This window comes from Desulfomarina sp., from assembly GCF_054039375.1.
The window spans coordinates 1-90,100 of sequence record NZ_JBPLBA010000114.1 but is presented as its reverse complement, the minus strand read 5'-3'; the positions used below and the strand labels follow the sequence as shown (position 1 = coordinate 90,100).

83 protein-coding genes are annotated in these 90,100 nt (G+C 44.4%); 41 read left to right on the top strand and 42 right to left on the bottom strand.

Translation table 11 applies throughout. From position 1 onward, the window contains the following. On the top strand, positions 1-558 hold a 558-nt coding region (locus ACXLDX_RS06695; RefSeq protein ID WP_457576416.1), incomplete at its 5' end, for a LysE family translocator. Between the two features lie 161 nt (positions 559-719). Here the strand turns inward: ACXLDX_RS06695 and ACXLDX_RS06690 are convergent. From ACXLDX_RS06690 to ACXLDX_RS06675, 4 genes are all read right to left on the bottom strand, one after another. After that, complete coding sequence (locus ACXLDX_RS06690; protein WP_457576415.1) at positions 720-1,142, bottom strand: DUF2231 domain-containing protein; 423 nt, start codon at positions 1,140-1,142, stop codon at positions 720-722. 186 nt (positions 1,143-1,328) lie between these two features. Then, on the bottom strand, positions 1,329-1,637 hold the full coding sequence (locus tag ACXLDX_RS06685; protein WP_457576414.1) for a hypothetical protein: 309 nt from the start codon (positions 1,635-1,637) through the stop codon (positions 1,329-1,331). A 25-nt stretch (positions 1,638-1,662) separates the two neighbouring features. After that, positions 1,663-2,898, bottom strand: coding sequence for a D-alanyl-D-alanine carboxypeptidase/D-alanyl-D-alanine-endopeptidase (locus tag ACXLDX_RS06680; RefSeq protein ID WP_457576413.1), 1,236 nt, complete (start codon positions 2,896-2,898; stop codon positions 1,663-1,665). 22 nt (positions 2,899-2,920) lie between these two features. After that, on the bottom strand, positions 2,921-5,452 hold the full coding sequence (locus ACXLDX_RS06675; RefSeq protein WP_457576412.1) for a TIGR03960 family B12-binding radical SAM protein: 2,532 nt from the start codon (positions 5,450-5,452) through the stop codon (positions 2,921-2,923). Between the two features lie 585 nt (positions 5,453-6,037). Between ACXLDX_RS06675 and ACXLDX_RS06670 the strand changes: the two genes are divergently transcribed. Next, positions 6,038-7,090: an AMIN domain-containing protein gene (locus ACXLDX_RS06670; protein WP_457576411.1), complete on the top strand. Its 1,053-nt coding sequence runs from the start codon at positions 6,038-6,040 to the stop codon at positions 7,088-7,090. On the opposite strand, the gene ACXLDX_RS06665 is transcribed toward ACXLDX_RS06670, so the two are convergent. The 13 genes from ACXLDX_RS06665 to ffh form a co-directional block, all read right to left on the bottom strand. Beyond that, a complete protein-coding gene (locus ACXLDX_RS06665) occupies positions 7,080-7,904 on the bottom strand; it encodes a hypothetical protein (protein WP_457576410.1) in 825 nt (274 codons plus the stop codon). The two genes, ACXLDX_RS06670 and ACXLDX_RS06665, sit on opposite strands and share 11 nt — an antisense overlap. Continuing rightward, complete coding sequence (locus ACXLDX_RS06660) at positions 7,897-9,597, bottom strand: tetratricopeptide repeat protein (protein ID WP_457576409.1); 1,701 nt, start codon at positions 9,595-9,597, stop codon at positions 7,897-7,899. Before ACXLDX_RS06660 ends, ACXLDX_RS06665 begins: the two co-directional genes overlap by 8 nt. Then, positions 9,594-10,244, bottom strand: coding sequence for a dTMP kinase (gene tmk, locus ACXLDX_RS06655; protein ID WP_457576408.1), 651 nt, complete (start codon positions 10,242-10,244; stop codon positions 9,594-9,596). Before tmk ends, ACXLDX_RS06660 begins: the two co-directional genes overlap by 4 nt. Then, complete coding sequence (pdxA, locus tag ACXLDX_RS06650; protein ID WP_457576407.1) at positions 10,220-11,248, bottom strand: 4-hydroxythreonine-4-phosphate dehydrogenase PdxA; 1,029 nt, start codon at positions 11,246-11,248, stop codon at positions 10,220-10,222. Before pdxA ends, tmk begins: the two co-directional genes overlap by 25 nt. Before the next feature lie 317 nt (positions 11,249-11,565). After that, on the bottom strand, positions 11,566-11,934 hold the full coding sequence (locus ACXLDX_RS06645; protein ID WP_457576406.1) for a YraN family protein: 369 nt from the start codon (positions 11,932-11,934) through the stop codon (positions 11,566-11,568). After that, positions 11,927-12,652, bottom strand: coding sequence for a ribonuclease HII (gene rnhB, locus ACXLDX_RS06640; RefSeq protein WP_457576405.1), 726 nt, complete (start codon positions 12,650-12,652; stop codon positions 11,927-11,929). Before rnhB ends, ACXLDX_RS06645 begins: the two co-directional genes overlap by 8 nt. Then, positions 12,636-12,989 (bottom strand): 50S ribosomal protein L19, encoded by a 354-nt coding sequence (rplS, locus tag ACXLDX_RS06635; RefSeq protein WP_457576404.1) that lies wholly within the window; start codon positions 12,987-12,989, stop codon positions 12,636-12,638. Before rplS ends, rnhB begins: the two co-directional genes overlap by 17 nt. 144 nt (positions 12,990-13,133) lie before the next feature. Next, on the bottom strand, positions 13,134-13,703 hold the full coding sequence (locus tag ACXLDX_RS06630; RefSeq protein ID WP_457576403.1) for an RNA methyltransferase: 570 nt from the start codon (positions 13,701-13,703) through the stop codon (positions 13,134-13,136). Then, the gene (gene trmD / locus ACXLDX_RS06625; protein ID WP_457576402.1) at positions 13,690-14,463 is read right to left on the bottom strand and encodes a tRNA (guanosine(37)-N1)-methyltransferase TrmD; all 774 of its coding nucleotides are present in this window, start codon (positions 14,461-14,463) and stop codon (positions 13,690-13,692) included. Before trmD ends, ACXLDX_RS06630 begins: the two co-directional genes overlap by 14 nt. A 93-nt stretch (positions 14,464-14,556) precedes the next feature. Beyond that, positions 14,557-15,102: a ribosome maturation factor RimM gene (gene rimM / locus ACXLDX_RS06620; protein WP_457576401.1), complete on the bottom strand. Its 546-nt coding sequence runs from the start codon at positions 15,100-15,102 to the stop codon at positions 14,557-14,559. 12 nt (positions 15,103-15,114) lie between these two features. Continuing rightward, on the bottom strand, positions 15,115-15,345 hold the full coding sequence (locus ACXLDX_RS06615; RefSeq protein ID WP_457576400.1) for a KH domain-containing protein: 231 nt from the start codon (positions 15,343-15,345) through the stop codon (positions 15,115-15,117). A gap of 1 nt (position 15,346) precedes the next feature. Beyond that, complete coding sequence (gene rpsP / locus ACXLDX_RS06610) at positions 15,347-15,595, bottom strand: 30S ribosomal protein S16 (protein WP_457576399.1); 249 nt, start codon at positions 15,593-15,595, stop codon at positions 15,347-15,349. Positions 15,596-15,778: 183 nt separating this feature from the next. After that, on the bottom strand, positions 15,779-17,134 hold the full coding sequence (ffh, locus tag ACXLDX_RS06605) for a signal recognition particle protein (RefSeq protein ID WP_457576398.1): 1,356 nt from the start codon (positions 17,132-17,134) through the stop codon (positions 15,779-15,781). A gap of 1,421 nt (positions 17,135-18,555) precedes the next feature. On the opposite strand from ffh, the gene ACXLDX_RS06600 reads away from it, so the two are divergent. The 3 genes from ACXLDX_RS06600 (at position 18,556) to ACXLDX_RS06590 (ending at position 23,162) form a co-directional block, all read left to right on the top strand. After that, positions 18,556-19,869, top strand: coding sequence for an L-lactate MFS transporter (locus ACXLDX_RS06600; protein WP_457576397.1), 1,314 nt, complete (start codon positions 18,556-18,558; stop codon positions 19,867-19,869). An 85-nt stretch (positions 19,870-19,954) separates the two neighbouring features. Beyond that, a complete protein-coding gene (gene acs / locus ACXLDX_RS06595) occupies positions 19,955-21,988 on the top strand; it encodes an acetate--CoA ligase (protein WP_457576396.1) in 2,034 nt (677 codons plus the stop codon). A 514-nt stretch (positions 21,989-22,502) separates the two neighbouring features. Further along, positions 22,503-23,162 carry a site-2 protease family protein gene (locus ACXLDX_RS06590; protein WP_457576395.1) on the top strand — a complete coding sequence of 220 codons (660 nt, stop codon included), beginning with the start codon at positions 22,503-22,505 and terminating at the stop codon, positions 23,160-23,162. A gap of 52 nt (positions 23,163-23,214) precedes the next feature. On the opposite strand, the gene ACXLDX_RS06585 is transcribed toward ACXLDX_RS06590, so the two are convergent. Further along, positions 23,215-25,098 (bottom strand): GNAT family N-acetyltransferase, encoded by a 1,884-nt coding sequence (locus ACXLDX_RS06585; RefSeq protein WP_457576394.1) that lies wholly within the window; start codon positions 25,096-25,098, stop codon positions 23,215-23,217. An 866-nt stretch (positions 25,099-25,964) separates the two neighbouring features. On the opposite strand from ACXLDX_RS06585, the gene ACXLDX_RS06580 reads away from it, so the two are divergent. The 8 genes from ACXLDX_RS06580 to ACXLDX_RS06545 all read left to right on the top strand — a co-directional run bounded on the left by ACXLDX_RS06580 (position 25,965) and on the right by ACXLDX_RS06545 (position 35,878). After that, positions 25,965-27,860, top strand: coding sequence for a propionyl-CoA synthetase (locus tag ACXLDX_RS06580; protein WP_457576393.1), 1,896 nt, complete (start codon positions 25,965-25,967; stop codon positions 27,858-27,860). A gap of 98 nt (positions 27,861-27,958) precedes the next feature. After that, entirely contained in the window at positions 27,959-29,116 is a 1,158-nt protein-coding gene (gene sucC, locus ACXLDX_RS06575) for an ADP-forming succinate--CoA ligase subunit beta (protein WP_457576392.1), read from the top strand. 304 nt (positions 29,117-29,420) lie between these two features. Next, positions 29,421-30,293 (top strand): succinate--CoA ligase subunit alpha, encoded by an 873-nt coding sequence (gene sucD, locus ACXLDX_RS06570; protein ID WP_457576391.1) that lies wholly within the window; start codon positions 29,421-29,423, stop codon positions 30,291-30,293. Between the two features lie 154 nt (positions 30,294-30,447). Then, positions 30,448-31,992 (top strand): acyl-CoA carboxylase subunit beta, encoded by a 1,545-nt coding sequence (locus tag ACXLDX_RS06565; RefSeq protein ID WP_457576418.1) that lies wholly within the window; start codon positions 30,448-30,450, stop codon positions 31,990-31,992. Between the two features lie 39 nt (positions 31,993-32,031). Beyond that, positions 32,032-32,316, top strand: a complete 285-nt coding sequence (locus ACXLDX_RS06560; RefSeq protein ID WP_457576390.1) for an antibiotic biosynthesis monooxygenase family protein — start codon at positions 32,032-32,034, stop codon at positions 32,314-32,316. Positions 32,317-32,457: 141 nt separating this feature from the next. Then, positions 32,458-32,661, top strand: a complete 204-nt coding sequence (locus tag ACXLDX_RS06555) for a hypothetical protein (RefSeq protein WP_457576389.1) — start codon at positions 32,458-32,460, stop codon at positions 32,659-32,661. Between the two features lie 39 nt (positions 32,662-32,700). Further along, positions 32,701-34,671, top strand: coding sequence for a pyruvate carboxylase subunit B (locus ACXLDX_RS06550; protein WP_457576388.1), 1,971 nt, complete (start codon positions 32,701-32,703; stop codon positions 34,669-34,671). A 688-nt stretch (positions 34,672-35,359) separates the two neighbouring features. Continuing rightward, a complete protein-coding gene (locus ACXLDX_RS06545) occupies positions 35,360-35,878 on the top strand; it encodes a gamma carbonic anhydrase family protein (protein ID WP_457576387.1) in 519 nt (172 codons plus the stop codon). A 46-nt stretch (positions 35,879-35,924) separates the two neighbouring features. On the opposite strand, the gene meaB is transcribed toward ACXLDX_RS06545, so the two are convergent. The 9 genes from meaB to ACXLDX_RS06500 form a co-directional block, all read right to left on the bottom strand. Next, positions 35,925-36,926, bottom strand: coding sequence for a methylmalonyl Co-A mutase-associated GTPase MeaB (gene meaB, locus ACXLDX_RS06540; RefSeq protein WP_457576386.1), 1,002 nt, complete (start codon positions 36,924-36,926; stop codon positions 35,925-35,927). Between the two features lie 315 nt (positions 36,927-37,241). Then, a complete protein-coding gene (gene scpA / locus ACXLDX_RS06535; RefSeq protein ID WP_457576385.1) occupies positions 37,242-39,377 on the bottom strand; it encodes a methylmalonyl-CoA mutase in 2,136 nt (711 codons plus the stop codon). Positions 39,378-39,665: 288 nt separating this feature from the next. Continuing rightward, a complete protein-coding gene (gene mce / locus ACXLDX_RS06530; RefSeq protein ID WP_457576384.1) occupies positions 39,666-40,070 on the bottom strand; it encodes a methylmalonyl-CoA epimerase in 405 nt (134 codons plus the stop codon). A 577-nt stretch (positions 40,071-40,647) separates the two neighbouring features. Then, positions 40,648-41,241, bottom strand: a complete 594-nt coding sequence (locus ACXLDX_RS06525; protein WP_457576383.1) for a TetR/AcrR family transcriptional regulator — start codon at positions 41,239-41,241, stop codon at positions 40,648-40,650. Between the two features lie 406 nt (positions 41,242-41,647). Beyond that, positions 41,648-42,811 (bottom strand): sodium ion-translocating decarboxylase subunit beta, encoded by a 1,164-nt coding sequence (locus tag ACXLDX_RS06520; protein ID WP_457576382.1) that lies wholly within the window; start codon positions 42,809-42,811, stop codon positions 41,648-41,650. A 15-nt stretch (positions 42,812-42,826) separates the two neighbouring features. Next, positions 42,827-43,231: a biotin/lipoyl-containing protein gene (locus ACXLDX_RS06515; RefSeq protein ID WP_457576381.1), complete on the bottom strand. Its 405-nt coding sequence runs from the start codon at positions 43,229-43,231 to the stop codon at positions 42,827-42,829. 17 nt (positions 43,232-43,248) lie between these two features. Beyond that, positions 43,249-43,656 carry an OadG family protein gene (locus tag ACXLDX_RS06510; protein WP_457576380.1) on the bottom strand — a complete coding sequence of 136 codons (408 nt, stop codon included), beginning with the start codon at positions 43,654-43,656 and terminating at the stop codon, positions 43,249-43,251. 466 nt (positions 43,657-44,122) lie between these two features. Continuing rightward, positions 44,123-45,670: an acyl-CoA carboxylase subunit beta gene (locus tag ACXLDX_RS06505; RefSeq protein ID WP_457576379.1), complete on the bottom strand. Its 1,548-nt coding sequence runs from the start codon at positions 45,668-45,670 to the stop codon at positions 44,123-44,125. Further along, positions 45,657-46,337, bottom strand: coding sequence for a TetR/AcrR family transcriptional regulator (locus ACXLDX_RS06500; protein WP_457576378.1), 681 nt, complete (start codon positions 46,335-46,337; stop codon positions 45,657-45,659). Before ACXLDX_RS06500 ends, ACXLDX_RS06505 begins: the two co-directional genes overlap by 14 nt. 909 nt (positions 46,338-47,246) lie before the next feature. Here ACXLDX_RS06500 and ACXLDX_RS06495 point away from each other — a divergent pair. After that, on the top strand, positions 47,247-48,203 hold the full coding sequence (locus ACXLDX_RS06495) for a histone deacetylase family protein (RefSeq protein WP_457576377.1): 957 nt from the start codon (positions 47,247-47,249) through the stop codon (positions 48,201-48,203). A 45-nt stretch (positions 48,204-48,248) separates the two neighbouring features. Then, a complete protein-coding gene (locus tag ACXLDX_RS06490) occupies positions 48,249-48,926 on the top strand; it encodes a CBS and ACT domain-containing protein (protein ID WP_457576376.1) in 678 nt (225 codons plus the stop codon). A 407-nt stretch (positions 48,927-49,333) separates the two neighbouring features. Here the strand turns inward: ACXLDX_RS06490 and ACXLDX_RS06485 are convergent, their stop codons facing one another. Both ACXLDX_RS06485 and ACXLDX_RS06480 read right to left on the bottom strand, forming a co-directional pair. Continuing rightward, on the bottom strand, positions 49,334-49,807 hold the full coding sequence (locus ACXLDX_RS06485; RefSeq protein WP_457576375.1) for a MamS/MamX family magnetosome protein: 474 nt from the start codon (positions 49,805-49,807) through the stop codon (positions 49,334-49,336). Between the two features lie 20 nt (positions 49,808-49,827). Further along, on the bottom strand, positions 49,828-50,958 hold the full coding sequence (locus tag ACXLDX_RS06480) for a ribonuclease D (RefSeq protein WP_457576374.1): 1,131 nt from the start codon (positions 50,956-50,958) through the stop codon (positions 49,828-49,830). Between the two features lie 513 nt (positions 50,959-51,471). On the opposite strand from ACXLDX_RS06480, the gene ACXLDX_RS06475 reads away from it, so the two are divergent. From ACXLDX_RS06475 to ribD, 20 genes are all read left to right on the top strand, one after another. Further along, positions 51,472-52,527, top strand: coding sequence for an ABC transporter permease subunit (locus ACXLDX_RS06475; protein ID WP_457576373.1), 1,056 nt, complete (start codon positions 51,472-51,474; stop codon positions 52,525-52,527). 1 nt (position 52,528) lies between these two features. Then, complete coding sequence (locus ACXLDX_RS06470) at positions 52,529-53,590, top strand: ABC transporter permease (protein WP_457576372.1); 1,062 nt, start codon at positions 52,529-52,531, stop codon at positions 53,588-53,590. A gap of 202 nt (positions 53,591-53,792) precedes the next feature. Further along, complete coding sequence (locus ACXLDX_RS06465) at positions 53,793-54,593, top strand: MlaE family ABC transporter permease (RefSeq protein WP_457576371.1); 801 nt, start codon at positions 53,793-53,795, stop codon at positions 54,591-54,593. Continuing rightward, entirely contained in the window at positions 54,593-55,375 is a 783-nt protein-coding gene (locus ACXLDX_RS06460) for an ABC transporter ATP-binding protein (protein ID WP_457576370.1), read from the top strand. Before ACXLDX_RS06465 ends, ACXLDX_RS06460 begins: the two co-directional genes overlap by 1 nt. After that, positions 55,372-55,821: an outer membrane lipid asymmetry maintenance protein MlaD gene (gene mlaD / locus ACXLDX_RS06455; RefSeq protein WP_457576369.1), complete on the top strand. Its 450-nt coding sequence runs from the start codon at positions 55,372-55,374 to the stop codon at positions 55,819-55,821. Before ACXLDX_RS06460 ends, mlaD begins: the two co-directional genes overlap by 4 nt. A 47-nt stretch (positions 55,822-55,868) precedes the next feature. Further along, a complete protein-coding gene (locus ACXLDX_RS06450; protein ID WP_457576368.1) occupies positions 55,869-56,474 on the top strand; it encodes an MlaC/ttg2D family ABC transporter substrate-binding protein in 606 nt (201 codons plus the stop codon). A 173-nt stretch (positions 56,475-56,647) separates the two neighbouring features. Beyond that, complete coding sequence (locus ACXLDX_RS06445) at positions 56,648-57,097, top strand: Crp/Fnr family transcriptional regulator (protein WP_457576367.1); 450 nt, start codon at positions 56,648-56,650, stop codon at positions 57,095-57,097. Positions 57,098-57,341: 244 nt separating this feature from the next. Beyond that, the gene (locus ACXLDX_RS06440; protein ID WP_457576366.1) at positions 57,342-57,854 is read left to right on the top strand and encodes a DUF177 domain-containing protein; all 513 of its coding nucleotides are present in this window, start codon (positions 57,342-57,344) and stop codon (positions 57,852-57,854) included. 46 nt (positions 57,855-57,900) lie between these two features. Continuing rightward, positions 57,901-58,089 carry a 50S ribosomal protein L32 gene (gene rpmF, locus ACXLDX_RS06435; protein WP_228856539.1) on the top strand — a complete coding sequence of 63 codons (189 nt, stop codon included), beginning with the start codon at positions 57,901-57,903 and terminating at the stop codon, positions 58,087-58,089. 9 nt (positions 58,090-58,098) lie between these two features. Further along, a complete protein-coding gene (plsX, locus tag ACXLDX_RS06430) occupies positions 58,099-59,106 on the top strand; it encodes a phosphate acyltransferase PlsX (protein ID WP_457576365.1) in 1,008 nt (335 codons plus the stop codon). A 12-nt stretch (positions 59,107-59,118) separates the two neighbouring features. Then, positions 59,119-60,093 carry a beta-ketoacyl-ACP synthase III gene (locus tag ACXLDX_RS06425; RefSeq protein ID WP_457576364.1) on the top strand — a complete coding sequence of 325 codons (975 nt, stop codon included), beginning with the start codon at positions 59,119-59,121 and terminating at the stop codon, positions 60,091-60,093. Between the two features lie 15 nt (positions 60,094-60,108). Continuing rightward, entirely contained in the window at positions 60,109-61,260 is a 1,152-nt protein-coding gene (locus tag ACXLDX_RS06420) for an acyl-CoA dehydrogenase family protein (protein WP_457576363.1), read from the top strand. Positions 61,261-61,318: 58 nt separating this feature from the next. Further along, positions 61,319-62,116 (top strand): electron transfer flavoprotein subunit beta/FixA family protein, encoded by a 798-nt coding sequence (locus ACXLDX_RS06415; protein WP_457576362.1) that lies wholly within the window; start codon positions 61,319-61,321, stop codon positions 62,114-62,116. Then, the gene (locus ACXLDX_RS06410; RefSeq protein WP_457576417.1) at positions 62,116-63,303 is read left to right on the top strand and encodes an FAD-binding protein; all 1,188 of its coding nucleotides are present in this window, start codon (positions 62,116-62,118) and stop codon (positions 63,301-63,303) included. The genes ACXLDX_RS06415 and ACXLDX_RS06410 overlap by 1 nt, the downstream gene beginning before the upstream one ends. Position 63,304: 1 nt before the next feature. Continuing rightward, positions 63,305-64,048: a 3-oxoacyl-[acyl-carrier-protein] reductase gene (gene fabG / locus ACXLDX_RS06405; RefSeq protein WP_457576361.1), complete on the top strand. Its 744-nt coding sequence runs from the start codon at positions 63,305-63,307 to the stop codon at positions 64,046-64,048. A gap of 54 nt (positions 64,049-64,102) precedes the next feature. Then, positions 64,103-64,336 (top strand): acyl carrier protein, encoded by a 234-nt coding sequence (gene acpP, locus ACXLDX_RS06400; protein ID WP_457576360.1) that lies wholly within the window; start codon positions 64,103-64,105, stop codon positions 64,334-64,336. Between the two features lie 384 nt (positions 64,337-64,720). After that, entirely contained in the window at positions 64,721-65,965 is a 1,245-nt protein-coding gene (fabF, locus tag ACXLDX_RS06395) for a beta-ketoacyl-ACP synthase II (RefSeq protein ID WP_457576359.1), read from the top strand. A 202-nt stretch (positions 65,966-66,167) separates the two neighbouring features. Then, entirely contained in the window at positions 66,168-66,605 is a 438-nt protein-coding gene (gene rpiB / locus ACXLDX_RS06390; RefSeq protein ID WP_457576358.1) for a ribose 5-phosphate isomerase B, read from the top strand. A 645-nt stretch (positions 66,606-67,250) separates the two neighbouring features. Beyond that, the gene (gene nrdR / locus ACXLDX_RS06385) at positions 67,251-67,724 is read left to right on the top strand and encodes a transcriptional regulator NrdR (protein ID WP_228856547.1); all 474 of its coding nucleotides are present in this window, start codon (positions 67,251-67,253) and stop codon (positions 67,722-67,724) included. Next, positions 67,711-68,826, top strand: a complete 1,116-nt coding sequence (ribD, locus tag ACXLDX_RS06380) for a bifunctional diaminohydroxyphosphoribosylaminopyrimidine deaminase/5-amino-6-(5-phosphoribosylamino)uracil reductase RibD (RefSeq protein WP_457576357.1) — start codon at positions 67,711-67,713, stop codon at positions 68,824-68,826. The genes nrdR and ribD overlap by 14 nt, the downstream gene beginning before the upstream one ends. A 25-nt stretch (positions 68,827-68,851) precedes the next feature. On the opposite strand, the gene ACXLDX_RS06375 is transcribed toward ribD, so the two are convergent. From ACXLDX_RS06375 to ACXLDX_RS06365, 3 genes are all read right to left on the bottom strand, one after another. Next, the gene (locus ACXLDX_RS06375) at positions 68,852-69,829 is read right to left on the bottom strand and encodes a ParB/RepB/Spo0J family partition protein (RefSeq protein WP_457576356.1); all 978 of its coding nucleotides are present in this window, start codon (positions 69,827-69,829) and stop codon (positions 68,852-68,854) included. 256 nt (positions 69,830-70,085) lie between these two features. Continuing rightward, positions 70,086-70,373, bottom strand: a complete 288-nt coding sequence (locus ACXLDX_RS06370; protein WP_228856550.1) for an integration host factor subunit alpha — start codon at positions 70,371-70,373, stop codon at positions 70,086-70,088. 542 nt (positions 70,374-70,915) lie between these two features. Then, complete coding sequence (locus tag ACXLDX_RS06365) at positions 70,916-72,121, bottom strand: type II secretion system F family protein (RefSeq protein WP_457576355.1); 1,206 nt, start codon at positions 72,119-72,121, stop codon at positions 70,916-70,918. Between the two features lie 371 nt (positions 72,122-72,492). Here ACXLDX_RS06365 and ACXLDX_RS06360 point away from each other — a divergent pair, with 371 nt between their 5' ends. Further along, complete coding sequence (locus tag ACXLDX_RS06360; RefSeq protein WP_457576354.1) at positions 72,493-72,738, top strand: PxxKW family cysteine-rich protein; 246 nt, start codon at positions 72,493-72,495, stop codon at positions 72,736-72,738. A gap of 271 nt (positions 72,739-73,009) precedes the next feature. On the opposite strand, the gene ACXLDX_RS06355 is transcribed toward ACXLDX_RS06360, so the two are convergent. Further along, entirely contained in the window at positions 73,010-73,699 is a 690-nt protein-coding gene (locus tag ACXLDX_RS06355) for a YggS family pyridoxal phosphate-dependent enzyme (protein ID WP_457576353.1), read from the bottom strand. A gap of 14 nt (positions 73,700-73,713) precedes the next feature. After that, entirely contained in the window at positions 73,714-74,529 is an 816-nt protein-coding gene (locus ACXLDX_RS06350) for a TatD family hydrolase (protein WP_457576352.1), read from the bottom strand. A 699-nt stretch (positions 74,530-75,228) separates the two neighbouring features. Between ACXLDX_RS06350 and ACXLDX_RS06345 the strand changes: the two genes are divergently transcribed. The 3 genes from ACXLDX_RS06345 to ACXLDX_RS06335 all read left to right on the top strand — a co-directional run bounded on the left by ACXLDX_RS06345 (position 75,229) and on the right by ACXLDX_RS06335 (position 79,081). After that, entirely contained in the window at positions 75,229-75,627 is a 399-nt protein-coding gene (locus tag ACXLDX_RS06345; protein WP_228856554.1) for a roadblock/LC7 domain-containing protein, read from the top strand. Positions 75,628-75,710: 83 nt separating this feature from the next. Then, complete coding sequence (locus ACXLDX_RS06340; protein ID WP_228856555.1) at positions 75,711-76,316, top strand: GTP-binding protein; 606 nt, start codon at positions 75,711-75,713, stop codon at positions 76,314-76,316. A 14-nt stretch (positions 76,317-76,330) separates the two neighbouring features. Next, positions 76,331-79,081, top strand: coding sequence for a hypothetical protein (locus ACXLDX_RS06335; RefSeq protein ID WP_457576351.1), 2,751 nt, complete (start codon positions 76,331-76,333; stop codon positions 79,079-79,081). A gap of 124 nt (positions 79,082-79,205) precedes the next feature. Here ACXLDX_RS06335 and ACXLDX_RS06330 read toward each other — a convergent pair whose 3' ends face one another. From ACXLDX_RS06330 to ilvB, 7 genes are all read right to left on the bottom strand, one after another. After that, positions 79,206-80,051: a cytochrome b N-terminal domain-containing protein gene (locus ACXLDX_RS06330; protein ID WP_457576350.1), complete on the bottom strand. Its 846-nt coding sequence runs from the start codon at positions 80,049-80,051 to the stop codon at positions 79,206-79,208. A 182-nt stretch (positions 80,052-80,233) separates the two neighbouring features. Continuing rightward, positions 80,234-80,632, bottom strand: coding sequence for a QcrA and Rieske domain-containing protein (locus ACXLDX_RS06325; RefSeq protein WP_457576349.1), 399 nt, complete (start codon positions 80,630-80,632; stop codon positions 80,234-80,236). Positions 80,633-80,684: 52 nt separating this feature from the next. Beyond that, positions 80,685-81,194: a pantetheine-phosphate adenylyltransferase gene (coaD, locus tag ACXLDX_RS06320; RefSeq protein WP_457576348.1), complete on the bottom strand. Its 510-nt coding sequence runs from the start codon at positions 81,192-81,194 to the stop codon at positions 80,685-80,687. Positions 81,195-81,283: 89 nt separating this feature from the next. Continuing rightward, positions 81,284-81,892, bottom strand: a complete 609-nt coding sequence (rsmD, locus tag ACXLDX_RS06315) for a 16S rRNA (guanine(966)-N(2))-methyltransferase RsmD (protein ID WP_457576347.1) — start codon at positions 81,890-81,892, stop codon at positions 81,284-81,286. A 13-nt stretch (positions 81,893-81,905) separates the two neighbouring features. After that, positions 81,906-82,553 (bottom strand): phosphatidylserine decarboxylase family protein, encoded by a 648-nt coding sequence (locus ACXLDX_RS06310; RefSeq protein WP_457576346.1) that lies wholly within the window; start codon positions 82,551-82,553, stop codon positions 81,906-81,908. Positions 82,554-82,684: 131 nt separating this feature from the next. Beyond that, positions 82,685-83,170, bottom strand: coding sequence for an acetolactate synthase small subunit (gene ilvN / locus ACXLDX_RS06305; RefSeq protein WP_457576345.1), 486 nt, complete (start codon positions 83,168-83,170; stop codon positions 82,685-82,687). 45 nt (positions 83,171-83,215) lie between these two features. Next, positions 83,216-84,916 (bottom strand): biosynthetic-type acetolactate synthase large subunit, encoded by a 1,701-nt coding sequence (gene ilvB, locus ACXLDX_RS06300; RefSeq protein ID WP_457576344.1) that lies wholly within the window; start codon positions 84,914-84,916, stop codon positions 83,216-83,218. A 796-nt stretch (positions 84,917-85,712) separates the two neighbouring features. Between ilvB and leuA the strand changes: the two genes are divergently transcribed. Continuing rightward, positions 85,713-87,395 carry a 2-isopropylmalate synthase gene (gene leuA, locus ACXLDX_RS06295; protein ID WP_457576343.1) on the top strand — a complete coding sequence of 561 codons (1,683 nt, stop codon included), beginning with the start codon at positions 85,713-85,715 and terminating at the stop codon, positions 87,393-87,395. 217 nt (positions 87,396-87,612) lie between these two features. On the opposite strand, the gene ACXLDX_RS06290 is transcribed toward leuA, so the two are convergent. Beyond that, on the bottom strand, positions 87,613-88,554 hold the full coding sequence (locus ACXLDX_RS06290; RefSeq protein WP_457576342.1) for a glycosyltransferase family 2 protein: 942 nt from the start codon (positions 88,552-88,554) through the stop codon (positions 87,613-87,615). A 570-nt stretch (positions 88,555-89,124) separates the two neighbouring features. Between ACXLDX_RS06290 and ACXLDX_RS06285 the strand changes: the two genes are divergently transcribed. After that, complete coding sequence (locus tag ACXLDX_RS06285) at positions 89,125-89,871, top strand: fibro-slime domain-containing protein (protein WP_457576341.1); 747 nt, start codon at positions 89,125-89,127, stop codon at positions 89,869-89,871. Positions 89,872-90,100 lie beyond the last annotated feature (229 nt).

Here is a 90,100-nt window from a genome sequence, read left to right as displayed (position 1 = left end):
CCGGGAACGTTTGCCCTGACAGGCAGGGCCCTGGCGTTCGGTTGGCGGTCCTGCAGAGGTATGGCGTTCGGCATGGCCTTGGGTGATGTGATATACCTGGTTTTTGCATGTTTAGGCCTGGCGATAGTCGCTGAACGATATGAAGCAGTTTTTATGGTTATCAAATATACAGGGGCTGTTTACCTTGTATTTCTCGGTCTGAAATTATGGTTTTCTCCCCTGGACGACAGGCAACATGCGCCTCTTGAAAAAAGGGGAAAAAAGGTATGGACCGGTGTTCTGCAAGGGTTTCTTATCTCTTCATCCAACCCCAAGGTTATCCTTTTCTATATCGCGTTTCTTCCAACGTTTTTTGATCTGACAAGTCTCGATGGACAGGATGTTTTTTTTGCCTCTCTCTTGACCATGGCCGCGTTGATGAGTGGTCTCATCCTGGTGGCTTTCTGTGCCGGATCGGCTGGAAAACTGCTCAGGTCTCCTTCGTCAGTCAGGAGGATGAACCGTGGTGCCGGAACAATTATTGCTGGAGCAGGTATTTATCTGGCTCTCCATGACTGAGTTCTGTTCACCATGAATAAGTCTTTTCACCCAATACCCCTACATAACAGACAAATGAAAAATCCTCACAGGTGGCTAATATGCTGCTCTTTTTCCTTTCCCTGTTCTAGAAGGAAAATAAAATTTTTCAAGATGACCATAAGCTGAGGGCGATTCGGGAATTACCCGTAAACCAGTTCACCACCGGAATATCCAAGTCCGCCTGCACATGCAAGGCAGAGAATATAAATCAGAAAAATTGTTTTTGGTGATTTGCCTTTTCTTTTAAAAATAATGGAGGTTCCCAGGAGGACAATCAACGTTGCTCCCAGGATCATTTTGATTATGATAAATGTATTCCATTCTCCTTCCATAAACTGAAGCCAGTCCAGTAAGCCTGCTCCAATTACCGGAAAGACGCCAAGAAAAGCAAGAACGGAGCAATAAAAGGCTGTCAGGTTGAATTGGCTGTTTTTCCAGATCAGGCCGAGAAACGCGAAGGTGACCATTCCTATAATCATTCCCATGGGAACGTGGGTCAGCATGGGATGGAGTGGGTGCGTAAAACCAACTTTTGCGAGAAATCCATAAATGTTTTCAACCATAAGCTTCTCCAGTTCGTTGATATATTGGTTCTTTTTTGGCAGTTATATAGTGCAGATGAAACAAATGGCCATTTACTGGTAATAGTAATCATTATTTATGTAAATGCATTACTGCAATTGAAAATCTCACGATACGTGCAATCCTAGATCCTGAATCCCTCGGCGGATGAACCGTAGGGAGGCGAGTCAAATATAAGTCAGAAAACCAATATCAATACGGTAGGATTGGTTTTTATAGGTAAAAGAGCTGAGAAGGAGATCGACATCATTTTTCGACAGGACCTCAGTGGGAATAAATTTACCCACCAGTTTATATGGGTCAATCCGGGATGTTTCACAGTAGAGGACTTTTACTGCAGGCGTCAGTTTGAAGGTCTGTTCCGGGCTGCTGAGATCACTGTCAAGGAGGATTAACCTGTTTCCCTGTAATATTGCACGTTTTTTCAAAATAAGTGCTTCAATTTTGTCCTGAAAAAGAAAGAATCGTTTTTTCATTAACTATCTGTACCTGGTCACAGGATTAATAACTGTATTTTTCCGTGGACGAAAAGGAGTTTTCCAAATGTTGAAGGACCTGTTTTCTCGTGTTTGCAGTTTGATTGAGCATAAGAACGAACGGATTACTTTTCCAGCCATTTTTAAAATATCCCGCATAGCAAAAAACATCAGTGAGAGTACCACTTTTTAAGTAAATATGCTCATTTTCATTGAGAAGTTTACGATAGGGATAAAAGCGTTTGAGTACCTGCAACATTGCAGCAGGAGTGATTCTGTTTTTTCTGGAAAGGCCGGATCCTTCAACTATATTGAAACTGCCCGGTGGCAGGTTCAGACTGTTTCGGGCATAGTGTTGAACAAGCCGGCTGGCTTTCAGCCAGTTGGCCGGATAGCCATAGACCGAGGCACCACTTGTAAGAAAAAGTTGGTTTGCTGTGAAATTATTGGAAAATTTCAGGCAGGATCGTACAATATCAGTTAACTTTCTTGAGGAGAAGTGAGTATATAATATCTTATCACTGCTTATGTCTGGAAATTTTCCGGCATGGATCGTATTGTTGATCTGAACCCCCGATTTTCTGAGCTGGGCGATGAAAAGTTCGCCGGCGTATTGGAGTGAGGGTGAAATTTTACATTTGTCTGCAAAGGCATCAATATTGATACGATGAAATCCGGCAGGGAGATTACCTTGCAGATTTCGCATAATCGGCAGATCGGGCGTCTGCTGTTCTCCACTGGTGACAGAACCGGCTGCGGAGATAAAAACCGGTAGACTGTTAAAGTTAACGGCCAGGGCAGAATTCGGAGCATCATAAGGGTTGTCGGAACCTTCGCTGCCGTCAGCAGGTCTTGCCAGGTTGAAAGCGCTGTCATCGAGGATTAACGCGGAGACTTTTTTAAGGCCAAGGTCGACAAGTCTTGTGCAGATTATTTTAATTTCTTCCGATATGAGAAATGGGTCTCCTCCTCCCTTGATAAAAAGGACTCTGTTTTTGTCCAGAAAGAAGTATGTTTTGAAACGGTAATTATCCCCAAGGGTTTCCAGGGCGACGAGCGAAGTGAGGATTTTCAGGGTCGAGGCAGGGATAAAGAGGTCGTTTTCCCTGAACCCGGAAATATTTTTGCCATTGACGAAACCATATCCTCCATTCCGGATGAGATTTTTAACCCATGGAGGGTGACCATAGGCCAGTGAACAGCTTCCAGGAAGAAAAACCAGGAGAAACAGCAACCTTCCTGTTCCAAACCGGGAAAACACCTGAGATATCCAGAGATTAGTTTTAATGGTTCATTGGCCTCCAACCGGTTTTGAGAATTACCGTTTCCATTGCCCGTTCCCTGTCAATCCCAATAATATGAGTTAGAATTTCAATGGGTTTAATTCCAGGTCTGGAGGCAATTGTAACCATTTCCAGTTCGATGGTGTCAGGGGTTGTGCACTGGAGCTTGCTTATCATTGGGCGGACATCTAGGGAGGTTGTTTTTCCCTTTCTGCTCCTTTGTATGGAAAAGGAGTGACTCTCTGAAAAACCGGTTATTCTTGTTTTTTCTTCGTCACTCAGGGGATTTTGTAAGATCATCGTGTAGGATGTCAGAATTTTCTGCGCTATTTTTCCGGGATGTTTTTCCATGGCTGTCACTTCGATGCCCGGAGGAAGTTTGTCATTGAGTTTTTTAATAACGGTTTTTCTGTCTGCCAGGGGCGCGACAAGATCCATAATGAAGAATTCAGCAAGACTTTCAGTACCCACAGCCAGTGCAGGGCCAAAGGAAATTTTGGGTGAGGGATTGAACCCTTTGCTGTAATGGGTTTTGATATCAGCCCGTCGAAGGGCTCTGAAAATGACTTGAAGTATTTCCAGGTGGCCGAGAAAACAGATTTCCCCTCTTTTGGAGTAGTGGACAATATACCGGTAGTGGTTGGCATTCTCCATGTTGTCCTGACCGGCAGATATTGGCAGGGCGGATTCCCGCGTTTTTTTTGACCTGTTGTGGACAATCGGCAGAAGAGTTTTGAAATCACAAAGGCCACATTTCTGGCAGCTGTGATATCTGCAGTCAGGTGTATATGATTCAGAAAGCGCTTTTTTATGTTCGTTTTTAAGAAAATCAAGGTCGACTCCGGAATGCAGGTGCTGCCAGGGAAGAACTTCGTCCATTGATCGGTGACGCAGGTAATCTTCCAGCTCTATCTGACATTTTTGTGCCGCTTTCCGCCAGATTTTAAGTTGGAAATGTTCTGTCCAGCCGTCGAGTCTGGCTCCGTTATTCCAGGCAGTTACGATAAGGCGGGCCAATCGTCTGTCACCTCGGGAAAAAACACCTTCGAGAAAACTGAGGTCGGGGTTGTGATATTTGAGATTGACCCCCTTGAGCCTGAGGTTGTTTTTCAATCTTTTCAATATGGAGTAGCTTTCCTCCACAGCCAGCTGTCTTTCCCACTGGAACGGGGTGTGGGGTTTTGGAACAAAGGTACCGACACTCACATTAATCTGTTTTTTCCCTTTGGCTGTACCACGGTCCCGCTCCAGCTTGGCCTTTTTCACGAGTTCCACAATCTCTTCATGATCTTTTTCCGTTTCCGTCGGCAGGCCAATCATGAAATAGAGTTTGATGAGTTTCCAGCCCAGTCCAAAGGCTTCCCGGCAGGTAGAAAGAAGATCTTCCTCGCTTATACCTTTATTGATAACCCGGCGCAATCGCTCACTCCCAGCTTCAGGGGCCAGTGTAAAACCTGTTTTCCTGACCCGTTTGATCTGGTCCATGATAGTCGGGGTGAGAGTGCCCACACGCAAGGAGGGCATTGAGACAGAGGTAAAACTGTCAGTGAACCTGTTCATCAGTTCCGGCAATGCCTGTTCCAGACAGGAGTAATCTCCTGTTGAAAGGGACAGGAGTGCAAGTTCCTCAAAGCCTGAGTCTTCAATACCCGCAATGGCAAGTTCCTTGATCTGCTGTGGTGTACGTTCCCGAACCGGTCTGTAGATGATTCCAGCCTGACAGAAGCGGCAACCCCGGGTACATCCGCGAGCAACTTCGATGCCCAGTCTGTCATGGACGATCCTGGCGTTGGGAACTATCGGGTGCTTGAGATGGTCAATATGATCAAGATTAGGAATAATCCGGCGGGAAATATATGGTTGTGAACCGTGCAGATGTTTGATTTCCACGGTATGCCCGGCTTTGTTGTATACCGGTTTGAAATGAGAGGGAATATAGACTCCTTCAATTTCCCCCAGTCGTTCCAGCAGTTTTTTTCGGTTTCTTTTATTGCGTGGAGTATTGCCGATGATTTCAGCAATTTCGAGAACAGCTTCCTCTCCGTCACCCAGCAGGATAGCATCAAAGAAGTCGGCCACTGGCTCAGGGTTCAGGGCTCCCGCTCCACCTGCGAGAATAACAGGGTGGTCGTCGTCTCTTTCGACGGAGAAAAATGGTAATCCTGCGAGATCCAGGACAGTCAGGATATTGGTGTAGCAGAGTTCATAGGGCAGGGTAAAACCGATGATGTCAAATTCGATCAGCGGACGACCGGATTCAAGGGTGGTGACAGTCTCATTTTTTTCCCTGATAAGCTTTTCCACATCGGTGTCCGGGCAGTAACATCGCTCAGCCAGAAACTTGTCATTACCGTTGAGTATGTGGTAAAGTATCTGTAATCCCTGGTGAGACATTCCAATTTCATATAAATCCGGAAAAATTAGAGCACAGCGGGTCATAACCGCATTCCACGGCTTTATGCTGGAATTATATTCATGTCCCAGGTAACGACCGGGTCTGGAAATATGGGGAAGTATTTTCTTATTAATCATTGATAAAATCCGTTAAATCGTGCGGTAAAATTTCCCGTGCGCCTTTATCTCGAACAAAAATTCTCATTTCTGGACAGACACTAATTTAAGGACAAGATGGTTAAGAAAATCCCATTCTGACCTTGGCCAAGGGTGTCTGCAGCGAGAACGACCGCAGTCAAGCCCCCAGGGACGGGTTTATGGCGTCCCTCGGACGAGTTCGGAACGGGACTCATCGCTTAAGTAAACGACAATTGGTTCAGAGGTAATAAAATTACTGAGTTGTTACCTCTTTGATCAATTACATCGTGCGTAATCAGGTTTCTTTCCGGCCAGCTCCTTCATTTACTGGAATTTGGTTGACTTTTCAAGCCGGGATGATGTAATCAAAAAGATTAAAAGTAACTATTACAGGGTTAATAACTCTATGTTTTTATTACCTCTGAACTGAAATTGTCTCCACGTACCGCAGATTATTACAGGGTTTTTTATTCGCTACAGCCTGCCTGTGCGGACAAAAGAGGCCGTGATGGGGTACCTGTGAGAAATTACTTCTATTGAAAAGAATGCGTATAAAGACGTTATAATATAAAAAAGGATTCTCTTATGAAGTATTTTCCCATTCTTCTGCCTCTTTTTGTCTGTATGTATTTTTTTTCAACTCTATCCTGCAATGCGGGAGAAAGTGATACTGTCACCCTTGAATCCATAACCTACAATCCTGTATCCAATAACAAAGAAACTGTTGTCTTTAAACTGGATGACACCATAAAAGTAAAAATTTTTCAGTTATATGGTGACAACCCGAGAATTGTAATAGATTTCCCAAATGGCATCTACAGGGGGAAAAATGTTATTCCAGTGGAAAGCGGTATTTTTGCCAGTGCAATACGTATTGGGGCCCATACCGAACCGATCCGAAAGACCCGGGTTGTTATTGATCTCACTAAAAAGAATAAGATCCGGTACGAAAAATTCTTTTCCGAAGAGGACAAGACATTGACAGTTACCCTGCTCGGGGAAGAAAGGCAAACAGTAGGTCCCCTGCCTGCTGTTGTCAAAAAAAAGGTTAAAAAATCGGAAAGGCCGGTGCCTCCGGTATTTGCTGATAAACCGGTATTGCCGGACCGGAAGGTCAGGCCGTCTATGCCCTCGGATGATAAAACCAATAAAAATCTGAATGCGACAGAAAAACCTTCAGTGGCTGCGATTTCAGGTAGTAATTCCGGCACTGCCCCGGAAATTGGAAAAGATATTGGGGAAAGTAAAGCCAGGTTGCTGGAAATATCTTTTGATGATTCTTCTAACAAGGGCGAGATGGTGATTTTTCGTCTCAATGATTTTTATCCTCCATCTGTATCAGCGGTAGAAAAGGAAACACCAAGAGTGATTTGTGATTTCATGGATATGGAGTTGGGGCCGGATGTGAACAGGACTATTTCGGCCAAGGGGAAATATGTTGAGAAAATAACCACAAGTGATCCGGCGGCGGGGACAGACAGGATTCAGGTTGTTTTAGATCTGGCCCCGGACAGGGACTATGACTTGCAGCAGGTGTTCTTTAAAAATGACAATCTTTTTGTTCTCATAGTCAATGAACTGCCTGCGGAAGTGGTCGTTGACGGGGGTACAAATAAAGAAAAAGCTGCTATGGAATGATCTGGCGGACATAGTCCGCCGGTGCCTTGAGATGAAAGTCTTCTTCGGTCAAACCGTCGGCAATGGCAATATTGCTCAGTTTCAAGTCAATTGCTGTTGAATAGTCCAATCCGGTTATACCGATTGTCTGCGGTTGGTGGCAGTCTCCGATTGTTTTCCAGTCCCCATAGGTAATTTCGCCGACTATTTTACCGCGATTGTTTTCCAGAATACGTGAAAGAAGAAGAGTCTTTTCAGGATCAACCAGGAGATGGGTCAGTCCTCCTGCCACTGTATGATCTGCCTTTTTTCTTCGGATCGTAATCCACAGACCTCTTTTTTCAGTGTCATTTCTCAGGTCGATAATATCTCCCCCGGTAAGGTGTACTGTCCCCCGTAACCATTCATCCCACGTACCCTGAGTCAGTATTGGCGGAATATTGTGCAGCATGCCGTAGGAGTAGGTGTTGCCTTTGATATATCTTCTTTCAAAAGTATTGATCAGCTGAAATCTTCTCTCAATAACTGCAAAGGCCAGCAGTGTCTGGCCAAAGGGATTGGTGACGATAAATTTGAGGGAAGATGGATAATAAAGCTGGAAATAGCCCGATATCAATTTTTTATCAAAGAGATTTTTATAAAGTATGGAAATATCCCCATCAATGGCCTGTTCACAGGATCTGCTTTTTTGATCGAGTGATTTAAGGAGCTGGGTGGCTTTCAGATTTTGCTCATCTTCGATGGGGGTTGTCCACGGGTGATGGGCGCATCCCGAAAGCAGAAGGAGGAAAAGACAGAATAAAGCAGATGTTTTTGTTTTTCTATGACTACTCACGGTTTTCAAGTACCCTGATTTTCTGTTTAACCTGGTCTCGTTTTTTTTCATCCTTGAACATCTCATAAGCTTTCTTCCAGGTTTTCACAGCCATTTCAGTCTGTTTCAGGGAGTTGTAAATGTCTCCCAGGTGGTCGAAAATGTGCGGGTCTGCCGGTTCCAGTTCCAGTGCTTTCAGTATTTCTTTCTTTGCTTTTTCTAAATTGCCCAGACGGTAATGAACCCAGCCCAGGCTATCGAGAATATACCCGTTGCCAGGTTTTAACTGTGCCGCTTTTTCGATATATTTCAAGGCTTCTTTCAGGTGCATATTGCTGTCTGCCCAGGTGTAGCCGATGAAATTCAAGGCTTCCGCATGATCCGGTTTCAACTCAATAACTTTCTGCATGGTGGTCATTGCCTGCTGGTGTTTACCGTTTTTTTCAAGCAGCAGACCATATTCAAAAAAGAGCTGAGGATTTTCCGGATAAATATGAACGGCTTGAGCGAGCAGGGAGAGTGCTTTATTATTTTTTTTCTGTCCCTGGTAAAAAACAGAAAGCAGAGCATAAAAAAGCGGGCTGCGGCTTTTGGACGAAGAGATATGTTTTTCAAGCAGATTTATCGCATCGCCAGGTTTTTTCAGTTTTCTCAGGATGCGGGTCTGCAGGTAAACTGCTTCTTCAAAAATGACACTTGAGGGTACTATCGATTGCAGGTGATGCAGGGCCAGACTGAAATTATTATTCTGGAAATAAATCATTGCCAGCAGGTAATGCGGCTCCTGTTTTTCCGTTTTGTTGACGAGGTCCAGAAGAAGGGATTCTGCAGCCTGGAAATCTTTTTTTCGCAGAAGAATCTTGGCAGCGATGATATCAATCCGTGTTTTGTCCCTGCTTCGCTTACGTATCTCCTTTAATTCCTTAAGAGCCTTGTCGTTGCTTCCCATATCGAGAAGAACCTGAATGCGACTGAGCGATGCTCTTTCATCGTCAGGGTCATTTCTGCTGGCGGAAGAGTATATTCTCAGGGCGTTGTCATACTGGTTCTGTTCTGCGTAAAACTGACCAATTTCAAAGGCCAGTTCCCTGGACCAGTTGAGAGCCAGTGCTTTTTCATATTCTTTACCGGCTTCCTCGATTTTACCTTCCCTTTTCAGGGTACGGGCCAGGTAAAAATGGGCAAAATAGTGTTCATCATTTTTTTTCAGCAGAAGTCGCAGTTTTTCCTCTGCAATACTGTATTCCTTTTTATAACTGTAAAGAAAGGCGAGACGGAACTGGACATCCTCATTGTCAGGTTCCATTTCCAGAACCGCGTTGTAGAGCTGAATGGCCCGGTCAGCCTTGTTTTGTCTGGCATAGAGATTGGCCAGAAAGAGTTTGAGTTGTATGGCGAGGGGGTTTTGTCTGATTTCTCTTTCAAGCCAGTCAATGGCCTTGTCGGTTTCACCCATCTTCAGGAGAAGAACGGGGAGTTTGCGTTGGACATAGTCGGCTTTCTGGTCGCAGATGAGGGCCTTCTGATACGCTTCCAGAGCTTCCCTGTAATGCTCATTGCTTTCCGCGTGGGATCCCCACAGGAAGTAGAAGTAGGAGCAGGAAAGATCGGTGTTATCCTCTTCAGGCTGCTGCAAGGTAGTTGAGCGCGGGAAGGTACAGCCACCAAGGAGGATGCAGAGTAGAAGAATAAGTGTTGAGTAGATACAGCTCATAATTTATCCTGGAAGCCAGGTGATCTGGAAAGCAGGGTGTATACATGGTTGATAACCCGACTGTGCACCTCTTCTATTGAACCGTCAGCGTCAATAATTTGTATATACGGTCTGTTGAGGCTTGCAAATATTCCGGCGGTTTTCTGCAGATTTTCCAACTGTTCAAAATCGTTTGGAGCTTCTTTTCTTCCAGAGATAATTCTCTCGATTCCCTTTTCAACAGGGAGCTGAAAAAGCAGTGCCAGGTCGGGGTCAGGGGCGAAACTGTTCCGTTCAAGTACTTCTTCAGGGTCAAAACCAAGAACCCCCTGGTAGGCTGCGGTGGAAAGAAAATACCTGTCACAGAGAATTATTTTGCCACTTTCGAGTGCCGGCAGAATGAGCTCGTGCACATGTTCGCGCCGATCGGCAAGAAAGAGTTCCAGCTCCTCTTCCCTGGAGGATTCCGTGCGGTTTCGATAGAGTTTTCTGATCAGCTCGCCGTACTGTCCGTTCGTTGGTTCCCTTGTGGCAATAACAGAGAGATTCTTCTTTCGCAGAGCAGTGTGGAGCAGTTGCAGTTGGGTCGATTTGCCTGTGCCGTCTGTTCCTTCAAAGACGATGAGCAATCCTTTTTCTGTTTTCAGCTTATTTGAAAATCCTGCCATGAGTGTGTGGACCATTTTTTTCGGTTGGAACTGATTTCAGAGGCTAATTGTACAGCTTCCATGAGGCTGTCGCAACGGGCAATACCTTTTCCTGCAATATCATAGGCAGTTCCATGGTCAACCGAGGTACGGACAATACTGAGGCCGAGGGTTACGTTTACGCCGTCATGGAAATGAAGAAGTTTGAACGGTATGAGTCCCTGATCATGATACATGCAGATGATTGTATCATAATTGCCATGTTCGGCCGCGGTAAAAAAAATCGTATCAGGAGGAAAAGGCCCGTTAACGTCAATACCTTCTTCCTTTGCCTGCAGGATAGCAGGATGAATCAACAGATCTTCTTCATCTCCGAAAAGTCTGTTTTCTCCACTATGGGGGTTGAGTCCGGCAACAGCAATACGGGGGGAAGTAATGCCGAAATCCTTCTTTAATGACTGGCTGGTCAGGCGAATAAGCTTTAGAACAGCATGAATTGAAAGGAGAACCGGCACTTCTTTAAGGGCACAATGAATGGTAACCAGGGTGACCCGCAGTTTTTTCCCCGCCATCATCATAGCATATTGGGGTGATCCGGTAAGATCTGCAAGCATTTCAGTATGACCGGGCCAGGTGTATCCGGCGTTTTGCAGAGCGTCTTTGGAGATGGGGCAGGTGCAGATTGCGTCAAGTTGAGAATTTTGAACAAGTTCAACACCTTTTTTGATATAGGAAACCATAGCCTTCGCAGTGCTTTGTGTAGGCCTGCCCCATTCAAGAGTGTCAGATGGAAGCTTTGAAAGTGCCAGTACGGGGATGGCATGTTCGGGGATATCAAGACTTGGCTGCCATAAGACCGGTCGCAGTTTGCTGTCAAGTTCGTTACAGCATTTCTGCAGAATTCCAGGATCACCGAGGACAACCGGCCTGAACCGGGAATCGGGTCTGCGTTGTTCAAAGTATCGTACAATAATTTCCGGTCCGATTCCCGCGGGACAGCCCATTGTTATACCAATGATGTTCATGACATTTATAACGTGTATCCATTCAAGGGATTAATAATACCGTGTTTTTACACCTGTTTCAAAGTGAAACCTGTCCCGTTTTTTGTGTATTTAGTCACCGGTGTTCAGGTTTTTCACGGTCTCTTTTGTTCGCTATAGCCTACTTATACGGACAAAAGAGATCGTGAAAAGCTGGGGTGCCGGTGAGCAATGACATGGACCTGTTAATCAGGCATATTTCCAATCCGGCTGAGTTTCATGAGTAATCAGAATTCATTATAATCAATACACCTGAAAAAATCAGGCTGTATCGCAGTCGAGTACACACAAATCCCAGATCAACAGAGGTCGAAAGCGTTGACAATCAGCTCTATTTCAGGAGTGGAGTTCTTTGTCATATTAACCGCAATGACATCAAACCTGGCTGCTGTATCATGAAGTCGTTTTTCCGAGAGATAACATTGGGCGACCCGGCTGATCTGCCGCTGTTTTCTGTCTGTAACCGCTTCCAGCGGGTCGCCATGGGAGTGACCAGTTCTTGTTTTCACTTCAATGAAAACAAGGTAATCATCCTTACGGGCGATTATATCTATTTCGCCAAATTTTCTGCGGTAGTTTTTTTCAAGAACAGTATATCCATTCTTTTCAAGAAATCGGGAAGCCTCTTTTTCCCCGGCCCGGCCGGTTATGATTCTTCTATCAGTCATGGCGGTGAACACCTTTGAAGGAAAAACGGTGGGCAGGACAGGGTCCATGAGCCAGAAGTGCCTTTCTGTGTTCCCTGGTGGGATACCCTTTGTTTTTTTTGAAATTGTAGAGAGGATAGCTATTGTGCAGTTTTTCCATCAGATTGTCCCGATGAATTTTGGCGACAATTGAGGCAGCGGCAATGGAGGCGCTTTTGGATTCACCCTTGACATAACAGTCCTGGGGAATATTGATCGGAACGGGAAATTTTCCGTCAATCAGGAGATAATCTGGTGTTGAGCCGGATGTATCGAGGGCAAGCACTGCCCGTTTCATGGCCAGGAGTGAAGCTTGGAGAATATTAATCCTGTCAATGGTTTTTTCGCTGACAAGACCAAGTCCGACACGGGCGTCAATTTCAGAAAGAAGTTGATTCAACTCCTTTCGTCTTGCATGATTGATTTTTTTTGAGTCTTGAAAAAGAGAATGATCGCAATCAGGTGGGAGTATGACACAAGCTGCGACTACGGGGCCGGCCAGGGGACCCCGACCTACTTCATCGCATCCACCAACAGCAACCAGTCCCCGTGAATAGAGTAGTCTTTCGATGCGGAAGTTGTCGTCACCGAAAGGAGAGGGAGGAAGGAAACCGTCTGTCATACTGGTGAGAAAAAGTCTGTCTCCACAGCAGAACGACTGTGGAGACAGACAGGGAGTTGATTCAGCGGGTATAACCACGCTCCCGGATTCTGGCCGCCTTTCCTTTGAGTCCACGGAGGTAGTACAGTCTGGATCGGCGAACACGACCTCTGGATACGACCTCAATTTTTTCAATACGTGGGTTGTGAACAGCAAAGGTTTTTTCGACACCTACTCCATGGGAGATTTTCCTGACGGTATAGGACGCATCCATGGAACCGCGTTTGCGTTTGATTACAACTCCCTGGAAAATCTGGACCCTTTCCTTGTTGCCCTCAATAATGCGGATATGTACTTTTACTGTGTCTCCAGGGCGAAACTCGGGGATATCCTGCCGCATCTGTTCCTGATTTATTTTTTCGATTATTGTGCTCATAATGTCTTTTTTCGGTTGAAGTGTAAGGGTTTGCTTTTGACCTGTATCCTGCACTCCAGAAAATGAAGAGTCTGTGCCATTGAGACTCCAAAGCCTGGGAAACTTGCCAATTGCAGGATTCAGGTTTAACTATTTATTTTGCTCTCATTCTGCTCCAAGTAATCTGTCGATTACAATTGATGCGGCTGACCTCACCGAAAGATGATTGTAATCGGCAGCACCGGCAATTGGTGGTAAAACATGATCAGCCAGTTGTAAAAGTTCCGGTGCCAGGCCATGGGCGGTCCCAAACAGTAAAATGACCGGGTATTTTTTGTTGATTTCCTGTCTCACCTCACTGTACGAAACAGGACAATTCTGTTCTCTGGCACTGGTACAGACCAGAAGCGGTTTCCGGTTAAACCGTTTCCGGATACTTTCCTGCACTGTTTCCAGGTTATCAGCCACCCTGACAATATGCAAAGCTTCTTTTCTTGCAGGGTTATATCGACCACCATGTCCTGTAAGCCAGTGGTCAAGCATTTCCCTGATCAGGTTCTGCTGGTCAGGAAAGGGGGTTACAATATAATATCGGCTGACTCCATATGTCCTTGCCACCCGTGCTATATCATGAAGATCAAGATTAGTCACGGCTGAACCGATAATATCACCTTTTTTATTCAGTACAGGATGGTGAATAAGAGCAATATGCAGACTTGTTTCACCCCTGTACACTGGTTTTTCCCTGTTGCAGTGTCCTGACCTTTTCGTAAAGATCGTATTTCTTTAGAATTTTCAATTCATTCCTGCTGAATTTTTTCCCCCTGATCAATTCAGCGCGTCGTTCCACAGTTCTTTTGACTGATTCGGCAAACCGAAATTCGCTGATTTGACTATGATCACCTGAGAGTAAAACTTCAGGGACTTCCATTTCCATGAAAACACGAGGCCTGGTGTATTGCGGATGTTTCAACAGTCCATTGCTGAAGGTATCATTTTCAGCAGAATCAGAACAACCAAGTACACCAGGCAGGAGCCGGGTTATAGAGTCAACCAGAACCATGGCAGCCAGCTCACCTCCAGTGAGAATATAATCCCCCAGGGATATTTCCCTGTCCACAAATCGTTCCCTGAATCTTTCGTCTACTCCTTCGTAGCGCCCACAGATGAGAACAAGTGATGTCTCAAGGGATAATTCCCCTGCGATCACCTGGTCATATGTTTCCCCCTGAGGACTTAACAGAATAACTTTCGCCAAGGGGTCTTTTTTTTTCACCTGCTCGACAGCCAAAGCAAGAGGCTCAGCTTTCATCACCATCCCTTCTCCACCACCGTAGGGTCGATCGTCAGTTGTATGATGTCGATCGAAGGTGAAATCCCTGAGATTCCTGAATGTTACCTTAATAAGTTCTTTTTCCAACGCCCTTCTGACTATTCCTTCCCTCAAGGGGGAAGAAAGAAGATCCGGAAAAATTGTAAGTATCTCGAATCTCATTAAAAAGGCCGGCCACTGATTCTGTTAAACTTGTTCGATTGAAAGTTTATGACTGTATCTCAACGTGTTATCAAAAAAACAAGCAGGAAATCGTTACGGATTCAGGTAAAGATCAAGAAGGCCGGGAGGAGGATCAATGGTGAGCTCCTCTCTGCTTTCAGTAATAATATTATCTCTGGTTATCGGTACTAAAATCTCATTTTCACCGTTCTGGATCACCAGAATGTCCTGTTTTCCATTGGAAAAGATACTTGTGACGGTACCTACGAAAAAACCTTGCCGGTCATTCACTTTTTTTCCAATGATTTCATGCCAGTAAAATTCATCTTCCTTAAGTGGGGGAAGTTCATTTCTGGCCAGAAGCACACCCATACCTTCCAGATACTCGGCCCTGGTACGATCAGTAATGGATTCCAGATGAACAATCGCCATTTTGCCCTTGTTGCGAGTGGAAATGACTGAAAGGGCAGGGGACATTTTTCCTTTTTTGTCAACAAGAATCAGCTTTCTGTATGCCCGGAGGTTCTCGGGTTGACCCGAAAAGGGGATCATTTTGAATTCTCCCCGCATACCATGAGCTTTTACAACTTTTCCAAGGAGTATGAACTCCTGTGAGGGAAAAGGAAATTCCTGTGTCATCTGAAAATCCGTTTACTCGATAATCTCCAGCCTTGACCGTTTATCAAATCTGGCAGCTGTGGCAGAAAGGAGGGAGCGCATTGCTCTGGCTGTCCTGCCCTGTTTCCCGATGACCTTGCCAAGATCTTCGGGAGCAACTGTCAGTTCAATAGTTACCGAGTCATCTTCTTCGATAAGGTTCACTTTGACCTCTTCTGGCCTATCGACAAGCGACCTGGCAATACACCCGATTAATTCCTGCATATTACTGCTCGGCAGCTACTGCTTTTTTAATAAGGCTCTTAACCGTTGTTGTGGGCAATGCTCCACGGCCAAGCCATTCCTGCAGTTTTTCTTCATTGATTTTAATTTCTGCTGGTTCCTGAAGTGGATCGTATGTTCCTAAGATGTCAAGAAACTTTCCGTCCCGTTTGGCTTCGCTGTCTGCAACGATAATACGATAAAAGGGTTTTTTCTTTTTGCCAAGTCGTGTGAGTCGAATACGAACTGCCATTGAGGTTACTCCTCGGTTGTTATACACTTACTTAAATATGAAAATCATTGTTTCAACGTGGTGTCCAAACTGTATTTCAGATTTTCATGCTTCGTTTACGCCCTGTTCTACCTCAATGTCGTTAATTTAAGAAATGAGTCACATTTTGTCCTTATGTTAACGACATCGTGTTTTACCTGGGAATTATCTTCTTTTCATGCCTTTAGGCAATTTTCTTCGTTTGCGACCGGAAAAAGCTCCCGGTTTGCCCCGAATTTTTTTCATCATTTTGAGCATCTGAGAATAGCTTTTCAGTACTCTGTTTACATCAGCAACTGCCGTTCCGGACCCTGCAGCGATACGTTTTCTTCTGCTGGTGTTGATGATTTTATGGTTCTTTCTCTCCTGAAGTGTCATGGAACGAATGATTGCTTCAGTTTTGATGAGCTCTCTTTCGTCAGGTTTTGGTGCATCTTTTAACTGTTTCAGTTTATTAATACCCGGCACCATGTCGAGAATCTGTTCGAGTGACCCCATTTTCTTGATCTGCTGAATCTGGTCAAGAAAATCTTCAAGAGTAAACTGGTTCTTTTTCAGTTTTTTGGCCAGACGGTCTGCTTCTTTTTTGTCTACAACCGCCTCCGCCTTCTCAATGAGGGTGAGAACGTCGCCCATACCAAGAATACGGGAAGCAATTCTGTCCGGATGAAAAATCTCCAGAGCATCCAACCCTTCACCGACCCCGACAAACTTGATCGGTTTTCCGGTAACATGCTTAATGGAAAGTGCGGCACCACCCCGGGCATCACCCTCCATCTTTGTGAGCACCACACCGGTAATCTCAAGATCCTGATTGAATTTGTCCGCAACAGTAACCGCATCCTGGCCGGTCATGGCATCGGCCACAAAAAGAATCTCGGTGAGAGGAACAGCTGTCTGGATTTCTTTCAATTCCCCCATCAGCTCCTCATCCACATGGAGCCTGCCCGCAGTATCTATGATAAGAGTGTCATAGCCATGTGCCGCAGCTTCAGTTACTGCATGCCTGCAGATATCAACCGGTTTAACGTCCTGAGTTGAAGGATATACAGGTATATCCAGCCGATCTCCCAGGACCTGCAACTGCTCAATGGCGGCAGGGCGATAGATGTCTGCAGGAACAAGAAAAGGTTTTCTTCCCTTGCCTTTCAGCATGGATGCGAGTTTTCCGGAAGTAGTAGTTTTACCTGAGCCCTGCAGGCCGGCCATCATAATAATGACAGGTTGTCTGCCGTCAAGACGGATCTGTTCGGCCGAGCCTCCGAGAAGAGTAACCAGTTCTTCATGAACAATTTTAATTATCTGCTGTCCCGGACTGAGGCTTTTGGAAACTTCCCGGCCTATCGCCTTTTCCGTTACAGTTGTGACGAAATCTCTGGCGACCTTGAAGTTAACATCAGCTTCCAGGAGGGCAACGCGCACCTCACGCATTGCGTCCTTGATGTTTTCTTCCGTGAGTTTGCCATGCCCTCTGAGTTTTTTGAAAACTCTCTCGAGCCTGTCTGTTAGATTTTCAAACATAATTTATACAGCAAATTGTTTTTGTGAGATCATTGTAACTGCTCAGGTGCTTCAGCTTTTCGTCTGTTGTCCGGAGAAACGAAATTTTTTATCTAATGGTCATCCAGAAATGGTCTTTTTACCCGATCTCTGTGTTGACGGAAAAATTTATCTTTGGAATATCAGTTATATGTCTGTGGTATTTTTTTTTATGCTCCTTGATCCCGACAAAAAATATCCGTTCTGGACGGACAATATCTCTTCATATATTTCTATCTGCCGACGGAGCCACAGTGAATCCTTTAAATTTTGAACCCAAAAAAGAAGAAAAATACTTTGTATTGACAGCTATGTCAAGCAGGGAACTTCAAGATAGTCGTTAAATTTTATAAAAGTCGGCAGTTCGGTGCGGTGTTGTTTTGTAACGTAATGTAATTGTAACCTAATTTTCGTATTTTTGCGTTTACTCGGAAATAGTTTCCTCTCAATCCTGAAACTGTGACAGTTGAATTCTGTTGAATCGTGATATTATTCAGTTTTTCAGATCCTCTCCCGAATCATTGGCAAATGTGGTTGTATCACAAAGAGCGTATAACTCGTTAGTGGAGCTTTTGACTGGAATTCTGCTGGTGTTTTATGCCTATCACTGTAAAGCAGCTTTTGTGATTTTGGATTATTGGATAATAATTACATGTAAAATTAAATTCATTGTAATTCCGCTAAAAATTCCGGATTCATGGAATACCCTGGGTCCTGTCATGTTGATTGAGCGTTCGCTCAGCGTTCCTTAACGTAAAGGTCCATCCTACTGTGTGTGCATTTACGGCCATAATTGCATGTAATAAAGGTAGTCTAAAAAATAGCTTTTGAATCAACGTGCGAAAAAAAGCCGAGAATACAGTTAGTTAAACTAAACAATTCGTAGGTGAAAAATTAAACCTGAGAATGATAATTAAAGGCTCGAAAATGAATGACGAATGTCCGTTCACTCTGTTTTTTGACTTGAGTGTTGTTTAAATATTTGATAAATAAAACTGATATGTCGACTTCAGTTCCAAAATGGTATTCAGTATTTCAAATTTTACTGTTCAGTACGGATAGTTTTTTCTTGCACGGCCCATTTAACCAAAGCGAAAAGGAGGGAATTGCATAAGACAGCAGCGAAGAATGAATTGGCAATTTATTGTGCGCTCAAATAATCACCTGTTTTGTTACGAAGGACTTGAGGAACTAAGGGCGTCTTGAAAATTAGAATTTTCGTTCGAGGTCAAGCTTGGGAAATTTAAAAGCGCAGTATATTAAATATATATGAGCACTTTTTCATTTTACTGAAACGCAGAAATCGCGCGAAAAAGCAATTTTCAAGGTGGTCTTAAGATTGGGCTGATGCGGGAGCAGGTGTTTGATCATGTCATTATTTTTTATCCTAAAAGGAGATACAGATGTCACAACAGAATCAATCAGTTCCGGCGCAAGCATGGGTAACTGTTTTTGCCGGTATGTCAATAAACCTCTGTTTGGGTATTCTTTACGCCTGGAGTATATGGAAATCAGCTCTCGTGAATGTGGATAAGGCAGGTGAGATCATGACCGGTATGAATGCCGGTTGGGCCTATCTGAATAATGCTCAGGCGGCTACACCGTTTTCAATCTGTGTTATTATCTTTGCTCTTCTGATGATTCCCGGTGGACGTATTCAGGATAAACTGGGCCCGAAATTCGGTGCGACACTTGGTGGCCTGACTCTGGCCGTTGGATGCATAGTTGCCGGTCTCATGAAAAGCTATACCGGAATTATTCTTGGTTTTGGTGTTCTGGGTGGAATCGGAATGGGAATTGGTTACGCTGCCCCCACTCCTGCGGCACTGAAATGGTTTGGCCCCCACAAGCGTGGTCTGATTGCCGGTATCGTTGTTGGTGGGTATGGTGGTGCCGCGCTCTATATTGGCGGGCTTGGACAGTATCTCATAAATAAATACGGTATTACCGGAAGTTTTATCGGTCTTGGTGTTTTCTTTGCGGTTGTGGTGGTTATAGCGGGGCAGTTGCTGAAGACCCCACCGGAGGGTTATAAGCCTCCGTCACTGGAGGGGAGTAATGTAGCTACGGCGGGATCGACAATAACAAACTGGGATCCTTCTGAAGTTGTCAAAACATGGCAGTTTTATGCACTCGTGGTTATGTTCATTCTGAGCACCCAGTCCGGTCTGCTGATCATAGGAAACGCTAAAGGATTGATGGTTGCAGCGGCTAAAAACATGCCATTTTTTGCTGCGAATGCCTGGATTCTTGTATCCTTCGGCGGCCTGGTTAACGCCTCCGGTCGTGTCGGAACAGGGTTTTACTCGGACAAGATCGGTCGGGTCAATGCGTACTGCCTGAACTGCGGAGTTTCCGCCCTCTGTCTCTTCTCTCTGCCTTATATTATCCAGTCCCAGAGCGTTGCACTGCTGTTCCTGGCGGTTGGTATCGCTTACTGGCAATATGGTGGTGGACTGGCGCTCATGCCTTCTTTTACTGCTGATTTCTTTGGTCCCAAAAATCTTGGTATGAACTACGGCCTCGTCTTTATCGGATGGGGACTTGGAGTTTTTGTTACCAGGTTGGCAGGTACCATTGAGGACGTAACCGGCAGTCTCAATTATGCATTCTATCTCTCCGGTGCGCTGCTTGTTGCTGGTGTTGTTCTGGCCCAGATGACCAGGCGACCGATGCATAGCACGGAAGAGGCTCCAGGGGAGGAGGTTACAGCTTGAATCCGGAGAAGGTATCCGGTTTTTTGAGAATGGGTTTGCTGTAATGGACTCTAATTTATAAAGCCATGTATAAGGAGTTATATTCATGAGTGAAAAGAATGTTGTTGAAACTTCAGAAGCTGAAATTGCGGTACACTGGCAGGAGGAAGATTATTATCTGCCATCTCCGACCTTTATTGGGCAGGCTAACCTGACTGATGAATCCATTTATGATAGATTCAGTCTCGATAATTTTCCGGACTATTATACCGAGTTTGCAGAGCTTCTCACCTGGTATAAGTATTGGGACGAGGTTCTTGATACAAGTGATGCTCCGTGTTGGAAGTGGTTTAAGGGTGGAAAGCTGAATGCAAGCTATAACTGCATAGACAGACATCTGAAGGACAACAAGAATAAAACAGCCATCCATTTTGTTCCCGAGCTTGAAGAAGAAAGGGTTCAGCATGTAACTTATCAGGAGCTTTATGTCCGGGTCAATGAATTTGCTGCACTTCTTCGTGACACGGCCGGCCTGAAAAGAGGTGACAGGGTGACGATTCATATGCCCATGTCTGCGGAACTGCCCATAACGATGCTTGCCTGTGCGAGACTTGGGGTTATTCATTCGGTTGTTTTTGGTGGTTTTTCCGCCAGTGCCTGTGCGGATCGTATCGTCGACTCAAATAGTCGTGTGCTGATCACAATGGATGCCTATTATCGTGCCGGTAATCTGCTGAACCATAAAGCTGTTGATGATGAGGCCTGTGAATTGGCCGCGGCCGATGGGCAGAAGGTCGATCAGTTGTTGATCTGGCAGCGCTATCCTGGAAAGATGTCAACGGAATCTCCTCTTGTGGAGGGACGTGATATCGTAGTGAATGATGAATTGAAAAAGTATTATGGTGCCCGGGTGGAACCGGAGCAGATGTTGTCTGAAGATCCGCTTTTCCTGATGTATACCAGCGGTACAACCGGAAAACCCAAGGGATGTCAGCACAGTACAGGCGGGTATCTCTCTTATGTAACCGCTATGTCAAAATATATTCAGGATATACATCCTGAAGATGTGTACTGGTGTATGGCTGATATCGGCTGGATTACCGGACATTCATTTATTGTTTATGGACCGCTTGCACTCTGTGCTTCTTCCGTAATTTATGAAGGTGTTCCCACTTATCCGGATGCCGGTAGATCCTGGCGTATAGCCCAGGATCTTGATGTGAATATCTTCCATACCGCGCCGACAGCTATTAGGGCGCTGAGAAAGATCGGTCCCGATGAGCCGGCCAAGTATGATTATAATTTCAAGCATATGACCACTGTTGGCGAGCCCATAGAGCCAGAGGTCTGGAAGTGGTACGAGCGTGAAGTCGGAAAAGGAAAAGCAGTTATCGTTGATACCTACTGGCAGACAGAGACCGGCGGATTCCTCTGCAGCACGGTGCCAGGAATACAGGGCATGAAGCCGGGAAGTGCAGGTCCCGGTGTTCCCGGTATCCATCCGATCATTTTCGATGAAAACGGAGAAGTTCTGCCAAGCGGTTCCGGAAAGGCCGGTAATATCTGTATTCAGAACCCGTGGCCGGGTTGTTTTATGACTATCTGGGGTGACCGGGATCGTTTTGTTGATACTTATTTCAGTATGTATAACAAGGATCCGAACAGCAAGGACTGGCGTGACTGGCCATATCTGACTGGTGATGCGGCTGTTGAAGCACCGGATGGCTATTTCAGAATTCTCGGGCGTATTGATGATGTTATCAACGTTTCCGGTCATCGTCTGGGAACAAAAGAGATTGAATCAGCAGCACTTACTGTGGAGGAAGTGGCTGAAGCCGCGGTAGTTCCTGTCAATCATGAGATCAAAGGCAAGGAGCCTGAGCTGTATGTATCCCTCAAACCGGGTTATGAAGCATCTCCTGAGCTGCAGCAGAAAATTGCTGACGCAATAACATTCCAGATTGGAAAAATTGCAAAATGTAAACATGTCTGGATTGTTCCAGATATGCCGAAGACCCGATCCGGTAAGATCATGAGAAGGGTTCTTGGTGCTATCTCCAACAAAGGTGACGTTGGTAATGTTATGACTCTTGCCAATCCTGAAATTGTAGAAGAAATTCAGAATATGGTTGGTGAATAAACCTGTTCCCCGGATTTCCCGAATGGTCTGATGCCGGTGGGAGATTCGGATTGGAAGTTGTATCTTTAGTAGTCCACTCTCCAAAGAAGGGGGTCCTGTTGTGGGATCCCCTTCTTTTTGTTTTTCAGATGCTATGGGCGTAACAGTAGATATTTCAGGAAAAAAAGAGTAAAAGGAAAAACATTGCGAACTGATAATCAGCAGCAGATCGTTTTGTCGTTGCTGGTGTCTGTCCAGAAATGAGGATTTTTGTTCGAGATCAAGATGCACTGGAAAATTTACCGCAGGCATATATCAAAAATCACATTTTGCTGGTTAAAAAAATGAACTGACATTTTTCAAGCAAATTTCCTGTTAATTGAAGATTTCCAGTGATTTTTGATCGAACGTCAGCCTGATAAAGCAGGTACATCTCAAATCCGGCTGAGTTTCATGGCTGATCAGTTTTAATTTTGTTGTACTCAAGGGTATAAGTGGCCGGGTCTTCGGGTTTCGCCAAGATTTTGGGACAATTATGGAAAATGATTTTTATCTGCCGTATCTTCTTGATTATTCAAATCTGACAGCAGAACATGCAGTGATTTTTGTAATTGCTGTTATGGCGGCGATTATTGTCAATGCAGAAGGGCAGGCTTTTGTAGCTGCCTTTCTCGGAGATTCCCGTCCTGATGTGAAAGACAGGTTTCATTTTAATGTTTTTCTTCACATGTCCATTTTCGGTACCCTTTGTTTCCTTGTCGCAGGATTCGGATGGGTTAAGGAGATAGGGATAAACCCTGGAAAATTCAAGAATCATCCACGATTGTCGCTTGTGGTCAGCAGGCTGGCTGGTCCTTTTGCCAATATCCTTCTGGCAAATATAGCGGCCAGTCTTTCGTGGATACTCGGAAACTTCGGATTTGTGGATAAGGTGTTTTCCTCAATGGTTGCAGTGAATATAACAATGGCGGTTTATGGTTTGCTGCCGATACCTCCCCTTCCGGGTGCGTCGTTTCTTTTTGCTTTTTTTCCTGATAATCCTGTTTTTGGCAGATTGAAATACTGGCTTTGTAAAACAGGGCCTTTCCTGCTCATCGGTGGGTTTGGCCTGATCAGGTTCAGCGGGTGGGACGGGATCAGTTCTCTTATCAATCCCGTCGTTGTTTCCCTTATAAAATTCACCCTTGATTTTTAAATCAGTACGCGTTGTAATCTGGGAGCTACCTGGTCGTTTGTCTGCTGACTTTCTATGCCAGCTCGTTAAATTTACAACTCAGAATCAAATCTCCGTCCTCGTACTTCGTTTTAACCTTGTATGGCAGGGTTTTGAATAGCGAAATCATAGCCTTGTTACTTGGGAAAGTGTATGCCATCAGTCCGGATACTCCGTTTGCCCTGGCGGCGGCGGCAAGTTTTTTCAGGAATATTTTACCCAGACCCATACCCTGAAACTCTTTGGATACTGAAAAGGCCACCTCGGTCATGTTGATATCTTTGAGTTTCATACTTTCGGCTACGGCAACAACCTTGCTGAAGCCAAATTCTCCCACAACCGCCACAAGGGTCAGGTCGTTGATATAATCTACATTGGAGCGTGATTCCATTTCCGGCCGGCCAAAAATTGTTTTCTGGCAGAAGAAACGCGAAAGAACATCCTCTTTGGGCAGGCTGTAATAATGTTCCTGGATTCTTCTTTCATCAACAGGTTTGGCCGGGCGGATGGTGATTTTTTCTCCATTGATGGTGATTGTGCTTTCAAGTTGAACAGGATACACGGCTCTGGCTGCTTCGCCGAGATTTCTCTCCGGTCCGATATAGCCGAGTTCTTTAGCCTTTTCAAATAATTCCTCACGGAACTGGGGGTGGGCAATGGTGATCATTGCCACCACTCTTTCCTGGATTGATTTGCCGAACAGGTTGACTGCACCGTATTCAGTTACCACATAGTGAACATCCCCCCTGGGAACAACCACAATAGTATCAACTATATGTGGAACGATATTGGATTCCAGGCCGTTTTCTGTTTCAGATGCGGAAAAAAGCATCAGAATTGATCTGCCACCATTTGATCTTCTGGCGCCACGGACGAAGTCGGGAATTCCCGACACGCCCGCAAATCTCGTAGACGCAGCAGCTTCCGCAACAACCTGACCGGTGAGATCCATGGTTCTGGCCACATTCATCGATACCATTCTATAGTGACGGGATATGATGAAGGGATCATTGACGTAATCCGAAGGGTGAAAGTCAATTGCCGGGTTGTCGTTTAGAAACTCATAGAGATCGGCGCTGCCGATCGCCATGGAAGCCACCATTTTTCCTTCGTTAAATCCTTTTTTGCGATTATTTATGTTTCCTCGTGCGTAAAGGGACATAATGTCATCAGTGAGGAACTGGGAGTGCACGCCAAGGTCGTTTTTATCAGAAAGCCCCTGCAAAGTGGCCTGTGAGGCGGCGTCAAGCCCTATCTGCAGGGTTGAGCCGTCCTCAATCAGTTTTGCGATATGGTGGCCAATGCGCTGGGCGGGTTCGGACGGTTCCTTGGAGGGTGGAACGGACAGGAGTTCCTCTTCATATTCCACGATAAGATTCACATCGTTGACATGGATAAAACTCTGTCCCATTACCCTGGGCATTTTGGGGTTTACCTGGGCTATTACGAATTCCGCTGACCTGGCGGCTGCCAGGGTTACATCAACTGAAATGCCGAGACTCATCCAACCGAAGTCATCCGGTGGAGAAACCTGGATCAGGGCAACATTCAGGGGGAGTTTCCGGGTTGTAAAAAGGGCGGGGACGTCTGACATGTTCATTGGTGTAACAAAGCGCTGCTGTCTGGCTATTGATTCTGACTTGGTGGACCCTAGGTATATTGAGCGAATATTCAAGCTGGTATCCCTGGTTTTGTCTGCAATGGCAGTAAGCGATACTGTTTCCCGGCCCAGAAGTCTGACTATTTCCAGTCCGCTGAAGTGATTGGCTCTTTCTGTCAGGGTCTGCACAAGAATCTGTGGTTCTCCGCAGCCTGATCCTATAAAAACCCGCTGGCCTGAGCGAATTTTTTCGATAGCTTTCAAGGGCGTGGTCTTTTTTTCAATGTACGTATCAGCCCAGTAATCGGAGTTCGGCATTGTGGTTCCTTTAAAGTGATATGGAAAAATAATATATCCCGGGATATCCCAGGGTTGTGAATTTTGCGCTGTTTTTTTGTGATTACTCCCAGGGGCAACAGCTCAATGATTTTACCAGCTCTGAACTGTTTGCTCGCCTGTCACAGATTTTTACAGGTACTTTTGTTTACTGGAGCATGTTTATGCGGGCAAAAGAGACCGTGAAAATCCGGAGTGTCTGTGAACAATTACATGAATTGTTGAATTCATGTCATAGTATAATCAGGACTGGTGCATTCTCAATCAGTTTTTATTGTAACAACCGAAGAACCAGAAATGATCATGTTGTTGAAAATTACACTGCCACCTGAATTTTGTATTTGACAATTTCGGAGCCTGCGCTTCCTGTTGGAGACGCGAAGGGCAATGGCACAGAAGAGAGCCCAGCTTTTCCCGGCATAACCCCTGTGGGGAAGCACTTACAAAAAATATCAGTGTTGTGAGGTGAGTAATTTTGCCTTTGAATATTGGTATGCTTTCGAGCTGGATAATGCTGTGTGTAACAATGTTCTTTTTAGCATGTGCACAAATAAAATTAAAAATTTAAAAATAACATTAAAACAGTTAATTAAGCATATTATTTGTTGAAAACGATAGCTTTTTTACTGTGTTTATTAACGGTTCGGAAGGACATGGTTATATTTAATTAACAATTGTAACATAACGTAATAACAATAAATAAAAATATATGGAATTGTAGTTGTTGAGAACTCTTTTTTTGGTCAGAGTAACAATGTTAATATAATTCTTGAACTCTGCCCATCTTTGCGTTATAGAAAGCAGTGGAGACCTGAGTGGACTAAAATTCAGACTGAAAAGGAGTGATTATGACTAGTTTTGATGCTGTGTTTCAAAGTAGTATTAATAATCCTGAGGAGTTTTGGGCGGAGGCTGCAAAAAGTATCACCTGGTATAAAGAGTATGATAAAGTTCTGGATTCATCCAACCCCCCATTTTACAAATGGTATCCCGGTGGGAAGATGAATACATGTTACAACGCCATTGATCGACACGTCGAAAATGGACGGGCAGATCAGACGGCAATCATATATGACAGCCCTGTGACGAATACCATAAGGAAAATCAGTTATAAAGAACTCCTTGATGAGGTGTCCACTTTTGCCGGAGTACTGAAAAGTATGGGTGTGGGCAAGGGGGATACGGTTGTAATTTATATGCCGATGATTCCTGAAGCCGCAGTTGCCATGCTGGCCTGTGCAAGACTGGGAGCCATTCATTCCGTGGTTTTTGGAGGCTTCGCCCCCCATGAGCTGGCCATCAGGGTTGACCATGCTCAGCCGAAAGTTATTGTGACTGCGTCCGGAGCTATTGAGGGTGTGAAGAATCTGGCTTACAAACCGCTTGTCGACAGTGCCATAGAGCAGTCAACCCATCAGGTGGATAAAGTTATCCTGTTTCAGAGGGATTTTGTCAAAGCCGATATGATTGATGGACGTGATTTTGACTGGAATGAGATGATGGAGAAGAGTGAGCCTGCCGACTGTGTTGAAGTTGATGCAACGGACCCTCTATATATCCTGTATACTTCTGGAACAACAGGAATGCCTAAAGGTGTCCTCAGGGATAACGGCGGTCATGCTGTAGCCCTTTACTGGACCATGAAAAATCTCTATGACGTTAACCCGGGAGAGGTGTGGTGGTCTGCTTCTGATGTCGGCTGGGTTGTCGGGCACTCTTATATAGTATACGGTCCGCTTCTCCAGGGGTCCACTACTGTTTTTTATGAAGGAAAACCTATTGGTACACCGGACGCCGGTGCGTTCTGGCGGGTCATCTCAGAGCATAAGGTGAAGGCTCTCTTTACTGCACCTACTGCTTTCAGGGCCATCAAGAAAGAGGATCCGGATGGATTGCTCTTTAAAAAATATGATACATCTTGTTTTGAATGTCTCTACCTTGCAGGGGAAAGAACGGATCCGGATACACTGCACTGGGCGGAAGATCTTTTAGGGGTCCCGGTTATAGACCACTGGTGGCAGACTGAGACCGGATGGGCCATTGTCGGGAACTGTCGCGGTATTGAGGAATTACCTGTGAAGGAAGGTTCACCAACCAAGCCGATGCCGGGTTATGATGTGAGAATTCTGGATGATGCCGGAAAAGAACTGCCGGCCGGCCAGGAAGGCAATATTGTTGTCAAACTGCCGTTGCCTCCGGGTACTTTGACTACCCTGTGGCGGAACGATGAACGGTTTGTGAAATCGTATATGACTACTTTCCCTGGATACTATGAAACCAGTGATGGTGGATATATAGATGAAGACGGATATGTTTATGTCATGGGACGTATGGATGATGTTATTAATATTGCGGGGCATCGTCTGTCAACCGGGGCTATGGAAGAGATTATTGCGAATCATCCTGACATTGCAGAATGTGCTGTTTTTGGTGTAGATGATAAATTGAAAGGGCAGTTGCCTGTCGGGTTTTTCGTTGTGAAAGCAGGTGTTACGAGAGATCCAGCCGAAATCAAGGATGAACTGGTTAAAATGGTTCGTGAATCCATTGGACCGATAGCCTGTTTTAAAGAGGCAACCCAGGTTGCGAGACTGCCGAAAACCCGTTCCGGAAAAATTCTCCGTGGTACCATGCGGTCAATTGCCAATAATAAAGACTATAATATGCCGTCAACTATTGACGATCCAGCAATTCTCGATGAAATCACTGATACATTGAGAGAGATGGGATACGTGAAAAAGTAGACGGGCAGGATAGCGCAATTATCGTCGTGATAATTGCGTTTTTTTCTTAATTCAACAAAGGGGCCGGATGCAGTTCCGGTCCCCTATGGGTACAGTTTATGAAGATTCACGAATACCAGGCAAAAGAACTATTCAGAAAATATCACGTACCGACTCCTGAAGGGGGAGTAAGTGACAGTGTTGATGGGGTTAAGGAAATTGTAAAAGAGCTTGGTCTTCCGGTTGCGGTAAAGGCTCAGATTCATGCCGGTGGGCGGGGAAAAGGTGGTGGCGTCAAGATAGCCCGAACTGATGATGAACTCGCTGCAGCTGCTGATGCCATTCTCGGTATGACCCTGGTCACAAAGCAGACGGGGCCCGAGGGCAGGCTTGTCAAGAAAGTCCTGGTTGAAAAAGGTGTAGGTATTGAAAAAGAACTCTATCTTTCAATAATTCCGGATCGTGAAACAGCATGTATAACGATCATAGCCAGCCAGGATGGTGGGATGGATATCGAGGAGGTTGCCGAAAAAACCCCGGAGAGAATAGTCAAGGTTCCTGTGAATCCGGTAACAGGTATCCAGGGACACCATCTTCGACAGGTGATGTTTGGTCTTGAATTGGATAAGACGCTTATGAAAGAGTTCTCCGGGATTCTGAAAAACCTGTATAATCTTTTTGTTGATTATGACTGTTCCCTGGTGGAGATTAATCCCCTTATTATTACAGATCAAAATTCTATTCTTGCATTGGATGCAAAAATGGATATTGATTCCAATGCATTATACAGGCATCCGGATGTGCTTGAAATGCATGATCCTAATGAGGACGATCCCACGGAAGCTGAAGCAGCGAAATATAATCTTAATTACATAAATCTTGACGGTAATGTGGGCAACATGGTGAATGGTGCAGGACTCGCCATGGCCACGATGGATATTATTAAACAGGCGGGTGCTGATCCTGCAAACTTCCTCGATGTTGGAGGCGGGGCGAATGCCGAAATGGTTGAAAACGGATTCCGTCTCATTCTGAGTGATTCGAAGGTAAAGGGAATACTGGTCAATATTTTCGGCGGTATTCTCAGGTGTGATGTCCTGGCTCAGGGTGTGGTTCAAGCCGCTGAAAAAGTGAAATTATCGGTACCGGTTGTTGTACGGATGGAAGGGACAAATGTTGAAGAGGGAAGAAAAATTCTGGCAGAGTCCGGCCTGAAACTGATCAATGCGACGGACCTGGCCGATGCAGCCTCAAAGGTTGCAGAAATAGTGTCGTAATCTCAACCCGGAATAAGCAGACTATATTGATAAGATGTAAAGCTGGACAGGAAGGTTCAGCAACAACAGGCAATGGAAATCCAAACTGCAACGAAACAACTTATGCGTTGTGGATTTTCTGGAAAAAGTAATGTTTGCATGTCGGGTTTTAATTCGAGACCGGTCTTCTTCTGTTAAAAATGATGTAGACAGGTGCCATTGAGGCATTTTGTACTAGCTGATGTCTGTGGACTGAGGGTGTCGGCCGGCTTGAATACAATATATTAAGAATATTGATGTACTCTTACTACTTAGAGGAAGAAAAATGAGCATTTTTGTTAATTCTGGGACCCGTGTTCTTGTGCAGGGTATAACTGGTAAGGAAGGGCAGTTTCATACACAGCAATGTATCGCATATGGTACAAATGTTGTGGCCGGAATGACTCCCGGCAAGGGTGGTCAGAAAATGGATGGTGTGCCGGTTTTTAATACCGTCAAAGATGCCAAGGCAAACACGGGCGCCAATGCGTCCATGATTCTTGTGCCGCCACCATTTGCCGCTGATGCGATTCTTGAGGCAATTGATGCCGATATTGAACTGATTGTCTGTATAACCGAAGGCATTCCTGTGATGGATATGCTGAAAGTGAAAAATTATCTGGAATTGAAAAAAACTACCAGGCTTATTGGCCCCAACTGTCCCGGGATTATTACTCCGGGTGAGTGCAAAATAGGGATTATGCCCGGACCGATACATACACCGGGGGGGCCGGTAGGTGTGGTCTCCCGCTCGGGTACTCTTACCTATGAAGTGGTTCATCAGCTGACTGAGGTCGGGCTTGGGCAGACCACCTGTATAGGAATCGGGGGTGATCCTGTGAATGGAACAAATTTCCTTGATTGTCTGGAAGCGTTCAATGAAGATCCTGCAACGGAGGCGGTTGTAATGGTAGGTGAGATTGGTGGAAACGCCGAAGAACAGGCCGCTGCCTGGATTAAGGACAACATGGATAAACCTGTGGTTGGTTTTATAGCCGGAATTACAGCTCCTCCAGGACGTCGTATGGGACATGCCGGGGCAATTGTCAGTGGTGGTCAGGGAACTGCCGAGGCAAAAATTGCTGCCATGAGGGACAGTGGCATTCATGTCTGTGAGGATCTGGGCAGTCTCGGGAAGCTGTGCAGGGACGTTTTTTGAACCAAAACCGCACAGGATAGACCCGGAGGTTTGTTACCCTTCGGGTGCAGCAGGTGATGAAAATCCCGACGGCGGCAGGAGCACCTGTGGCATTACGGATAAAGACGTGAAAACCTTTTGAGGAATATTCTCGTTTCAAGGAGATGGTATGAAAATGAATGACCAGCTGGAGCACCTCCATAAGTTGAGGGAAAAGGCAAAGTTGGGGGGTGGCCAGGAAAGAATCGACAAGCAGCATGCAAAAGGCAGCATGACTGCCAGAGAACGGATTGATCTGCTGCTGGATAAGGGATCCTTTGAAGAATTTGATATGTTCAAAATCCACAGGTGCAGGGATTTCGGCATGGAGAACAAGGTGTTCCCCGGTGATGGAGTCGTTACCGGTCATGGTACTGTAAATGGCCGGACAGTTTATGTATTTGCTCAGGACTTCACAGTACTTGGTGGATCCCTCTCAGAGACCTTTTCGGAAAAAATATGCAAGATTATGGATCTGGCTATGAAAAACGGAGCCCCGGTGATTGGCCTGAATGATTCAGGAGGAGCCAGAATCCAGGAAGGAATTGAGAGTCTGGCAGGGTATTCCGAAATTTTCCAGAGAAACGTTATGGCTTCTGGTGTGGTTCCTCAGATTTCGGCAATTTTTGGTCCATGTGCCGGCGGGGCAGTGTATTCACCAGCGTTGACGGATTTCATTATCATGGTGGAGAACAAGTCATATATGTTCCTGACGGGTCCCAAGGTCGTCAAAGCCATTACCCACGAAGAAGTGACGGTTGAGGAGCTTGGCGGGGCCGGCATGCATTCCAGCCGGAGTGGCGTTGCGGATTATCCTGCTCCTTCGGGTGAAGATGCAATAGCCTATATCCGTAAATTGCTCACCTATCTGCCCCAGAACAACATGGATAATCCGCCGGTTGTGGAGTGCAGCGATCCGGTCGAACGTGTTGCCCCGGATCTTAATGGTATTATTCCTGAAAATCCCAATGCAGCTTACGATATGAAGGAAGTGATTCTTCAGACTGTGGATAACCGTGAATTTTTTGAGATAAAGGAAAATTTTGCCCCAAATCTTATAGTTGGTTTTGCCCACTATAATGGTATGAGTGTCGGCATTGTCGCCAATCAGCCGAAACATCTCTCCGGGGTTCTTGACATTGATTCTTCGGTAAAGGGGGCGAGATTTGTCAGATTCTGTGACTGTTTTAATATTCCGGTTGTTACTTTTGTTGATGTGCCGGGGTTCCTGCCGGGGACAGTACAGGAATACGGTGGAGTGATAAGGAATGGCGCAAAAATACTTTATGCCTATGCAGAGGCTACTATTCCAAAGGTTACCGTAATTACAAGAAAGGCGTATGGTGGGGCATACTGTGTCATGTCATCCAAGCATTTACGTGGTGATATCAACTATTCCTGGCCCAGCGGTGAAATAGCTGTTATGGGAGCCAAAGGTGCTGTTGGTGTATTGTATGGTCGTGAAGCTGCAAAAGCTGAGGATCGGGCCGCATTTCTGGCAGAAAAAGAAAAAGAATACCAGGAGACTGTTGCCAACCCCTATATTGCCGCTCAGCGGGGATACATTGATGATATTATAGAGCCGGCAGGAACGAGGAGACGGATTATCAAGGCGCTGGGGTTATTACAGAATAAACGTGATGTCAATCCAATGAAAAAACACGGTAATATTCCGTTGTAATATTTAAAAATTGGGTTCCCTCTATTCAGGAGATTTAAAATGACAGTAAAAATAATAATTCAGCGCACTGTAAATGATGACAATATTCTCGAACTGACAATGTTGTTGAAAAAGCTTCGCTCCCTGACCCTGGAACAGCCAGGATATATTTCAGGCGAAACCCTGAACAGGATAGACAATAAGAATGAGTGTATGGTGATCAGTACCTGGCGGTCCGTCGAAGATTGGAATGAATGGGTTAATAATCCGAAGAGAAGGGAAATTCAGGATCAGATTGATACTCTTCTTGGCAGGGAAACCGAGTATGCAATGTACAGTACCTGATAGAAAGAAATTGTATTTCCCCTGTTTGTCATGACAAATAAGGAGTTATCCTTTTTGATGGCAAAAATATGAAAAACAGGAGATGACCCGTGAAATGAATGGTAGCTTCCTGTTTTTTCGCAAAAAACAATGGGTGAAGGAATGGCTGGAAAGGAAAAAAAGATGGCTGCGGCAATGGCCGCAGTGAGTCTTTACCTGGAACAGGAAACGGCAGCAGCTGCCGAACAAAAAAAAGTTCCTGATAGAGCCGGTGGTTTTGGACAGAGTCCCTGGGGCCTGAGTGGACGTCAGGAGATAATGACCATGCGCAGGCTGACGCAGTTAAGAGTGTTTACTCGCATTTAAAAAAATAATAAAAAATGATCAGGCGATAGGAGAAACAGGATGAGTGATCAAGTGAAGATGACGCCTTTGGAGTATTCAGCGGACAGACCCAAGGCAAAAAATCCGGTCAAGATAATGGATCTGTCCCTGCGTGACGGACATCAATCCCTGTTTGCAACCAGGGGGCGTACCGAAGACATGATCCCTGTTGCTGAAATGATGGACGAGGTGGGATTCTGGGCTATTGAAACCTGGGGAGGAGCTACTTTTGATACCATGCACAGGTTTTTGAATGAGGATCCCTGGGAGAGGTTGCGCACACTGAAGCGGTACATTAAAAAAACGCCGTTTTCCATGCTTCTGAGGGCTCAGAATCTTGTGGGTTACAGGAATTACGCCGATGATCTGGCTCGTGCCTTTGTGGAAAGGGCGGCGGAAAATGGTATGGACGTGTTCAGAACCTTTGATGCTCTGAATGATTATCGTAATTTTGAAACTGTGGTTTCCGAGATTAAAAAATGCGGTAAACATTTCCAGGGATGCATCTGTTATACTTTAACGGAACCCCGTCTGGGTGGAGAGGTTTATAATCTCGATTATTATGTAGACCGGGCAAAGAGTCTGGAGTCCATGGGGGCCGATTCGGTGTGTATTAAAGACATGGCTGGTCTTCTGGCCCCGTATGATGCCTATCCGCTGATCAAGGCTTTGAAAAAGGCCGTGAAGATACCTATTCATCTCCATAGTCATTTTACCTCCGGCATGTCGCCAATGACCCATCTCAAGGCTATTGAGGCAGGAGTTGATATCATTGACACCTGTATGACACCCTATGCCTACAGAACTTCCCATGCCGCCCTTGAACCTCTGGTTATGGCCCTTCTCGGCACCAACAGGGACACCGGTTTTGATATTAAAAAACTTGCGGCAATTAATGAGATCTTTGAAAAAGAAATTCTGCCAAAATACAAGCATCTTCTTGATGATTCCAAAGTTTCTATTATTGATATCAATGTTCTACTCCATCAGACTCCAGGTGGCATGCTGTCCAATCTGGTCAATCAGCTGAGAGAAATGGATGCCCTGGATAAGATAGATGAGGTTTACAGGGAATTGCCGAAAGTAAGAAAAGATCTCGGTCAAATCCCGCTGGTGACACCCACAAGTCAGATCGTCGGTGTGCAGACAGTCAACAATGTTCTCCATGATACTCCGGATGAACGATATAAAATGATTACCGGACAGGTGAAGGACCTCTGCTATGGCCTTTATGGAAAAACTGCAGTGCCTATCGACCCGGAGCTGCAGAAAAAGGCTCTGAAAGGATATCCACGAGGTGAGGAACCTATTACCTGCCGTCCGGCAGAAGTCCTTGAACCCGAACTTGAAAAGGCCAAAGAAGAGATTGGTGATCTTGCGGTGGATCTGGATGATTTGATTCTTTATGCTCAGTTTCCGGTGACGGGCAGAAAATTCCTGGAGTGGAAATATGGTAAGTCTGAAGCTCCTGACAGTGTCAAGCCCATTACTCTTGAGGATGTAAAGAAAAGAGACGAGTTGATTAAGAAAGCTCTTGCCGGTGAGTTGATAGAAAGAAAGGGTGATACTCCTGAAAAATCAGAAGCTCTTCGTACATTTAATGTCTTTGTTGACAATGAATATTTCAATGTGGAAGTGGACCCGACCGGTGATTTTCAGGTTGTGGCGGCTTCAGCCGCTTCTGCACCGGCAGCAGCACCTGCAGCTCCCGCTCCTGTGGCCGCGGCACCTTCTGGCCCTGCAGCAGAAGAGACTGCACCTGCCGCCACAGAAGCTGACGGAGCTCTTCTTCTTGCCCCAATGCCGGGCATGATAGTAAAATATGTTGTGGCTGAAGGCGATAGTGTCAAGAAAGGAGATACGGTTGTAATACTTGAAGCCATGAAAATGGAGAATGCCCTTACCTCACCTGCTGATGGAGTGGTTAAAGGGGTGAAATTCGGCAGTGGTGACAGTGTCGCTAAAGGTGCTGTCCTTTGTGTTATTGGCTGAAACCTATGCAGGTCTGATGAATAGAGAGAAGCGTGGAGAATTGAAAAATTTTTCACGCTTTTTTTTATTAACTGAATCCTGCAATTGGCAAGTTCGGAGTCTGGGCTTATTTTTTTAGCAGTCCTTGATTTTAAACGAAATCGCTCATCTCTGGACAGGCACTAGTATCCCGTCAACACTGCTCTGACGTATCTTGCTTGTCCTTTTTCGCGTCATCCCCCCTGTTGTGGCGGCTTATGTTACATAACTCAACTATACGCTCAAAGCCGCAGACAGAACGGCACAAAAAAATTACAGCGCAATATTACGTCATTTCATCGTTGACATGACACTGGTCAAAAATCACCGGGAATCTTAATTGCTGAGGAATCCAAAGGAAAAAATGTCAGGTCAAACTTTTTCAAACTAACCGGTCAAAGGGGTTTTAGTGATTTGTTGTTATGAACTTTTGACCATTCATTCATCCATCCGGAGACCGAATTCTCTTTTCAATAGCTTTTCATGCAGATAATAAACTCGAAAATATAACATGCCTGTTGTATGAATCAGTGCATGATCAGTTGCAGTGATTATTATGAACAGAGGTCCGGCTTCCGGATGGATGTTTCAGTTTTTACCAAAGTTTAACTTCAAAAGCCAGTCCATATCCAAATCAACAATCTTGGAACGAGTCAAAAGAGGAAATATCATGATATTAAAAGAGTTGAACGGTCATCAGCCGATAGTTGGAACAGACTGTTATTTCGCAGAAAATTCAGTGGTTGTGGGTGAAGTAGAAATAGGTGACCAGTGTTCAATATGGTACAATGCTGTGATTCGCGGGGATGTACATTATATAAAAATCGGTAACAAGGTTAATATACAGGATGGGGCTGTTATACATGCAACATATAAAAAATCACCCACTAATATTGGTAATAATGTATCCATTGGTCATAACGCAATTGTTCATGGTTGCACTGTACACGATAATGTTCTGATAGGGATGGGGGCTATTGTGATGGATGACTGTGTAGTGGAATCAAATACAATAATTGCCGCAGGAGCAGTGGTTACCCAGGGAACCCGTGTGGAGGGTGGTACCATTTACGCCGGAGTTCCAGCAAAAAAAGTGAAAGATATCAGTCAGGAACTTATTTCAGGTGAGATTGAGAGGATCGCTAACAATTATATCAAATATTCAGGATGGTATAAGGAGAAGGAGTAAAAAATAATATAAAAACAAAACATATGGTTGGATTCAATGTGGTCAGTTACGGTGTAGACCGGGACTCAGACTTGTGCTTCAGATGGGCCAGGAGGGTATCCGCTGCTGCAGTCGGAGAGGTTTTACCCATTGCCACCTGGTTACGCAGTTGTGGCAGAATTTCGATGATATCTGGGGAGGAGTAGAACCATTGACGCAACCCTTCGTCGAGGAGAAATGACATCCACTCAAGGGCTTGTTTTTTTCTTTTTTCAGCCATTTCACCAGATTCAGTCAGTTTATTGCGGTGTTTGAGGATTGTTTCCCATATTCGGTCTATGCCGCGATGTTCGAGGGAGCTGCAGGTGAGAACGGGGACTGTCCAGTTGGGGCTTGTGGGCATCAACATGTGGAGAGCAGCTTCATATTCTTTTTTTGCCATTTCAGCGCGGTTTATATTGTCTCCGTCAGCTTTGTTGATAACAATGGCGTCCGCTACTTCAAGAACACCTTTTTTAATTCCCTGGAGTTCATCTCCTGCGCCTGCAATAAGCAGGACAAGAAAAAAATCGACCATTGAAGCAACGGTGGTTTCCGATTGACCGACTCCGACGGTCTCAATAATCACAATATCATACCCTGCCGCCTCGCAGACGAGCATGGTTTCTCTGGTTTTTCTACCCACACCGCCAAGGGTGCCTGAAGACGGAGAGGGACGGATAAACGCATTTTCGTTGATGGCGAGCTTTTCCATCCTGGTTTTATCTCCGAGAATAGATCCACCGCTTCTTGTGGAACTTGGATCAATAGCCAGAACGGCCACCCTGTGGCCCAGTTCGGTCAGCATATTACCAAAACTTTCGATATAGGTGGATTTTCCTGCACCGGGCACACCAGTAATGCCGATACGAATACCCTGGCCCGTATGGGGCAGAAGCCTGTCAACAATTTCTCTTGCAAGTTCCTGGTGGGCAGGCAGGGTGCTTTCGATAAGAGTAATGGTTCGCGCCAGCTGTAATCTGTTGTGACTCAGTACACCTTCCACATAGTCCTGGGCATCTTTGAGCATGATTTCTGTTATGTGTTGGAGAATTCCTGAACATGTCCTGACTTCAGGAAAAAATAAAAAGACAATACAGGCCCGGCAGCATGCGAGGAGTGTTGCCACTGGACCCGTATTATCTTCAATTAAACCTGAATTCGGGATGGTTTCGGAATGCTTTTCTTATAAGACCGTAGAATATGAACATAAAAGTAATAATCAGATCTGTTTGAAAAAACATGGACCGACATTTTTGCAGTCAAATTCCTTATCAATTGAGGTTTATAGTTATTTTGACCGCAGGCGCAGCGCCTCCCGAATTTGGCTGAGTTTCATCGGTAATCAGGAATATTTTTCTTCAAGTAATGACATAGTCCTTTCGGCTGAATCAGTAATTGGAGTACCAGGGCCAAATACAGCTTTGACGCCTGCATCAAAGAGAAAATCGTAATCACCGGGAGGAATAACACCCCCGGCCACCACGAGAATATCTTCACCTCCAACTTTTTTCAATTCTTCAATCAGTGATGGAATCAAGGCCTTATGTCCTGCAGCAAGACTGGAAGCACCGACAACATGAACATCATTTTCAATGGCCATTTTAGCTGCTTCTTCAGGGGTCTGGAACATGGGGCTGATATCCACATCAAATCCCAGATCAGCATAGGCGCTGGCCACAACCTTGAATCCGCGATCATGCCCGTCCTGTCCCATCTTGGTTACGAGCAGGCGTGGTCTTCTGCCATGCTTTTCAAGAAAATCGGCAGTTCTTTTTTTCAGTGATTCTATAGTGTCATTATTGTCAGTGTATTCGGAAGAATAGGCACCGGAAATGCACCGTGTTGTTGCCACAAAACGGCCAAACACCTCTTCCATGGCATCGGATATTTCACCAACGGTAGCACGGGCACGGACCGCAGGAAGAGCAGCCTCCAGCAGGTTCCCACCGTTTCTGGCCGCATTGGTCAGATCTGAAAGGGCTTTTTTCACTGCCTCTGCGTCCCTCGTTGCCTTGATCTCCTTTATCCTGGCCACCTGTTCATCTCTGACGGTTGAGGGGACTTCCCGAACTTCAAAGTCAATTTTCTCGTCGGGCAGTTTGTACTTGTTGACCCCGACAATGACATCAAGTCCCTGGTCAATTCGTGCCTGCTTCCTTGCGGCGGATTCCTCAATCCTCATCTTTGGCATACCGCTTTCAATGGCTTTGGCCATTCCACCGAGTTCTTCTATTTCGTCTATGATTTTCTGAGCTTCGTCGATAATATTATTAGTCAGAGTCTCGATATAATACGAGCCGCCAAGGGGATCAATAACATGGCATACCTGGGATTCCTCCTGGATGATAATCTGGGTGTTTCTGGCGATTCTGGCGGAAAAATCGGTCGGAAGGCCAATAGCCTCGTCAAATGAGTTTGTATGCAGGGACTGGGTGCCGCCCAGAACCGCTGTCATGGCCTCAAGAGTTGTTCTTATGATATTGTTATAAGGATCCTGTTCTGTAAGGCTCCATCCTGAAGTCTGACAATGTGTTCGCAGCATGGAGGATTTAGGATTCTGCGGGTCAAACTGGCTCATTAACCGATGCCAGAGGAATCTGGCTGCCCGGAGCATTGCAATATCCATGAAGAAGTTCATGCCAATGCCGAAAAAGAAAGAAAGTCGTGGTGCGAAAGTGTCTACATCCATGCCGCTCTTCAGGGCAGCCTTAACGTATTCAACACCGTCGGCCAGGGTAAAAGCCGTCTGAAGTACGCTGTTGGCCCCAGCTTCCATCATATGATAACCGCTGATACTGATGGTATTGTAGCGGGGCATATTTTTTGAGCAGAAAGACATGATATCGGAAATTATCCGCATTGACGGTTCTGGTGGATAAATATATGTATTTCTCGTCAGATATTCCTTGAGGATATCGTTCTGAATTGTGCCGGAGAGTTGATCATGGCTTACACCCTGTTCTTCCGCTGCAACTATATAGCCGGCGAGAATAGGAATGACAGCACCGTTCATGGTCATTGATACGGACATCTTGTCCAGGGGAATTCCGTCGAAGAGGATTTTCATATCCTCCACTGAATCTATGGCTACCCCAGCTTTTCCAATATCTCCGGATACCCTCGGATGGTCGGAATCATAGCCCCGATGGGTTGCCAGGTCAAAAGCAACGGAGAGCCCTTTCTGGCCGGCGGCCAGTGCCTTATGGTAAAATTCATTTGATTCCTTGGCTGTTGAGAAACCGGCATATTGTCTGATAGTCCAGGGCCTGCCCGCATACATTGTCGCCATGGGACCCCGCATGTAGGGCTCCATTCCGGGAAGGGTATTTGCAGGCAGGTTCTCCAGATCTTCAGCAGTATAGAGTGCCTTGACTTTAATGCCTTCAGGGGTGTTCCAGTCGAGAGATTCGACAGGTTTGCCCTTCATCTGTTTTGTGGCAAGTTCTTTCCATTCTTGTAATTTCGGATGTTCTGACATGTGCTTTCCTCATGAAATATGAAACATTCCCGGCAGGGGGTTAGGTAGTGCCTGTCGATAGTTGGTCTTTTTGCCCGATATCAGCATTGCCCGAAAAATTTTATCCTCGGAGGTAAGCGTAGACTCCGATATCAGTTATATACCTGCGGTAAAATTTCAAGTGTACCTTGATCTCGAACAAAAAACCTCATTTCTGGACAGACACCAGGTAGTACCAATCCGTAAATGGCCTTTTTCTAATGCACCTGGATTTTAAAATCCGATTTTCGGACAGATACTGTGAAATTTTTATGAACGTTCACACAACTCCACAAGTACTCCACCTGTTGCCTTAGGATGGAGAAAGGCGATTTTAGCGCCTCCAGCGCCTATTCTTGGTTCTTTATCTATCAGTTGAACTCCTTTTTCCTTAAGTTCAGCCAGAGCTTCATCAATGTTTTCCACCCTGAAGGCAACATGCTGGAATCCCTGACCTCTTTTCTCGATAAACTTTGCCACAGGGCCGTCAGGGGAGGTGGATTCAAGAAGTTCTACTTCGCTTTCACCAACAGGAAAAAAGGCAGTTGTGACTTTCTGTGCCTCAACTGTTTCAGCACCTTCAAACTCCAGGCCGAGGATATCTGTCCAGAATTTTTTTCCACCGTCGATGTTGTTGACGGCTATACCAAGATGATCAATTTTTAAAATTTTCATTAAGGTTTACCTCCAGTTGTTTATTTGCTTAATGGTCGTTAGAATCGGCAGGGTTTTACAGAATCATGTTTTCAGGAAACCTGCATTTTTCTCCAGGGGAAAAGGAATTATTCCAGATGTCAGCAATGCAGTTAGTGCCTGTCCATAGTTGGTCTTTTTGCCCGATATCTGCGTTGCCCTAAAAATTTTATCCTCGGAGGTAAGCGTAGACTCCGATATCAATTATATGCCTGCGGTAAAAATTCCCGTGCGCCTTGATCTCGAACAAAAATCCTCATTTCTGGACAGACACCAGTTAACCGTGACCGGGTGAAAACACGGTGTCCCGGATCACTTAACAGAGAATTAATTTTCTTGATTACCCATGAAACTCGGCCAAATTGTGGATGTACCAGTTTTATCAGGCTAGCCTACGGTCAAAAATCACCGGAAATCTCAATTGATAAGGAATTCAAATGAAAAAGTGTCAGTCCGGATTATTTTCAAACCAGTACAATGTGATTTTTGAAATACGCCTGATAAAACAGGAACATCCACAGGTTTACAAGTATCAGGCTGAGTTTTATACGTAATCAGATTAATTTTTGTCTGGATTGGCCATGCCCTGCCATACCATTTCAAACATGACATTGGCTTGATCTGCAAGGCTCTCTGTTTTTCCGCGTAGAATCCACATGAAAAAACTTCGTTGAACAAAACCCATTAAAAAATCAAGCAGGACTCCTGCTCTCACATGGGGATTAAGGATACCCTCATTCTGGCCCTGACGCAGAACATCAATCATTAAGGACATCATTCTGGGCTGAGCAAAGGTTTCATCAGCCATCCATGTCTTCATGGGCAGGGTCATGAAAACGATTTTTCCTAGCCCTTCGTGCCTTTCATAATAATCAAGCTGCAGCCAGAAAACCTTGCGCAGTTTTTCTTTCAGGTTTTCAATGCCGTGGAGATGGTCAACAATTCTGTCAGTAAGAATCCCCATCCAGATGTCGACAAAGGCAAAAACCAGCCGTTCTTTACTGCCATAATGTTTGTAGATCGTCGTAAAACTGACTCCAGCTCTGTTGGCAATGTCTCTGATGGAAGCCTTGTGAAAATCAGAATTTGAAAAAATTTCCAGAACAGCCTGTTCCAGTCTTTTATGAATGTCGTCGTTTAATTTGTCCAACATCGTTACTCTTTCCTGAATTGAAGGTGTGTTTGAATAACTGCGATTGTGTATTTCCGGAGAAAATATGCAACTAAACCTCCGGGAGTATCCTTTAGTGTATCTTTGTTATTCGACGTTGTGCTGTGTAACCTTTTGTAAATATAGTTAAAATGTTATGAGTCTGAGGATTTATCTTTTAATCTAAGAACATTGTTACACACCTATCTTTAATGCAAAAAAGAACAGTTTTCAAGTAAAAAGCTGCCTTTCCGCTCTAAATCATGTAATTGGCAGGTTCTGAGTCTTCGCATACCCACCTCAAATATCAGATTCAATGGCGCTGGCGTATTTGTATACTTCAAGCAATTACGGTTTAGAGGTTATAACTCTCGTGGAGTTGCTGTCCCTGTGGGGAGTAACGCAGGGCTCAGCCTCCAAAAAGGGACAGGAGAACACCGGCGGATACAGCTGATCCAATAACACCGGCAACATTCGGGCCCATTGCATGCATGAGAAGAAAGTTCCCAGGATCCTCTTTCTGGCCGACCACCTGGGAAACGCGGGCGGCCATGGGGACGGCTGAAACACCTGCAGATCCGATAAGAGGATTTATGTTTACATTCATTACTCTGTTCATCAATTTGGCGAGCAGAACACCGGAGGCCGTACCGATACCGAAGGCAGTGACACCAAGGCAGAGGATGGCGAGGGTTTCTATTTTAAGAAACTGTTCCGCTGTTGCAGTGGCACCGACTGTAACACCGAGAAAAATGGTAATGATGTTGATAAGAGCATTTTTCGCGGTGTCCTCAAGCCTGCCTACAACGCCACATTCACGGAAAAGGTTCCCCAGCATTAGCATGCCTATAAGAGTTGCAGCTGGAGGAACAATCAGCGAAACTATTATAGTGACAATGATGGGAAAGAGGATTTTTTCACGTTGGCTGACCTCCCGGAGTTGAGTCATTCTGATTACTCTTTCCTTTTCAGTTGTCAGTAGTTTCATTATCGGGGGCTGGATAATTGGTACAAGAGCCATATAGGAATAGGCGGCAATGGCTATTGGCCCAAGGAGATGGGGGGCGAGTTTGGATGAAAGAAAAATGGCCGTTGGACCGTCTGCCCCGCCAATAATTCCGATTGAAGCCGCTTCCTGGGCTGTGAAGAGCCCGGAGGCGATGGCTCCGATAAAGGTTATGAAAATTCCGAACTGGGCTGCTGCACCAAGGAGCAGTGATTTGGGGTTCGCAATAAGGGGGCCGAAATCAGTCATGGCACCGACTCCCATGAAGATCAAAGGTGGAAAAATGCCTAAGTGATCTCCCTGGAAGAGGTAATAGAGCAGTCCTCCGGGTTCAAGTGTATGGATGGACTGTTTTTGAACTTCCAGAACAGGTTCAGCCATCATTCCTGCAAACGGGAGGTTTGTGAGAAGAACCCCGAAGGCGATGGGGACAAGAAGCAAAGGCTCAAATTTTTTTACAATAGCGAGATAGAGCAGAAGGCATGCAATACACATCATTGCAATCGATCCTGGTGTCAAGCCGGAAAATCCTGTACTTTTAAGAAAATTGAGTAATGAATCGAGCATAGCGAGGCTCTCCCTCTAAGGTGTAAGAACGATAAGAATGTCTCCGGCGTTGACTGAAGCGCCTTCACTGACTTTGATCTCCTGCACTGTCCCGTCAGATGGTGCTTTGATATCATTTTCCATTTTCATAGCTTCAAGAACCAGAAGGGTTTCTCCCTTAGTTACAGAACTGCCCTGGCTGACAGGAATACTGATTACGGTGCCGGGCATTGGTGCAGAAATATTTCCGCCCGGGTCGCTTTCTGCAGCAGCGGGTTGAGGAGAAGGTGAAGCGGCAGGGGTTACGGGTTGCTGCCTGGGAGGTGTGGGGGCAGTTGCAGAAGAAGGTGCAGGTTTTTCTGTGGGGGTAGATTCGTCCCGCAGTTCCTCTATTGCAACCCTGTATTCAATATCGTTTACAACAACTCTGAATAATTTCATAATGTTCTCCGTGATTGTTAAAGTCTGCTGTTCATCTGTTCCAGGATTCCGGCCCTGTTCCAGGCAGGTGAGGGAGGATCGATTCGGGTAATATTTTTAATAATAATATTGCCGGGGGAAGTGTTTAACTGTGTTGCCAGAACAGTTGAAATGACGGCAACAAGTTCCGTGTTGTCGGGGGGCGAGGTTGGGGCTTGAACGGAAGCAGAGGCTGCAGGGTCCACTGAATCGCAGGTCTGTTTTTCCATATTTCCCATCAGTTTTTCCATGAAAACAATAACAAACTGGAGCAGGACGAGGGCCGCAAAAGTGATTCCCATCCCGAGGATAGTGGCAAACAGTCCGGCAAAAAGTTTGTCGGCCAGAGAGAGTGTGTGGATGGTATCCGGGTTTGCAAATTCGGCCAGAAGTTCAATGGTGGTCATGGTTATCTCCAGAAAATGGGTCGAAAAAGTGAAAAATAATTTTGATTGCCCATGAAACTCAGCCGAATTCTGGATGTGCCTGCTTTATCAGGCTGAGTTTTGTACGTAATCAAAAAAATAATTGTTTGCAGTGCCTGTGATCAATGACGATTGATCCTCTGTAAAATCTAAATCGTGCAATCGGCGAGTTCGGATTCTGTGTTTAACTGCCGCAGATGCGAGGTTCAAGCACTGACGTATTTGTTTGTATGCTTCAGGTCATAACGAAGCAGGTAAACGATCCTGTGAGACTTCGGATTCGGTGAAATTGTCAATCCTGCAGTCCAAAGGAAATTAAAAATGCACATTCACTCAAAAGGCGAATGTTCAAATTCACCAAATATAGTTCATTTTCTCAAGTGCAGTAATTTATCAATTACTCACAACGTTATAATTATATGCTTTATCGTTTAACTCCTGCCATGCTCTAAAGGGGAATATTTCCATGTTTTTTGGCTGGACGTCTTTCCCGTTTTCCCTGCAGCATGTTGAATGCATCAATAATCCTCTGCCTGGTTGTGTCCGGCTCGATGACATCATCAACAAAACCCCGTTCTGCTGCCTTGTACGGAGTCGCAAATTCTGCAGCATACTCTTCCAGTATTTTTGTTTTAGTGGCTGCCTTATCATCTGATTTTGAGATCTCTTTTTTGAAAATGATATTGACAGCTCCTTCAGATCCCATGACTGCGACTTCTGCGGTAGGCCAGGCGAATACCATATCGGCACCAAGGGACTTTGAGCACATGGCCACATAAGCACCGCCGTATGCTTTTCGCGTGATGAGGGTAACTTTTGGTACGGTTGATTCGCTGTATGCGTAAAGGATTTTTGCACCATGTCTGATTATTCCACCGTATTCCTGAGTCGTTCCCGGCAGAAAACCGGGGACATCGACAATGGTGAGCAGGGGAGTGTTGAAAGCATCGCATGTTCTTATGAATCTGGCGGCCTTGTCACCCGCGTTCATATCGAGGCAACCGGCCATGATGTTTGGCTGGTTGGCAATAATGCCGACAGAATTGCCGTTGATCCTGGCAAAACCTGTAATGATATTTGTTGCAAAATAGGGTTGGCTCTGGAGAAAATCACCATCATCCACTATTGGCAGTATGACATCAAGGATATCGTATGGTTTATTTGGATTGTCGGGAATGAGCGTGTTCAGGGAATCAATTTTTCGGTTAATGTCATCATTGACAGGATAAGCAGGAGCTTTTTCCATACTGTTTGATGGCAGAAAACTGAGTAATTTTCTGATGGACTGCAGGCATTCAAGTTCGGAAGGGGCGATAAAATGAACATTTCCGCTGACACTGTTGTGTGTCATGGCGCCACCGAGTTCTTCGGCGGATACTTTTTCTCCCGTGACGGCTTTAATAACCTGAGGACCGGTAATAAACATCTGGGATGTTTTATCAACCATTATGATAAAATCCGTCAGAGCCGGAGAATAGACAGCTCCACCGGCGCAAGGACCCATTATAGCAGATATCTGTGGGATTACACCGGAGTAGATGGAATTCCTGAAAAAAATATCCCCATATCCGGAAAGGGCATCCACTGCTTCCTGTATTCTTGCACCACCGGAATCATTCAGGCCGACCATGGGGGCTCCAATCTTGGCGGCACTGTCCATTGCTTTGACTATTTTTCTGGCATGCATTTCTCCAAGTGCTCCCCCTGTGATGGTGAAATCCTGGGAATAAGCGTAGACAATTCTGCCGTCAATCTGCCCATAACCGGTAACGACGGACTCTCCTTCCGCATCAAGTTTGTCCATGCCGAAATTCGTACACCGGCATTTTATAAAGGCATCTGTTTCTATGAACGTGCCGGGATCAAAGAAATGATCAAGGCGTTCCCGTGCTGTCAATTTACCTTTGGCATGCTGTTTTTCTATTCTTTTTTTACCACCACCCTGGGCGATTTTTTCTTTTTTTTGCAGCAGCAGTTCTCTCTTATCCAAAGGCATTGTTGAAGCCTCCCTGGTTAAAGTTATCAGTGGTATGACGTACAGCAGCCTCCTGGTTGTCAGGATCTGTATAGGTTATGATTGCCGGGTTCACCATACCCTGCCAGACCATTTCAAAAAGAATATTGGCCTCATCGGTAAGGCGTCCCTTTTTTCCCCGTACTATCCACATAAAAAAACTTCGTTGTATAAAACCGAGCATAAAGTCAAGAAGCGTCCCTGCTCTCACCTGGGGATTGATTATTCCCGTCGCCTGTCCGGCTTTGAATACATCAATGATCAGTCTGACTCTTTTCTTCTGGTCGAAGGTTTCATCGGCCATCCATGTTTTCATGGGAAGACGAATGAACAGAATACAACCAAGTTCCTCGTGTCGTTCGTAATATTCCAGATGCAGCCAGAATACTTTGCGCAGTTTTTCCTTCAGGTCCTGAATACCGTTTAAATGATCAGCAATGCGATCAGTCAGTTTTTCCATCCAGATGTTGACAAAAGTGAAGAGCAGGCGTTCCTTGCTGCCGTAATGTTTGTAAATGGTTGTAAAGCTGACTCCCGCTCTTTCTGCAATATCACGGATACTGGCCTTATGAAAATCGCAGGTGGAAAAGACTTCCATGACAGCCTTTTCAAGTCGGTTTTTTACTTTCGGATTTATGTCGTCTAACATTGTTACTGTCAATAATTATCCATTAAAATTGATAAATACCATAAAGCAGAAAATATTTTATATTCAAGTTGTTATGGAAGTAAAAAAAAATAAAAAAATATTATCATTTAAATGTAAGATTGGTTGTTGTGGATTGTAACATATTAGTAATTCAAGAAAAATAAATAATTTATCTTTTAAATTATCTTTGATAAAGTAACAATGTTACTCTCTTTTAATGTATGGTCATTTTATTTGTCAAGGAAAAAATAATCTGACCTGGCTGAAATCTCTTATTGTAATGACTGAATCCTGTGTTTCAGAAAATGAAAAATGCTCATATCTGATAGTGTCTGTTCAGAAATGAGGGTTTTTGTTCTGGATCAAGGTGCACGGGAAATTTTACTGCAGGCATATAATTGATATCGGAGTCTACGCTTACCTCCGAGGATAAAATTTTTCGGCCAACACAGATATCGGGCAAAAAGACCAACTATGGACAGGCACTGACTAATAGCCCGTGCTTTAAAATTCTTGATTACCCATGAAACTCAGCCGAATTGTGGGTGTGCCTGCTCTATCAGGCTGAGTTTTATACGTAACCAGATTTAAATTTCTCTGTTTTCATGTTTGAACGAAAATTTAATTTTCAAGTAACCCTTAAAAGATTCTTTATGTGTACGGATTTATGTTATGGACTATGGAACAGCTAAGAAAAATTATTGAAATATGTGGCTGAAAGGTGCTAGGCTGTTATTCCTTTAACGGCTCTTTGAAAAATTGCTTTTTCGCCTGATAAAGCAGGCACATCTCTAATCTGGCTGAGTTTCAGAGGTAGTCCGGAAAAAGAAAAAACAGGCCGATTTCACCGATTTGCGCAACAAGTGTTGAAGCGGAAGATGTTTTCAGCGGAAAAACAGGGGATTATTTATGAAAAGAACGGGTTTTGTTTATGACGAAAGGTACTTACTGCATATTACCGGGGGATATCATCCAGAATGTCCGGAACGGTTGAAAGCCATCTGTGATGGCTTGTCAAAATCAGGTATCCTGGAAAAATTGATTCAGATTCCCGCAGAGAAAGCAAATCAACGATGGATTGAAGCTGTGCATAATATACATTATATCATGCGATTTCAAGAAACCTGTCTGATGGGGTTACCTGAATTTGATCATCCTGATAATGGTATTTGTCGGGAGAGTTACGAAATTGCTTTTCTCGCTGCAGGCGGTGTATTGAAGGCCATAGACGAAGTCATGGCGGGAAATATCGATAATGCCTTCTGTGCTGTCCGCCCCCCCGGACATCATGCGGAAGTAGATAAACCCATGGGGTTCTGTTATTTCAACAATGTTGCCATCGGAGCCCGTTATCTGCAGAAAAATTATGGTATTGAGCGGGTTGGGATCATTGATTTTGACGTGCATCATGGCAATGGGACTCAACATATTTTTGACCAGGATCCCTCGGTCTTTTATTACTCTATACATGAACATCCTTCTTTCGCCTACCCTGGAACCGGAAGAGAATTCGAAACGGGTGTCGGTATCGGTAGTGGATATACACTCAATTCACCTGTGTTGCCCGGGCGGGGAGATGAGGAATACAGAAAAAAGATAACACAGGATTTGATTCCGGCATTTAAGAAATTCAGGCCCGAATTTATTCTGGTTTCAGCAGGGTTTGACGCCCATGTAACAGATCTGATGTCAGGAACCAATCTGACCACCGATGGCTATGATTTTGTATCTGAAGTTGTCGTCAATCTGGTGAATACCCTGACTGACGGTAAAGTGGTTTCGGTGTTGGAAGGAGGATACAATCTTGATATATTGCCTCTTCTCGTGGAAAACCATATAAAACTGCTGGCTGATTTACGTAAATAAAAATTGTAGCGGATTTTTTTATAAATTTTGTATTTTGGAGGAATTATGTTTGTAAGTGAAAGGATGTCCACAGACTTGATAACTGCAAGTCCAGATCTTTCCATCGCTGAAGCCAGGAAATTAATGACTGATAATGGTATCAGGCACCTTCCTGTCGTAGATGAAAAAGGGTTGCTGGTAGGGATAGTGACTGATCGTGACATGCGGGACGCGATGCCCTCGACGCTTCTAAAAAAAGAGGATTATGAAATTACCCTGGGGAAAATCATGAACTTTCCCGTCAGGGAAATCATGACAAAAGAACCACTCACCATTTATGCCTATTTTACCCTGCAGGACACCCTGCTTGTCATGCAGAAAAAGAAGGTTGGAGCGTTGCCCGTAATTGATGAACAGGGGTATTTGAAAGGAATTCTCTCTACCAGGGATCTGCTTTCCGCTTTTGTTAATATCATGGGAATTGATGAACCCGGCAGTCTTCTCTGTATTCTTACCAAAGAGAAACCCGGACAGATGAAAAAAATCATTGATGTCATTACCGAGGAGAATATTTCTCTCGGCAGTGTACTGGTTGCGAGATTCTGGGACGGGGAAAAACGAGCCGTTTTTCCGTATCTGCACACAAACAATGTTATAAATGTGAAGAAAAAGTTGCAGGAAATCGGATTTGAGCTTATTGATCCGATGAAATGGTACCTTGATCAATTGCCCGGAAAAGAGTAAAAGTTATTTTGATTATGTACAAAACTCAGCCTGATACTTGTGAAACTGGGGATGTGGCTGTTTTATCAGCCACATCTCCAAACTGACTGAATTTCATGGGTAGTCAGAAAAATTATTGTACAGGGTACCCGGCAGCATTAGATTTGATGCAGACAAATATTGCATTAAAAAGAAAAAAGCCTTTCCAGAATCTGGAAAGGCTTTTTTAATACTGCCTGTGCTGGAAACTCAACCTGACACTTTATTTCTGAATCCGTGAGCGTTCAATGGTGACGCCCCGCGGGGAGGTGAGTGAGTTTTTTTCAAACACGTCAGATTCATGAATTTATAGTAACTTCTCAAGTTGTTACCTGGGAAATATTCACGAAGTCGTCACGAAATCAGGGAATCGCTGTTATTCACAGGGGTTATTTTGAGTTTCTTTCCTTTTTCAGTTCATCAGGACTCATAGTCCAGAAGGGAGTTCCGTCCTTCGTCAGTCTCACTTTGAACTCGAAATGTTCTCCCTGTTTAACCTTGGAGGCAATAAAGACATCTTTACCGTTAATAAACGCCCAGCATCCCTTAACCTTGGTCTTAACTCCCTTGCGCAAGCCGGTTCCCTTTGCATCGGCAAAAGAACGGGGGCAGAGATGGACTAGGATATCATCATCTCCCTCACGAAGGATAAAGGCTGTTCCCGGGCTCATTCCTGAAAGTGGCGTCACTGTTTTGAACTTGACAAGGATTCCCTTGAGAGAGTCCCGTTCTTTAGCGTTATAATAAGAGTTGTAGTCTGAGCCGTTTTCCCATCCGTCCTTTTCGGCTGCAGGGGAGTATAAAGGGGAGAGAATAATAAGAAAACATACTGTTATTGTTGCGTATATGTTTGAATTTTTCATCGCTTAAGTTAACTGTTTCCTCATATGTTTTGTTTTAAAAAATCTTCAAGAAGGATTTTTCGCCATCCGCCAGTCTGTCTTAGCTGAGTGTTGTTCTCCCTGTTGTTGCTGCTGAGCATCCGAACCACCTGTTTCAATTCTGCGCTGGTGCCGACAAGAGGAGGTGCGATACCCAGAAGCTCACATTTTAATGTAATGAGGTTGTTCAGTTTTTCATAGGTTTTTTTCTGTTTTGCAGTCAGACGTACAGAATGTTTGACAGGTGGAAAAGATGACGGATCCTGCCGACAGGTCTCATCAGTGACTGCCGCAATAGTTCTGCCATATTTTTTATAGGCGTTTGATGAAAGAATCCCTGTCTCTCTGAGTGCGTCAACAGTTCGAGGTCGTTGTCTGGCCAGTTCCAGAAGAACATCGTCCTTCACAATGTGTCCCCTCGGTCGGTTCAGCTTTTTCGCAGTGGTTTCCCGCCAGATTGTCAGGTTTTTCAATACCGCCAGGCCAGCCCTGTCCAGACTGCCTGCTCCTCTTATTTTCCTGAATTTTTTATCCAGTGACGGGCCCGAATATGTAGCCGGATTGTTCAGGAGATTGAGTTCTTCCTGGAGCCATGCCTTGATTTTGGGGCCAATGATCCGGCTAAGGAGAATAACCCTTATTGCCCTGAGATAGCGTACATCGTTGAGGGCATAGGCAATCTGTTCCGAACTGAGAGGCCGCTGCAACCAGTTTGTCCGGGTTTCGGTTTTGGAAATAGTTATATCAAGCAGTTCCCTGGCTAGGTTGTAGAGGGAGAGTGTAGAGGGAAGATTGGAGAAACCGGCAGCCAGCCTGGTGTCAAAAATATTCTGTGGAACCGCACCTGTCGCCCTGTTGAGAATTATGAGGTCCTGGGGCGCATCATGAAAAATTTTCACTATGCTTCTGTCGGCCAGCAGTTGTCCAAGAGGTGATAAATCCTTTATGGCGCAGGGATCAATAAGAAAGCAGTCCTCATCCGAAAGGGCAATCTGGATGAGGCCCAGCTGCGGGAAATATGTACGTTCCCAGACAAATTCCGTATCAAGGGCGATGGCATCAGTCTGTTTCGCAAGCTGCACCAGTTTCTGCAGATCATTGTTATTCCGGATCAGGGTGTCGAGTTGTTCCATTCTGTTTTTTCCGTATCAATTACAGTTCAGGGGCAATAAAATTACAGAGCCGTTGCTCCTGTGAGTCGTTGCATTTCAAAACGTCTTGAAAATTTTTCTCTGAAAATCCGCGGCTGGAGGGTGTTTTGCAGCAGTCGGGATCTTCATTAGATTTTTGTGGCTGGGCCATGGAGGCTGGCCATGGATGGTTTATTCACTCTTTTTCCTCTTCTTAAAACAAGACATAAAGAAAAAGAAAAAACAAGAAATATTCTTCTTTTATGGTGTTTAAAATGTTATTTTCCGGTAATTGCTCACGGGCATCCCAGCTTTTTACGGTCTCTTTTGTCCACATAGGCAGGTAAAAACGAAGAAAAAATCCTGGAAAATTCTGTGGCAGGTGAGCAATTACAGTTCAGATGTCATTAAATCATAGTGTTGCTGTCCCTGTGACGCAGACATCGGGCGAAAAGGGTGTTCCCGGATGAACACTGGTTATTTTTCATTAAACTCAGCCCAAAATTTTCACGGACAATGTTTTTTTATATTGTAAAACGCATTTTTCTGATGATACCAACCCTGTTTGGGGTGATGTTTGTCACATTTGTGATCACCCAGTTTGTTCCCGGTGGGCCGGTGGAAAAATTGATTGCGGATATTGAAGGTTATGGGAAAGGCGGGGGGGAAGTGAGCGGGGGAACCGTCGGGTTCTATCGTGGCGCATCAGGGTTGGGCAAAGAAAAGGTGGAGGAACTGAAAAAACTGTACGGTTTCGATAAGTCACCCGGCCAGCGGTTTCTCATCATGATGAAAAACTATCTTGTTTTTGATTTTGGCGATTCATATTATTACAACAGGAGTGTGGTTGATCTGGTTCTGTCCAGGATGCCTGTGTCCATGTCCCTGGGGTTATGGAATTTTCTTATTGTATACGGTATCTGTATTCCCCTCGGCATAAAGAAGGCGGTTCACGACGGTTCACGTTTTGATACTTTGAGTTCAACTGTTATTCTGATTGGTTATGGTATCCCCGGCTTTGTTCTCGGCGTATTGCTTCTGGTGCTCTTTGGTGGGGGAAGTTTCTGGTCGATCTTTCCCCTGCGCGGTCTGGTTTCCGATAACTGGGCCGAGTTGAGTTATCTCGGAAAACTCCTGGATTACCTTTGGCATATGGTTCTGCCTGTTACTGCAGGCGGTGTTGGAAGTCTTGCTGTAATGACCATGCTCACTAAAAATGCTTTCCTGGAGGAAATTCGCAGACAATATGTATTGACCGCCAGGGCCAAGGGGTTGTCGGAAAACCAGGTTCTATACAAACATATTTTCAGAAATGGGATTATTCCAATCATTACCGGTTTTCCCGGTTTTTTTCTTGCATCGTTTTTCACTGGCAGCCTGTTGATTGAGACTATTTTTTCCCTGGACGGTATGGGGCTGCTTGCCTATGAATCTGTGTTGAACCGTGACTATCCTGTAGTTCTGGGCACACTCTATTTTTTCACATTGATCGGACTTGTTTCCCGATTGTTATCTGATCTGAGTTACGTGCTGGTTGATCCCCGTATCAGCTTCAAGGCGGTGGAGAGCTGATATGGCGTGTGAATCACGGCACCTGTCTGGTGCAGCTTATCGCAGAAAACGGTACTGGCAGAGGTTCAAGAGAAACAGAAGAGGTTACTTCAGTCTGGTGATATTTCTGTTGCTCTTTGTCAGCAGTGGCTTTGCTGAACTGATCAGCAATGATGCTCCTCTGCTTGTGCACTACCAGGGCAGATTTTATTTCCCTGTGTTTATATCATATCCCGAGACCGTTTTCGGAGGAGATTTTGAAACGGAAACCGATTACAAGGATCCCTGTTTTCGGAAACTTGTTGAAGGGCCTGGGAATTATGTGATATTTCCACCAGTTCAACACGACTATAATTCCATCAATTTTTATATTGATGCCCCCCTGCCTTCCCCGCCGACAAAGGAAAATCTGCTGGGAACCGATGACCGGGGCAGGGATGTTCTGGCCAGGCTTATTTATGGATTTCGTCTGAGTGTTCTTTTCGGTCTTGTTTTGACTCTGGCCGGCAGTTTTTTTGGTATTCTCGTGGGGAGCGTGCAGGGCTTTTTCGGGGGGCGTGTTGATCTTATTGTTCAGCGAATCATTGAAATATGGGGCGCAATGCCCGAGCTTTACCTCCTTATTATTTTTGCGTCGCTTTTTCAGCCTTCAATTTTTCTCCTTTTTCTCCTGTTGTCTCTTTTCAGTTGGATGGGTTTGTCTGATTATGTAAGAGCCGAATTCCTGCGGGGCAGAAACATGGAGTATGTCAAGGCTGCCCGGGCCCTCGGAGTTTCCAACATTGCCATAATGTGGCGACATCTCCTGCCGAACAGCATGACTCCGGTCATAACGTTTCTGCCTTTCAGGGTTTCTGCGTCGATTCTTGCCTTGACCAGTCTTGATTTTCTTGGACTTGGTGTCCCTCCATCCACTCCAAGTCTTGGCGAGCTTCTTGCAGAGGGAAAAAACAATATTGATGCCTGGTGGCTTTCCATGTCATCTTTTTTTGTGCTTGTTTTGACCCTTGTTCTTTTGATCTTCATAGGAGAAGCCTTGCGGGATACTTTTGATCCAAGGAAGGGAGAGTCGATCAGTGAATAAATACAACCCCTGTTCGTGTGTAAAATTTACCTGCCGGGTAATTTTTGCTTTCTTTAGAAGAATTTCATTTGAAGGATGAAGTTTAAGTATATTGACATATAGGAATATTGATCTATATATGGTGCTTGTGAGCAATTATGAAAGATGAGCACAAAGCCGCTACGGATTCAGGATAATGTATACTCAAGACAGAACTTCCGGCATGAAACCAATTAGAACAAACCCGTTGGGAAATCTTGGCAATACCGGACTGTATATCATGGCCGATCTGGGTAGGATGACCCTGTTTCTGGGCAAAGCTTTCCGGGGAATTTTCAGGAGACCATTCAGATTCAGGGAATTGCTCAGGCAGATAAATTTTATTGGTGTCGGTTCGCTGGCCGTTATTTTTTTTACCGCTGCTTCCACGGGAATGGTGCTTGGCCTGCAGGGATATTATTCATTAAATAAATTTGGTGCTGAAGGGATGCTGGGTTCTGCGGTCTCACTCACCCTGATAATGGAGCTTGGTCCGGTACTTACAGCCCTGATGGTGGCGGGCAGGGCAGGGTCTGCTATGTGTGCCGAGCTTGGCATCATGCGGATATCGGAACAGATTGATGCTCTTGAATGTATGGCAGTGGACCCTTTTCGATATTTTATTACGCCCAAGTTTCTGGCAATACTCATCTCTCTGCCTCTGTTGACGGTTATTTTTGATGTGGTGGGGATTGCCGGAGGATATGTGGCAGGAGTTTCGTTGATGGATGTCAATCCGGGAAGTTATATTGAAGGGATGCGTTCAAGCGTTACAAACCATGATATTCAGCTTGGAATTATAAAATCGTTTGTGTTTGCCCTGCTGGTTGTCTGGATCTGTACCGGCAGGGGGTATTTTGTCAGGGAAATCAGGGGTGCTGGTTTTGGTGCGGAAAGTGTCAGCAGAGTGACGACCCAGGCTGTAGTCCTTTCCTCTATTTCTGTTCTTGTTTTTGATTATCTTCTTACCGCGGTACTTCTCTGATGACTTCGGCTATTGAGTTTATAGATGTTACGAAATCGTTCAGCAAAAAAGACGGTTCCGTTCAGACCGTACTTGATGGGGTCAGTTTTTCCATTCCGAAGGGGCAGACGACAGTTATTGCCGGTGGAAGTGGCCAGGGAAAAAGTGTTACTTTAAAACTTATTCTTGGTCTGATGCGGGCTGACAGCGGGCAGGTTCTGGTGAAGGGTACTGATGTGACCAGGACTAAAGGAAAAGAACTGGAGAGGCTGCGCACTCACTTCGGTGTTCTTTTCCAGGGATCCGCTCTCTTTGATTCGCTTACTGTTTTTGAAAATGTAGCTCTGCCCCTCAGGGAGAGAACACAGAAGTTGGAAGAAGAGATAAGGGAACTGGTCATGACTACCCTGGCCCAGCTTGAGTTGTCGGGGCATGAAGAGAAATATCCGGCACAGTTGAGCGGGGGAATGCGAAAACGTGTCGGCCTTGCCAGGGCCATGCAGCTCAATCCTGAGATTATGCTCTTTGATGAGCCGACAACCGGGCTTGATCCTGTTATGTCTCAGGAAATATATCATCTCTTTGCCAGGACACAGGCGGAGTTCGGTTTTACTTCAGTTATTGTCAGTCACGATATTCCCAAAATCTTTAATCTGGCGGATCGGGTTATTATCCTGGAACGAGGGAAAATGGATGTGTTCAGCAGTCCTGAAGAAATTCAATGGTCGGAAAAACCACATATTCAGGAATTTGTGAAAATGACCATGGGCGATATTTATCAAAGTCATCTGGTGGAAAAATGAAAAACAGTACTCTTGAAATCCTGGTCGGGTTATTTATGATTATCGGTTTCTGTGCCTTTGGTTACCTTGCCCTGCAGCTTGGGGAAGTTTCTTTTCTGACCAGTGGGTCAACTTATACGATCAAGGCGGAATTTGATAATGTTGCCGGAGTGAAAAAGGGGGCTTCGGTACAGGTTGCCGGAGTACCTGTGGGCAGTGTCGCGGATATTTCCCTCGGGGAAGATGATGTCGCCGTGTTAACTTTACAGCTTGATAACGATCTGCAGGTTCCAACTGATTCCATGGCTTCTGTAAAATCCCAGGGAATCATAGGGGATAAATATATTCAGCTGAGTCTCGGGGGAGAGGAGGAAATGTTCAAACCTGGGGATATCCTGCGGGAGACTGAATCCTCCCTTGATATAGAATCATTGATCTCCAAATTTGCTTTTGGCAGTGCAAAATAATGATTAGTTACAATAACTTGTAGTGATACTTGTAAATGGTGAGAATAATGAGAAGAATGATCTGTCAGTTTCTGCTGGTTTCATTGTTGATGTGTTCCAGTGCCACGGCCGCAGATAAAAGCCCGACCGAAGCGTTGAAACCCGTTCTGGATGAATTGACGACCATACTGGTTGATACATCTCTGAAAGGTGATGAACATCGGGCCGAGAGGCGAAGCAAAATAATGGAAGTGATAAGCCATGGTTTTGATTTTAAGGAAATGTCCAAGAGAATACTTGGTAAAACCTGGCGCAGGATAGATGATTCCCAGAGAGTGTATTTTACCCGGCTCATCAAAAAACTTCTTGAAAATGTGTATATAGGAAAGCTTGAAAGCTATTCAGGGCAGGAAATTGAGTTCAAAGCGGAGATCATAAAAGGCAGGAGGGCCCAGGTTTCCACCGTTATAGAGAATAAGGGAGTAAAAATTCCGGTTCATTATATTATGAAACAGGTGGACAATCGCTGGATGGTCTATGATATTAATATTGAAGGTGTCAGTCTCGTGCGGAATTATCAGCAGCAGTTCAAGCCGATTCTGCGCAAGGAAAAATTTGAGGGGCTGATCAAGGTGCTGGAGGAAAAGAATAATTCTTTCCTCAGGGAAAAGTGATAAACAGATGCAGTATACCTGCTTTTCCAGTATTTGTGCACCTGCTGCAGATTTTCACAGGCTCTTTTATTCGCAAGTGCTTTTGGCCGTGGGGGGATAAAAGGGACAATGAAAAGCCGGCTGCCTGTGAGCAGTTATGCATTAATTCGCACGGATCCCGGAGTAAATAAAGAATGAATAAACCGGAAAAGGATCTGCAGAATCTTTTTTTCAGGGATTTTCCCCCTGAAAAAAAAGGATTTTTGTTTTCTCTGCTGGACGAAATATCCTTGGATGAAGGTGATATCCTTTTTTCCGCCGGACAACAGGGAGATGGGATTTTTTTTATTGCCGAAGGCCGGCTTGCCGTTCAAGAAAGAACCGGTTTTGCGGAGAGAACTCAGGTTGTTGCCCTGCTGGAGCGGGGCGCACCAGTGGGTGAAGGTGCTCTTTTGCCTGGCCATATCCACAGTGCTACCCTGCTGGCAGTAAAAAAAACCAGAATTTTCACCCTTTCACGAAAACGTTATCTTCAGTTAAAAGAGGCCGATCCAGAACTGGCTGTGGAGTTGCTGGAGTTCGTGTTTGCCAGAACCTGCCTGCGACTGCAGAAGAGTTCTGAGCGTCTTTCCCGGGTTCTTTGACACCTGAATCCTGCACTTCAGAGGTAATAAAATCATAGAGTTGCTATCCCTGTGACCAATTACATTGAACGGTCATGCTCCCAGGTGTATGAAAAGATGGTGAAGCCGGCCGAAAAGTGTTGGGAGATCCGAAAAGAGTGAATTTTTTCCGGGAGTGAATTTTTTTCTGGCGATTATTCCTTAAATTGATTATTTTTTCTTTCTTTTGTTTCGGATACATTCCTCATCGCTATTTGATTGATTTATGAAGCTGGTCGTTGAGAAAATAACCACAGAGCCTGATTATTATACAATCAGCAGTGAGGATTGGGTCCCTTTTCCGGAGCGAAGTATAGATTTTTCCGCCCGATTGGCGGTTACCGTCTATCGTCAAATCGATGAGTCGGTGATCCTGAAAGGGAAGATTGAAGGGGACTGGACAGTGAGTTGTGACAGGTGTGGCGAACGGGTTCAGCACCGCTTGTCAGGTGACTTCTTTTACCAGGGTATTCTTCGCGGAGAAACTGTTTTTGAAACCGGGGAGAAAGAGGTCCTCGCTGAGGATGTAAATATCCTGTATCTGGAAGAATCTTTTATTGATCTTTTTGAAATTCTGCAGGAACAGGTGTATCTTGCATTACCTGTCAGGGTCCTGTGCAGGGAAGATTGCAAAGGGATGTGTCCGCAATGTGGTGTGATTCTCAATGATGCCGATTGCAGGTGCTTATCGGATACGGTGGACTCTCCCTTCGCTGTTTTAAAAAAAATCTGTAAATAACGAAAAAGATAAAACGGTATGTTTTCATACCTGATTGGAGGATAAAATGGCATTACCTAAAAGAAGGCATTCTCGCTCACGTACCAGAAAAAGACGTTCCCATGATGCCTTGAAAGCCCCGGGACTTTCAGTTTGTGGTGAATGTGGTGAACCTAAAGAACCGCACAGACTGTGCGGCAGCTGCGGAAAATATAAAGGCAGAACTGTTTACAGTTTTGACACCGATCTGGAATAGGAGAGTGCTGTGCAAATAGCCCTGGACGCCATGGCCGGAGACCATGGCCCTGAGGACTTGATTGCTGGAGCACTGCTCGCCGCTGAACAGGCCGGGTTGGAAGTAAGTCTTGTTGGGGATGAACATCTTCTTCGGGACTATGTTGACAAGCTGGTACCTGCACCCGAAATATCGGAGCTTATAAAAATTGTTCATGCATCTCAGGTTATTGAGATGAATGAGCATCCTGTTGACGCAATCCGTAAGAAAAAGGATTCGTCGGTAATGGTGGCTTTTGATCTGTTGAAACAGGGTAAGGTTGAGGCCGTCGTCAGTGCCGGAAATTCAGGTGCGACAATGGCTGCTGGAGTGCGTAAGCTTGGGCGGTTAAACGGAGTTTGCCGTCCAGGAATAGCCTCTGTTTTTCCAACGTTGAAAAAACCGGTTATTCTTATGGATATCGGTGCTAATGTTGATTGTCGTCCCCAGCATCTCTTTCAGTTTGCGGTGATGGCATCATCTTTTTCACGTATCCTTGACATATCCAATCCCAGTGTGGGGCTTCTCACCATCGGGGAAGAAACAGGCAAAGGAAATAATCTTATTAAGGAGACGTTTCCTCTGTTGCAGAACAGCTCGCTGAATTTCATCGGCAATGTTGAAGGAAGAGATGTTTTTCAGGGGAATGTGGATGTCATTGTCTGTGACGGATTTGTTGGAAATATCTGCCTGAAAATCAGTGAGGGACTGGCTGAAGCCGCCATGATGATGCTCAGGGACGAAATCCTTAAATCCTGGACGGCAAAACTGGGTTACCTTCTTGCCCGTCCCGCCTTTCAAAGATTCAGGAAACGGGTGGACTACGCCACTTATGGTGGTGCGCCACTCCTCGGTCTTGCGGGTACCGGTATTATCTGTCATGGAAAGTCAAGCTCTGAAGCAATAAAAAACGCAATCATTGAAGCCTCAAAAATGGTAAAGCATAATATTAATCAAGATATCCAGCGTAGTCTCAATTCTGAAGAAAACCGAGTATAAAGTGGAGATCGAATGGGAACTGTCGTATTGGGAACTGGATCCTGTTTACCCAAGAAAATACTGACCAATGCTGAGCTTGAGAGTATTGTTGAAACTAATGATGAGTGGATTCGAAGCCGGACGGGTATAGAAGCCAGGCGTATTGGTGGAAAAGGTGAAAAAGCTTATCAGCTTGCGGCGAATGCTGCCGGAAAAGCCCTTGAGGCTGCGGAAGTTTTGCCTGAGGAGCTGGATCTTGTGGTTGTGGGCACCATCAGTTCGCATATGCTTATGCCTTCTACCGCCTGTTTTGTTCAAGATGAAATTGGTGCCCGAAATGCCTTTGCTTATGACCTGAACGCCGCCTGTTCCGGTTTTCTCTATGGCTATGATCTTGCTGATAAATATATCCGGGCGGATCATACGAAAAAGATTCTTGTCATTGGTGTAGAGACATTATCGGCCAGATTGGACTGGACTGACAGAAACACCTGTATTCTGTTTGGTGATGGAGCTGGTGCCGCGGTTTTCGGCTACAGTGATTCCGACAGAGGACTTATTGATACACAGATGGGATCTGACGGCAGACTGTGGAATCTGTTATGTATGCATGCTCCCAAAAGCCTTAACCCCGATCTCGAAGTGAAGGATAATCCTGGTGCTCATATCCTGATGGAGGGCCGGGAAGTATTCAAGCATGCGGTAAGAGCCATGGAAGAAGCGGCCCGTGGGGTGTTGGAGAAAAATGGACTAGGTATGGCCGAGGTTGACTGTGTCATACCGCACCAGGCAAATATCCGGATATTGAAAAACCTGGCTGATCGCCTTGATATACCGCCGGAAAAGATGTTTGTAAATGTTTCCAAATACGGCAACACTTCAGCAGCATCAATTCCGATAGCATTGGATGAAGCAAACAGGGAAGGGTTCCTTGCTGTCGGCAAAACTGTACTATTCTGTTCGTTTGGAGGCGGATTTACCTGGGGAGCAGTCCTGACAAAGTGGTAAACAGGAGATTTTAAAATGGATTATTTTTTAACTGAAGAACAACAGATGATCGTTGATATTGCAAGACAGATCACTGATGAAAGAATTATACCAATCCGTGCAGAACTTGATGAAAAACACGAGTTTCCAAGAGCAATTCTCAATGAAATGGCCCAGGCGGATCTTTTCGGTGTTCCTATTCCTGAGGAATACGGAGGTTTTGGCGGAGGCTGTTTTGATATTGTCCTGATCCTTGAGCAGCTCAGTCGTGGCTGCGTGGGAGTGGGAACCGCGTTTGCCGCAAATTTCCTGGGTGCCTATCCTATTATCATAAGCGGCTCTGAAGAAATGAAACAGAAATATCTACCCGATATTGCCGTCGGAAAGAAATTTGCAGCTTTTGGCCTGACTGAAGCCAATGCCGGTTCAGATGCTTCTGGCATTCAGACTACTGCTGTTCTAGACGGGGATGAGTGGGTCATTAACGGCACCAAGCAGTGGATAACCAATGGTGGTGAGGCTCAGGTTTATTCCATCGTTGCCATTACAGATCGCAGCAAGGGGCCCCGTGGTGCTTCTATGTTCGTTATTGAGGAGGGTGATCCTGGTTTCAGCTGTGGTCCTAAAGAGAAAAAAATGGGTATCAGGGCTTCGTCAACAACGGAGCTTATATTTAAAGATTGCCGTATCCCCAAGGATCGGTTGATTGGGCGTAAGGGAACAGGTTTTATAACCGTTATGAAGACACTGGATCTTTCCAGGCCCGGTATTGCGGCTCTGGGGATAGGTCTGGCCCAGGGTGCTCTTGATGAAGCTGCACCGTATGCCAAACAGAGAAAACAGTTTGGCAGGCCGATTATCGGTTTTCAGGCTGTTCAGCATCTTCTTGCTGATATGGCTATCGGTATAGAATCAGCGAGAGCCCTGGTTTATGCCGCGGCAAAGCATATTCAGGCCCATCCCAGGGATATGTCGAAAGCTTCCTCCATTTGTAAGGTTCATGCAACTGATGTGGCGATGAAGGTGACAACTGATGCTGTTCAGGTTATGGGTGGATATGGTTATATGTGTGAATATCCAGTGGAAAAGATGATGAGGGATGCTAAAATACTTCAGATTTATGAGGGCACCAATCAAATCCAGAGAAATGTCATCGGTCAGGAGCTCAATAAGGAATACGCAAAATGACCTGCCGGATGACCATTAATTGCTTTTTTCTTAAAATAACAGAAGTGCGGTTCGGTATATGAATATAATTGTTTGTGTGAAGCAGGTGCCTGATGCCAAGGATGTTCGGCTGGACCCGGAGACGAACACTCTGGCGCGGGAAGGTGTTGAATCCATAATGAATCCCTATGACCAGCATGCTCTGGAAGAGGCGGTTCGCTTGAAGGAAGCTCACGGTGGAAAAGTGACCGTTCTTACCATGGGCCCCCCCCAGGCAGAAGATGTTCTGCGTCAGGCTGTCAGTTGTGGTGCGGACAAGGCTGTTCTGGTTTCCGACAGAGCCTTTGCCGGTGCGGACACATGGGCGACGGCTTATACTCTTTCTCAGGCAGTGCGGAAAACCGGAGAGTTTGATCTTATTCTTTGCGGGAAACAGGCTATTGATGGTGATACTGCTCAGGTGGGTCCGGGTTTGGCCCTGCGCCTGGATATTCCATATGTTACCTGCGCACAGAAAATCAGGGAAGTTGGACCTGATGTACTTGTTGTGGAAAGGATGATGGATGACGGGTATGATGTTGTTGAAATACGTCTTCCTGCATTACTCTCAGTTGTAAAGAACATCAATGAACCAAGAGTCCCTTCCCTGAAGGGAAAGATGAAGGCTAGAAAAATTGATATCATCAGTCTGAGCGCTGAAGATATTGGAGCTGACAGCAAATGCATTGGTTTACCCGGATCACCGACGCAGGTGGTGAATGTGTTTCCACCACCGGCGAGGGGAGATAAGGCTATCCTTACGGGGACACTCGATGAACAGATAGAACAACTTGTAGAAAAACTGGTCCCGTTTTTTCAGCAAGGCGGAAATCAATAATTATGTTAAAAGTAAACGAAGAACTCTGTATAGGTTGCGGAATCTGTGAGGAAAACTGTCCTTTTGCTGCAATCAACATAGAAAATGGCTGTGCAGTTATTGGCGAGAATTGTACACTCTGCGGTTCCTGTGTGGAAAGTTGCGAGGTTGAGGCTCTGAGTCTGGACGTTGATAAAGAAGCCAAAACCGACATTACAGACTGGAAGGGAGTGCAGGTGTTTTGTGAATTCAGGGCAGGGGAGCTGGCCCCCGTATCTCTTGAACTGCTCGGTATAGGACGAACTCTTGCTGACAAACTTGGTGTACAGCTGTCTGCAGTTCTTCTTGGACATGGAACAGGAAATATTGCGGATGAACTGATCGGCTATGGTGCCGATATTGTTTACCGAACAGATCATGAGTCACTGGCTGAATTCACTGATGAAAGGTACTGTTCAGTTCTCACTTCGATCATAAAAAAATATAAGCCGGAGATTGTTCTGGCTGGTGCGACGGCGATTGGACGTTCTTTTATTCCGGGTGTTGCCACTGTGTTGAATGCGGGCCTGACGGCAGACTGTACCCGGCTTGAAATTCGTGAAAAGGATGGGGCCCTTTTACAGACAAGACCGGCTTTTGGTGGAAATATCATGGCAACCATTGTCTGTGAGTCATCCCGTCCTCAGATGTCAACAGTTCGACCAAAGGTGATGAAAGCCCTTGAGTTTGATGAATCCCGCAAGGGTGAAATCATCGATATTGATCCGGCCCCTTCATTATTGGAAAGCCGGGTCAGGGTACTGGAAACGGTGGCATCCCAAGGGGCTGAAGTGAATATCCAGGAAGCGGATATCCTTGTTTCAGGCGGCAGAGGGCTTGAAAGTGAAAAAGGGTTTGAGCTGATAAGAAAGCTGGCTGATGTTATGGGAGCAAAAGTCTCGGCGTCAAGGGCTGTTGTCGATGCAGGGTGGATTCCATATCCTCATCAGGTTGGCCAGACCGGCAAAACCGTGGCTCCAAAACTGTATATTGCCTGCGGTATCTCAGGTGCCGTCCAGCATGTGGCTGGAATGCAGTCTACTGAAACCATTGTAGCGATAAACAGGGATAAAAATGCATCCATATTTGATATTGCAGACTATGGTATAGTGGGGGATCTGTTCGAAGTGGTTCCGAAGTTGATTAAAAAAATTGAGGAGCGTCGCTGATATGGAGCTTGAGGGAAAAGTTGCGGTAGTAACCGGTGGAAGCAGAGGAATAGGCAGGGCTATATGTATACGACTAGCCTCCATGGGCGCTCTTGTGTATATCAATTATGTCAGTAGAGCCGAAGCTGCACGACAGACGCAGAAAGAGATTCTTGAAAATGGTGGCAAGGCTGAAATTATCGGATTCAATGTTGCCGATGGGTCGGAAGTCACTGATGCCTTCAGAAAAATCGTGAAGGAAGCCGGGAAAGTTGACATACTCGTGAATAATGCCGGTATTACAAGAGACGGATTGATGGCCCGAATGAAGGAAGCCGACTGGGATGCAGTACTTGATACTAACCTGAAAGGAGTATTTCTCTGCTCAAAAGCAGTATCAAAAACGATGATGAAAAAGAGATGGGGACGTATTGTCAATATCTCCTCGGTTTCAGGTTTTGCCGGCAATCCGGGACAGGTGAACTACTCTGCTGCAAAAGCCGGGTTGATCGGCTTGACTAAATCTGTTGCCAGGGAATACGGTTCACGAAATATCACTGTAAACAGTGTGGCCCCCGGCTATATTGAAACAGAAATGACAGATCTTTTAAGTGCAGACGTGAAAGAACAGTTGACAAGTGAAATACCTCTCAACTGTCTGGGCTCAACTGATGATGTGGCCGGAGCCGTTGCTTTTCTCGTTTCAGAGGACGGCAGGTACATCACAGGGCAGACTCTTCATGTGAATGGTGGCATGTATATGTAGTTTGATTTTAAGGTCACCCTTAAGAATAAAAAGAAAAAATTAGGAGAAAAACAAATGGCTATTGAGCAGGAAATGATAGATATAATCGTTGAGCAGTTAAGCGTTGAAAAAGAAAAAGTAGTGCCGGATGCCTCTTTCGTTGATGATCTTGGTGCTGATTCACTTGATCTTGTTGAACTGATCATGGCGATGGAAGAAGGTTTTGATATTGAAATTCCTGATGAGGATGCAGAGGGTATTTCTACTGTTCAGGATGCAATTGATTACGTCAATAAACAGAAAGGGTAAATACCTTTGATTGGGTGGCAATATCAATATCCTTCTGCCTGTTTTCCTGTTTTTGAAAATTGAGCTCCAACAATTACCAAAACAGATATACAGTGTCTGCCCGGAAACGTGATTTTTTTTATATCCTGGTGCAGGGGAAATTATACCACAGGAATATATTCAATATTCCCGGAGTCTCGTCAATGATGAAATGACAAACAAGATAAGTCAGAACAGCGTTGACGGGACAATAGGATGAAATCCGGTCTGCGATGGAGAGGTTGAACAAACAGGCCGTTTCCTGACGGGCACTATTTTATGGATATTGCAGGATATTGAAGCTTACTCGGATCGTATACCCCGATTCGGTTTAATCACGAGAAGGGCATATAAGGAGAAGCTATAGTGAAGCGAAGAGTTGTAGTTACAGGACTCGGGCTGGTTACTCCATTGGGAACCGGGCTGGAAAAAAGTTGGAACAACATATGCTCGGGTAAGAGCGGGATAGATCTGATTACCCGGTTCGATGTCAGTAATTATGGTGTGCAGATTGCCGCTGAAGTCAAAGATTTTAACTCAAATGATTTTATGGACAAGAAACAGGTCAAGCACCTAGACCTGTTTGTGCAGTATGGAATTGCTGCTGCCATGATGGCCATGCAAGACAGTGGTTTTGAAGTCACTGAGGAGAATTGTGAGCGAATCGGTGTCATAACCGGATGTGGCATGGGTGGGTTGCCGACCATTGAGAAATATCACAAGGTGTGTCTGGAGCGTGGACCAAAAAGGATCACCCCGTTTTTTATTCCAATGGTTATACCCAATATGCCGTCAGGGCATATTTCAATGGTATTGAAAACTAAAGGTCCGAATCTGACGCTGACTACCGCCTGTGCTGCAGGAACTCATGCGGTGGGAGAGGCATACAGGCATATCAAGTATGGCAGCAGTGATATGGTGATCACCGGGGGAACCGAAGCAGTTGTATGTCCTCTGGGAATCAGTGGTTTTGCCGCGATGAAAGCCTTGTCGGTGAGAAATGACTCACCGCAGGAAGCCTCGCGTCCCTTTGATCAAGACCGGGACGGGTTTGTCATGGCTGAAGGTGCCGGAATGCTGGTGCTGGAGGAATATGAACAGGCTCTTGCGCGTGGAGCCCGGATTTATGCGGAAGTAACGGGGTATGGTTTGAGCAGTGATGCTTATCATATTGCTGCGCCGCCTGAAAACGGTGAAGGCGGGGCAAGGGCAATGAAAGTAGCCTTGCAGGACGCGGGATATACACCAGACAGGGTCGACTATATCAATGCCCATGGAACTTCAACGCCTCTCAATGACAGGTGTGAGACGATTGCAATAAAAACCGTTTTTGGCGATCATGCAAAATCTCTGGCCATCAGTTCCACCAAGTCGATGACTGGTCATATGCTGGGTGCGGCTGGAGGGATTGAGTCTGTGTTTACTGCACTCAGTGTAAGTGATCAAATAGCCCCGCCGACAATTAATTTAAAAAACCCAAGCCCGGAATGTGATCTGGATTATGTACCGAACGAGGCCAGAAAAATAAAAATTAGAGCAGCAATGTCGAATTCATTTGGTTTTGGCGGGACAAATGCAGCAATTATTATGAGTCGGTTTGACGGAGCCTGAGTCCGTGAATAGATGGACCTAAAGGGAGAAGAGTGAATTTTTGAAATACGCCTGATAAAACAGGCGCATCCCCCCGGTCTTGCAAGTTGCAGGCTGAGTTTTGTTCGTAATTAAAACAAGTTATCAAAAACATTATAAAGCTGTTACATGTCCAGGGACAAATGATCAGGGATGCTGAAGGAAGTGATAAACGGAGAAAACAGTGAGAATTGTTATTGGTGCTGATCATGGCGGTTTTAACTTGAAAGAGGCTCTTAAAACTTTCCTGGCCGATGAACACCATGAAATTATCGATGTTGGCTGCAGTTCTACAAATTCAGTTGATTATCCTGATTTCGCAGAAAAAGCGGTCCATGCATTTAATGAAAAACTATGTGACTTTGGTATTCTGATATGTGGTACAGGTATCGGCATGTCCATTGCCGCCAACAGGCATCGTGAAATTCGTGCTGCCAACTGTCATACCAAACAGCTCACTGTTTTAAGCCGGGAGCATAATAATGCTAATTTTCTTTGCCTTGGGGCAAGAGTGATTGACGAAGCTCTTGCCCTGGAACTGGTGGATGTGTGGCTGAAATCTGAATTTACTGGAGGACGCCATCAGCGTCGGATTGAAAAATTCAGTGATTTGTCAGCATAGAGAAAAATTGTAATTACTCATTGGGCAATTACGCAATAATTCGTAGATAGTGTTTATCCAGAAATGTTGATTTTTGTTCGAGATCAAGACCACGGGAAATTTTACCGCAGGCATATAATTGATATCGGAGTCTACGCTTACCTCCGAGGATAAAATTTTTCGGGCAATGCTGGTATCGGGCAAAAGATCAAGTATGGACAGGCACTAGATAAGGATTCTGGGGCGTTTATATATACCCTTTTCGTTTGATCTGTAGTGGAAAATCCTGTTTTTTGACAGCCTCTTGTCGATTTTGGATAATGGCATTTATTCCTAAATCTTCATGAAAGCCGAGATTGCGTTTGCAAGATCGGCTTTTTTTATTGTATGTTCCCATGGTAATATTGCCTTATCCGGGTGTTCGCAAATGTTGTGTCAAATTCAGCAAATGATCATTTTTCATAGACACCCTCGACCAAGGTAGAACAGGACTTTTGTGCTCTGTTTTGCTCTAAGTTAAAGATATTGGTCCTGAGGTAATGAAATCATTGAGTTGTTGTCGGCTTTCATACACATAGAGTTCTTAATCCTGCGAGTAGTTACGCTGAAAGTTTCGAATTCGGTGGTATTAGATCATGAACTTCAGAAAAACTTCAGGAGGAATAGATGAAATGTCCATACTGTGGTCATCTCGATAACCGTGTTATTGATTCACGTTTGAATAAAGATGCCTCTATTACCCGGAGAAGAAGAGCCTGCCTTTCCTGTGACCAGCGTTTTACAACCTATGAACGTCTGGAGGTAATGGTTCCCATGCTGGTGAAAAAAGATGGTAGAAGAGAGGCATGGGACAGACAGAAACTTGTTATCGGATTGGAAAAAGCCTGTGAAAAACGACCTGTGAGTCGCGATATGATTGACGAGTTTGTGGATGAGATTGAGCATAAACTTCAAGATTACGGGAAAAAGGAAATTCCGTCAAAAGATGTTGGAGAGTGGGTAATGCAGAATCTCCAGGATCTTGATGAGGTTGCCTATGTCAGATTTGCCTCAGTTTATCGCCAGTTTAAAGATGTAAACGAGTTTATGAAGGAACTGAAAAATATATTGAATGAAAGGGGAGAAATTGAATCAGAGTAAGGATATTCATTTTATGCGCCTTGCATTGCAGGAAGCCCTCAGAGGAGAAGGCCGGACCTCGCCAAACCCTTGTGTCGGAGCAGTAATTACAAAGGATGACAGGGTTATTTCCAAAGGATATCACAAAAAAGCCGGTACTCCCCATGCAGAAATAAATGCGATCAGAAATGCGACTGAATCCCTGATCGGAACGACAATGTATGTTACTCTGGAACCCTGCAGCCATAAAGGAAGAACGGGTCCCTGTGTCGAAGCGATTGTGGAAAATCATATTACCAGGGTAGTGGTCGGTATGGAGGACCCTAATCCGCTTGTCAATGGTAAAGGTATAGACTTTCTGCGGGCAAATGGTGTTGAAGTCGTGTCTGAAATATGCCGGGATGAATGCAGGGAAATCAACAGGCCGTTTATAAAGCATATTAAAAGCGGACTGCCGTTTGTTGTTATGAAAGCCGGGGTCAGCCTGGATGGCAGGCTGAATTACCTGAAGGGTCATAGCGGGTGGATTACAGGCAGGGAAACCAGGGAAGCTGTGCATGGAATCCGGAACAGGATAGATGCCATCATGGTTGGGCGTGGAACGATTGATATTGATGACCCCTCTCTGACGACTCGACTTTCAGGGGAAAGAGGAAGAGATCCTGTGCGGATTATTCTGGATACAAATCTGCTGACTTCTCCAGATGCAAGAGTTTATAATCTGCAGTCTCCTGCAATGACATGGGTTTTCTGTTCCGATACCCTTTCAAAGGAACAAATGGAAAAAAAGGAAAAATTCAGTAATGCAAATGTGGTGATAAAGTCAGTTGCATGCAGGGGAGGCAGTCTTGATCTCAGAGAAGTTCTAAAAGTGCTCGGTCAAGAGGGTATCTGTTCCGTACTTGTTGAGGGAGGAGCTCGATTGCATGGTGCATTTCTTTCAGAGAAGCTGTTTGATTCTGTCAATCTTTTTATCGCACCCGTGTTTGCCGGTGAAAACGGAGTAGCGTTGACTGGAGGGTACAGCGCAGAGGATCGAGATATGGCTGTAAAGTTGAATAACCTCAGTTACAAGCGTTACGGTAGTGATATCATGGTCGTTGGTGACGTCGTTTACCCTTGATAAAGACACCGATTTACGATGAAATTCAGTCGGCTTGTTCTCTTTTTGAAAAAACAGTCTTGATATCCTGAATTAATCGTGTGCATTCTTCTTTGTTCTGAAAAAATAATGTTAACCTCAGGGTGTCTTTTTCAAAAGACGGGCTGTGATTGAGTTGAAAACCTGCAGGGAGATCAAGAGATTTTGTGAATGCTTTGAACTCATTTTCGGCTTTTGCGGAGGCAGGGGTGAGTTGTGTTTCAAGCAGCATAGTGAGATGATGGGCTTTTTGAGGAGGGTTCATTTCTTCATGCTCAAGAATTGCCGTAATCTCATTGTCTTTCAGATAATCTGATATGGACTGTTGGTGTCTTTTACTGAGATCCCTTAATGCATAAAGGATTTTTTTCTGTTTTCCTGCCCCCACGCCCAGCATCCTGAAAAGAGAGACAATAGCCTGACGATCAGGTTTTTCACGGATATTCAATAATTCCATCACGATTTTTTCCTGCAGGAGTCCTTCGTAAATATCAGTCAGGACTTCTTTTCCCAGAGACAGGACTTCCAGTATTTTTGAGATCGAATTAAAAGACCTGGGCAGAGCAAGCAATGGAAGAAAATGACTGATAATTTCCCGTTCAGGAATATTCTCCACTGCGATTTCAAGAAATCGTGCTTTTTCGGCAATAGAGAGCTGACCTGAACAGGCCTGTTCCTCTAGGATGATCCTCAGGATTGATTGTATATGTAGCCTGTCTGGCAGGATAAAACAGCCAATGGTTTTCTGTTTGAGGAATTTCCGTGTGATTGCGATTCTGGCATTGCCGGTAACAGTATCAAAAACACCATTTCCTGTTTGCTGGAGAATAGGCGGATGGAGTACTCCGGTTTGCAGAATGGAGTTTTTCAGCTCATCGCTATATGATTCCTTTTTCCATGGATGAAGGTTCCATTTTTTTGAAATAGATATGCTTGAGAAGGCAACATGCTGGTAAGAAAACACTGGAAGTTGGGGGATGGACATGAATATGGAAAGTAACTGATTGTGAAGTTGTTAATTAAATAATGACAGATAAAGTCGTTGCCTCTGTGAGTGGTTATGTTTTTTTAACACGACGTCACAGGAGAATGGAAAATGCTCATCATGTTTAATATGCGGTGTGTTTAAGTTTTCCTGTTTTTTGATCTCGAATGAAAATCATGAAAAAAATACCCTGGATAGCAGATGCAACCTCTATCCAGGGTAGAACCAGACTGGGAGAGAAAAAAATCAGATAGAACTATGATGCATTAATTTTATCTCTCAGAATCCCAGATGGTTTGAAGGTTACGACACGTCTGGCTTCAAGTGTCAATTCTGCGCCCGTCTGAGGATTACGTCCTCTTCTGGCATTTTTATCTTTAACATTAAATTTGCCAAAGCCGCTCAGAAGGAGATCGGAGCCATTTATTAATGAGTTTTTGGAAATTCTTAGAAAAGCCTCTACAGAATCTGTTGCCTGGGCTTTTGTCAATCCCTCATGATTCTTGTAAACCTGCTGGACAAGATCTGCTTTGGTCAGTGTCATACATTCCTCCCTCGTTAGCTGTATTTATGGCCATCTTGAAAATTGCCTTTTTGCACGGTTTCTGCAGTACAGGAAAATGAAAAAATTTCGCATATGCTTAACACTATGCGTCTTTTAATTTCTATGTTCCTGACTTCGGCCGAAAATTTTATTTTTCCAGGCACAGTTGTATCTTCTTGTCGGTCTGGAAAAATCTGCTTTCAGAGTGTATCTGAAACTTTAATGGACAATGTGTATATTTACCTGTTCCACAGTAAACTACCACCGTAATTTCTCTGGTTGGTGATATTGTAAAAAACATATTTTCACATACCCTACTGCAATGATATCCTTTCAAAAAAGAATGTCAAATATATAATCGACGATAAAGTATTATATTGTTGTCTTTAATAGATTCGGATCATTCCGAAAAATTGTCCTTTTGCTTGATATTTGCATTGGAGGAAAAGAAAAAATGATCACAAGTAATTGATATGATAAGGTTTTTTAAATTCAGCTGTTCCGTCATCTCAAGTGAAAACTCTATGTTTGCACTCCACTATTTAGACGACAGAAGCAATTTTGAAAATCGGGAGGTACATTGCAACAACTAATCCACCGATCATTCCTCCAAGAAAAACCATCATAAACGGCTCAATCATGGCAGTGAGATTTTCCACAGCCTGATCAACCTCCTCGTCATAAAAATCGGCAATCTTTTCCAGCATGGCGTCCAGGGCACCCACAGATTCACCGACATTAATCATCTGGACTACCATATTGGGGAATACACCTGATTCTTCAAGAGGTTCAGCAATAGGTCGCCCTTCGGCTATAGCATCGCCAACCATGAAAACAGCATTTTCAATAACTTTGTTGCCGGCAGTTTTGGCAACGACCTGCAGAGCTTCAAGAATGGGAACGCCACTTTGAAGCATGGTACTGAGTGTTCGGGTGAATTTTGCCACAGCTACTTTACGCAGCAATACTCCAACTACAGGTGAACGGAGGAGCAGGCGGTCAATTGTCAATTCACCCTTTTTAGTGGAATAGATTTTTTTGATAATAAAAATGACAAGAAAAATTCCAACCAGAATGAAGACGATGTTATTTTTGAAAAATTCGCTCATATTTACAACAATCTGGGTCGGAAGCGGCAGACTGGAGCCGAAATCATTAAACATTTTTGAGAAAACAGGTACTACGAAGACCAGGATGACAATAAGGATCAGGATTGAAATGGCCAGACAGATGACAGGGTAGGTCATGGCACCTTTAATTTTTTTCTTGAGGGCCATGGATTTCTCCATGAATGTAGCCAGCCGCGAAAGAATGGTATCAAGGATACCTCCGGTTTCTCCAGCCTCAATCATATTGTTAAAAAGATTGTCAAAAATCTTAGGGTGCTTTCGCATGGCATCGGAAAGAGTGGAGCCTGACTCAACATCCGAGCGAATTTCTCCAAGGGCTTTTCTGAATGTGGGATTGCTTTGCTGCTTTTCTAGGATTTCAAGGCCCTGGACAAGAGGCAGTCCAGCATCAATCATTGTTGAGAGTTGCCTGGTGAAGATCACAATGTCTTTTCCGGTGACCTTGGGCTTGAAAAAATTTACATTTTCCAGAAGATCTTTTGGTTTTTCTTTTATAACCGGATCCGCAATTCTCAATCTTTTGACCTGCAGCAGGGCTGCAGCCATATCGGGAGCTTCTACTTCCCCTTTTCGTTTTTCGCCGCTGGAATTTTTACCTTTCCATACATAAACAGGCATTGTTGCCTCCATCAGGTTTTGAGTCAGTCAGAGAATCGTAGTGTTGGTTTAGTGAAAACACCAATAAAGTAATGAAAATCCGATTGTGTCGGTAGAACATTCAGTCGCGGATTTTCGAATAAATTCAAAGTAAAATCTAGTATATATCAATTGGTTGGATAATACAAGCTGATGACTGTCAGGATTATTGTAATTTTTTTTGCAGAATTGATATTTTTTCAGGGATATTGATCTTTCTCAGGAACAGAAAAAAACTTGTGCGTTCTGTTTTACACTGGTATACTGAGAGGTTCTTGGTGGAGAAAAATTAGGCATACCTGTTCCATGTTTTCAAATAACCTGGAACGTTTATATGGACGGAGGAAAAAAGAATGCAAAAGCAGGAATCTGTTAATTATAAAGATGGTCGTTTTCAGCCTGTTATTGAAAAATGTGACGGCTGTGGGAGAGTGGTGGAGCAGGAAGGAGAGCAGTTCTGCATGAGTTATCTGAACCCTGCCGCAAAGTGGAAACTGGGTATCTGTAATTTCGCAACCCATGCAAAACCTGAAATCACCGTTACTAAAGTGAGAATAAATCCATTGAAAGCAGCTAAAAGGGCATCTAAAAATAAATAATCAACGAAGTAGAGTGCCCTTGGAAATTAGAATTTTAGTTTGAAGTCAAGGAGGCTTGTAGTTTATTCATGATAACCATGAAACTCAGCAAGATTTGAAATATGCCGAAAAAACAGGCACATTTCAAATTCTACATATATCAGGATGAGCCTTGGGTGTAACCAGGTCGTTTCTTGCAGGGGGAGGCGGTGCATATTTGCCGCCGCCTTCCCTTTGTGTATCTGTTCCGGGGCGGTGCTCTGAACCCGCTGAAAGTTTGTTGTAACCTGTGTCAAGAGGGTCTTTTTCCGAAAATCGATGTCCCTACACGAACAATTGTAGCTCCTTCTTCAATGGCTATCGGAAAATCTCCTGACATACCCATAGATAACTCAATTTTCTCAATATTCGAAAAAAAACCCATGGCTGATAGTCTATCAGCCAGAATCCGGAGATTTCTGAAGTGCGGTCTTGTTTTTTCCGGAGATGATTCATATGGAGGAATTGTCATCAATCCCTTGATTTTCAATCTGGAAAGAGACTGGAGGTCTTCCAGCAGTTGGGCGGCTTTGTCGGGAGCAACACCTGATTTGTTGCCGTCTTCACCAATATTTACCTGAACCAGTATATCCAGGTTTCTGTCGAGCTGGTTCAGGTGTCTGTCTATCGCAGTTGCAATTTTGATTCTATCAACAGTTTCAATCATGGAGCATGATTCTGCGGCAATTTTAGCCTTGTTGGTCTGCAGATGCCCAATAAAGTGGAAGTGAATGTCTTCAGGAAGCTCTTTTCTTTTCTGTTGTATTTCCTGGATATAATTTTCACCAAATAACCGCTGTCCAGCTTTATAAGCAGAAAGAATAGCCGAGCGGGGAAATCTTTTGGATACTGCGATCAGTTTTATTTCTTCGGCGGATCTGCCGGAGTTCCTGGCTGCGACTTGAATCTGTTCTTGTATTTTTAACAGGTTTGTTGAGATCATAGCGTGTTGTCGGTTTAAAATTGGAAAAGAGTTTCACTGTTCAGGGATGTCCGGCGAGCAACTTCCGCCAGGGATGCCTGTTTTAACTCTGCAACTTTTTGAGCTGTATACAGGATATACAGAGGTTCATTTCTTTTTCCCCTGAAAGGATGCGGCGCAAGAAATGGACCGTCAGTCTCCAGAACCATTGAACTCAGCGGTATTCTTTTTACTACATCCTGCAGGACTGCGCTGTTTTTAAAAGTCACAATACCGGGAACAGATATGAGTAATCCGAGATCAAGAACTTTTTTGGCAAAAATATAATCACCGGAAAAACAGTGCATTATTCCGCCATGCTTCAATGGTGGTGCATTGCGGAGGATATCGATGGTGTCTGCATCAGCATCCCGGTTATGAATTATTACCGGCAGACCAAGATCAGCGGCAAGGCTCAGTTGGCAGCTGAACAACTCTTTTTGTAATTTTTTGGAGGAGTGAAGTTTGGCGTAGTCGAGGCCGATCTCTCCGTAGCCGACAATACAATCAGGGTTGGTATGGAAAAGATCACGTAAAGAGGATAAATCAGAATCGGTACTGTTTCGGGCGTCGTGTGGATGGATGCCAATTGTTGCAGATACCTGGCTGAACATTTTTGAAATTGCAACAGCACGGGTGGAGCTCTCAAGGTCAATGCCTATTGTAACTATTCGAGCAACCCCATGGTCTGCCGCATCCTTGATGGTTTTTGCAAGATCCTCCTGATACATTTTCATATCAAGGTGACAGTGGGTGTCAATAATATAAGAATCACTCTTGAGATCTGGTAAAGCTTTGTCGTTGGTCGTCAAACTGTCTTCCTCCTGAAACCGGTTTTTATCGGAATTCTTTTCTCCGGTTAAATCTGAATTGTTTCCTGTAACTGTTAATCTGAAAATCCCGGACTGAAGGTTGTATCGCCGCAATTGGGATTTTCATCAAATTGTTGAGGCCGAGTTTTGGAGTCCGGCCATGCCGGTTTATCTGCTGGATACATTGTATATTAAAACAGGAAATAAAGCTGTACAATGGACTAGTGTAATGATTTTTCATGTAAAAATATAAAATAAATCTTCATATACGATAAAAACTATCGTATAGTAAAAAGGAGTTTTTCGATTTTTTAAAAAACTGCTGTAAAAAACTCAATATAAAACAGTTGAATTGAACTGTTTTTCATCGTTACATTGCTCAGAAATGATTTTTCATTCTCTTCTGGGTGCCTTGAAAAAATAGAATTTTTGTTCGAAGTCAGGGAACAGGGAAAGAGCGCAGCAGATGAGTAACAGGTGAGCATTTCCTGTTTTCCTGTGATGCGAAAAAGGATTGAAAAGACGGTTTTTCAAGGTGGTTTTATGTATCGTTAGTGGATAAATAGTGGTTTATATAAGTGTTTTTTTATGGGGATTTTCTCGAAATGTCAAACAGAACCTTTTGAGAGATTATTGCAATAAATGCGGGTTTGAGAAAAAGCTGATTCCAGCGACAATATTTAAGATGAGGTTTGTGGCATGAATTATGGGATTGTCAGTCAGGAGCAACTCGAGCAAATAGATGGAATACTATCAGAAAAGCTGATAAAGCTCGGTGTCGATTGTGTTATTATAATTGACATGGCGGGTAATATTATCACTGCCAAAGATAATGGTGAAAGCAAGTATGATGTTTATTCTTTTGCTGCTCTGGCTGCCGGTAATTTTGCTACGGTGGATGCTATGGCAAAGCTTGTCGGTGAACAGGAGTTTTCTCTGTTGTTTCATAAGGGACAGGAGTCAAATATCCATTTCAGTAAAATTGATGATGAGCTCCTTTTGATTTCCATGTTCGGCAGAGATATTTCTTTGGGTTTTCTTCGATTGAATGTTGTGGATGTTATAGAAAAAATAAGAAAAGTCTGGGATAAAAAGTAGGCAGAGTTGAAAATGCTTTTCTTACAATGTGGATCCACTGAAGTTATCAGCTTTATATTGAAGAAACTACAGGGAGTGGAACGTTGAGTTTCATTAATTTAAAAGAAAAAGTAGTACAGGTAAAGATTGTTTATTATGGACCTGGTCGTGGTGGAAAGACAACAAATCTTGAATATGTCAATCGGAGGTATCGAAAGCAGATTCTCTCTGAGATGGTGAGTTTGAAAACCCATGGAGACAGGACATTATTCTTTGATTTTTTGCCTTTTGATATGGGAAAGATCAAAGGATATGACATAAAAATACAGTTGTACACAGTACCTGGACAGGTCAAGTACAATGCCACCAGGAAACTGGTTCTGCGGGGTGTGGATGGCATAGTTTTTGTTGCCGATGCGATGGAAAAGCAGCGTGAAAAAAATATCAGATCACTCAATCAGCTCCATGAGAACCTGAAATCATACAAAGAGAGTATTTTTAAAATACCTCTGGTTATGCAATATAACAAAATCGATTTAAAAGAACATGGTATACCAATTTTACCAACCTCCGTGTTGCAGAATGACCTCAACAGTCGATTAAAAGTACCCTATTTTGAAGCAAGTGCGATCACTGGATATAACGTTGCGGCTACTTTGAAGAAAATCATCTCTTCATCAGTTATTTCAATTCAGAAAAAATTACTCTAGAGAGAAAGGCTGTGGTGGAACAGTATAATGAAAATCAATACGATGATGATTTGACAATCGGGTTAGATGACTACGAAGAGAGATATCAACCGGATACTGTTGATCTGTTTGAGTTCTCAGCCCAGGAAGAGTCACCTATCAGCAGGTTGAAAAGCCTGATTTTATCGATTGATTGGGAGATTACTGATGAGGTCCTGATGCAGTTTAATGAGGAGCTTGTTGATCTCAGGGACATATGGGCAGATGAGAAAATTAATCTTGTATATATTCAGGCTCTTGAGAAGATCAGTAAATATATCTACCAGCAAAAAGCTGAAGCCCATCCTAATGCCATTAAATTACTTTTAACGTTTTATTATAATCTTGAAAAAATTGTTTCATCCGGGGAACTCTCTGAACAGGAGAAAAAAGATCTTCTTTTAGAAGATGTAAAAAAGTTTGAGTATTTTAAACAGCAGGTGGTTCGATACGATAAAAGAGCCGGTAAAACTGCTGAAACCGAAAAAGTTATTGAATCTTCGGGTGATTTACAACCGGGCAGTGAAGAACTGTTAAATCTGAAAGCTACAGTTCTGGGGATTGACTGGGAGATTACGGAAGAGGACCTGAAAAGGCTTCGTGAGGAGGTTGTTCGGCTGGAAACAAAATTTGCAGGGGATCGGCCGAAACTCATTCTGTTGCAGGGGATTGGTACACTTGGAGCCTATATAAAGGTCAAGAAGAGCAATGCCCATGCGGATGCCTTTACACTGTTGCATCTCTTTTTTGAAAGTCTTGAGAAGATTGTTACAACCTCTATGACATTTGCAGAAGAAAAGGAAGTCCTTTTTAACGCAGTGGAAAAATTTAATACCTTTAAAGAACTTCTTGGTGCAACAATTTCTGAGGAATCTCTGAAGAGGCGTGATGAGAGTGATACTCAGGAGGTGCCTGGTGATTCAGGTGAGATACAGCCGGCACTTGCCGATTTTGATGATGAAGAGACCATCGGATTCCAGGAAGAGGAGGAGGCCCAGGAACTTGGCCTGACAAGTCCTCTGGATGTGTCTTCCCATATCGATCAGTTCTTTGGTGATGCACCGGAAGAACAAAGTGATGAGTTATCCGGAAAAGTCGCCTTAACTGAAGCGTTGCAGGGTGTTGATGTTGAGGAGGGAGAGAAGGAAGAACCGGTTGAAACTGTTGAACTTGAAGTAGGAGAACAAACATTATTCAAGGATGAACCAGATGTCGATCGATCTGAAGATTTGCAGGAAGGCCCTTTGCCTTCACTTGAAGACAAAGAGTTGGCGTTGCAGGGGGTGGATGTTGAAACCGAGGCAGATGATGATTCCGGGGAAGACCCGCTGCCTGTTGAAGAATCAGGAGAACTGGCACCTGCGTTGACTGACAGTGATGAGGAGTCTCTTTTCAGTGTTGAATCGCTGGAGGACCCGGTACAGCAACAGGACGTTGAAGAAAAACTGGAAGAAACTCTCAATGATTTTTTTGTGGAAGATGATGAGGTTGAGGCAGTTTCTTCCGACCATACGGATGAAATAATTTCTGAAGAACAGGCAGAGGAAGCTGATACAGATTTTTCTGAGCAACTGTTTGAAGACACATTGGAAATAGATGATAGTCTGGTTACTGAAGATCTCAGAAATGAGGAATTTGAAGATTCAGACGAGCTTGATCTTATAGAAGAATTGCCAGAAGTCGCGAGTGATGAACCCTCTGACGCTGAGCTCCCTGCTGAAGCCCAGGAGTCAGAGCCGGTAGAATGGCTTCAGGAATCACTGTCGGAAGAGAGTGATCTGGATCTTGCCCCGGCTCTGGAAGAAATTTCCGATGAAGACCTGGTTACTGATGAAAGAGTGGCGGAAGAGTCGTTTGACACAGAAGATGAAGAGCTTTTTAAAGATGTTGAGGACGATGTTGCTCCTGCTCAGTTGTCGGAAGAGTCGGCCGATGTTGCTGATGATACTCTTGCAGCCACACTGGATCAGAGTCTTGATTCTTTTTTTGGTATGGATGAGGGCGTTGAAGAGGCACCAGATGATGATCTGCTTTTTTCATTACCTGAGGATGAACCGGAACCTGGTCTAGACGAAGCCGGGAAGGTGAATGAGCTGGAAGGAAATGAGGAAGAGGTTGTCTTTGAACTTGTGGAGGAAGGCGATTTCAGTGATGGTGAATCCATACCTCTCGAATCTCTGGAAGAGCCGGATGAAATAGAGACTCCAGACGATTCGGCAGGTGAAGATCCCCTGGCGTCTCTGGGTGTCTGTCTCAGCTCCATTGAACTGGAACTTGATGATAAGGTTATTCAGGGGATTTTTTCTGAAATCAATCACTTAAGACAGTTGTGGGCTGACAGGACTCTGGAGAAAACATTTTTACAGCTGTTATCAACTGTTGCCCAGCACATTGATCAATTTCGCCTGGAGTCCAGTAATGAATCATTTGATTTACTTAAAGACAATTATAATACTTTGAGGGCGTTATCTGATAAAACGACGGAAGAAGGTCAGGAGATGCTTCTCAGGGAGACTGCAAAGGTTCTTGCCTGGCAGCAGGAGATCATTTCAGCCCTGGTATCACCTGTCGAAAGTACGGGATCTTTTGATGAACAAGTAAATGCGGATGTGCAGGGTAAAGGTGAGGATAGCCTGGGCGATGAAGTGACTCTGGTTTCATCAGATATTCACGAGGAAATTGTAAGTTTAAGAAAGACACTTCAGGAGGAAATTGCTTCTTTGAAAGAGGAGTTGAAAAAAGAATAGCAGATATTTTGCAAGCTGTGAGTAATTATTTGATAACGCTGCACCAATTTTTATGGTGCAGCGTTTTTTTTGCCTGGCCAAGCGGACAGAAAAGATTTTGGAAATCTGGGATAACTGTACGTTATCACCTTGAAATAGCTATAATGGAAAGGAGAGCGTATAGGAAGAGCCCAGCAAAAAAGAGATAACCAGCCTGTTTTCGAAAATTATTGTCCCGGGAAAGTGAGAAAAACAGGAAAAGAAAAAGGAGAGGAACTAAAACTCCAGCCAAAAGCGGTGGCAAGTAGCGGAGGAGTTCCTGGAGACCAAGGAAGAACCATGGACCGGTGATATATTCAGTCCCTGGAAGTTCCGGTTCAAGCGGTGCTGCCAGGTATATGGGTAGAATGAACATGAAAACAAGAAGCAGGGGATGTTCTGAGGCTGGAGTCTTATATCTTCGCAGATGACTCCAGAGAAGTACAAGAAGGAGCAGGTCAAAGGAAATGATATGGTGAAGATAAACATTTCTCATGCCATGGGATGAGATGGAAAAGAGGAGATCATTCAGTGCGTGTCCGGCAAAGGGTATGGATTGAATAATATTTTCAGCAATAAAACCGGCGGATGAACCGGTACTGTCATCTCTTAAAATATAGCCGGTGAAAAGGAGCAGGAGTATGACTGGCAGGGAGGCTGTAACAAAGAGCCAGTCTTTTCGCGTATATCTATCTGTTTTTGTGTAGGTGAACGCAAAATGACAGCAGGAGAGCAGAAAGAAAAACTGGCTTGAATAGAAATGCAGAGATCTGAAATAACCTCCAAAGGGAACGATTAATTCAATTGATACAGAAGAGTAATACGGTGTTGAAGCTTGATACTGTATCCCGACAATAATACCTGAGAAAAGGGAAATATAGAGGCAAACCAGGGCCCAGCTGCCCCATTTGCGGTTTTCAAGGAAAAGCAGTAGTTGTCGGATGATGCCCATTCTCTGTTTATGCTGTTTTATGTGGTGACGTAATTACTCACAGGTACCCCAGCTTTTCACGGTCTCTTTTGTCCGCATAGGTAGGCTATAACGAACAAAAGAGCCTGCAAAAATCTGCGGCACCTGTGAGCAATTACAGTTCGGAGGTAATAAAATCATATAATTGCTACCCCTGTGAGTAGTTACGTGGTGACTATGTAATATGGACTGTTTTCCCTCTTTTCAACCGGAAATTGTCTGAGCGGCTTTTGGGCCGGGCCGTTGAGAACAGCGCCAGTCCTGGCGTAAAAACGACTCTGGTGGCAGGGGCATTCAAGAATGTCTTCCGCATCCTTATAGTGAAGTCTGCATCCCAGGTGTGTACATTTTCTGGAAAGCGCCCAGCAGGAGCCATCTTTATCAAAAAGAATGAAGTCTCTGGTCACGAGAACACCATCTGTCGGGATGGGGGCGCCGATTTTTACGTAATTCGGTTTTTTGGGAACAGTGTAACCCGCAAATTTCAATATGGGATAGAGAAGTGCAGTTGACAGCAACTGGAGAATAATATTTCTCCGTTTTTTTTGGAATTTTACGCTCACGAATTCAGATTAATTAGAATAACAGGGGGCCCTGTGGAGGCGACAACACATGTTACTGTTTTTCTGAAAATTTTTTAATCAGCATTTCATTGACATGAAAGGGAACCATATCACTGACATCGCCGCCGTTTCTCGCGGCATCCTTGATAATTGATGAACTTATAAAAATCCATCTGAAATTCGGCATAAGGAATACCGAATCAACTTCCCTCTGCAGTTTTCTGTTCATCAATGCAAGTTGAAATTCATAATCAAAATCCGATACGGCACGTAGACCTCGAACTATGGCTTTTGCTTTCTGTTGATGAGCAAAGTCAACCAGCAGGCCGGATACAGAATGCACCTCAACCCTTGAGAAATCTTTAAATGTCTGCTCAATCATTTTTACTCTTTCTTCAACTGAAAAAAGAGGGCTTTTGGCAGGATTTATGCCAACTGCGACAATAACCTTACTGAAAAGATTCAGTGCTCTTTCAATGATATTGACATGACCCATTGTTATAGGGTCAAAGGTTCCGGGATAAACTGCGATAGCCTGTTCTGTTTTAATATGAGTACTCATAAATTGGTTCTCTGGCTTAAATTCTGCCGATAAAATATCGGGTTCCGGGTCTGTATTTACAGTTCAGAGGTAATAAAATCACAGAGTTGCTACCCCTGTGAGGAGTTATAAAAAAGGTCGGGTTTATAAAACCAGAACGAGGCTTCACCATAAACGCGCCGGTCATGCAACCTGAGAAACGAAAGCTCTGACGGCAGATCTACATTGAATCGTTCTTCCACGATAAGGAGACCATTGTTTGATAATAGATTGCTTTTGTCAAGCATAACCAGCGATTTTAAAGAATAATTGCTGGAATAAGGCGGGTCTGAAAAGATTATATCAAATCCCCGGGGGTGTAGAGATTGTAATTTCCCGGTTGGCAGACTGCGGGTAAGGTCATGCCGAATGACTCGTATTGTGGGAATATTTCCTTTGTTGCCAAAGCAGAGGGAAATATTCTGCTGTATAATTTGCAGCGCTGTTCTGTTCTTTTCGACAAATAAAACGCTTTTGGCACCTCTGCTGAATGCTTCAAGGCCGACAGCACCTGTTCCGGCATAGAGGTCGAGCATGTCAGCATTTATTATCCTTTGCCCTAAAATACTGAAGAGGGCTTCTCTGGCCCTATCAGAGGTCGGCCGAATGTCCTTTTTGCCTTGCCGAGTTGGTGGCGCAACCAGTTTCCGGCCCCTCGCTGTCCCGCTGATAATTCTCATTACCGGACAGGTGCTAATTATTCAGTCTGCCGAGAATTGTTTCTCCGGCACGAACTTTTTGCCCTACTTCCGCAAGAATTTCCGTTTCAACCGGTAAATAGAGATCGACTCTTGAGCCGAATCGTATAAGGCCAAACCGTTTACCCTTTATCGCCTTATCTCCGGGTTCAAGCCAGCAGATAATCCTTCTTGCAATCAGACCGGCAACCTGGACACAGGCGATTTTTTTCTCTTTATCTGTTGAAATAACAGTCGCACAATATTCGTTCTGCAAGGCACTTTTTTCACTGTCGGCCGAATAAAATTTTCCCGGCTTGTACAGTATCTGCTCCACTGTGCCAGAAAACGGGATGCGGTTGACATGAACATTAAAAACATTCATGAAAATTGAAATTTTGAAAACTTCATCATGGATGAAGGTCTCGTCTTTAATTCTGTCAATGAGAATGATTTTTCCATCGGCAGGGGAGATCAATGCATTTTCGTCATGGGGGATGAATCTTTCCGGATCCCTGAAAAAACCGAGGACAAAGAGGGAGATAAAGAGAAAAACAAGAGTGACAACCGTGAATCCCAGTACAGCTGAGATAAGAGTACAAAACGTAGCCAGGCCGATAAAAGGATATCCTTCCCTGGCAACAGGAATTTGAGGACTAAGCATAATGATAGAATAGAAGATTGTTTGTAACTATCCACCCGCCATTTATTATTACTGGCTTTTGGGTCCTCAAAAGCCAGGTGTGCGGGCGGAAAGAGACCGTGAAAAGCTGGTGTATCTGTGAGCAATTACGATTATTTGTGTTTGCTGGCCCGTGCCATTGCGATGACACCGGTTCGGACAATTTCCTTGATACCGATCGGTCGCAGTATGTCTATTACTGCCTGTATTTTTGATGCGGTTCCGGTTAATTCTATGGCATAACTTCTGGCGCTGACATCAATTACTTTTCCCCGGAAGATGTCTATGATTCTCAGGACTTCAGCCCTGGTATGGTTTTCTGCCTTGACCCGGATCAAAACCATTTCACGTTCCACATACTCCTGTTCACTGATATCAGTGACCTTGATGACATCAATCAGTTTATGCAACTGCTTGGTTATCTGTTCAATGATGGCGTCGTCACCTTTTGATATAACTGTCAGGCAGGAAATGTCAGGGTCCAGGGTCGCAGCAACGCATAAACTCTCGATATTGAATCCCCGGCCACTGAATAATCCTGTAACCCTGGAAAGAACACCCGGTTTGTTTTGCAGAAGAACAGAAATCGTATGTTTCATATGTTTAGCCTTGTCAGGTTGTATATATTGGTGGAGCGGAGGATTTTAAACAAGCAGCATTTCCGTATTAGGTTTTCCGGCAGGAACCATCGGATAGACCCCTTCTTCCTTTTCTATCTTGAAATCCATTATTACCGTGTTATCGGTAGCCAGAGCCTCTTCAATGACGGGTACCACTTCATCTTTTGTAAGGGCTCTTAAGCCGACGGCGCCAAAAGCTTTTGCCAGTTCAACAAAGTCCGGGGTGATATCCATGACGGTCGATGCATATCTCTTGTTATAAAAAAGCTCCTGCCACTGCCTCACCATCCCCAGATAGCTGTTGTTGAGGATTGCTATTTTAACGGGGCAGTTGTATTGCCTGGCTGTTGCCAGTTCCTGGATATTCATCTGAATGGAACCATCTCCGGCAATGTCTATAACAGTTTTTTCAGGAAAGGCCATCTGGGCTCCGATAGCAGCCGGCAGGCCAAATCCCATGGTACCCAGACCGCCGGATGTAACAAAGTGACGTGGGTAATTAAATTTATAAAACTGGGCAGCCCACATCTGGTTCTGGCCTACTTCGGTTGTTACGATCGCATTTCCACCGGTGAGTTCATCAAGTTTTTCAATGACATATTGTGGTTTGATGATTGAGCCATTGTCTCTGTAGGTGACAGGGTGCTGTTTTGTCCATTTAGTGAGAAGCTCAATCCAGGGAGTGTGAAGATCTGCTCTTTTGCCCGCCTTAAAGCTGGTATTGTTTTCAAACCAGGTATTCAGCGCCGTCAGGGCATGTCTGCAGTCAGCAACTATGGGAATATCGACCCGGACATTTTTACTGATGGACGTGGGATCGATATCGATATGGATGATTTTAGCGTTGGTGGCAAAGTCTTCAAGTTTGCCTGTCACCCTGTCATCAAATCTTGCCCCGACTGCAATAAGGAGATCACACTCGGCAACAGCCATATTGGCGGTATAACCGCCATGCATTCCAAGCATCCCCAGGGAGAGGTCGTGGGTGCCGGGAAAGGCGCCCAGGCCCATGAGTGTCATGGTGACAGGAATATTAAGTCTTGTTGCAAGCTCGGTCAGTTCCTTGTTGGAGTCCGAGAGAATGACACCCCCACCGACATAGAGAACGGGTTTTTCAGCTTTGAGAATAAGTTTGGCTGCTTTGGCTATCTGTCTGCTGTGTGGTTCATATGTCGGCTGGTAACTCTGCATCCGGATCGGTTTCTTCTCCGGATAATCTATAGTGCAGCCCACCAGATCTTTGGGTAAATCCACAAGAACAGGTCCCGGCCGTCCTGTTCTGGCGATATGAAAGGCTTCTCTGATTGTAGGGATCAGGTCTTCATGCCTGGACACCAAGTAGTTATGCTTGGTGCAGGGACGTGTAATGCCGACAATATCTACTTCCTGAAAGGCATCGTTTCCAATGAGGGGCCTGGGAACCTGTCCGGTGAGAACAACCAGGGGAATCGAATCCATATAAGCTGTTGCAATTCCGGTCACTCCATTGGTGGCACCGGGACCGGATGTAAGAATGGCCACTCCAACTTCACCGCTGACCCTGGCAAGGGCATCGGCGGCATGTACGGCACCCTGCTCATGACGAACAAGGACATTGACCAGGCTGGAATCCATCAATGCATCAAAAAGATCAATGACGGCACCCCCCGGATATCCGAATATTGTTTTTACACCTTCGTCTTCGAGGCATCTGACAATTGCCTGGGATCCGGTAATTTTCCCCATTAATTTATTCCTTTTTGAAAGATTTGAAATCGTGATCCAAGTGAAAAAGTAACGCCTCACCAGGTGAACAACCCAGTGTTTTTAATTTTTGAAGTGTAGAATTGAAGTAACACTTGTTATCAAAAATGCTTGAAAAATATATCTTTGAATAGGATGAATGTCAATATACAAAGCTTTTTCTGATTACCCATGAAATTCAGCCAGTTTGGGGATGTGGCTGTTTTATCAGGCTAGCTTACGGTCAAAAATCACTGGAAATCTCAATTGATAAGGAATTCAAATAAAAAAGTGTCAGTCCAGATCATTTTTTTAACCAGAACAATGTGATTTTTGAAATACGCCTGATAAAACAGCCATATCCCCAGTTTCACAAGTATCAGGCTGGGTTTTGTACGTAATCAGGAAGCTTTTTGCCGGGATTCCCATAAGGTCATTGCTCACAGGCCCCGGCTTTTCATGATTTCCTCTGTTACGTATAAACAGGTAAAAGCGAACATGAGAGGCTGTAAAAATCTATGACAGGTGAGCAAATTTCAAAAAGCTGCTTGACAGGAACTGTTGATGGTGTATTTATAAATTTCAAGCAACAGTAAATTATAATACATAAATTCAGCGTGATTGTAATGAAAAGAACTCTACTCTCTCTACTATCCGGCTTTTTATTTTCTGAAGCCGTGGCAAACACGGGAGAGTTGTAGTGTAATTTATTCTGCTATATATCCCTTTAAGGCCGCGGTTGGAAAAACCGCGGCCTTTTTTTTGTCTTATTGACCAAGGAACCGAGAAAGGAGAACAAATGAATCCGGAAGCCGTAAAAAAATACCGTTCCCAACCGCTGGTAAGCCTGCCTGATCGTACCTGGCCGGGAAAAACTATTGAAAAACCACCCATCTGGTGCAGTGTGGATCTGAGGGATGGTAATCAGGCACTCATCCATCCCATGAGTCATGAAAAGAAGATGGAAATGTTCCGGCTTCTGGTAGAAATAGGTTTTAAAGAGATTGAGGTTGGGTTTCCGGCGGCGTCGGAAGTCGAATACCATTTCATTCGAACCCTGATTGAGGATAATCTTATTCCGGAGGATGTGGTTATTCAGGTCCTGACCCAGGCCAAAGAATCCCAGATCAAAAAAACATTTGAGTCAATCAGGGGAGCCCGGGAAGTTATTATGCATCTGTATAATTCAACTTCCACTCTGCAGCGACGGATTGTTTTCAATATGAATCAAAAAGAAATTATTGAGCTGGCGATAAAGGGAGCAGAGGCAGTGAAAAATGAAGCTTCCGCTTATCCGGAAACAAAATTCAGATATGAATATTCACCCGAGAGCTTCACCGGAACTGAACTGGATTTTGCCCTTGAAATATGTGAAGCAGTGAAAGAGGTGCTGCAGCCTGATCCGCACAACAAAATGATCATTAACCTGCCGGCAACGGTGGAAATGACTTCTCCAAATGTATATGCTGATCAGATTGAATGGTTCTGCAACACTGTTTCTGACAGGGATTCAGTCATCATCAGTCTTCATGCCCACAATGACAGAGGATGTGCTGTTGCGGCAACTGAACTGGCTATGATGGCTGGTGGAGAAAGGGTGGAAGGAACACTGTTCGGTAATGGGGAGCGCACCGGAAATGTTGATATCATAACCCTTGCTCTGAATATGTTCACCAGGGGGGTTGACCCTGAACTGAAATTCGGGGACATAAACCGGCTCATAGATGTTTATGAAAGGGTGTGTCGGCTGAAAGTTCATCCAAGACATCCGTATGCTGGAGAATTGGTTTACACAGCTTTTTCTGGATCTCACCAGGATGCGATCAATAAAGGTATGATCAGGCATCGGGAATCTGAAGGCAGGCTCTGGGAAGTTCCATATCTGCCGATTGACCCGAGGGATGTTGGGAGAACATATGAGGAAGTCATCCGAATCAACAGTCAGTCCGGTAAAGGTGGAGTTGCTTATATCATGGAGGAATTCGGGTTTAAAATGCCCAAAAGCATGCATCCTGAATTCGGTGCCATTATCCAGAAAGTTACAGACAGAGAAGGCCGTGAACTGTTGCATGAGGAGATCTTCCAGGTTTTCTCTGATGAATATCTTACACCGGACAGACCCTATGCGATTCAATCTTTTCACGTCCATAAACGTCATGTGGCAGCCAGCGAGAATGATTCCTTTGCAGATATTGAGGCAACATTATCAGTGCAGGGTAAAGAGAAAACTGTTTCCGCTTCAGGAAACGGGCCTCTCGATGCTTTCTGTTCAGCCTTAAAGGCTGATGTGACGGGAGATTTTCGTTTGCGAAATTACCACGAACACGCTCTGGATCGCGGTTCGAGCGCAAAAGCTGCGGCCTATATAATGATTGAGTATCCCGATGGGACCGTCCGGTGGGGTGTAGCCGTTGATACAGATATAATCATTGCCTCGGTAAAGGCTGTTTTGAGCAGTCTGAACAGAATGAGAAAATCCTGAATCAATGAGCGGATGCCCTGGAAGTGAGTGTTATTTTAACTGACTTGGTTTCTGCTGATTTTTCTCGATATTGAGGCGACAGAATCGTCTACTTTCAGTCGCCTCGAGAAATTTCATTTCGCCCGAACTAAACCCTTAAGGAATAAGAAAAATCCTCACATATCGGTAATATATTATGTTCTTTGATTTCTCTATTCCGTGTTGTCGAACGAAAATTTTATTTTTTCAAGGTCTCTTTTATTATATGGTCAAGAGATGAAATTGGTAATGGCCCCCTGTTTCTCATTTGTCGAATAATATTATATACGGATTTACGCACAGGGTGTCTCAATTGATTTGAGTTGAAAAAACTGCTGAAAATGACTCCATAACCATCAAGTATTCCCTTTATATTCCATAAGTATCTCTTTTTTTTGAAGGCATGCAGGATTCCCCGGAGTGTATTTATAGACAGATTGGGAAGCAGATAGCTGGCCGGGCAGTTTTTCCATATATACAGTAAGGAATTACGACGTCCGTAGAAATCCCATTTCTGAAAACTGCGTGCAGGAGATTCATAATGTCTCATAGGTTCACTGATGTTCGCAATAGCGCACACTTTTCCGGATTCCAGTAATCGGATACAAAAGTCATCTTCCTCCACCTGGTGGTGAAAGAATTCATCGAACCCACCTAAGTTAAGAAAAGTATCTCTTCTGACTGCACAGGCACAACCAATAAAACTGGCAACAATAAAAATTTCGGATCCATTTTTGCCCCGGGGATGTCCATTAATCAGATTGCCATTTTGAATAAAAGGAATAGTCACAGCTCCAATACGTTGATCATTAAATCTCTGTAAAACTTCCTCAACGGTATGTATTCCCGGAAGTTCAGAATCATCGTCAACAATGAAAACGATTTCTCCGGCAGAAAGGCTTGCGCCGTAGTTTCTGTTTTTGATTGAGCCGCAATTTGTTTCTCTGCAGATTAATTTGACCAGATTACCGAACTTTTTCCTGATCATTTCAACCGTGTGGTCAGTGGAAGCATCATCAATGATCAGTATTTCTATGGGTGAATGGCATTGTTGCGCAAGGATGGAATCAATACAGCGTTCCAGGTCAGAAGCTCGGTTGTACGTTGAAACTACAAAGGAAGCTATTGGTTTTTCATCCATAATAACCTGTTATTGAGGCAGTTTTCTCATTATTGCATAATCAAGATTGGATATCAGCATTTCTTTAACAGATATTTCCAGCGACTGTTCAGCGGACAATTAAAGTTATGGACACCTAAAACAGTAAGGAATTCCTGAATTACGGATTAAAGTTTGTAAATCCGGAATTATCCTTCTCTGTTTGTAAAATATAGGCATAAAATATACCCGTAAAAATTTCTGGGTATTTTTGAACAAAAACTCTCATATGCAGAAATGATAAAATCTAAAACTTTTAATTAAACACATATCTAACTGATATATTGGCGTAAAAAAGACATGAAATTGCTGCTGGTATAAAAAAATTCTGGGAACAGGCAGTTTGGACGAGTTGAGCTGATGGTCACTGTTAACATGTTTAAAATCAAAAGGTTATTGTGAAATAATTGTAGTGGTTGTTTTGGTTGTGTTAAAAATTGACCTTTTCAGATCTTTGTGGCTTGAAAATTGCATATAAGTATGCAAGAGAATTTTTCTTCATTTTCATTATAAGAAAAGAAAATGAAAAATTCATAGTTACAGGAGATTGATATGAAAAAAACACTGTTAACTTTAATTTCCATGGGGGCTGTGACATTGGCTGCCTGCAGTTTTGTCAGTGCAGGTACAATTAATTTAACGGGAACTCTGCGGGATTTCGAATCCTCTCATCCTGACTTTCAATATGTCATAGGTGTTGATCCGGGTATTGTGGCAAACACTCTGGGTGTAGACGGAAAACCTGTATATGCCGGTGGAGCCGGAACTCTTACAACGACAGGAGCTGCCAATTTCAATCAGTGGTATAATGATGTACCCGGTGTAAATACAACTTCATCATACACAATTACATTGGATAACACTATTACATCGGATCCGAATGTTTACACATTTTCTGATATGACCTTTTTCCCACTTACTGCACCGGGGGATCCTGATAATTTTTTCTTTACATATGAAATTCATTCGGATTTCACTTATCAGGGTGGAGAAACATTCACCTTTTCCGGAGACGATGATGTCTGGGTCTTTATTGATAATCAGTTAGTAATGGATCTTGGTGGTGTACATACCATGTTGACAGGATCTGTTGATCTTGATACGCTTGGACTGACTATTGGGAATGATTATGACTTTGACTTCTTTTTTGCGGAACGTCACACAACGGAATCACATTTTAGAATTGACACTTCTATCAATATCAACAATGAGGTTCCTGAACCTGCAACCATGATTCTTTTTGGTGCCGGTTTGGTCGGAGTGACAGGTCTTCGTTTGAGACGTAAAAAGACGACATAGAGAATTAAGGAAATTTGGAAAATAAAAAAAGGCGGAAGAATTTATCTTTCGCCTTTTTTTATTTGACGACCCATTGGCTGATTTTCCGCAGTGGTTTGAGAAGCACAGTCCAGGGATAAGGCCTGATATCATTAACTTCCCATGCTTTTCTGTCCATTCTGTTCGCCTTCAGTCTGCTGAATATTGATTTATTGCTGGCACCGCCGGTTCTCATTTTTACTATAATTTT

Coding starts and splice junctions, on each gene's coding strand:
- ACXLDX_RS06690 (WP_457576415.1), bottom strand. CDS start 1,142: ATGGTTGAAAACATTTATGGATTTCTCGCAAAAGTTGGTTTTACGCAC.
- ACXLDX_RS06685 (WP_457576414.1), bottom strand. CDS start 1,637: ATGAAAAAACGATTCTTTCTTTTTCAGGACAAAATTGAAGCACTTATT.
- ACXLDX_RS06675 (WP_457576412.1), bottom strand. CDS start 5,452: ATGATTAATAAGAAAATACTTCCCCATATTTCCAGACCCGGTCGTTAC.
- ACXLDX_RS06670 (WP_457576411.1), top strand. CDS start 6,038: ATGAAGTATTTTCCCATTCTTCTGCCTCTTTTTGTCTGTATGTATTTT.
- ACXLDX_RS06660 (WP_457576409.1), bottom strand. CDS start 9,597: ATGAGCTGTATCTACTCAACACTTATTCTTCTACTCTGCATCCTCCTT.
- tmk (WP_457576408.1), bottom strand. CDS start 10,244: ATGGCAGGATTTTCAAATAAGCTGAAAACAGAAAAAGGATTGCTCATC.
- pdxA (WP_457576407.1), bottom strand. CDS start 11,248: ATGAACATCATTGGTATAACAATGGGCTGTCCCGCGGGAATCGGACCG.
- ACXLDX_RS06645 (WP_457576406.1), bottom strand. CDS start 11,934: ATGACTGATAGAAGAATCATAACCGGCCGGGCCGGGGAAAAAGAGGCT.
- rplS (WP_457576404.1), bottom strand. CDS start 12,989: ATGAGCACAATAATCGAAAAAATAAATCAGGAACAGATGCGGCAGGAT.
- trmD (WP_457576402.1), bottom strand. CDS start 14,463: ATGAGATTCGAGATACTTACAATTTTTCCGGATCTTCTTTCTTCCCCC.
- rimM (WP_457576401.1), bottom strand. CDS start 15,102: ATGACACAGGAATTTCCTTTTCCCTCACAGGAGTTCATACTCCTTGGA.
- ACXLDX_RS06615 (WP_457576400.1), bottom strand. CDS start 15,345: ATGCAGGAATTAATCGGGTGTATTGCCAGGTCGCTTGTCGATAGGCCA.
- rpsP (WP_457576399.1), bottom strand. CDS start 15,595: ATGGCAGTTCGTATTCGACTCACACGACTTGGCAAAAAGAAAAAACCC.
- ffh (WP_457576398.1), bottom strand. CDS start 17,134: ATGTTTGAAAATCTAACAGACAGGCTCGAGAGAGTTTTCAAAAAACTC.
- ACXLDX_RS06600 (WP_457576397.1), top strand. CDS start 18,556: ATGTCACAACAGAATCAATCAGTTCCGGCGCAAGCATGGGTAACTGTT.
- acs (WP_457576396.1), top strand. CDS start 19,955: ATGAGTGAAAAGAATGTTGTTGAAACTTCAGAAGCTGAAATTGCGGTA.
- ACXLDX_RS06590 (WP_457576395.1), top strand. CDS start 22,503: ATGGAAAATGATTTTTATCTGCCGTATCTTCTTGATTATTCAAATCTG.
- ACXLDX_RS06585 (WP_457576394.1), bottom strand. CDS start 25,098: ATGCCGAACTCCGATTACTGGGCTGATACGTACATTGAAAAAAAGACC.
- ACXLDX_RS06580 (WP_457576393.1), top strand. CDS start 25,965: ATGACTAGTTTTGATGCTGTGTTTCAAAGTAGTATTAATAATCCTGAG.
- sucC (WP_457576392.1), top strand. CDS start 27,959: ATGAAGATTCACGAATACCAGGCAAAAGAACTATTCAGAAAATATCAC.
- sucD (WP_457576391.1), top strand. CDS start 29,421: ATGAGCATTTTTGTTAATTCTGGGACCCGTGTTCTTGTGCAGGGTATA.
- ACXLDX_RS06565 (WP_457576418.1), top strand. CDS start 30,448: ATGAATGACCAGCTGGAGCACCTCCATAAGTTGAGGGAAAAGGCAAAG.
- ACXLDX_RS06560 (WP_457576390.1), top strand. CDS start 32,032: ATGACAGTAAAAATAATAATTCAGCGCACTGTAAATGATGACAATATT.
- ACXLDX_RS06555 (WP_457576389.1), top strand. CDS start 32,458: ATGGCTGGAAAGGAAAAAAAGATGGCTGCGGCAATGGCCGCAGTGAGT.
- ACXLDX_RS06550 (WP_457576388.1), top strand. CDS start 32,701: ATGAGTGATCAAGTGAAGATGACGCCTTTGGAGTATTCAGCGGACAGA.
- ACXLDX_RS06545 (WP_457576387.1), top strand. CDS start 35,360: ATGATATTAAAAGAGTTGAACGGTCATCAGCCGATAGTTGGAACAGAC.
- meaB (WP_457576386.1), bottom strand. CDS start 36,926: ATGCTCAAAGATGCCCAGGACTATGTGGAAGGTGTACTGAGTCACAAC.
- scpA (WP_457576385.1), bottom strand. CDS start 39,377: ATGTCAGAACATCCGAAATTACAAGAATGGAAAGAACTTGCCACAAAA.
- mce (WP_457576384.1), bottom strand. CDS start 40,070: ATGAAAATTTTAAAAATTGATCATCTTGGTATAGCCGTCAACAACATC.
- ACXLDX_RS06525 (WP_457576383.1), bottom strand. CDS start 41,241: ATGTTGGACAAATTAAACGACGACATTCATAAAAGACTGGAACAGGCT.
- ACXLDX_RS06520 (WP_457576382.1), bottom strand. CDS start 42,811: ATGCTCGATTCATTACTCAATTTTCTTAAAAGTACAGGATTTTCCGGC.
- ACXLDX_RS06515 (WP_457576381.1), bottom strand. CDS start 43,231: ATGAAATTATTCAGAGTTGTTGTAAACGATATTGAATACAGGGTTGCA.
- ACXLDX_RS06510 (WP_457576380.1), bottom strand. CDS start 43,656: ATGACCACCATTGAACTTCTGGCCGAATTTGCAAACCCGGATACCATC.
- ACXLDX_RS06505 (WP_457576379.1), bottom strand. CDS start 45,670: ATGCCTTTGGATAAGAGAGAACTGCTGCTGCAAAAAAAAGAAAAAATC.
- ACXLDX_RS06500 (WP_457576378.1), bottom strand. CDS start 46,337: ATGTTAGACGACATAAATCCGAAAGTAAAAAACCGACTTGAAAAGGCT.
- ACXLDX_RS06495 (WP_457576377.1), top strand. CDS start 47,247: ATGAAAAGAACGGGTTTTGTTTATGACGAAAGGTACTTACTGCATATT.
- ACXLDX_RS06490 (WP_457576376.1), top strand. CDS start 48,249: ATGTTTGTAAGTGAAAGGATGTCCACAGACTTGATAACTGCAAGTCCA.
- ACXLDX_RS06485 (WP_457576375.1), bottom strand. CDS start 49,807: ATGAAAAATTCAAACATATACGCAACAATAACAGTATGTTTTCTTATT.
- ACXLDX_RS06480 (WP_457576374.1), bottom strand. CDS start 50,958: ATGGAACAACTCGACACCCTGATCCGGAATAACAATGATCTGCAGAAA.
- ACXLDX_RS06475 (WP_457576373.1), top strand. CDS start 51,472: ATGTTTTTTTATATTGTAAAACGCATTTTTCTGATGATACCAACCCTG.
- ACXLDX_RS06470 (WP_457576372.1), top strand. CDS start 52,529: ATGGCGTGTGAATCACGGCACCTGTCTGGTGCAGCTTATCGCAGAAAA.
- ACXLDX_RS06465 (WP_457576371.1), top strand. CDS start 53,793: ATGAAACCAATTAGAACAAACCCGTTGGGAAATCTTGGCAATACCGGA.
- ACXLDX_RS06460 (WP_457576370.1), top strand. CDS start 54,593: ATGACTTCGGCTATTGAGTTTATAGATGTTACGAAATCGTTCAGCAAA.
- mlaD (WP_457576369.1), top strand. CDS start 55,372: ATGAAAAACAGTACTCTTGAAATCCTGGTCGGGTTATTTATGATTATC.
- ACXLDX_RS06450 (WP_457576368.1), top strand. CDS start 55,869: ATGAGAAGAATGATCTGTCAGTTTCTGCTGGTTTCATTGTTGATGTGT.
- ACXLDX_RS06445 (WP_457576367.1), top strand. CDS start 56,648: ATGAATAAACCGGAAAAGGATCTGCAGAATCTTTTTTTCAGGGATTTT.
- ACXLDX_RS06440 (WP_457576366.1), top strand. CDS start 57,342: ATGAAGCTGGTCGTTGAGAAAATAACCACAGAGCCTGATTATTATACA.
- rpmF (WP_228856539.1), top strand. CDS start 57,901: ATGGCATTACCTAAAAGAAGGCATTCTCGCTCACGTACCAGAAAAAGA.
- ACXLDX_RS06425 (WP_457576364.1), top strand. CDS start 59,119: ATGGGAACTGTCGTATTGGGAACTGGATCCTGTTTACCCAAGAAAATA.
- ACXLDX_RS06420 (WP_457576363.1), top strand. CDS start 60,109: ATGGATTATTTTTTAACTGAAGAACAACAGATGATCGTTGATATTGCA.
- ACXLDX_RS06415 (WP_457576362.1), top strand. CDS start 61,319: ATGAATATAATTGTTTGTGTGAAGCAGGTGCCTGATGCCAAGGATGTT.
- fabG (WP_457576361.1), top strand. CDS start 63,305: ATGGAGCTTGAGGGAAAAGTTGCGGTAGTAACCGGTGGAAGCAGAGGA.
- acpP (WP_457576360.1), top strand. CDS start 64,103: ATGGCTATTGAGCAGGAAATGATAGATATAATCGTTGAGCAGTTAAGC.
- nrdR (WP_228856547.1), top strand. CDS start 67,251: ATGAAATGTCCATACTGTGGTCATCTCGATAACCGTGTTATTGATTCA.
- ACXLDX_RS06375 (WP_457576356.1), bottom strand. CDS start 69,829: ATGTCCATCCCCCAACTTCCAGTGTTTTCTTACCAGCATGTTGCCTTC.
- ACXLDX_RS06370 (WP_228856550.1), bottom strand. CDS start 70,373: ATGACACTGACCAAAGCAGATCTTGTCCAGCAGGTTTACAAGAATCAT.
- ACXLDX_RS06365 (WP_457576355.1), bottom strand. CDS start 72,121: ATGCCTGTTTATGTATGGAAAGGTAAAAATTCCAGCGGCGAAAAACGA.
- ACXLDX_RS06360 (WP_457576354.1), top strand. CDS start 72,493: ATGCAAAAGCAGGAATCTGTTAATTATAAAGATGGTCGTTTTCAGCCT.
- ACXLDX_RS06355 (WP_457576353.1), bottom strand. CDS start 73,699: ATGATCTCAACAAACCTGTTAAAAATACAAGAACAGATTCAAGTCGCA.
- ACXLDX_RS06345 (WP_228856554.1), top strand. CDS start 75,229: ATGAATTATGGGATTGTCAGTCAGGAGCAACTCGAGCAAATAGATGGA.
- ACXLDX_RS06330 (WP_457576350.1), bottom strand. CDS start 80,051: ATGGGCATCATCCGACAACTACTGCTTTTCCTTGAAAACCGCAAATGG.
- coaD (WP_457576348.1), bottom strand. CDS start 81,194: ATGAGTACTCATATTAAAACAGAACAGGCTATCGCAGTTTATCCCGGA.
- rsmD (WP_457576347.1), bottom strand. CDS start 81,892: ATGAGAATTATCAGCGGGACAGCGAGGGGCCGGAAACTGGTTGCGCCA.
- ACXLDX_RS06310 (WP_457576346.1), bottom strand. CDS start 82,553: ATGCTTAGTCCTCAAATTCCTGTTGCCAGGGAAGGATATCCTTTTATC.
- ilvN (WP_457576345.1), bottom strand. CDS start 83,170: ATGAAACATACGATTTCTGTTCTTCTGCAAAACAAACCGGGTGTTCTT.
- ilvB (WP_457576344.1), bottom strand. CDS start 84,916: ATGGGGAAAATTACCGGATCCCAGGCAATTGTCAGATGCCTCGAAGAC.
- leuA (WP_457576343.1), top strand. CDS start 85,713: ATGAATCCGGAAGCCGTAAAAAAATACCGTTCCCAACCGCTGGTAAGC.
- ACXLDX_RS06290 (WP_457576342.1), bottom strand. CDS start 88,554: ATGGATGAAAAACCAATAGCTTCCTTTGTAGTTTCAACGTACAACCGA.
- ACXLDX_RS06285 (WP_457576341.1), top strand. CDS start 89,125: ATGAAAAAAACACTGTTAACTTTAATTTCCATGGGGGCTGTGACATTG.